The sequence below is a fragment of the Streptomyces sp. NPDC048338 genome (assembly GCF_043201055.1).
In the GTDB taxonomy this organism is placed as follows: domain Bacteria; phylum Actinomycetota; class Actinomycetes; order Streptomycetales; family Streptomycetaceae; genus Streptomyces.
In genome coordinates, this window is the sequence record NZ_JBICYQ010000009.1 from 113,892 (window position 1) to 226,912 (window position 113,021).

The following is a 113,021-nucleotide window of genomic DNA, read 5'->3' on the forward strand; positions in this document are numbered from 1 at the left end:
TCCGCGGAGCCCGGCAGCGACCGCCGGGCACGCCCTCGCGCGCGCCCGGCGACACGACGGCGCACGTCAGGGCGTAAATATCTGCGTTCCCGGTGATCGAGACGTACACTGGTCGGTCCAGTGCAGGCCGGTCCCCCTCCCCGTACCGGGAGGGGGACCGGCCTTCTCGTCCCTCCATGGAGGTGTGCCGGATGACCAGTACGGTCCCCGCGTCCTTGTTCCGTACCAACGAGAGCTCCGCCCTGCAGGCGGTCTTCCTCGACATGGACGGCACCCTCGTCGACACCGAGGGCTTCTGGTGGGACGCGGAGGTCGAGGTCTTCCAGGACCTCGGGCACCGGCTGGACGAGTCCTGGCGCGACATCGTCGTCGGCGGCCCCATGACCCGCAGTGCGGGCTACCTCATCGACGCCACCGGCGCCGACATCACGTTGGCCGAGCTGACGGTCCTGCTCAACGACAAGTTCGAGCAGCGCATCGACCGTGGCGTGCCGCTCATGCCGGGTGCCGAGCGGCTGCTGGCCGAACTGGCGCTGCACAACATCCCGACGGCCCTGGTCTCCGCCTCGCACCGGCGGATCATCGACCGGATCCTCGCCTCGCTGGGGCGGGACCGCTTCACCCTCACCGTGGCCGGTGACGAGGTGATCCGCACCAAGCCGCACCCGGAGCCCTATCTGACGGCCGCCAGCGGCGTGGGCGCCGAGCCCGGGCTCTGCGCGGTCATCGAGGACACGGCGACGGGCGTGGCGTCCGCCGAGGCGGCCGGCTGCCGGGTGGTCGCGGTGCCCTCGGTGGCGCCCATCCCGGCGTCGGAGGGCCGGGTCGTCGTCCGCTCCCTGGAAGAGGTCGACGTACCGTTTCTCCGCACCTTGATCAGTGGGGTCTGATCATTTGAGCTTTCCCTGAGCTTCAATTCTCCGCAGACGCGGAAGGGAACGCTCAGCACTTGATCGTGCATTTTCCGTGACCGCGCCGCGAGGGCCCACGGGAGACCGCGCGGAATTCCCCGGCCGCCCGCCGAAAGGGCACCGGCGTGACCTTGGTCACGCAGCGTGCGGACCGGCGGGTGGCCTTCGTGCGTCCGGTGTCCGGTTCAACCCGGTTCGACCCCTCCCATGTGTCCTGATTCATCAAGTGATGCACGAAACATGCCTCCGCATGACTATCGGGCTTCTCGCATTCATGATCACTATGCGATTACCCGGTGAGGTGATCGGAGGCCGGTAATACCGGCGTCGCCCACTAATCTTTCGCGAGTACTTCGCCGCATATCCGCGTGCACCCGGCGCATACCCCAGTCGCCGCGAACACAGGACCGATCGCACACCATCCCGGCCCGATCGCCCGCCCTGACCGGGCGGCAGTGGCGGAGTGTTCGTACCCCCGCTGAAACAGTGCCGGATGAGGAGACTGTCCAGGATGAACCGCAAGACCTTGGTGCTGCCGGCCGTGGCCGGCCTGCTCGCCCCGCTGCTCGTCGCCTGCGGCGGCTCGGACGAGAGCAGAGCCATCGTCGTCGGCACCACGGACCAGTTCCTCGCCACCAGCGAGGCCCCGGCGCCCCTCGACCCCGCCTTCGCGTACGACACCGGCGCCTGGAACATCCTGCGCCAGACCGTGCAGACGCTGATGCACGCGCCCCGCGGCGGCGGCGAGCCCGTGCCCGAGGCCGCCGAGAGCTGCGCGTTCAGCGACAAGGCCAGCGAGAGCTACCGCTGCAAGCTGCGGGAGGGCCTCACCTTCTCCGACGGCTCGCCCGTCACCGCCGAGGACGTCAAGTTCTCCGTCGAGCGCGTGCTGAACATCAAGTCCGACAACGGCACCGCGGCGCTCCTCGCGAACATCGACGCCATCGAGACCAAGGGCGACCGCGAGATCGTCTTCCACCTCAAGACGCCCGACGCGACCTTCCCGTACAAGCTGTCCACCCCGGTCGCCGGCATCCTGAGCAAGGACAAGTACAGCGCCAAGGAGCTCCGCGAGGGCTTCGAGGTCGACGGCTCCGGCCCGTACACGATGAAGGTCGAGCGCGACGGCGACCGCATCGCCAAGGCCGTCTTCACCAAGAACCCCAACTACAAGGGCGACATCACCCTGCGCAACGACAAGGTCGAACTGCGCTCCTTCGCCGACGCGGACACCATGGGCAAGGCCCTCGAGGACCGCCAGATCGACATCATGACCCGCTCGATGTCGCTCGACCAGATCAAGAAGTTCACGGAGACCCCGCAGGCGGGCATCGAGCTCACCGAGGTCCCCGGCCTGGAGATCCGCTACCTCGCCTTCAACACCGAGGCCCCCGCCGTCAAGGACAAGGCCGTCCGGCAGGCCATGGCCTCCGTGGTCGACCGCGGCGCGCTCGTCAGCTCGGTCTACGGCGAGACCGCCCAGCCGCTCTACTCGCTGATCCCCTCCAGCATCACCGGGCACTCCACCGACTTCTTCGACATCTACGGAGAGCCCAGCGCCACCAAGGCCCGCGGCATCCTGCGCGACGCCGGCGTCAAGACCCCGGTGAAGCTCACGCTCCACTACACCACCGACCACTACGGCTCCGGCACGAAGAAGGAGTTCGAGACGCTGCAGCGGCAGCTGAACTCCACGGGACTCTTCCAGGCCACCGTCGAGGGCACCGAGTGGGCCAAGTTCCGCCCGGCGCAGAAGCGCGGCGACTACGAGGTCTACGGCCTCGGCTGGTTCCCCGACTTCCCGGACCCGGACAACTACGTCGCACCGTTCCTCGACGCGGACAACTTCCTCAACACGCCCTACGTGAACAAGGCCGTCCGCGAGCAGCTCATCCCGCAGTCGCGCCGCTCGGCCGACCGCACCGCAGTCAGCCCGGTCTTCGGAGAGATCCAGGAGACCGTGGCCAAGGACGTGCCGCTGCTGCCGCTCTGGCAGGGCAAGCAGTACGTCGCCGCCCGCGACGACGTGACCGGCGTCGAATGGGCTCTGAACACGTCCTCGGACCTGCTCCTGTGGGAGTTCGGCCGGGGCAGCGCCTGACCGCTCCACCAGCTCGGTGACACCGGCCGCGCACGGGGCGCGGCCGGCCTGGCAAGAGATCAAGAGGCAAGTTCTGTGAAGCACAACAAGTGGCTGACGGCCCCGCTCGCCGCGGGTCTGTCCGCCGCCCTGCTCAGCGGCTGCGGCGCGGAGCAGGGCGGGGGTTCCGCCGGCTCGGGGGGCAACATCCGGGTCGGGATGTCGGACGAGGTCCTGGCGACCGATCCCGCCGCCGGTTACGACCCCGGCTCCTGGCTGCTGTTCAACAACGTCTTCCAGTCCCTGCTGAGCTTCCCCAAGGGCACCTCCACGCCCGAGCCGGAGGCCGCCGAGAAGTGCGGCTTCGAGTCGGGCAGCAAGGTCTACCGCTGCACCCTGCGCGAGGGCCTCACGTTCTCCAACGGCAACGCCCTGACCGCCGAGGACGTCAAGTTCTCCTTCGAGCGCGCGCTCGAGATCAACGACCCGTCCGGCCCGGGCCCGCTGCTGTCCTCGATCGACACCATCGAGACCCCGGACGACCGGACCGTCGTGTTCCGGCTCAAGGTCCCGGACGCCACCTTCCCGAGCAAGATCGCCTCGGGCGCCGGCTCGATCGTCGACCACCGCGAGTACGCCGCCGACGCGCTGCGCACCGACGGCAAGGCGGTCGGCTCCGGTCCGTACAAGCTGGAGTCCATCAGCGACACCGAGGCCGTCTTCTCCGTCAACTCCTCCTACCGGGGCAGCGCCCAGCCGAAGAACGGCGGCGTCACCCTCAAGCTGTACGACGGAGACCGCGAGGCCCTCTCGAAGGCCGTCGCCGACCAGGACATCGACGTCGCCTACCGTGGCCTCGCCGCCGACGACATCGCCGCCCTGGAGAACTCCGAGACGACCGACGACCGGGGCATCGAGGTCGTCCAGGGCACGAGCGCCGAGGTCCAGCACCTGGTGTTCAACGTCAAGGACCCGGTCGTCGGCAAGCTCGGCGTCCGCCGGGCGATCGCCCACCTCGTGGACCGCGAGGCCCTCGTCCAGGACATCCTCAAGTCCACGGCCACCCCGCTGTACTCGATCGTCCCGGCCGGTGTCGCCGGACACAACACCGCCTTCTACGACACCTACGGCAGCCCCGACGCGGCCAAGGCCAAGAAGGCGCTCCGCAAGGCCGGCATCACCGACAAGGTGAAGCTCACGCTCTGGTCCACGCCCAGCCGCTACGGTCCCTCCACCGACCAGCAGCTCAAGGCGATAGCCGAGCAGCTCAACGCCAGCGGCCTGTTCGACGCCGACGTCCAGTCCGTCGCCTTCGAGCAGTACGAGAAGGACATCGCGGCCGGCAAGTACGGCGTCTACGTCAAGGGCTGGGTGCCCGACTACCCCGACGCCGACAACTTCACGGCCCCGTTCTTCGGCGAGGGCAACGTCCTCGGCAACAACTACGAGAACGACACGATCACCGGCACCCTCCTCCCGAGGACCTCGGCCGCCGCCGACCGCGGCGCCACCGACGCGGACTACGGGAAGCTCCAGGACCTGGTCGCCGACGAGCTGCCGATCCTCCCGCTGTGGCAGGGCAAGCAGTACGCGGTCGCCCGCGACAACGTCACGGGCCTGGAGTGGACCCTGGACGCCTCCACGGTCTTCCGCTTCTGGGAGCTCAAGAAGAACTGACCCGCCGGACGCCGCCCCTCCCGGGCGGCACGAAGGCGACACGACGAGGGGCCCGGAGCGCGACCAGCGCTCCGGGCCCCTCCCGTCCGTCCCCGGAGCGCTACTGCGCGCCCGGCCGCACCAGTCCGCTCTCGTAGGCGTACACCGCCGCCTGCACCCGGTCGCGCAGCCCCAGCTTCGTCAGCACGTGCCCCACGTGCGTCTTCACCGTCGTCTCGCTGACGAAGAGGTCCGCCGCGATCTCCGCGTTCGACAGGCCGCGCGCCACCAGCTTCAGCACCTCGACCTCACGCTCGGTCAGCGTGTTCAGCGTGTCCGGCATCTGCTCCTCGCCCGACGGCAGGTGCGCCGAGTACTTGTCGAGCAGCCGCCGCGTGATCGACGGGGCCAGCATCGCCTCGCCGGCCGCGACCACCCGGATCGCCTGCACCAGCTCGTTGGCCGGCGCGTCCTTCAGCAGGAAGCCGCTCGCCCCCGCGCGCAGCGCCTCCACCACGTACTCGTCCAGATCGAAGGTGGTCAGCACCAGCACCTTCGCCGGACCGTCCCGGCCGGGACCGGTGATCTGGCGCGTGGCCTCGACCCCGTCCATCCGCGGCATCCGGATGTCCATCAGCACCACGTCGGGCTGCAGCGCCCGCACCTGCTCCAGGGCCTGGAGGCCGTCCCCGGCCTCGCCGACGACCGCGAGGTCCTGCTCCGCCTCCAGAATCATCCGGAAACCGGTGCGCAGCAGCGGCTGGTCGTCGACCAGCAGGACGCGGATAGCCACGGGAACTCCTCTACGGGGCGGGCGGGACCGGCCCCATTCTGCCCTGACCCGATTCGCCCGACTCCGGCGGGCGCGCGGAAACGATCTCCAGCGGGTACACCGGGGGCGTACCGCCGAACTCCGGGCACACCTCCTGGTGGTCGCACCAGCCGCACAGCTTCGTCGGACGGGGCCGCCACTCGCCCGTCTCGGTCGCCAGCCGGATCGCCTCCCACAGCGCCAGCAGCTTGCGCTCCACGCGGAGCAGGTCCGCCTCCACCGGGTCGTAGGTCAGCACGTCCCCGCTGCCCAGGTAGACCAGCTGGAGCCGCCGGGGCACCACCCGCTTCAGACGCCAGATCACCAGCGCGTAGAACTTCATCTGGAACAGCGCGCCCTCGCTGTACTCAGGCCGCGGCGCCTTGCCCGTCTTGTAGTCGACGATCCGCACCTCGCCCGTCGGCGCCACGTCGATCCGGTCGATCACGCCCCGCAGCCGCAGGCCCGAGTCCAGCTCCGTCTCGACGAACAGCTCCCGCTCCGCCGGCTCCAGCCGCGTCGGGTCCTCCAGCGTGAACCACCGCTCGACCAGCCGCTCCGCCTCGCCCAGCCACTGCGCCAGCCGCTCGCCCTCCGCGTCCTCGGCGAACAGCCCGGCCAGCTCCGGCTTCGACTCGAGCAGCCGGTCCCACTGCCCCGGGATCAGCGACTTCGCGCGCGGAGCCGTCCGCTCCACCGCCGGGGCGTCGAAGAGCCGCTCCAGGACCGCGTGCACCAGCGTGCCCCGGGTCGCGGCCTCGCTCGGCTTCTCCGGCAGCCTGTCGATCACCCGGAACCGGTACAGCAGGGGACACTGCATGAAGTCGCTCGCCCGCGAGGGCGACAGCGACACGGGGGCGCGGGGCCCCGCCGGCGGCTGCTCGCTCGTACTCATGACCAAGACCCTACGACCCGCCACCGACAGCGAGCGGAATACCATCGACGGCAGACCCCCTCACACTGCATGATCGAAACGTGACGCAGTGCCGCGACGAAGCGGATCACGCAGCTCGGCCACGAAAGGATCCCGTGAACCAGGACGACGAGCGCGGCGAGGACCACCGGCCGCGATCCGGCGCATCGGAACCCGGGCCCGCGACGCCGCAGCCGACCGGAGGCCCCGCCGGCGACGGCGGTGGAGGCAAACCGCGACGGTCCGAGGATCCCGGCGGCGGCATCCTCATGGGCCGCCCCTTCGGCGTGCCCGTCTACGTGGCGCCCAGCTGGTTCCTCGTCGCCGCCCTCATCACCTGGGTCTTCGGCGACCAGATCCAGCGCGTGCTGCCCGACCTCGGCGCGGCCCGCTACCTCGTCTCGCTCTTCTTCGCCGTCGCCTTCTACGCCTCCGTACTGGTCCACGAACTGGCCCACACGATCGCCGCCCTCCGCTTCAAGCTCCCGGTGCGCCGCATCCAGCTCCAGTTCTTCGGCGGCGTCTCCGAGATCGAGAAGGAGACCGAGACCCCGGGCCGCGAGTTCGTCCTCGCCTTCGTCGGCCCGCTCCTCTCCCTCGTCCTCGCCGGCCTCTTCTACCTCACCCTGTACGCCGTCGAGCCCGGCACCGTCCCCGGTGTCCTGCTCGGCGGGCTGATGATCTCCAACCTGATCGTCGCGGTCTTCAACCTGCTGCCCGGGCTCCCGCTCGACGGCGGCCGGATGCTGCGCGCCGTCGTCTGGAAGATCACCGGCAAGCCCATGAGCGGCACCGTCGCCGCCGCGTGGGTCGGCCGCGCGCTGGCCGTCGCCGTCCTCATCGGCCTGCCGCTGCTCACCCGCACCGGCCTCCTCGGCAACGAGACCGACGACATCAGCGGCATGGACACCGTCACCGACGCCCTGCTCGCCGCGATCCTCGCCGCCATCATCTGGACCGGCGCCGGCAACAGCCTGCGCATGGCCCGGCTGCGCGAACACCTCCCGGACCTGCGCGCCCGCAGCCTCACCCGGCGCGCCATCCCGGTCGAACCCGCCACCCCGCTCTCCGAGGCGCTGCGCCGCGCCAACGAGGCCGGAGCCCGCGCCCTCGTCGTCGTCGACGGCCAGGGCGCCCCCACCGGCCTGGTCCGCGAGACCGCCATCGCCGGTGTCCCGCAGCACCGCCGCCCCTGGGTCGCCGTCAGCGGCCTCTCCCAGGACCTCACCGACGGCATGCGGGTCCCGGCCGAACTCACGGGCCAGCCGCTCCTCGACCACCTGCGGGCCAGCCCCGCCTCCGAGTACCTCGTCGTCGAGGACAGCGGCGAGATCTACGGCGTCCTGTCCGCGGCCGACGTGGAACGCGCCTTCGTCCGGGCCATGGCAAGACCCTCCTCGTAACCCCGGTACTCTGGTCACATGTCCGAACCGACCGGTGCCGCCCGCCGTCGCGGGCCCTTCAAGGTCGGGGACCAGGTCCAGCTCACCGACCCCAAGGGACGCCACTACACGTTCACGCTCGAGGCCGGAAAGAACTTCCACACCCACAAGGGTTCTTTCCCCCACGACGAGCTGATCGGTGCTCCCGAGGGCAGTGTTGTCCGTACCACGGGAAACGTCGCCTACCTTGCGCTGCGCCCCCTGCTCCCCGACTACGTCCTGTCCATGCCCCGCGGCGCCGCCGTGGTCTACCCCAAGGACGCGGGGCAGATCCTGGCCTTCGCCGACATCTTCCCCGGCGCACGCGTCGTGGAGGCCGGGGTCGGCTCGGGCTCGCTCAGCAGCTTCCTGCTCCGCGCCATCGGCGACAGCGGCATGCTGCACTCGTACGAGCGCCGTGAGGACTTCGCCGAGATCGCCAAGGGCAACGTCGAGCGCTACTTCGGCGGCCCGCACCCGGCCTGGCAGCTGACCGTCGGCGACCTCCAGGACAACCTGTCCGACACGGACGTCGACCGCGTCATCCTGGACATGCTCGCTCCCTGGGAGTGCCTGGAGGCCGTCTCCAAGGCGCTCGTCCCCGGCGGCATCCTCTGCTGCTACGTGGCGACCACCACCCAGCTCGCGCGCACCGTGGAGTCCATCCGCGAGTTCGGCTGCTACGCCGAGCCGCAGCCGTGGGAGTCCATGATCCGCAACTGGCACGTCGAGGGCCTGGCCGTCCGTCCGGACCACCGGATGATCGGCCACACCGGCTTCCTCGTCACCGCCCGCCGTCTCGCCGACGGCGTCGAGCCTCCGATGCGCCGCCGCCGGCCCGCCAAGGGCGCCTACGGCGAGGACTACGAAGGCCCCAACAAGGGCTGACGTCCCCCGGTCCTGACGTCCCGACAACCACAGCGCGCCGCCGTCGAGTTCCCGCCCCGCCGCGGGGAACTCGGCGGCGGCACCTTCACGTTCGGGCACGTTCGCGTGTGCTTCCGGCATTTCCCCGCCCGGCCCGCCGGGATCCCCGTACCCCGGCTGTTCCGCCCGCCTGTGACGTGTGGCACGATGCCCGGAACTCCTTCCGCACCACCCTCACAGGAGACGTCTCGCGTGCAGCCCTCCGCCGTCCCGGACCTCGCGCACACCCACGCCCGGCCGGTGCACTGGCTGGCCACCGCGACCGCGATGGCCGCCGTCGTCGCCGCGGCCGGCCTGCTGCAGCCCGGTGCGGCCACCGCCACCACCGAGGCCGGACCGAAGACCGCCCCCGCCGCCGCTCCCGCGGCCGCGCCCGCCCCGGACGCGGCCGGCGCCGACTACCCGTTGCAGTGCGGGGGAGGGCCGAGCAGGGTCGTGCGGCAGGCGCAGGGGGATCTCGACGGGGACGGCAACCCCGAGACCGTCGCAGTCGTGCACTGCGAAGCCGGATCCGGCACCCCGCCCAGCGGGATGTACGTCCTCACCCGGGGGGAGAAGGGCGCCGCGCGCGTGGTCGCCACCCTCGTGGAGCCGACGCAGCAGAAGAGCGTCGCGGACCTGGCCGTGCGCGACGGGGCGGTCACCGCCACCCTGCTCGGCTACTCGTCCCCGGACGTGCCCAGCTGCTGCCCCGACGAGCAGGAGAAGGTCAAGTGGCGCTGGCGGAGCGGCGCGTTCGTCCGCGGCGGCCAGGACGACGCCCGCGCCCTCTGAAGGATTCCACCGTCTCCACGGATCCCGCCGAGAGCACGGCCGTCGGCGACGGAGCGTGAGCGTCACGCCCCGGAATCGTCACTCCGCGTCAGGACCGTAGACCTCGACCCGGTCCGCGACCCGGCGTACGTGGATGCAGTCGCCGGGGCACTCCTTCGCGGAGTCCACCACGTCCTGGAGCAGCGGCAGCGGCACCGGCGTGGTGGCGCCCGCGTCCTGCAGCAGCTCGTCGTCGGCGCTCTTCACGTACGCCAGACCGTCGATGTCGAGCTCGAAGACCTCGGGCGCGTACTGCACGCAGATCCCGTCCCCGGTGCAGAGGTCCTGGTCGATCCAGACCTCCAGCGCCTCGCCGGCGCCCGTCGTCGGGGCCTCGTGCTGCACGGTCATGATTCCTGCCGTTTCTGCGTCTGGTTCGTAAGTCCGGTCAAGCCTGACGGGTGTTGACCACTGACGACGATACAACCGCCGGCTTTCCGATGTTGATGGGTGGGTATTCACCTGGCGTGAGGGGAAGCGCAAGGGTGAAGATCGGACACACCCCGACAGTCTTTGTGATCTAGGGGTTTCAATCACCACCCACGCAGGTAGGGTCAGGAAGCGTCCAGCTCCCCTTGGAGGAGGTGAGGACCGTGGCAGCCCACGACGACGACATCAACCGCGGCATCCGGCCGGGGCGGGGGTCTGAAGACCCCGCCGGCCAGGTTGCCTATCTCGAGCAGGAAATCGCCGTCCTGCGCCGCAAGCTCGCCGACTCTCCGCGCCATACGAGGATTCTCGAAGAGCGGATCGTCGAGCTGCAGACAAACCTGGCCGGCGTGTCCGCGCAGAACGAGCGGCTCGCCAATACCCTCCGTGAGGCCCGCGACCAGATCGTGGCCCTCAAGGAGGAGGTCGACCGGCTCGCACAGCCGCCGGCCGGCTTCGGTGTCTTCCTGCAGACCAACGAGGACGGCACCTGCGACATCTTCACCGGGGGCCGCAAGCTCCGGGTGAATGTCAGCCCCAGCGTCGAGCTCGACGAGCTCCGGCGCGGCCAGGAGGTCATGCTCAACGAAGCGCTCAACGTGGTCGAGGCCATGGCGTTCGAGCGGGCCGGGGACATCGTCACCCTCAAGGAGGTCCTTGAGGACGGCGAGCGTGCCCTGGTGGTCGGGCACACCGACGAGGAGCGGGTGGTGAGGCTCGCTGAGACGCTGCTGGACACCACCATCCGACCCGGCGACGCCCTGCTGCTCGAACCCAGGTCCGGCTACGTCTACGAAGTGATCCCCAAGAGCGAGGTCGAAGAGCTCGTCCTCGAAGAGGTCCCGGACGTCGACTACGACAAGATCGGCGGTCTGGGCGGCCAGATCGAGATGATCCGCGACGCGGTCGAGCTCCCGTACCTCCACCCGGATCTCTTCAAGGAGCACGAACTGCGTCCGCCGAAGGGCATCCTGCTCTACGGACCGCCCGGATGCGGCAAGACGCTCATCGCCAAGGCGGTGGCCAACTCCCTTGCCAAGAAGGTCGCCGAGGTGACCGGTCAGCCCGCCGGGAAGTCGTACTTCCTGAACATCAAGGGCCCCGAGCTCCTCAACAAGTACGTCGGCGAGACCGAGCGGCACATCCGCCTCGTCTTCCAGCGTGCCCGGGAGAAGGCGAGCGAGGGTACCCCCGTCATCGTCTTCTTCGACGAGATGGAATCCCTCTTCCGCACCCGCGGATCCGGTGTCAGCTCGGACGTCGAGAACACCATCGTCCCGCAGCTGCTCGCCGAGATCGACGGCGTGGAGGGGCTGGAGAACGTCATCGTCATCGGCGCCTCCAACCGCGAGGACATGATCGACCCCGCGATCCTGCGGCCCGGCCGGCTCGACGTCAAGATCAAGATCGAGCGCCCGGACGCGGAGGCCGCGAAGGACATCTTCGCGAAGTACCTCACTCCGACCCTGCCCCTGCACTCGGACGACCTGTCCGAGCACCAGGGCTCGAAGGAGGCCGCCGCGCACGGAATGATCCAGTCCGTCGTGGAGCAGATGTACGCGGAATCCGAGGAGAACCGCTTCCTGGAGGTCACGTACGCCAACGGCGACAAGGAAGTCCTGTATTTCAAGGACTTCAACTCCGGAGCGATGATCCAGAACATCGTCGACCGGGCGAAGAAGATGGCCATCAAGGCTTTCCTCGACCACGACCAGAAGGGCATCCGCGTCTCCCATCTCCTCCAGGCATGCGTGGACGAGTTCAAGGAGAACGAGGACCTGCCCAACACCACCAACCCCGACGACTGGGCCCGGATCTCCGGAAAGAAGGGCGAGCGGATCGTCTTCATCCGCACCCTCGTCACCGGAAAGCAGGGCGCGGACACGGGACGCTCCATCGACACGGTGGCGAACACCGGTCAGTACCTGTAGATCGCACACCGGCTGCGGATGTCCGGACCACGGGCATCCGCAGCCGGCCGCTTTTCCCCCGCAGCAAAGACGTAATCGATCTCCCCACCGGCGCGGAGTCGCTCTAGGCTCTTCGGTACCGCCGAGGCGCGCAGTGCGGGGACGGGCACCGCACACGCATCGGCAGAGAGCGGTACTTGAGCGCCGCACCCGAAGGGGAGCGCCGCCGGGCAAGGAGGGCCGCATGACCGTACGGCGAGTAATGGGCATCGAGACGGAGTACGGGATCTCCGTCCCGGGGCACCCGAACGCCAATGCCATGCTCACCTCGTCCCAGATCGTCAACGCCTACGCGGCGGCGATGCACCGGGCGCGCCGCGCCCGCTGGGACTTCGAGGAGGAGAATCCGCTGCGGGACGCCCGCGGCTTCGACCTCGCCCGCGAGGCCGCCGACTCCAGCCAGCTCACCGACGAGGACATCGGCCTGGCCAACGTGATCCTCACCAACGGTGCCCGCCTCTACGTCGACCACGCCCACCCCGAGTACAGCGCCCCCGAGGTCACCAACCCCCGCGACGCCGTGCTCTGGGACAAGGCCGGCGAGCGGATCATGGCCGAGGCCGCCGAGCGCGCCGCCCAGCTGCCCGGTGCCCAGCCGATCCACCTCTACAAGAACAACACCGACAACAAGGGCGCCTCCTACGGCACGCACGAGAACTACCTGATGAAGCGGGAGACCCCCTTCTCGGACATCGTGCGCCACCTGACCCCGTTCTTCGTCTCCCGGCAGGTCGTCACCGGCGCCGGCCGGGTCGGCATCGGCCAGGACGGCCGCGACCACGGGTTCCAGATCAGCCAGCGCGCCGACTACTTCGAGGTCGAGGTGGGCCTGGAGACCACGCTGAAGCGGCCGATCATCAACACCCGGGACGAGCCGCACGCCGACGCCGAGAAGTACCGCCGGCTCCACGTGATCATCGGTGACGCCAACCTCTCCGAGATCTCGACCTACCTCAAGCTCGGCACCACCGCCCTGGTCCTGTCGATGATCGAGGACTCCTTCGTCAACGTGGACCTGGCCGTGGACCAGCCGGTGCGCACCCTGCACCAGGTGTCCCACGACCCGAGCCTCCAGCACCTGGTCACGCTCCGCAGCGGCCGGACACTCACCGCCGTGCAGCTCCAGATGGAGTACTTCGAGCTGGCCAGGAAGTACGTGGACGAGCGCTACGGCGTCGACGCGGACGAGCAGACCAAGGACGTCCTGAGCCGCTGGGAGGACACGCTCAACCGGCTCGAGAACGATCCGATGAGCCTGGCGGGCGAGCTGGACTGGATCGCCAAGCGCGAGCTGATGGAGGGCTACCGGCGCCGGGACGGCCTGGACTGGGACGCGGCCCGGCTGCACCTGGTGGACCTCCAGTACGCCGACGTGCGCCCCGAGAAGGGCCTGTACAACCGCCTGGTGGCCCGTGGGCGCATCAAGCGGCTCCTGGACGAGACCGAGGTCGTACGGGCCGAGACGAAGCCTCCGGAGGACACCAGGGCCTATTTCCGGGGCCGCTGCCTGGAGCAGTACGCGGACGACGTCGCCGCGGCCTCCTGGGACTCGGTCATCTTCGACCTGCCCGGGCGGGACTCGCTCCAGCGGGTGCCGACCCTGGAGCCCCTGCGGGGCACCAGGAACCACGTCAAGGAACTGCTGGACCGGTGCCGGACGGCCGAGGAACTGGTCCGCGTCCTGTCGGGCGCCTGACGCCTGAAATACCCGGGCATTGGGAATCATGGGACTAGTGCCCGGGCGTTGTACCGATTTGCGGGGCCGATGTCAGACCTGGCTTGTAGGGTCTGATCTTGAGAGACCCAACCGAGCGGGCCGATTCGAGCGGGGTGAGGGATATGGCGACCAAGGACACCGGCGGCGGACAGCAGAAGGCGACGCGTTCCACGGAAGAGGTCGAGGAGACGACCGCGGAGGCGAGCTCCGACCTTCAGGAACGCCAGGAGAAGCTGAGCGACGACGTCGACTCCGTCCTGGACGAGATCGACGACGTCCTGGAGGAGAACGCCGAGGACTTCGTGCGATCGTTCGTGCAGAAGGGTGGCCAGTAGCCGCCGCTGCCTTCGCTTCGAAGGCCGGAGGCGGGATGCGCGCCCCGAGGCAGGACTGAGGAGCGGCGCGCGCGGTGGGTCGTGACCCGGCCGCGCGCGTCCCTCCCCGTCACGGCGCCGGCAGGCGCCGGGCGCACTCGCGCCATGCTCCGCCGCGCGTCCGCAGCACCCGCCCGGCCGTCGCCGGGCGGACCCGAGAGGCATCCACGACGATCCGCCGTACTGCCTGCGCAGTCCATGTGGATCACCGCCACGAGACGGGTAGGGTCCGTGGCATACCGTGCAGCAACTGCAATACGGGCACCGGCTCGTTGGGAGAGGATCCCGACACGACGCGTCGGGCCGACTCATACCTGGAGGGACACGCGTGGAAGCCAACACTCGTAGCACCGGGCGTCTACCAGCTGCCTTCCTGACGCCGGGGTCGTCCTCGTTCCTGGACTTCCTCTCCGACCACTCGCCGGAGATGCTTCCCGGCAACCGGAAGCTTCCCGAGGGGATCGTCGAGGCGCCGCACGGCACCACGATCGTGGCCGTGACGTTCCCCGGCGGAGTCGTCCTCGCCGGTGACCGCCGGGCGACCATGGGCAACATGATCGCCCAGCGCGACATCGAGAAGGTCTTCCCGGCCGACGAGTACTCGGCCGTGGGCATCGCCGGCACCGCCGGCCTCGCCGTGGAGATGGTGAAGCTGTTCCAGCTGGAGCTGGAGCACTTCGAGAAGGTGGAGGGGGCGACCCTCTCCCTGGAGGGCAAGGCGAACCGGCTCTCCACCATGATCCGCGGCAACCTCGGCATGGCCATGCAGGGCCTCGCGGTGGTCCCGCTCTTCGCCGGCTGGGACGAGGGCAAGGAGAAGGGCCGGATCTTCTCCTACGACGTGACCGGTGGCCGCTCCGAGGAGCACGGCTTCGCCGCCACGGGCTCCGGTTCGATCTTCGCCCGCGGCTCGATGAAGAAGCTGTTCCGCCCCGACCTGACGGAGGAGCAGGCCACCACGCTGGTCGTGCAGGCGCTGTACGACGCGGCCGACGACGACTCGGCGACCGGTGGACCGGACCTCTACCGGCATATCTACCCGATCGTCACCGTCATCACCGACGAGGGCTTCCGCAGGCTCACCGAGGCGGAGTCCTCGGCGCTCGCCCGCTCGGTCACCGATCGGCGACTGGAGCAGCCCGACGGCCCGCGCGCCGCCCTGCTCTGACCCACCGTCGCCCTCTCCCGGACCGCGTCCGGGGCATCCCCAGCGCCCAGAAGAAAGGGACGGACCACCGGTGTCGACTCCGTTCTACGTCTCACCCCAGCAGGCCATGGCCGACCGGGCCGAGTACGCCCGCAAGGGCATCGCCCGGGGCCGCAGTCTCGTCGTCCTCCAGTACACCGACGGCATCGTCTTCGTGGGCGAGAACCCGTCCCGTGCACTGCACAAGTTCAGTGAGATCTACGACCGGATCGGCTTCGCCGCGGCCGGCAAGTACAACGAGTACGAGAACCTCCGCATCGGCGGCGTCCGCTACGCCGACCTGCGGGGCTACACCTACGACCGCGACGACGTGACCGCGCGCGGCCTGGCCAACGTCTACGCCCAGACGCTCGGCACGATCTTCTCCAGCGCCGGCGAGAAGCCCTACGAGGTGGAGCTGGTCGTCGCCGAGGTGGGCGCCGAGCCCGAGGGCGACCAGATCTACCGGCTGCCGCACGACGGGTCGATCGTGGACGAGCACGGCTCGGTCGCGGTCGGCGGCAACGCCGAGCAGATCGGCAGCTTCCTGGACCAGCGGCACCGCGACGGGATGTCCCTGGCGGAGGCGCTGAAGCTCGCCGTCCAGGCGCTCTCGCGCGACACCAACGGCAGCGAGCGGGAGATCCCCGCCGAGCGCCTGGAGGTGGCCGTGCTGGACCGCACGCGTCCGCAGCAGCGCAAGTTCAAGAGGATCATCGGCCGCCAGCTGGTGCGTCTGCTGGAGGCGGACAACGCGGCGATCGCGAAGACGGACGACCCGTCGGACGAGATTCCGGACGAGTCGGCGGAGTAGGTCCTCCGCAGGCGCTCCCGTCGGCCCCGGCCCGCCCCGCGGACCGGGGCCGACGCGTACCCGGACTCCGGTGGGGCGCCGCGGCGCGAGCCCTGACGTCAGACCGCGGGCGGCGGGCCCGAGGAGCCGCGGGGCTTCAGTGTGACGGGCAGATCGCCGGCCTGCGGCGTCTCGCCCGCCAGGACGGCGAGGAGCGCCGCCATGCCCCGCTCCCCGATGGTCTCGGCGGGCAGCCGGATCGTGGTGAGCTCGGGCTCCAGCGCCGTCGCGAGCGCCAGGTCGTCGAAGCCGGTGACCGAGACGTCCTCGGGCACGCGCAGCCCCAGCCGCCGGACCGCCTTGCAGGCGCCGGCCGCCAGGATGTCGTCGTCGCAGATCAGTGCCGTCGGCCGGGGGCCCGGGCCAGTGAGGGCCCGCTCGGCGGCGGCCCGGGCGCCGTCGACGTCCAGCGGGGCGCGGACGGTGCGTACGGACACGTCCCGCAGCGCCTCCGTCAGGGCCGCCGCCCGCACGTCGAAGGTCCAGGACGGCACGGCGGAGGCGAGGTGGACGAAGCTGCGGTGGCCGAGGCCCAGCAGATGCCCGGTGACCTGCCGCATGCCGTCGGCGACGTCGAGGTTCACGTGCGCCGCCGCCGCGGTGTCGGCGGGGTCGCTGTCCAGCATCACCAGCGGCAGGTCCGTCCCCCGGAACGCCTCCAGGGCGTCGGAGGCCATGGACGAGGCGATGACGCCGTCGAGCGCGGCGCGGGCCGAGGCGAAGGGGTCCCGGGCGGGTCCGACGCCGTCGGGGGAGGGGTAGAGCACCACGCCGAAGCCGTGGCGGGCGGCGACCGTGGCGGCGCCGGTGTAGACGCGGGCGAAGAACTCGTTGGTCAGCGCCGGGACCACGAGGAGGGCGGTCCTGGTCCGGCCGAGGCGCAGGTTGCGCGCCGCGAGGTTCGGCCGGTACCCGAGCCCTCGCGCGGCCTCCCGTACCGACTCCGCCGTCCGCTCCGAGACCCGGCCGCGCCATTTGTCGCCCAGCACCAGCGAGACGGTGGCCTGGGAGACCCCAGCGGCCCTGGCGACGTCACGACTGGTCGGCCGCGGTCCGCCGAGCGGTTCCGGGGTCTGCACACATGCCTCCGCGATCTACGGTCCCTGCCTGCTGCCGACCCGTGGGCTGGACCCACGGGATGCCGCCATGGTACGTATGACGCAAGACGTTATACGTAAAACCTCGGGGGTGGGCGCCGGGGGAGAGGAGACGGACATGGCCACCGAGGCCAAGGCGACGGGCGGCTATCGCGACATCCTCGGGGCGCCGCACGCCCTGCGGCTGCTCACCGGGACCCTCGTGGGCCGGCTCCCCAACGGGACCGGCCCCATCGCGATCGTCCTCTTCACCCGCGCCGAGGGCGGCAGCTACAGCCTCGCCGGCGGCCTCACCGCCGCCTACGGCATCGCCACCGCCGTCGGACAGCCCCTCCTGGGCCGGGCCGTCGACCTCAAGGGGCAGCCCCGCGTCCAGCTCCCGGCCGCCCTCGTCTCCGCCCTCGGCATGATCGTCCTGGCCCTGGCCGGCATCGGCCACCTCCCTCTCGCCTACGCGGCCGTGGTCGTCGCCGGACTCCTCACCCCGCCCCTCGAAGGCGGCCTGCGCGCCCTGTGGCCGAGCGTGCTGGGGCGCGAGGACCGGGTCCACCGCGCCTACGCCCTGGACGCCGTCGCCCAGGAGGTCATGTTCACGGTCGGTCCGCTGCTGCTGACCCTCCTCGTCGCCCTCTGGTCACCCGCCGCCGCCCTCGTCGTCATCAACGTCCTCGGCGTCATCGGCGCGCTCTCCGTCGTCGTCTCCGAGCCCTCCCGCGCCTGGCGCTCCGAACCCCGCGAGGCCCACTGGCTCGGCGCCCTGCGCTCGCCCGGACTGCTCGCCCTGCTCGGCTCGTTCTTCTTCGTCGGCCTCGCCCTCGGCTCCATCACCGTCGCCGGCCTCGCGTACGCCGACGACCAGGGCAACGAGGCGGCCTACGGCTGGCTGATGGCCGCGCTCGGCCTCGGCGCCCTCATCGGCGGCGTCGCCTACGGCGCCCGCCACTGGTCCGGCGCCCCCGAGCGGCGGCTGCGCGTCATCGTCGGCCTGCTGGCCCTGTGCTACCTGCCCCTGATGCTCACGCCCGGGGTCGTCCCGATGACCGCGCTCGCCGCGCTCGCCGGCGTCTTCCTCGCCCCCGCCCTCGCGTGCGGCTTCATCGTCGTCGACCGGCACGCGCCGACCGGCACGGTCACCGAGGCCTTCTCCTGGCTCGTCACCACCTTCGGGGTCGGGGCCGCCCTCGGCTCGGCCGTCGCCGGACCCGTCGTCGAACTCTCCGGAACCACCGCGGGCTTCGGTGTCGCGGGCGCCGGAGGTTTCGCGGCGCTCCTGGTCCTCCTGGCCACCGGCCGCGTGCTCGGGACGCCCGGCCGCAGGACACGACACGCCGTGGCCGCCGGCGGCGGGAACCCCGGACACGCCGAAAAGAACACGCACTCATCGGAAAATGATCGAAACGGGGCCGTCGAACCCGGTTTCAGCACAGGGCATCAGGCGTAATGTTCAGTCATGGACCGCCGCATTTTCGGGCTGGAGAACGAGTACGGCGTCACGTGCACGTTCAGGGGACAGCGCCGACTGTCTCCTGACGAAGTGGCGCGCTACCTCTTCCGCCGTGTCGTGTCATGGGGCCGCAGCAGCAATGTCTTCCTGCGGAACGGCGCCCGCCTGTACCTCGACGTGGGTTCGCATCCGGAATACGCAACACCGGAATGCGACAACGTGACCGAACTGGTCACCCACGACAAGGCCGGCGAGCGCATTCTCGAAGGTCTGCTCGTCGACGCCGAACGCCGCCTGCACGAGGAGGGAATCGCCGGCGACGTCTATCTCTTCAAGAACAACACCGATTCGGCGGGAAACTCCTACGGCTGCCACGAGAACTATCTCGTCGCCCGCCACGGAGAGTTCTCCCGGCTCGCGGACATCCTCATTCCCTTCCTCGTCACCCGGCAGCTCATCTGCGGTGCCGGCAAGGTCCTCCAGACCCCACGCGGCGCCGTCTACTGCGTCTCCCAGCGGGCGGAGCACATCTGGGAGGGCGTCAGCTCCGCGACGACCCGCTCCCGGCCCATCATCAACACCCGTGACGAGCCGCACGCGGACGCGGAGCGGTACCGCCGTCTCCACGTCATCGTCGGCGACTCGAACATGTCCGAGACGACCATGCTGCTCAAGGTCGGCGCCACCGACCTGGTGCTGCGCATGATCGAGGCGGGCACCGTGATGCGCGACCTGACGCTGGAGAACCCCATCCGGGCCATCCGCGAGGTCAGTCACGACATCACCGGCCAGCGCAAGGTCCGTCTCGCCAGCGGGCGCGAGGCCTCCGCCCTGGAGGTCCAGCGCGAGTACTACGAGAAGGCCGCCGACTTCGTCGACCGCCGCGGCATCCGCACCGGCACGGTCGCCCAGGTGCTGGAGCTGTGGGGCCGCACGCTCGACGCCATCGAGGCCGAGGACCTCGACCGCATCGGCACCGAGATCGACTGGGTCATGAAGTACAAGCTCATCGAGCGGTACCGGGCGAAGAACAACATGACCATGTCGCACCCGCGGGTCGCGCAGATAGACCTCGCCTACCACGACATCCACCGCCGCCGAGGGCTCTACTACCTCCTGGAGAGGAAGGGGCAGGCGGCCCGGATCTGCAACGACATGAAGATCTTCGAGGGCAAGTCCGTGCCCCCGCAGACCACCAGGGCGCGACTGCGCGGCGACTTCATCCGCCGCGCGCAGGAGCAGCGACGGGACTTCACCGTCGACTGGGTCCACCTCAAGCTCAACGACCAGGCCCAGCGCACCGTGTTGTGCAAGGACCCCTTCCGGTCGGTGGACGACCGGGTGGAGAAGCTGATCGCCGGAATGTAGATCCGGCCTCACGGCACGTCAGGCCCCGCACGTCCCACGTGCGGGGCCTGACTGCGTCGTCGGATGCGGTGCATCGCACGGCGGAGGGTCGTCCTCATACTGGGCGTATTCGGGCGATCCGACCATGCGGCGAGGTGCCGTAGCCGGCGTCGTGCACCCGCCGCGGATCACGGGACAGCCCTTAGAGTGTCGAGCAACTACTGTGCCGTCTGAGATCTGAGGAACACGTGCGCCGACTTGCCGGCCTACTGGTCGTCCCGCTGCTGCTGCTCTCGACAGCGGCCTGCGGCAGCGACGACAAGGGCTCCGATTCCGCCTCGATGAAGAACGGGCTGCCCGCCATCACCGCGGGCGAGAAGTTCGGAGAGAAGCCCACCCTCGCCAAGGGAGAGGGGGATCCGCCCAAGGAGCTCAAGGTCAATGTGATCAGCAAGGGCGACGGCGCGGTCACGAAGAAGGGCGACGCGATCCAGGTGAACTACCTGGGTCAGGCGTGGGACTCCACCACCCCCTTCGACAACAGCTTCGACCGCGGCCAGCCGTTCGACCTGACGCTGGGCGCCGGTCAGGTCATCAAGGGCTGGGACCAGGGCCTGGAAGGCCAGACCGTCGGAAGCCGGGTCGAGCTGGGCATCCCGCCGGACCTCGGCTACGGCGCGCAGGGTCAGGGCGACATCAAGCCCAACGCCACCCTCGTCTTCGTCGTGGACATCCTGAAGGCGACCACGATCCCCAAGTCCGCCACGGGCACCGCGGTCGCCCAGGACGACAAGGACCTGCCGAAGGTCGGTACCAACACCGACGGCAAGGCGCCCTCGCTGACCGTCCCCAAGGTCGACCCGCCGACCAAGCTCGTCTCGAACTACGTCCTGGAGTCCAAGGGCGAGGTCGTCAAGAACACCGACACGGTCGTCGTGAACTACGTCGCGGCGCTGTGGAAGGACGGCAAGGTCTTCGACTCCACCTACGCGCGGGGCAAGACCGAGAACTTCCCGCTCGCCCAGCTGACCCTGAAGGGTCTCAAGGACGGCATCACCGGCAAGAAGGTGGGCAGCCGCATCCTGATCGTCGCCCCGCCGTCCGAGGCGTTCGGGAACGAGGAGAAGCAGGGAATCCCGAAGAACTCCACGCTGGTGTTCGCCGTGGACATCCTGGCGAAGGTGTAAGACTGTCCCGACGCAGTACATCGGTATGAGGAGCAGTGCAGTGAGCATCGAGAAGCCCGAGGTCGACTTCCCGGGCGGCGAGCCGCCGAAGGACCTGGAGATCAAGGACATCTGGGAGGGCGACGGTCCGGAGGCCAAGGCCGGCGCCACCGTCTCCGTCCACTACGTGGGCGTCTCCTTCTCCACCGGCGAGGAGTTCGACTCCTCCTGGAACCGCGGCACTCCGCTGCAGTTCCAGCTCGGTGTGGGCCAGGTCATCCAGGGCTGGGACAAGGGCGTGCAGGGCATGAAGGTCGGCGGCCGCCGCCAGCTGATCATCCCCGCGCACCTCGCGTACGGAGACCGCGGCGCCGGCGGCAAGATCGCCCCGGGCGAGACGCTGATCTTCGTCTGCGACCTGGTCGCCGTCTGATCGGTCGCATCCGACCGTAAACGGTCATGACGAGGGCCCATGCCGTCCGGCATGGGCCCTCGGCTTTTGCCCGGACACCCCGGGGCGGTACGGTCGGACGTCCGAGAAGTCAATCCGGCAGAAGAGGTGCAGGGCGTCGATGGCGATTGCCAAGGCCGAGCGGCTGATGAATCTGGCGCTCTGTCTGCTCGGGACCCGGCGGCCGCTCTCCAAGCGGGAGCTCCGCGGCTCCATCGAGGCGTACATGGAAGCGAGCACCGACGACTCGTTCAACCGGATGTTCGAGCGCGACAAGGACGATCTGCGCGAGCTCGGCCTGGTCATCGCGACGGTCGAGAACCTGGAGGGCGAGACCGGCTACCTCGCCCGGCGCGACTCCAACCGCCTTCCGCCCATCACGCTGGACGCCGAGGAGGCCGCCGCGCTCGGCCTGGCCGCGAAGGTCTGGCAGCAGGCCCGTCTCGCCGGGGCCGCCAGCGGCGCCCTGCAGAAGCTCCGCGCCGCCGGGATGCCCGAGGCCGAGGACTCGTACGAGGCGCAGCACAGTGCGCTGGAGCCGCGCATCCCCGTGCACGAGGCCGCGTTCGAGCCCCTGATGCTGGCCTGCCGCGACCGTCGCCCCGTCGTCTTCGACTACCGCAAGGCCACCGCCGCCCGCCCCGAGACCCGCCAGGTGGAGCCCTGGACGCTCGAGTGCGTGCGCGGCCACTGGTACCTCGCCGGCTGGGACCGCGACCGCGGCGCCGAGCGCGTCTTCCGTCTCTCCCGCATCACCGGCAAGGTCCGCTCCCGGGCCGGCGCCTTCACCGCGCCCGTGCCCGACGTCGTCACCGTCCGGGAGACCGTCGAGCGCTGGTCCGGCGAGATCGCCACCCGCTCGGCCCGGATCCGGCTGCGCGCGGGCTGCGGCTACCCGCTGCGGTCCCGCGCCCGCTCGGTGAGCGAGGGTGCGGACGGCTGGGACGAGCTGGAGATCCCGTACGGACACGGCCTGGACGCCTGGCTCGTCGAGTTCGGTCCGGACGTCGTCGTACTGGAGCCCGCCGACCTGCGGGCCGACGTGATGGACCGGCTGCGCGCCGTGGCCAAGGGCTGAGGGGACGAACGGCATGGCAGCGAACGCGATCGATCAGACGAGGCGGATGCTCTCCCTCGTCACCTACCTCCGCGAGCGGCCCGGCGCCCACGTCGCCGACGTCGCGCGCGCCTTCGGCATCACCGAGGACGAGCTGATCTCCGACCTCGACGTGCTGCCGATGTGCGGCACCAGCTTCCGCGGTGGCGACCTCCTCGACATCGACACCGACGGCGACCGCATCTGGTGGCACAACCCCGACGACGTCGCCGAGCCGCTGCGGCTGGCCGCCGACGAGGCGACCGCGCTGCTGGTCGCCGCCCGGGCCGTCGCCACCCTGCCCGGACTGCGCGAGAGCGACCGGGAGGCGCTGCTGCGCGCGACCGCCAAGCTGGAGACGGCGGCCGGTGAGACCGCCGGCGCCAGCGCCCGGCTCTCGGTCACCTTCGAGTCCGAGGGCGGCGTCTTCGCCGAGGTCGACCGGGCGATCTCGGAGCGACGCCGGCTGTGGGTGCGGTACTACTCGCCCGCCCGCGACGAACTGACCGAGCGTGAGGTCGACCCGATCCGCCTCTTCGCCGTCGGCCACACCTACATGGAGGCGTGGTGCCGGCTCTCCGAGGCGCGCCGCACCTTCCGTCTCGACCGCGTCGCCGAGATCCGGATCCTGGACGAGCAGTCCGCACCGCCGGAGATCGAGCTGCGCGACCTGTCCGAAGGGCTCGTCCAGCCCTCGGCCGAGGATCCCGAGGTCGTCGTGGAGGTCGGGCCCGGCGGTCGCTGGGTCGCCGAGTACTACCCGCACGACCGGGCCGAGGAGCTGGCCGACGGCGGACTGCGCATCACCCTGCGCACGCCCGCCCCGGCCTCGCTGCGCAGGCTCGCGCTGCGGCTCGGCAGCGACGGGCGGATCGTGGCCCCGCAGGAACTCGCCGACAGCGCCCGGCAGGCCGCCGCGGACGCCCTCGCCGCCTACGGGGACGGCGGCTGACGGACCCCCGCCCGCGGGCGGGGAAAGGGGAAGGTGACATTCCCCGTGCGGTGGGCGCTGTTGTCTGTGGAACCGATCGGATCGCGCGAGCGCGCGTGTGCGGGGGAGTCGAAAGGGATGAGGGAATTGTCCGTGATGCACGGAATGACGGCATCGATCGCGCCGGTGTTCTTCAAGGCCGCCTGCCCCGACTGCCGCTCCCGCTTCGAACTCGCCGCGAGCGCCCTGCGCCTCGCCATCGGAGCGAGCCGCCGCACCACGTTCTACTCCTTCACCTGCCCCGAGTGCGGCAGCGCCGTCCGCAAGCCCGCGGGGGAGCGGATCGTCGAACTCCTCACCGGCGGCGGCGTCCGCACCCTGCGCCTGCACCCCACCGTCTGACACGTCGCGGTCCGCGCAGCGTCTAGGCTCGGCACATGTTCTGGCCCATGCTCGCCATCGCTCTCGGATTCCTCGGCATCGCCGTCCTCGGCGTCCTCGGCATCAAGGTCTTCGTCGAGGCCCAGCGGCTCGGCCGCCAGGTCGCGGACACCACGGCCCGCATCAGCCGGGCCGCCGAAGACCTCGAAAGGGCGGCCGGAGACCTGGCGCGCACCGGCGAGTCCCTGCGCTGAAACCGTGCCTCACCCTGCGACGTGGGGCCCCGGCGGGGCCCGCCCGGTCCGCAATCGTGAGTATGCACGGGCATTGCCCTGCGTTTACTCCTGCGGGTTACGATCGCAGACAGCGCGGTGGCCGGACGCATGTCCGACCCGCCGGGCAACGCACTCCATGTCGCCTCGGTGAAGAAGGTAAACAGCTATGGGTAGGCTCGGCCCCACCGAGATCATTCTGATCCTCGTCGTCATCATCCTGCTGTTCGGCGCCAAGAAGCTCCCGGACATGGCCCGTTCCCTCGGCAAGTCGGCCCGCATCCTCAAGAGCGAGGCCAAGGCGATGAAGTCGGACGACCAGCAGACCGCCCCCGCCGACCCGCCGCACCCCGGCGCCGCGGACCAGGCCGCCCCGCGCACCATCCAGGCATCGCCCGGGGACGTGACCAGCGCGCGGCCCGTGACCGAGCCCTCGGACACCACCAAGCGCTGACCCGGTCCGCCGCAGTCCGCCGCACCGAGCGGCGGCCTGCCGCACGAGATGAGGACGTGGGTTGCTCAAGTCTGCCCGCAAGCAGGTGAAGGATCCCGAGGGCCGCATGCCCCTCGTGGAACACCTGCGTGAGCTCCGTAACCGCATGGCGAAGGGCCTCCTGGCCATCGCCGCGGTCACCGTCGTGGCCCTCGTGTACAGCGAGGACCTGATGCAGTTCCTGACGAAGTCGGTGCCCAAGTGCGCCCCCGGCGTGACCAGCGACGGCGGCAACTGCGCGATCGTCTCCTTCAACACGCTGATCGCCCCGTTCAGCACGACGATCCAGGTCAGCCTCGTGACCGGCCTCGTCGTCGCGAGCCCGATCTGGCTCTACCAGCTGTGGGCCTTCATCGCCCCGGGCCTGCACAAGAACGAGAAGAAGTACACGTACGCCTTCGTCGGCGCCGCGGTGCCGCTGTTCACCGCCGGCGCGTACCTCGCGTACCTCATTCTTCCCATCAGCGTGAAGGTGCTCATCAGCCTCACGCCCGGTGGCTCGGCGAACATCCTGTCCCTCGGTGACGTCCTCGACTTCACCCTGCGCATGGTGCTCGTCTTCGGCCTCGCCTTCGAGCTCCCCCTGGTCCTGGTGATGCTCAACCTGACCGGCATCCTGACCGGCCGCCGGATGGCCGGCTGGTGGCGCGGCGTGATCATGGGCGTCTTCGTCTTCGGCGCCGTGATCACCCCCACCACGGACCCCGTCGGCATGCTGGCCCTGGCCGGCCCCATCACCGTGCTGTACTTCGCCGCCGTCGGCTTCTCGCTGCTGAACGACCGGCGCCGCGCCCGTCGCGACCGGGACGCCGAGCTCGACGACGACGAGGCGTCGGTCCTGGACCACACCCCCGAGGCCGTCGGAGCCGTCGAACCCGTCAGCGCCGTCCGGGCCCTGCCCGAGCAGGCCACCGGCGATGGCGACGGAGCCCGCGCACATCGTCAGGGCGGTTACGACGACATCACCTGATCTTGTAGGGTCCCCCCGCAGACTCAGCCCCGGGGGGACCCATGACCAGCGAGATCACCCTGTTCGTCAATCCCACCGCGGGACGCGGCCGGGGCGCGCACGCCGCGCTGCCGGCCGCTCGTGCGTTCCGGGAGGCCGGCTTCTCCGTCCGCACCGTCCAGGGATCCGACGCCCCCGACGCCCTGCGGCGCGCCCGTGAGGCCGTGGCCCGGGGGACCGGCGCCCTCGTCGCCGTCGGCGGCGACGGCATGGTCTCCCTCGCCCTCCAGGCGGTGGCCGGCACGTCCACCCCCCTCGGTGTCGTCGCCGTCGGTACCGGGAACGACTTCGCCCGCGCCGTCGGCCTCCCCCTGCGCGAACCCGGGGCCGCGGCCCGGCTCACCGCCGGACTGCTCGCGGCCGGCGGCCGGCGCATCGACCTCGGCAGGGTCGGTGACCGCTGGTTCGGGACCGTCCTCGCGTCCGGGTTCGACTCCCGCGTCAACGACCGCGGCAACCGCATGCGGCTGCCCGCCGGCCGGTTCAAGTACGACCTCGCCATGATCGCCGAGCTCGCCGCCTTCAAGCCCGTCCCCTACCGGCTCACCCTCGACGACGGCAGCGAGCGGCTGATCGACGCCACCCTCGTCGCCGTGGGCAACGGCACCTCCTACGGCGGGGGCATGCGTATCTGCGCCGACGCCCGCATGGACGACGGCCTCCTCGACGTGACCGTCGTCGGCGACTGCTCCCGCACCACCCTGCTCAAGGTCTTCCCGCGGGTCTACCGGGGCACGCACCTCGACCACCCGGTGGTCTCCGTCCACCGGGCGCGCGCCGTCACCCTGGACGCGCCCGGCGTCACCGGCTACGCCGACGGCGAGCCGCTCGGCCCGCTGCCGCTCACGGCGCACTGCGTGCCCGGCGCGCTCCGGATCCTGGCGCCCGAGCCCGGACCCGAGCCCGGACGCGAGCCCGGACCGCGCTCGTAGCCGTCGCCGCCGACCGTGCCCCGGGCCGTGCCGGGCTGTCCCGCGGCCGGTTCGCGCCGTCCGGCGGTTCTCCCACGGCGGTCATTTAAAGATCGCGTCACTGTCCGAGTCGGCGGGTAGGCTCGACAGCAAGATGACAGAGGACCTCACACCAGCCGAAGCGTACGCAGCCGCCCGGGCACGCAACGCCGAGCAGGCCACGGCGCTGGCCCCCTTCCGCGAGATGTACGAGTTCGGTCTGGACCCGTTCCAGATCGAGGCCTGCCAGGCCCTCGAAGCGGGCAAGGGCGTGCTCGTGGCCGCCCCCACCGGCTCGGGCAAGACCATCGTCGGCGAGTTCGCCGTCCACCTCGCCCTGCGCCAAGGGCGCAAGTGCTTCTACACGACGCCGATCAAGGCGCTGTCGAACCAGAAGTACGCCGACCTCGTGAAGCGGTACGGAGCCGACAAGGTCGGCCTCCTGACCGGCGACAACAGCGTCAACTCCGAGGCGCCCGTCGTCGTCATGACGACCGAGGTCCTGCGCAACATGCTGTACGCGGGCTCGCAGACCCTCAGCGGTCTCGGGTACGTCGTCATGGACGAGGTGCACTACCTCTCGGACCGCTTCCGCGGCGCCGTCTGGGAGGAAGTGATCATCCACCTCCCGGAGTCCGTGACGCTCGTGTCACTCTCCGCCACCGTGTCCAACGCCGAGGAGTTCGGCGACTGGCTCGACACCGTGCGCGGCGACACCGAGGTCATCGTCTCCGAGAGCCGCCCCGTGCCGCTCTGGCAGCACGTCCTCGCCGGGCGCCGGATGTACGACCTCTTCGAGGAGGAGAGCGACCACGGCGGCCGCGCCGCCTCCCGCCGCGAGGTCAACCCCGACCTGATGCGCCTCGCCCGCACCGAGAACACCCGCACGTACAACCCGCGCGAGCGCCGCCGCGGCAAGATGGTCCGCGAGGCCGACCGCGAGCGCGAGCGGCGCCAGCGCTCCCGCATCTGGACGCCGGGCCGGCCCGAGGTCATCGAACGGCTCGACGCCGAGGGCCTCCTGCCCGCCATCACCTTCATCTTCAGCCGGGCCGGCTGCGAGGCCGCCGTCCAGCAGTGCCTGTACGCCGGGCTGCGCCTCAACAACGACGAGGCGCGCCTGCGGGTCCGCGAGATCGTCGAGGCGCGCACCGCCTCGATCCCCGACGAGGACCTGCACGTCCTCGGCTACTACGAGTGGCTCGAAGCGCTGGAGCGCGGCATCGCGGCCCACCACGCCGGCATGCTCCCGACCTTCAAGGAGGTCGTCGAGGAGCTCTTCGTCCGCGGCCTCGTCAAGGCCGTCTTCGCGACCGAGACGCTGGCCCTGGGCATCAACATGCCCGCCCGGTCCGTGGTCCTGGAGAAGCTCGTCAAGTGGAACGGCGAGCAGCACGCCGACATCACCCCCGGCGAGTACACACAGCTCACCGGCCGCGCAGGCCGACGCGGCATCGACGTCGAGGGGCACGCGGTCGTGCTGTGGCAGCGCGGGCTCGACCCAGGCCACCTCGCCGGGCTCGCCGGCACCCGGACCTACCCGCTGCGCTCCAGCTTCAAGCCGTCGTACAACATGGCCGTCAACCTCGTCGACCAGTTCGGCCGGCACCGCTCCCGCGAACTGCTCGAGACGTCCTTCGCGCAGTTCCAGGCGGACCGGTCCGTCGTGGGCATCTCCCGCCAGGTCCAGCGGAACGAGGAGGGCCTCGACGGCTACCGCGAGGGCATGACCTGCCACCTCGGCGACTTCGAGGAGTACGCGCAGCTGCGCCGCGACCTCAAGGACCGCGAGACCGAGCTGGCCAAGCAGGGCGCCGCCCAGCGCCGTGCCCAGGCCGCGGCCTCGCTGGAGCGGCTCAAGCCCGGTGACGTCATCCACGTCCCCACCGGCAAGTTCGCCGGCCTCGCCCTCGTCCTCGACCCGGGCATCCCCGCCGGCCGCACCAACGGCCACCGGGGCTTCGAGCAGCACGACGGGCCGCGCCCGCTCGTGCTCACCGCGGAACGGCAGGTCAAGCGCCTCGCCTCGATCGACTTCCCGGTCCCCGTCGAAGCCCTGGAACGGATGAGGATCCCCAAGTCCTTCAACCCGCGCTCCCCGCAGTCCCGGCGCGACCTCGCGTCCGCCCTGCGTACGAAGGGGGGGCACATCAACCCCGAGCGGCACCGCAGGGACCGCTCGGCCGCCGCGGACGACCGCGAGATCGCGCGGCTGCGCACGGAACTGCGCGCCCACCCCTGCCACGGCTGCGACGAGCGCGAGGACCACGCCCGCTGGGCCGAGCGCTACCACCGGCTGCAGCGGGACACCCGGCAGCTGGAGCGGCGCATCGAGGGCCGTACCAACACCATCGCCCGTACCTTCGACCGCATCGTCGCGCTCCTCACCGAACTCGACTATCTGCGGGCGGACTCCGTCACCGAGAACGGCAAGAGGCTCGCCCGGCTCTACGGCGAACTCGACCTGCTGGCCAGCGAATGCCTGCGCGACGGCGTCTGGGAGGGCCTCACGCCGCCCGAACTGGCCGCCTGCGTGTCGGCGCTGGTCTTCGAGGCGCGGCAGGCCGACGACGCCGTGGCGCCGAAGCTGCCGACCGGCAACGCGAAGGCCGCGCTCGGCGAGATGGTGCGGATCTGGGGCCGGCTCGACGCCCTGGAGGAGGAGTTCAAGATCAACCAGGCGGAGGGGGTCGGCCAGCGCGAGCCCGACCTGGGCTTCGCCTGGGCCGCCTACCAGTGGGCCTCGGACAAGAGCCTCGACGAGGTGCTGCGCGAGGCCGAGATGCCGGCCGGCGACTTCGTCCGCTGGTGCAAGCAGGTCATCGACGTCCTCGGTCAGATCGCCGCTGCCGCGCCCAAGGAGAACAGCACGGTCGCGAAGAACGCCCGCAAGGCCGTCGACTCGCTGCTCAGGGGGGTCGTCGCCTACAGCTCGGTGGGCTGACGGCCGGACGCCGACTGTCGGCGCACCGAAGTCGCCCGAAGGGTCCGTGGCCGTCGCCACGGGCCCTTCGGGTTTCCCTGGGCTCTTCGGGTTCCTGAGTCCTTCGGGTTTCCCTGGGCCCTTCGGGTTCCTGAGCCCTGAGGATTCTCCGGCGCCGCGGGCCCGACGGGGTCTTCCGTCGCCGAGTCCGGCGTGCTCGCCTCCCCCGGCCATGGCGCCCCCGTTCGGGGCGGTGTCCGCGGCCGGGCGCCCACTCCCCTTCGGTGGGGGCGCGTTGTCCACAGCCCGTTGTCCACAGGGGTGGCGGAGTGGCACACCCTTCCGATTCCATGGAGTCGTCCACGGTTCAACACCGTTGAGAGGGAGAGAACTTGACCACGCAAGCCGGTCCGCGGGCCGCCGCCGAGGCGGCCGACGGACAGAAGATCGTGCCGGGGCCCCGGGGAGTGCCCCTGCTCGGGAACATGCCGGAGTTCGGCAAGGACCCGCTCGCCTTCTTCGAGCGGCTGCGTGAGCGTGGCGACTTCGTCAGCTGGCAGTTCGGACCGAGTCCCGCCCTCTTCATCGCCCATCCCGACACCATCGGCGAACTTCTCACCGAGATCGAGCGGACCTTCGACCAGCCCGACCTCGGCATCGCCTTCCGCACCCTCCTGGGCAACGGCGTGGTCGTCGCCAAGGGCGCCGACTGGCGCCGCAAGCGCTCGCTCGTCCAGCCGTCCGTCCGCCCCAAGCAGGTCCGTTCCTACGCCGCCACCATGGCCGAGTGCGCGGTCGCCCTCGCCGACCGCTGGAGGGACGGACAGCGCGTCGACGTCAAGAAGGAGATGGCGGCGCTCACCCAGCTCATCGCCGTCCGCACCATCTTCGGCGTCGACACGGCGGCCGACGCCGAGGTCATCGGACGGGCCATGGACGTCGCCCAGAAGGAGATCGGTGCCGAGTTCAGCGGCATCGGGGCCATCCTGCCCGACTGGGTGCCCACGCCAGGCCGCGCCCGCATCAAGAAGGCCGCCGCCGTCATCGACGCCGAGGTCGGACGGGTCGTCGCGCGTCACCGCGACGGCGACACCGAGCGGCCCGACCTGCTCAGCCGCCTGCTCGCGGCGCAGGACGAGACCGGTGCCCACCTCTCCGACGAGGAGATCCGCGACGAGACCGTCACCCTCTACATCGGCGGACACGAGACCACCAGCTCGACCCTCGTGTGGGCCTGGCACCTGCTCTCGCAGAACCCGAGGGTGCGGGCCGCACTCGCCGAGGAGCTGGACCGCGTGCTCGGCGACCGCGAGCCCGGTTTCGAGGACTACGCACAACTGGCGTACACCCAGGCGGTGGTGAAGGAGACCCTCCGGCTCTACCCGACCATCTGGCTCCTGACAGGCATCGCCAAGGAGGGTGCGGTCCTCGGCGGCCGGCCCGTTCCGCCCGGCACGCGGGTCTGGAGCAGCCAGTGGGCGACCCACCGGGACGCGCGCTGGTTCGGCGATCCCGAGGAGTTCCGCCCGGAGCGCTGGGGCACCGCGGTGCCCGGCACCTCGGGGGAGGGCGGCGCGGCCGACGGGGAGAGCGCCGAGGGCAAGGGCGCCGAGGAGATACCCGAGTACGCCTGGTTCCCGTTCGGCGGCGGCCCGCGGGTCTGCCTCGGAACGCGGTTCGCCATGGTCGAGGCCGTGTTGGTGCTCGCGGTCCTCGCCCGCCGCTTCCACCTCGACCTCGACCCCGGCGAGATACGCCCGGTGCCCAGCCTCACGCTCCAGCCGGACCGCGACGTCCTCGCCACCGTCCGGGCGAGGCCCGGCCGGCCGATGGGGGAGGACGCGGATCCGGGCGCGGACGGGTCCGGCCAGGCGGCGACGGCAGGGGCTGCCGGGGCGGCCGGCGAGACTCTGGCGGCTGGCGGGAGTGCGACGGTCGGTGGGACCGTGAAGGCGGGCGAGACCGGATCGGTCGGTGGGACCGCGAAGTCGGGCGAGACCGCGGCGGCCGGTGAGACCACGGCCGGTGAGGTTCCGGGCGCTGGAGGGGCGTCGGCGGCCGGCTAGATCCGGGGTTCCAGTCCTCGGGGGGTGTGGGGCGCCGGTGTTCCGGGTCGGCCGGGTCCGGGGGCCTCCGTCCTCGTGGGGGCACGTGGGCCGGTGGATGCCGTGCGGCCGGGGGCTGCCTGCGGCCTCCGGTGACCTGCGGAACCTCGGTCCCGGCTCCTCCGCCCGGGAGGCTCTTCGGCCCAGGCGGCTGCTCGGCTCAGGCGATCAGGGCGGTGGCCAGCGTCCGCAGGTCGTCGGAGCGGAGGGTGCGGGGGCCGTGGCCCGGGAGCGGGACGTGGAGGGGGTCGGTCCACCGGGCGGGGATCGCGCCGGCTCCGTGGACGGCGCCCGCGAGGAGGCCGGTGACCGCGGCCACCGTGTCCGTGTCACCGCCCAGATCGATGGCGACGGCCAGGGCCTCCTCGAACGACGCGGTGGTACGCAGCGCCCAGACCGCCGAGCCGAGGCAGGGCCACACCGCGCCGTTGAACTCGGTGGCGTCGTCCGGGTGCCAGCCGCCGCCCCCGCACATCTCGCCCCTGCCGTCGGGGAAGCGTTCCCGGAAGACGCCGAGCAGCCCGAACTCGAAGGGCGCGCCCAGCGCGTCTCCCACGGCGGAGCCGAGCACCGCCCCGACGGCACGGTCGATCGTTCGCATCAGGCCAGCGTAGACGGCCCGGCGACGAGGCTCCCGCTCTGCCCGGGACGAGGTGCCACGGGCTTCCGGAGCGCGCGCAGGACCAGGAAGACGAGCAGCCCGAAGGGGGAGAGGAGGATCGTGAACACCAGCAACGGCCCCATCACGAAAGGGGAGATGCCCCGCCTGCGGCCTTCGAGGTACATCCACTGACCGAGCAGCAGGTCCCAGGCGAGGATCTGTGCCCAGACCGCCCCCGCTCCGCCCGCGAGCGCCACGAGGTCCCGGAAGGTGTCGATGTCCGGGCTGCTCACCGCCGCCCACAGCTCGGGAAAGACCGGGATCGCCATCACCAGATAGACCGTCAGCACCGGCAGCACGGTGAGCGGCGAGGCCGCGAGCCGTTCCGTGCCCCGCCAGCCGGGCGCCAGGATCATCAGCAGCCAGAAGGGAGCGACCAGGTAGAAGGAGAACTCGAAGAGAAAGCCGGTCATGCCGCGAACTCCTTACGGGAGGTTCCGGAGTCGCCGGTCGTTCCGGCGCCGGGTCCGACGTGTGACGGGGTGCGCAGGGCGGCCCAGGTGGTCGCGGCGGTCAGCGCGACGATCGCGCCGGCGGCGGCCAGGGTCGTGCCGTCGGGATGGACCAGGGGCTGGCCGCGCAGTGCCTGCCAGGTCAGGAGTCCGAAGGTCGCCGTGTACGCCCCGGAGACGACGAGAGTCAGCCTCAGCCGGACCCGGCCGTCGCGCAGCCGGGCGAACCGCGGGGCGAGCGTGACCAGGGCGAGCAGCACGAGCGGGATCACCTGCAGGGCGTGCATGCCGAAGAAGTGGGCGATCCGCAGGTCGCCGCCGGTCGTGGACCAGCCCGTCACCGCCATCGAGGGGCCCCCGTCCGGCACACCGACACTGTGGGCCCCGGTGATCGCCGCGTCGTCGCCCGCGGCGAGCTGCTCCCGGGTGGGCACGACCATCACGAAGCCCACGGCCGCGCCGGCGAGCGCGATCAGGGAGCCGAGGCGTACCGCCCAGGTGGTCGCGCGGTCCAGGATGCGGGCGCGTAACAGCAGGACCGCGATGACGAGTGCGGCGAGCCAGAGGACCACGACGGTGGCGCCCATGACCTGGAACAACGCCGCGTCGAGCGGGGTCTGGTTGTTGAAGTGGCTCTGCCGCCCCCGCACGACCTGGACCGTGATGATCACCATCTCGACGGCACTGGCCGCGGTGAGCACGGTGCCCGCCCACCAGCCGATCCGGCGGCCGCGCGGCAGCAGGCTGAGCATCCACGCGAGCGTCATCGCATAGGCGACGAAGGAGACGGAGAACTTGAACGGCTTGGACCAGATCGGCACGCCGACGAGCATGCGGTCGTCGACGATCAGGCCGCCGACGCTGACGACGGCGAGCAGGGCCATGGAGCCGGAGAACCACACCAGCGGCCGATGGAGCTCGCGGATACGCGGCATCGATGAGGACATGTGCAAACCCCCGTGACTATAGATAGTGGCACTCACCGCTATCTGATAGCTCCACTATCTATGATGGGGGTGCCGGCCGGCAAGGCCGGAGCAAGACCAGGAAGGTGAACGGACAGTGCGCGTCGGAGAGTTGAGTCGCAGGGCCGGAGTGTCGGTGCCGACGATCAAGTACTACGTACGGGAAGGACTGCTGCCGGCCGGGCAGTTGACGAGCCCGAACCAGGCCTCGTACGACGAGGCGCACGTGAGGCGCCTCCGCCTGATCCGGGCGCTCATGGACGTGGGCGGGCTGTCGGTGGCGGGCGTCCGTGAGGTGATCGAGGCGATCGAGGACACCGAGCGGCCGGTGCACCAGGTGCTGGGCGCGGCGGCCGATCGCGTGGTGCCGAGCCACGACGAGGAGCCGGTGGCGGGAGTCGCCGCCGCGCGAACGGCCGTGGCCGAGCTGATCGAACGGCGCGGCTGGCGGTCCCACCCGGAGAGCCCGGCGGCCGAGTCGCTGGCGGTGGCCCTGGCGACCATGGAGGACGTGGGGCACGGGGCGTTCGCGGAGGTGCTCGACGCGTACGCGGACGCCGCGGAGCAGGTCGCCCGGGCGGATCTGGACTACGTGGCCCGCAACATGGCGCGGGAGGAGCTCGTGGAGAGAGTCGTGGTGGGGACGGTGCTGGGCGACGCGCTGTTCGCGTCGCTGCGCAGGCTCGCACACGTCGACGCCTCGGACCGGGTCTTCGGCACGGACGTCTGACGGTCGCCGAGGGATTCGCGCCTCCGGCGGGCGGGGGCCGTGCGGTGCGCCGGGGCCGGCCACCGCCCGCCGCACGGCCGGGCATCGGACGGGGAGCCGTCACCCGGTTTCGGGCCCGGATGGCCGCCGGCCGCGCCGGGCCCCGGCGCGGGTGGCCGAGGGCGCGCCGGGGGAGGTGTCGCCGATGCGGGCGCACCGGACCCGCCGCACGGCCCCACGCCCGCCCCGGCGTGCGGCGGGTCCGCTCAGGACTCCTGTTCGCGCTCCACCTGGTCGTTCCACTCGCGCTTGATCGCGCGCCAGGCCTCGTCGGTCTTGCCCGCGCGCCAGTAACCCGAGATGGACAGCCGGTCCCTCGCCACCTCGCGCTCCAGGCGCAGATGCTTGCGGAGGTCCTTCACGAAGCCCGCCTCGCCGTGCACGAAGGCATGGACCTCACCCGACGGGAACTCCAGGCTTCGGACCGCTTCCAGCAGGGCCTCGCCGGCGGGGCGCGCCCCCCGGTGGAGCCAGGTCACCTCGACCCCCGCCACCGTCGCGAACTTCTGCTCCTCGCCGGCGTCGGCGATCTCCACGAACGCGTGGACCACGGACCCCTCGGGCAGGCGCTCCAGCGCGACCGCGATGGCCGGCAGGGCGCTCTCGTCGCCGACGAGCAGGTGCCAGTCCGCGGCCGGGTCCGGCGCGTAGCCGCCGCCCGGGCCGAGGAAGCGCATGACGTCGCCGGCCCGCGCCCCCGCCGCCCACGGCCCCGCCAGGCCCTCGTCGCCGTGGACCACGAAGTCGACGGTCAGCTCGCGTTGGACCGGGTCCCAGTCGCGCACCGTGTAGGTCCGCGTCGTCGGCCACTGCTCGCGCGGGAACTCCTCGCGGATCCGCTCCATCGAGAACGGCTCCGGGTAGCTCACCCCTTCCGGCGCGAAGAGCAGCTTCACGTAGTGGTCCGTGTGCTCGCCCACGGTGAAGGCGTCGAGCCCGTCCCCGCCCAGCACCACACGCACCATGTGCGGGGTGATCCGCTCCGTGCGCACCACCCGCGCCTCGTGGGCCTTCGGTGCCTTGCGCGCCGGCTGCTCTGCCACGACGGTCTCCCCTGACTTCGAGAACTTAGGTTTACCTAAGCTAGCACCTCAGTGGGTGAGGACGGTCAGGAGCCGCCCCACCGCACCGCCCAGACCCCAGCGCGCCACCAGCTCCTGCAGCGCCGCCGGGTCCCGTGGAGCGCCCGGCAGCGCCGGGTCGAATGCGGGCAGCGGGACGTCGCCGGCGACCCGGACGACCTTCGGTGCCACGTCGAGATACGCGGCGGCCTCCACGATGCCCCGCCGCTTGGCCGGGGTCAGCCGGGACGTGCGGTCCCCGGCCGCCGCGCGGACACCCGCCAGGTCGCCGTACTCCGTGATCAGCTGCGCGGCGGTCTTCTCGCCGATCCCCTTGACCCCGGGCAGCCCGTCGCTGGCGTCGCCGCGCAGGGCCGCGAAGTCGGCGTACTGGTCGGCCCGCACCCCGTACTTCGTCCGGATCAGCTCGTCGTCGACGAGATCGCAGTCGCCCACGCCCTTGCGCGGGTAGAGCACGCGCACCCCGCGCGCGTCGTCCACCAGCTGGAAGAGGTCGCGGTCCCCGGTGACGATGTCCACCGGGCCGGCCGCCCGCCCGGCCAGCGTCCCGATCACGTCGTCCGCCTCGTACGGGGCGACCCCCACCCGGGCGATGCCGAACGCGTCCAGGACGTCCTCGATGATCGGCACCTGCGGGGCCAGCGTGTCGGGGACCTCCTCCTCGTCCGGCCCGACCTCCGTCTCCTCGGCCACCCGGTGGGCCTTGTACGAGGGGATCAGGTCCACCCGCCACTGCGGGCGCCAGTCGGCGTCCATACAGGCCACCAGATCGTCCGGCCCGTGGTCCTGGACGAGCCGGGTGATGAAGTCCAGCAGCCCCCGCACGGCGTTCACCGGGGTGCCGTCCGGGGCCCGTACCGAATCCGGCACGCCGAAGTACGCGCGGAAGTAGAGGGAAGCGGTGTCGAGGAGCATCAGGCGTCGGGTCACACCCCGATCATGCCGCACCCCGCGGACACCGGGTCCGAACGACGGTTCCGCACTCCCGGCGTGACCCCCGTCACCTTTGCGTTTGCCCTCCCGGGGCCAGGGCAGGCGCGAGCCCGGAGCGGACCCCGGTACGCGATTCGACGAACGGATCGCCGTGCGCGGGGAGACGCGGGCCGAATCCGCCCCGCTCCACGGCCCGGCTGCGGGGGTGGCGGGCCGTTTCTCGTTCCAACGCGTGAGGTGTATGTGTCCAGGCTCCAGGCCGACCACCTGTTCAAGGTGTTCGGCAGACGACCCGACGACGCCGTCCGGAAGCTCGCCGACGGCGCCGACCGAGACGAGCTGCGTGCCGAGGGCACGACCGCCGCGGTGATCGACGCGTCGTTCGTCGTCGACCCCGGCCAGATCTTCGTCGTGATGGGTCTGTCCGGATCCGGCAAGTCCACCCTCCTGCGCATGCTCAACGGCCTCCTCGAGCCCACCGCGGGCCGCGTGCTGTTCGACGGCCGGGACCTCACCGCGCTGAGCCCCCGCGACCTGCGCACCGTGCGGTCCACGAAGATCAGCATGGTCTTCCAGCACTTCGCGCTCTTCCCGCACCGCAGCGTCCTGGAGAACGCCGCCTACGGCCTGGAGGTCCAGGGGGTCCCGCGCGCCGAGCGCGAGGCCCGCGCCGCCGAGGCCCTGGAGCTGTGCGGTCTGGCCGGCTGGGAGAAGTCCTGGCCCGACGAGCTGTCCGGCGGCATGCAGCAGCGCGTGGGCCTGGCCCGCGCGCTCGCCACCGACGCCGACCTGCTCCTCATGGACGAGTCCTTCAGCGCGCTCGACCCGCTGATCCGCCGCGACATGCAGGACCAGCTCCTGGAGCTGCAGAAGCGGCTGAAGAAGACCATCGTCTTCATCACCCACGACCTCAACGAGGCCATGCGGCTCGGCGACCGGATCGCGGTCATGCGCGACGGCCGGATCGTCCAGCTCGGCAGCGCCGAGGACATCCTCGTCCGCCCCGCCGACGACTACGTCGCCTCCTTCATCCAGGACGTCGACCGCACCCGCGTGCTCACGGCCTCCGCCGTCATGACGGACGCCGACCACCCCGGCGACGCGGACGCCTGTGGCTGCGAGACCGTCGGCCCCGACACCCTCGTCGCCGACCTCTGCGCCGTCAGCGCCCGGGTCCCGCACCCGGTGGCCGTGAAGGACGCCGACGGCACACTCCTCGGCGTCGTTCCGCAGTCCCGGCTGATCGGCGTCATCGGCGACGAGCAGCGGCCCCCCGCCGCCTGCGACGCCCCCGGCACGGAGAAGGAGGCGGCCCATGCCTAGGATCCCCCTCGGCCAGTGGGTCGACGGCGCCGTCGACTGGCTCCAGGCCCAGCTCTCCTGGCTCTTCGACGCCGTGACCACCGTCGTCACCGGCCTCTACGACGGCATCGACGCGGTCCTCTCCGCGCCCGAGCCGCTCCTCTTCGCCGGCATCCTCGCCGTCGTCGCCTGGTGGCTGCGCGGCCTCACGGCGGGCGCGCTCGCCTTCGTCGGCTTCGCGCTGGTCGACTCGATCGAGCTGTGGGACGACGCCATGTCGACCCTCTCGCTCGTCCTGGTCGCGACCCTGGTCACGCTGGTGATCGCGGTCCCGCTCGGCATCTGGGCGGCCCGCTCCAAGACGGTCAGCGCCGTGCTGCGCCCCGTGCTGGACTTCATGCAGACCATGCCGGCGATGGTCTACCTCATCCCCGGCATCATCTTCTTCGGCGTCGGCGTGGTGCCCGGCATCATCGCCACCATCGTCTTCTCCCTGCCCCCGGGCGTGCGCATGACCGAGCTCGGCATCCGCCAGGTCGACGGCGAACTCGTCGAGGCGGCCGAGGCGTTCGGCACCACCCCCCGGGCCACGCTGCTGCGCGTCCAGCTGCCGCTCGCCGTGCCGACGATCATGGCCGGCATCAACCAGGTCATCATGCTGGGCCTGTCCATGGTCGTCATCGCCGGCATGGTCGGCGGCGGCGGGCTCGGCGGCGCGGTCTACCGCGCCATCGGCAACGTCGACATCGGCCTCGGCTTCGAGGCGGGCATCTCGATCGTCATCCTCGCCATGTACCTGGACCGGATCACCGGCGCCCTGGGCCGTCAGGTCTCGCCGCTCGGCCGCCGGGCGCTCGCCAAGGCGCGCGCCGCGGTCGCCGCCCGGGCCGGCGCGAAGATCTGGAGCCACCGTCCGCAGCCGGTCACCGCGCTGGTCGGCGTGGTCGTCCTGGCGCTCGTCGCGGGCGGCATGGGCTTCCTCGGTGCCGGCAAGCAGTCGGGTCCCACCGCCGACGGCGGCAAGAACGTCGGCCAGGGCAAGAAGGTCAGCCTCGGCTACATCCCCTGGGACGAGGGCATCGCCTCCACCTTCCTGTGGAAGGAGCTCCTGGAGCGGCGCGGCTTCGAGGTCGAGACCCAGCAGCTGGAGGCCGGAGCCCTCTACACCGGTCTCGCCGGCGGCCAGATCGACTTCCAGACCGACTCCTGGCTCCCGGTCACCCACGCGCAGTACTGGGAGAAGTACCGCAACAAGCTCGAGGACCTCGGCTCCTGGTACGGGCCGACCTCGCTCGAACTGTCCGTGCCCTCCTACATGAAGGGTGTCGACTCGCTCGACGACCTGAAGGGCAAGGCCGGACAGTTCAAGGGCCGCATCGTCGGCATCGAGCCCAGCGCCGGCATGATGGGCATCCTCAAGGACAAGGTCCTGAACGACTACGGCCTCAAGGGCGAGTACAAGGTCGTCGACGGCTCCACGCCGGGCATGCTGGCCGAGTTGAAGCGCGCGTACGACAAGAAGGAACCGGTCGTCGTCACGCTGTGGTCGCCGCACTGGGCGTACTCCGCCTACGACCTGAAGAAGCTGAAGGACCCGAAGGGCAGTTGGGGCAAGGGCGACGGCGTCCACACCCTGGCCCGCAAGGGCTTCGCCGCCGACAACCCCGAGGTCGGCGCCTGGCTCAAGGACTTCAGGATGACCGAGAAGCAGCTCACCGACCTGGAGGCCGCCATCCAGCAGGGCGGCAAGGGCAAGGAGCAGGAGGCCGTCCGCGGCTGGCTCGCGAAGAACCCCGGCCTGGCGGAGAAGCTCACGCCTCAGTGACGGGGCGCGGACGGAGAGTTGCCGGCTCCGGTCCGCCTCCGATCCGACTCCGCACCGAGAAGGGGCGGTCGCCGAATGTGTTCGGCGACCGCCCCTTTTCGCCACGACGCGAAACCCTGCCCCAAAGCTGCGTAAGGTTCAGGTAACCGATCAGTACGCCCGACGCACGCGACACGGGGAGGAGCGGTCATGGACGACAAGGAATCACTCCGCGTGGGCGCGGCCGTCAAGAGGCGCCGCAGAGCCCTCCACCTCACCCTGGCCGTCGTCGCCTCGCGCAGCGGCCTGTCCGTGCCCTTCCTCAGCCAGGTCGAGAACGAGCGGGCCCGTCCCAGCATGCGGTCGCTCCAGCTCGTCGCGGAGGCGCTGGAGACGACGGCCGCCGAACTGCTCGCGTCCGCCGAGTCCGCCCGCACCGTCGACGTCGTACGCGCCGAGGAGGTCCTGGACGACGCGCTGGAGGACGAGCCCGGGATCCGGCCCGCCGGCGTACGCCCCCTGGTGCGCGGCCGGCACCAGCTGCACGCCCGGGAGTTCACGGGCGAGCGGGACGCCGGCCGTGAATTCGTGCACCGCAACGACGAGTTGCTGTACGTCGCCGACGGCTCGGCCGAGGTCGAGGCCGAGGGGCGCGCCTACCGGCTCGAACGCGGCGACACGCTGTTCCTCTCCGGCGGCGTACGCCACCGGTGGCGCGCCACCGAGCCGGGCACCCGCCTCCTGGTCGTCGCGGTCGCCGAGCACATCGTGGCCGGCGACGCATGAGGGTCGTCTCGCTCGTCCCGTCGCTGACCGAGGCCGTCGCCGTCACCGCCCCCGGCCTGCTGGTGGGGGTCACCGACTGGTGCACCCACCCGGCCGGCCTCGACGCCGCCCGGATCGGGGGCACCAAGAACCCGGACGTCGCCGCGATCACGGCCCTGCGACCCGACCTGGTGATCGCCAACGAGGAGGAGAACCGCGCCCCCGACCTGGCCGCCCTGCGCGCGGCCGGTGTCGACGTCCTGGTGACCGAGGTGCGCACGCTGGACCAGGCGTTCCGCGAGCTGGACCGGGTCCTGCGGGCGTGCGGCGTGCCGTCGAGGCCCGACTGGCTCGACCGTGCCGAGGAAGCCTGGGCCGCCGTGGAACCGGCCGGCCGGCCGGTGACCGCGATCGTGCCGATCTGGCGGCGCCCCTGGATGGTGCTCGGCCGCGACACCTTCGCCGGCGACCTGCTCGCCCGGCTCGGCGTCCGCCACCTGTACGCGGACCACGCCGAGCGCTACCCCCGCGTCTCCCTCGACGAACTCGTCTCCCTCGGCGCCGATCTCGTCGTCCTGCCCGACGAGCCCTACCGCTTCACGGCCGACGACGGTCCCGAGGCGTTCCCCGGGACCGCCGCCGCGCTCGTGGACGGGCGTCTGCTCACCTGGTACGGGCCGTCGCTGGCCGAGGCTCCGGACGAGCTGCGGCGGGCGCTGCGAGCAGCGCGCCGCTGACCAGCCCGCGCACCGTGTGACGGGCGGCCACCAGCCAGGCCGCGACCAGGAACGCGTACAGCCCGACCGCGAGCCACCGCAGCCCCGCCAGCCCGGTGTGCCCGGCCAGGCTCTCGGCGCCGGTCACGCAGGTGCCGACCGGGAAGGTGAAGGCCCACCAGGTCATCGCGAAGCCCATGCCCTGGCGCCGCGCCCGCACCACCATCGCGCCGGCGAGCGCGAGCCACAGCAGTGCGAAACCCGTCACCGGCACGCCGTACAGGACGGCGAAGGCCGCGAAGCCGTGGGCGTACGGCTCGGGCAGGACGCCGGGGGCCGCGTCGGCGAACTTGTTCGCGGCGGTGGTCGACTGGCCCAGCGGGCCGAGGACCAGGAACAGCGTGGGAGTGAGAGCCAGGGGCAGCGGTCCGCCCGTGACGAGCCGGCCGAAGACCAGCGGAAGCATGACGAGGGTGGCGAGCAGGCTCAGGCCGAACATGGCGTAGCAGGCGATCAGCAGCGACTGCTGGGCCTGCCCGGCGGGCAGGTGCGGCAGCAGCAGCGGTCCGAGTGCCGCCGAGACCATGGGCGCCACCACCGGCAGGAGCCAGACCGGGGCCGCGCTCTCGATCCGGTGGTGCACGACCATGAGGTACGGGATCGCCACGGCGGCCGCCAGGCCGATCGCCGTACCCGCCGTGAACAGGACGGCGTCGATCGCCACGGCGGCGGGCAGCCCGATCCAGTCCCGTCCGACCAGCAGCGTGCCGCCGCCGACCGCGAGCAGAGCCATCGACAGGCAGCCGTAGAACGGCGCGACGGCCGGGTCCAGCAGGTGCGCGCGGGCCTGGTCGCGGTGGTGGGCCCAGTGCAGGGCGCGGGCGGTCAGCAGGGCCAGGAGCATCGCCAGGGAGAGCGCCCAGACGGCCGTGCAGGCGGTCCGCAGACCGGGGACGTCCACCGGGAGCGCGGCTCCCGCGGTGGCGACGATGGCGGTGCCCATCACCGGGGCGTACCACTGGGGTCCGAGGTGTCGGACCGAGGCCGACCGCGCGCCGGGGGTGGTGGCACGGGGTACCGGGCGGGATGCTGCGAGGGTTGCCATGCCCCCACCGTCGTCCGGATTCCGGTGACCCACCAGGGATCTTGTGGCTATGACGTCATAAGCTGGCTTTATGAGCAGTGAGCCGTCCTCCGTGTCCGCAGCACCCCTCTCCCACCGGGTCCCGGACCTCGGCGCGCTCGAACTGCTGCTGGCCGTCGCCCGGCACGGGAGTCTGGGCCGCGCCGCCCGCGAGGTGGGGATCACGCAGCCCGCCGCGAGCAGCCGGATCCGGTCCATGGAGCGGCAGCTCGGCGTGGCGCTGGTGGACCGCTCGCCGCGCGGTTCACGGCTGACCGACGCCGGGGCCCTGGTGACCGACTGGGCCCGCAGGATCGTGGAGGCGGCCGAGGCCTTCGACGCGGGGGCGCAGGCCCTGCGGGGCCGGCGGGACTCGCGGCTGAGGGTGGCCGCGTCCATGACGATCGCCGAGTACCTGCTGCCCGGCTGGCTCATCGCGCTGCGCGGCCAGCGGCCCGACACGGCCGTGTCCCTGCTCGCGGGGAACTCGGCGGCGGTCGCCGCGCGGCTGCTCGGCGACGAGGCGGACCTGGGATTCGTGGAGGGTCTCGCGATCCCCGAGGGACTGGACGGCGCGGTCGTCGCCCGCGACCGGCTCGCCGTGGTCACCGCGCCGTCGCACCCGTGGGCCCGGCGCCGCGCGCCGCTGGACCCCGGCGAGCTGGCGGCCACACCGCTGATCCTGCGGGAACGCGGCTCGGGCACCCGCCAGGTCCTCGACGCCGCGCTCGCCGCCCACGGCGGTCTGGCCCAGCCGCTGCTCGAACTGGCCTCCACCACGGCCGTGAAGGCGGCGGCGGTCAGCGCCGCGGGCCCCGCCGTCCTGAGCGAGCTGGCCGTCGCGGAGGAACTGGCCTCCCGTCGCCTGGTCGAGGTGCCGGTCGCGGGAGTGGAACTGCGGCGCGACCTGCGGGCGGTCTGGCCCGCCGGGCACCGCCCCACCGGTCCGGCCCGCGAGCTGCTCTCCCTGACCCGCGGCTGAGCCGGCACACGTTCGCGCCGGGCCCGCGGCTGAGCCGGCACACGTTCGCGCCGGGCCCGCGGCGCCCTGCCACGGCCCGGCCCCGGAGCGGGACCTCAGCGGCGGGCGGCGCCGGCCGCGCGCACCAGTCCCTCCATCACCCGCAGGTCCTCGCCCATCTCCGGGTGCCACTGGACGCCCAGCGCCCAGGCCGGCCCGGCCAGGTCCTGTCCGGGCTGACCCAGTTCCACCGCCTCCACCGTGCCGTCCTCGGCGTACGCCGACGCGACCAGACCGCGGCCCAGCCGGTCGACCGCCTGGTGGTGGTAGGTCGGCACCTCGGCGAGCTCCGGCGTCAGGGAGGCGTAGAGCGTGCCCGGGACCGGCTTCACCGCGTGGCGGCCGATCACACCGACGGCCTCCACATGGCCGTCGAGGTGCTGGATCAGGGTCCCGCCGAGGGCCACGTTCAGCAGCTGCATGCCGCGGCAGATGCCGAGCAGAGGGGTTCCCGAGGCCAGCGCCGCCTCGATCAGTGCCAGCTCCCACGCGTCCCGGGCCCGGGCTGGCGGGCCGGTACGGGGGTCGGGCGCGGCCCCGTACCGTACCGGCTCGACGTCCGCGCCTCCCGCGACCACCAGGCCGTCCAGCCTGGCCACCACCTCCGCCGCCGTGGCCGGGTCGCCCGGCGGGAGCATCGCCGCGAGGCCGCCGCTCGCCTGGACGAGCCGCGGGTACGGGGCCGGCAGCAGCGCGGCGGCCATGTCCCACACCCCCCAGCGGGCCCGGTCGAGGTAGGTCGTCACGCCGATGAGCGGCTTGGTCACGGGAGTTCCTCCAGGGGAGAGAGCGTCGGGGGTCGGAGCGGGCGCGTCAGTCGCGTTCGAGTTCGGCCTCGGCCGCCGCCAGCGCGGCGAACTCCTCCTCCGGCGCCTTGGCCACCAGATGATGTCGACTGTAGAACGCGAAGTACGCGAGGGCGATCACGTAGACCCCGAGTGCGATGAACGCCGCGTCCTTGTCGACCAGGAAGGTCGCCACCAGCGCCGCCAGCGCGAGCACGAAGGCGACGGACGAGGTCACGACACCGCCGGGCGTCCGGTACGGCCGGGGCAGCTCCGGCTCCCGCCGGCGCAGCACGATGTGGGAGAGCGCCATCAGCGCGTACGAGATGGTGGCGCCGAACACGGCGATGTTCAGCATCCGCGCGCCGTCGCCGGTGCCGGCGGCGAGGGCGAAGCCGATGGCGCCGGGGATGAGCAGTCCCAGGTAGGGGGACTTGCGCCGGCTCGTCAGCGAGAGGAAGCGGGGGAGGTAGCCGGCCCGGGACAGGGCGAAGAGCTGCCGGGACCCGGCGTAGATCAGGGAGAAGAAGGAGGCCACCAGGCCGGCGAGCCCGGCGTAGTTCACGAACCGGCTGAGCGCGGTCGGCTCCCCGTCGCCCTGCAGGGCCACCACCAGCGGGTTGCCGGCCTCCTGGATCGCCGCGGCGCCGCGCGCCCCGGTCGCGGCGAAGAAGGTCACCACGGCCAGCAGCGCCAGGACGCCCATCGAGAGGGCCAGTGCCCTCGGCATCGAGCGGACCGGGTCCTTGGCCTCCTCCGCGGCGAGCGGCACGCCTTCGACGCCGAGGAAAAACCACATGCCGAAGGGGAACGCCGCCCAGATGCCGAGCAGCCCGAACGGCAGCCAGGAGTTGGCGCCGAACGCCTCGCCGTCGACCGGGATGTCGTTCAGCCCGTCGACGTGGAAGTCGGTGAGGGCGCCGAGCGCGAAGATCACGAGCGCCGCGACGGCGATCGCGGTGACGACCAGGCTGAAGCGCAGCGCCTCGCCGACACCCCACAGGTGGATGCCGATGAAGACCACGAAGCACGCCAGGTAGACCGGCCAGCCCGACTCCAGCCCGAACAGCCCGAGCGACTCGACGTAGTCGCCGATGAAGATGGAGATCGCGGCGGGAGCCAGGATGTACTCGATCAGGATCGCGGTGCCGGTGAGGAAGCCGCCCCAGGTGCCGAGCGCCCGGCGGGCGAAGCCGTAGCCTCCGCCCGCGGTGGGCAGGATGGCGGAGAGCTCGGCCAGCGCGAAGACGAGGCACGCGTACATCGCGCCCATCAGCACGGTGGCGACGGCCAGGCCGCCGAAGCCGGCCTTGGACAGGCCGATGTTCCAGCCGGAGAAGTCGCCGGAGACGACGTACGCGACGCCGAGCCCGGTGAGCAGCAGCCAGCCGGCGCTGCCGCGCCGCAGGGCCCGGCGCTCCAGATAGTCGTCCTGCGGTGGTGCGGTGCTTCCCGTGCTGTTCCCGGTCGTGTCTTCGAGCGTCATGGCAGCGTCAGCTCCCGCGTCGGGCCCAATGGATTGGTCCCATACCTTTGCGCCGGGTCGGCTGGAACGCAACCCCCTTGCGTTACTTTCGGGTTACGCGGACGCGGAGGCGGGGGAGAGCCCCGGCGCGCGGTCGTGTCCGCGCGTCCCGGCCCCGGACCGGCCGCGCCGGGACGCGCCGCGGGGCCGGTCAGGTCAGGAAGCCGCGCAGCAGTGCCGCCGTGCCACCGCAGTGCTCCCGCATCACCTCGCGCGCCGCGTCCGCGTCGCCGTCGAGCACGGCCTCCACCAGGGCGGTGTGCTGGTGCTGCGAGTGCTCCAGGTTGCGTACGAGCAGCGGGATGCAGTCCAGCAGGTCGTTCACCGTCGCCCGGACCGCCGCGTACTGCGCGGTCAGCGTCGGGGAGCCCGACAGCTCGGCGAGCGTGAGGTGCAGCAGCGTGTCCTGGCGCCGGTAGTCGGTCAGCGGGGCGTCGTGCGTCGCCGCGAGAGCCGTGCGCAGCCGGGTCACCCCCTCGTCGGTCAGCCCGTGCGCCGCGCACAGGCCGGCCGCTCCCACCTCCAGCACCTCGCGGAAGCGCAGCGCGTCCTCCATGTCGACGGAGGCGATCCGGCGGCGCAGCTCGGCCTCGTCGGCGGTCTGCGGGCGGTGCAGCACGAACGTTCCGCCGTAGCGGCCCCGCCGGCTCTCCACGAGCCCCTGCTCCTGGAGCACCTTCAGGACCTCGCGCAGGGTCACCCGGCTGATCCCCATCCGCTCGGCGAGCTCCCGCTCCGCGGGCAGCCGCTCCCCGCCCGGCACGAGACCGAGCCGCACCACCTGGAGGATCTGCTCCAGGGCCTCCTCGAAACCGTTGCCCGCCCGCACCGGCCTCAGCACCGGCGTCAGGCGGTCCGGCGGGTTCGGCAGGTCCGCCCAGGCATCCGTCTCGCCACCGATCTTCGCCACGTTGCGGTTTCCCCTTCCCAAGCAATGGTCTTCGGCAATACCTTATGGCTCCCGGCTGACCGAAGGAGGAGTAATCCCGTGGCAGACCGCAAAGCCCCGCTCTCCGTCGAGGAGCTACGCACCCTCGTCGCGAGCGGTGAGATCGACACCGTCGTCCTGGCCTTCCCCGACATGCAGGGCCGGCTCCAGGGCAAGCGGTTCGCCGCCCCGTTCTTCCTGGACGACGTCCTCGGCCACGGCACCGAGGGATGCAACTACCTCCTGGCCGTCGACGCCGAGATGAACACGGTCGACGGCTATGAGATGTCGTCCTGGGACCGCGGCTACGGCGACTTCGCCATGCACCCCGACCTCTCCACCCTGCGCCGCGTCCCCTGGAACGAGGGTACGGCGATGCTCATGGCCGACCTCGCCTGGAACGACGGATCGCCCGTCGTCGCCGCGCCCCGCCAGATCCTGCGCCGCCAGCTGGAACGGCTCGCCGAACAGGGCTACACCGCCCACGTCGGCACGGAGCTGGAGTTCATCGTCTTCAAGGACACCTACGAGCAGGCCTGGGACGCGAACTACCGGAACCTGACCCCCGTCAACCAGTACAACATCGACTACTCCGTCCTCGGCACCGGCCGCGTGGAACCGCTGCTGCGCCGCATCCGCAACGAGATGGCCGGCGCCGGGCTCACCGTGGAGTCGGCCAAGGGCGAGTGCAACCCCGGCCAGCACGAGATCGCGTTCAAGTACGACGAGGCCCTCGTCACCTGCGACCAGCACGCCGTCTACAAGACCGGGGCCAAGGAGATCGCCGCCCAGGAGGGCGTCTCGCTCACCTTCATGGCGAAGTACAACGAGCGCGAGGGTAACTCCTGCCACATCCACCTCTCCCTCCAGTCCGTCGACGAGCCCGGCCGCAACGTGATGGCCGGAGCCGGACCGGGCGGGATGTCGGAGGTCATGCGGCACTTCCTCGCCGGCCAGCTCGCCGCCCTGCGCGACTTCTCCCTTCTCTACGCCCCCCACATCAACTCGTACAAGCGTTTCCAGCCCGGTTCCTTCGCCCCCACCGCCGTCGCGTGGGGCGTCGACAACCGCACCTGTTCCCTGCGCGTCGTCGGCCACGGCCGCTCGATGCGCTTCGAGAACCGCCTGCCCGGCGGAGACGTCAACCCGCACCTCGCCGTCGCCGGCCTCGTCGCCGCCGGCCTGTACGGCATCGAGCAGCGCCTCGAACTTCCCCCGGCCTGCGACGGCAACGCCTACACGGCCGAGTACGCCCATGTCCCCACCACCCTGCGCGAGGCCGCCGAGCTCTGGGAGACCAGCCCGATCGCCAAGGCCGCCTTCGGCGACGAGGTCGTCGCCCACTACCGCAACATGGCCCGCGTCGAAGTCGAGGCCTACGACGCCGCGGTGACCGACTGGGAGCTGCGCCGCTCCTTCGAACGCATGTGAGGAAAGAGTTGCTCCAGGTACTCAATCCGGCGACCGAAGAGGTCGTCGCGACCGTCCCCGCCGCCACCCCCGCCGACGTCGACGCCGCCGTCGCCCGGGCCACCACCGCCCAGCGCGGCTGGGCCGCCGCCGCACCCGCCGACCGGGCCCGCCTCCTGCGCCGCTTCGCCGCGGTCGTCGACGACCACGTCGAGGAGCTGGCCAGGCTGGAGGTCCGCGAGGCCGGCCACACGATCGGCAACGCCCGCTGGGAGGCCGGCAACGTCCGCGACCTGCTCGACTTCGCCGCCGGGGGAGTGGAACGGCTCAGCGGCCGGCAGATCCCGGTGGCCGGCGGCCTCGACATCACGATCCTCGAACCCCTGGGCGTCGTCGGGGTCATCGCACCCTGGAACTTCCCGATGCCGATCGCCGCCTGGGCCCTCGCCCCGGCGCTCGCGGCGGGCAACGCCGTGATCCTCAAGCCGGCGGAGACCACCCCGCTCACCGCCCTGCGCCTGGCCGAACTCGCCCGGGACGCCGGACTGCCGGACGGACTGCTCCAGGTCCTGCCCGGCGAGGGGGCCGTCACCGGCAACGCGCTCGTCGAGCACCCGGGCATCGCCAAGATCGTCTTCACCGGCTCGACCCGGGTGGGGAAGAGCATCATGGCGAAGTGCGCCGACCAGGTGAAGCGCCTGACCCTCGAACTCGGCGGCAAGAGCCCCAACCTCGTCTTCGCCGACGCCGACATCGAGGCGGCGGCGGCCGCCGCCCCGATGTCCTTCCTCGACAACAGCGGCCAGGACTGCTGCGCCCGCACCCGCATCCTCGTCCAGCGGTCCGTGTACGACCGCTTCCTGGAGCTGCTCACCCCGGCGGTCGAGGAGATCGTCGTCGGCGACCCGTCCGACGAGCGCACCCAGATGGGCCCCCTCATCTCCCGTGCGCAGCTGGAACGCGTCCGGGCCTACGTCCCCGAGTCGCTCCCCGGCATCCGCGGCAAGGCGCCCGAGGGCCCCGGCTTCTGGTTCCCGCCGACCGTCCTCACCGAGGTCGCCGAGGACGCGCCGTGCGCCGTCGAGGAGGTGTTCGGCCCCGTCGCGGTCGTCCTGCCCTTCGACGACGAGGCCGACGCGGTCCGGCTCGCCAACGCCACCGAGTACGGGCTGTCCGGCTCGATCTGGACCCGTGACGTCGGACGCGCCGTCCGGGTCTCCCGCGCCGTCCGCGCCGGCAACCTCTCCGTCAACTCGCACTCCAGCGTCCGCTACTGGACCCCGTTCGGCGGCTACAAGCAGTCCGGCCTCGGCCGGGAGCTCGGTCCCGACGCCCTGACCGCCTTCACCGAGACCAAGAACGTCTTCATCAGCACGGAAAGCACGGAGGCCTGAATCACATGACCGACTCGATCGTCTGCCGCCGCCTCGTCGGCCGGACCGCCGTCATCACCGGGGCCGGCAGCGGCATCGGCCTCGCCACCGCCCGCCGTCTGGCCTCCGAAGGCGCCCACGTCGTCTGCGGCGACATCGACGAGACCGCCGGCAAGGCCGCGGCCGAGGAGGTCGGCGGCACGTTCGTCAAGGTCGACGTCACCGACCCCGAGCAGGTCGAGGCGCTGTTCAAGACCGCCTTCGACACCTACGGCTCCGTCGACATCGCCTTCAACAACGCCGGCATCTCGCCGCCCGACGACGACTCCATCCTCACCACCGGACTGGAGGCGTGGAAGCGCGTCCAGGACGTCAACCTCACCTCGGTCTACCTGTGCTGCAAGGCCGCGCTCCCCTACATGCGGCGGCAGGGCCGCGGGTCGATCATCAACACCGCGTCCTTCGTCGCCGTCATGGGCGCGGCCACCAGCCAGATCTCGTACACCGCGTCCAAGGGCGGCGTGCTCGCCATGTCCCGCGAGCTGGGCGTCCAGTTCGCCCGCGAGGGCATCCGGGTCAACGCGCTGTGCCCGGGGCCGGTCAACACCCCCCTCCTGCAGGAGCTGTTCGCCAAGGACCCGGAGCGGGCCGCCCGTCGCCTGGTCCACATCCCCGTCGGCCGGTTCGCCGAGGCGGAGGAGATCGCCGCCGCCGTGGCCTTCCTGGCCAGCGACGACTCCTCGTTCGTCAACGCCACCGACTTCCTCGTCGACGGCGGAATCTCGGGCGCCTACGTGACTCCCCTGTAGGAACCCGCCCCCGCCCCCACACACGTCGGGTCCCCGTTCGCGCGGGGTCCCGGCCCCCCACCCGACAGCCGGGCGTCGTGAGGCGCCCGGCTGTCGTGCGCAGGAAGGCCCCGCGCAGAAGGGCCGCGCAGCGAAGTCGTCCGCAGAGAGTCGTCCGCAGAACAGGAGCCTGCTCGTGAACCATCCGATCCGCCGGCCGGCCGTGCTCGCCGCCGTGACCGCCGTCGTCGCCGGCCTGCTCACCGCCCTGCCGGCCCAGGCGAAGCCCGCCGCGTGCCCCACGCTGCGGACCTCCGAGGGCTGGTACGGCGACAACCGCGCCCGGCTCCAGCGGCTGATCGACACCCACTGCGCCGCCGGGGCCCGCACGGCACGGACCAGGCCCGTCGCCGTCTTCGACTGGGACAACACGGTCGTCAAGAACGACGTCGGCGACGCGACCATGTACTGGCTGCTCCGCAACAGCCGCATCCGCCCGCCCGAGAACGGGGACTGGGCCGCCACCAGCCGCCACCTCACCCCGCGGGCGGCCACCGCCCTCACCGACGCCTGCCCCGCCCCCGCCCGCCCGGCACGCACCCTGCCCACCGGCACCGACACCCGCTGCGCCGACGAGATCCTCTCCGTGTACGCGGACGGTGCCACCACCTCGGGCGACCCGGCGTTCGCCGGCTTCGACCACCGCCGGACGGAACCCCAGTACGCCTGGCTCGCCCAGCTGCTGCGCGGCTGGACCCGTGACCAGGTCGCCTCCTTCGCCCGTGCCGCCCGGGCCGAGAACCTGGCCGCTCCCGTCGGCGCCACCCGGCAGGTCGGCACCCGCACGGTCACCGGCTGGGTCCGCTACTACGACCAGCAGCGCGACCTGGTCCGCACCCTGCGCGCGGCCGGCTTCGACGTCTGGATCGCCTCCGCCTCGCCCGAACCGGTCGTCGAGGTCTGGGCCGAGGGCGTCGGCATCGCGCCGTCGCGCACCCTCGGCATCCGCAACACCACCGAACGCGGCAGGCTCACCGCGCACCTGGCCGGCTGCGGCGGCGTACGGGACGGCGAGGACACCATGATCACGTACATCGACGGCAAACGCTGCTGGATCAACCAGGAGGTCTTCGGCGTCCGCGGACCGGCAGCCGAGCGGATCGGGCCGGCCGCACGGCGCCAGGTGTTCGCGGCCGGCGACTCCGACACCGACGTCTCCTTCCTGCGCGACGCGACCGGCCTGCGGCTCGTCCTCAACCGGAACAAGAACGAACTGATGTGCCGCGCCTACGACGACGCCGACGGCCGCTGGATCGTGAACCCGATGTTCATCGAGCCCAAGAAGCGGAAGACCGCCCCCTATCCGTGCGCCACCACCGGCTACACCGGCGGCGACGGCACGGCGCAACCGGTCCGGCGGTCCGACGGCAGCGTCGTCCCTGACCAGACGGACTCCGTGTACGGCTCATGAACCCGACGGCGTGGCTTCGACAGGACGCCCCTAGGGTGACGGGATGAGCATGACGACTCCTCCCCCCACGCCCGGCGGCGTGGGGGGACCACCAGGCTGGTATCCGGATCCGGCGATGCCCACCGTCGAACGCTGGTGGGACGGCACGGCCTGGACCGCGCACACCCGTTTCCCGCAGGTGACGACCGCGATGCCGGTGGCCGGCCCCGCGCCGTCCGCCCGTCGTGGCCGGGCCGTCGCCCTCGGGGCGGCGGCGCTGGTGCTGGCCGCGGCGGTCGTCGCCACCGTCGTCGTCCTCGGCGGCGACGAGGACACCCCCGTGACGTCCGGCCCGCCTGCGGCGAGCACGAGCGGTTCCCCGGCGCCGGCCACGAGCGGCACCCCGTCCGCCACCGCGACCGCCGAGGACGCCACCCGCGTCACCGACCAGCTCAACGGCATCACGCTGCCGATCGTCCGGGGCTGGGAGAAGCCGGAGTACCGGGGCGGCGACGTCCCGACCGTCACCACGGTCGGCGACCACCCCTGCCCCGGCGCGCCCGACCGGGACTGCCGGCACGGCACGGTGAGCTCCCGTACGGCCACGGGCACCGCCGCCGGCACGCCCGAGGCGATCGCCCGCGAGGACATCCCGCTCGCCACCGTCGCCGCCTTCGACGAGGACGTCCTCGGCAACGACCTCTACGGCGGCATCCGCTCCCACAAGGAGATCGCGGCCCGGTCCGTCGCCGTCGCCGGGCGCACCGGCTTCCTGGTGCGCTGGCAGGTCACCACCGGCAAGGGCCCCGGCGGTTACGTCCAGTCGCTGGTCTTCCCCTCCCCGACGGGCAGCGAGGCGCCGGTCGTCGTGCGCTTCGCGTTCGACGCGGGCCCGGACGGCCCGCCGCTCGCCGAGATGGACGAGATCGCGAAGAACATCCTCCCCATCGGCAGCACCACCGGCGGCGGCGTGGGCACGTCGATGAGCCCCCGCTCCTGACCGGGTCGCCCGGACCCCGGCCGGGGTCCGGGCCCGGGCGTCAGAGGAAGGTGCGGCCCTCGCCCCGGTAGGTCGGCACGGTCGCGGTGATCCGGTCGCCCTCCACCAGGTGCAGGCTGTCGAAGCGCTCGCACAGCTCCCCGGCCTTCGCGTGCCGGAACCACACCTTGTCGCCGATCAGCAGGTCGTCGGCGGGGGAGCCGAGCAGCGGCGTCTGCACCTCGCCCGGCCCCTCCTGCGGGTCGTAGCGCAGACCCTCCGGCAGGTACGGCACGGGCAGCCGGTCCGGGCCCGCGGCCCCGGACGCGGGGTAGCCGCCGCCGAGCACGGTGACCACGCCGACCCCGGGGCGGCGCACCACCGGCTGCGCGAACAGGGCGGCCGGGCGTCCCGTGAAGGACGTGTAGTTGTCGAAGAGCCGCGGCACGTACAGACCCGAACCGGCGGCGATCTCCGTCACCGCGTCCTCGGCCGCCGTGTGCTGCACGCTGCCCGTTCCGCCGCCGTTGACGAACTCCAGATCCGGCGCCACCGCCCGCACGGCGCGGACGACGGCTGCCCGCCGCGCGGCGAGCTCCTTGCGGGCGGCGGCCTGCATCAGCCGGATCGCGCGGGAGCGCAGCGGCCGCCCGGCGACGGCGTCCCCAACCCCGGCGACATGCCCCTCGTACGCCATGAGGCCGACCAGCCGGAAGCCGGGGCGGCGCGCCACCGAGCGGGCCAGCTCGGCCAGCTGGGCGGGCTCGCGGAGCGGGGAACGGAGCGCCCCGACGCGTACCCGGCCGCCGAGCATCCGGAGCGAGGTGTCCAGCTCCAGGCAGACCCGGATCTCCTCGGTGCCGCCCGCGCGGGCCTGGTCGACGAGGTCGAGCTGCGCCGGGTCGTCGATCATCACCGTCACGGCGGCGGCGAGCTTGGGGTCGCCCGCCAGGGCGCCGAACGCGGCACGGTCGGCGGACGGGTAGGCGAGGAGCACGTCCTCGAAGCCGGCCCTGGCCAGCCACAGCGACTCGTCGAGCGTGAAGGACATGATCCCCGCGAAGCCCTCCCGCGCGAGGACCCGCTCCAGGAGCGCCCGGCACCGCACGGACTTGCTCGCGACCCTGATCGGCTTGCCTCCCGCCCGGCGGACGAGGTCGTCGGCGTTGGCGTCGAACGCCTCCAGGTCGACGATCGCCACGGGCGCGTCGAGGTGGGCGGTGGCCCGGTCGTACCGGGCCCGGTCGGCGGCGCGGGGAGTCATGGCCCGAGCTTGCCAGACCGGTTTACGGAGAGGTAGCCCCTGGGTTCCCGTGCAGCGGGGAACAGCCCGTAGAGTGACGGGCATTGCCGGCACGACCAGGGGGACGGGGATGACGACCGACTCGCACCACCCCGCGTCCCGCATCACCGACGCACTGCTCCCCCCGTCCACCCCGCCGCAGCCCCCGGCACCTCCCGCCCAGGGCACGCGCCCCGCGGCGAGCCCCGCGCCGGCCGCACCCGGGCCGCGCGCCGACGGTGCCCGGCCGACGGCGTCCGCCGTCACTCCGCGCGCCGACGCCCCGGAGCGGACGGCCGCCCTGCCGCGCCCGGCCTCGGCGCCGCTCCCGCCCGAGGTCGCGCCGCCCCGCCCCGCCGTTCCCCTGCCCGCGCCCGCCGCGCCCGTGGCACTCCCGCCCGCGCCCGCCGCCCCGCCGGCGGTACGCCCGGCCGGTGCCGCGGCCACCGCCTCCGCGCCGAGCACCGGAACGCCCACCCGCCCCGCACGGCAGCCGGGCACGCCCGCCCCCGGAGCCGGCGCCCCGGCGCAGCCGTCCCGGCCCGTCGGCACCCCGCGCTCCGCCGGCCCCGCGCCCGCCACCGGCACGCCCGGCACCCGCCCGCCGCACCCGGCCGAGCCGCCCGCCGTCGAGACGACCACCCGGCTGCGCCCCGTCCGCGACACCGACCCCGCCCCCTCGCCCGCGCGGGCGGACCGGTCCGCGCAGGCCGCCCCCGCGTCCGACGCGCGGCAGGCGGCGTACCCGCGGCCCGCTTCCACCATCCCGTTCGACCGGCACCCCGAGCAGTCCTACGGGACCTACGGCGCCTACCGCCCGTACACCGCGCCGCCCGAGACGCCCGGCGAGACCACCACGCGCCTCCGGCCCATACGCGAGCGGCACACGAAGCGGATCGTCGCGGCCGGCGTGTGTCTCGTGCTCGGGTTCGGGCTGATCGGCGGGGCGATCGCCGGCACCGTCCTCGCCGCCACGGACGCGGGCCGCCCCGAAGAGCCCACGGGTTTCGAGGAGGCCAGGACCCTGTGGCACAGCGTCCCCGTCGACACCCTCTTCCCCCGCACACTCGCGGGCCCGGGAGCGGGTCCCGGCACCGCCGCCCGCGCCTGGACACGGGTCGTCGTCGCCCCGGACGCCCCCTGCTCGACCACCACGCTGCCCCGGAGCGTCCTCACCTCCCTGCGCCCCGTCGGCTGCGACCGCGTCCTGCGCGCCACGTACACCGACGCCACCTCCTCCAGCGTCATCACCGTCGGCCTGGTCTTCACCCAGGCCGATCCCGCGGCCATGCGCGCCCTCGGCACCGGGATCGGTGCCGACCTCCCTCCCGCGCTCGCCGGCCCGGGCACCGTCGCCGCCCGCTTCGGTGACGGACAGCGCGCCAGCTGGTGGACGCGTGCCCTGCCCGACCTGCCCGTCGTCGTCTACTCCGTCTCCGGATTCGCCGACGGCCGCCGCGTCGACACCCCCCAGCCCGCCGACCAGGCCATGGCCGCCGGACAGACGACCGCGCCCGCCGAGGCCGGTCTCGGCCACGAGGCCAAGGGCGTCGCCGACCGCGTCGAACGCGGACTGCGCAAGGCGGCCACCGCCGCCGCGAAGGAGAACGACCGGTGACCCGCCGCCGCACCCGCGCCCTCTCCGCGGCGCTCCTCGCGAGCGCCTTCGCGGTCCTCCCGGCGATCACCACCCCCGCGTACGCCGACACCATCCGCGCGCGCCAATGGGGCCTGGAGGCCCTGCACACCACCGAGGCATGGCGCACCACGCAGGGCGAGCGGGTCACCGTCGCCGTCCTCGACACCGGGGTCGACTCCGAACACCCCGACCTCGAGGGTTCCGTCCTGCCCGGCAACGACCTCATCGGCTTCGGCGCCGCCCGAGGCGACCGCGCCTGGGCCCGGCACGGCACCGCCATGGCCGGCATCATCGCCGGTCACGGCCACGGGCCGGGCCGCGAGGACGGTGTCCTCGGCGTCGCGCCGCAGGTGAAGATCCTTCCCGTCCGCGTCATCCTCGAAGGCACCGACAAGTCCCGGGACAAGGCCCGCAAGTCCCGCGGAACGGCCCTCGCCGAGGGCATCCGCTGGGCGGTCGATCACGGCGCCGACGTCATCAACCTGTCCCTCGGCGACGACTCCAAGTCCGCCCACCCCGACTCCGGGGAGGACGCCGCCGTCCAGTACGCCCTCGCCAAGGGCGTCTCCGTCGTGGCCTCGGCCGGCAACGGCGGCGAGAAGGGCGACCACGTCTCGTACCCCGCCGCCTACCCGGGCGTCATCGCCGTCACCGCCGTCGACCGCTTCGGCACCCACGCCTCCTTCTCCACCAGCCGCTGGTACGCCACGGTCAGCGCCCCCGGCGTCGACATCGTCATCGCCGACCCCGACCGCCGCTACTACGAGGGCTGGGGCACCAGCGCCGCCGCCGCGTTCGTCTCCGGCGCCGTCGCGCTCGTCCGCTCCGCCCACCCCGACCTGACGCCCGCCCAGGTCAAGCAGCTGCTCGTCGACACCGCCCGCAACAGCCCCAAGGGCGGCCGCAGCGACGCCAAGGGGTACGGCACCGTGGACCCGGCCGCCGCGATCGAGGCCGGAGACCGGCTCAAGGGGGCCGACCCCAAGGCCGCCTCGGCCGGGTACAGCGGGCAGTACTTCGGGCCCGGACCGCTGCCCGACGCCGACGAGGACCGGCCGATCGGGTTCCTCGCCCCGGCGGCCGGCGGCCTCGGCGCGCTGCTGCTCGCCGCCGCGGTCGTCCTGTGGCGCGGACGGTTCAGCGCCCCGCGCCCGCCCCAGCCGTTCCGCTGACCGCCCCGTCCCCGCCCGTTCCGTCGTCCGCGTCGGTGCCGCCGCCGGCGCCCGCCGCGTCCGTCGCGGCCAGGGCCGAGACCGCCGCCCGTGCCGCCCGCTCCACCAGCGCGATCCCGGACTCCCGGGTCGGGTGACCGTCGGAGAGCACCGCGACCAGCCGGACGCGCCCGCCCGCCGTGATCCGCCCGATGCTGTTGACGTCCCACAGGCCGGTGGCGTCCCGCGGCAGCCATCCGTTCTTCAGCGCCGTGTCCCGCGGCCCGTCGGCCGCCGCGGAGACACCCCAGTCCTGGCCCGCCACCACCCGCTCCATCAGCCCGGCCACGTACGCGCGGGAGTCCGCCGTCAGCGGCGAGTCCGTGCCGAAGACCGCCGCCAGCAGGGCCAGCCGGTCCCGTGCCGTCGTCTGGGTCAGGCCCCACGCCCGCGCGCCCGTCGTCCGCGTGAGCCCGAGGCGGGCGTTGGCCGCGTCGAGGCCCCCGGCACCGCCGATCGTCCGCCACAGCGTGGTCGCGGAGTCGTTGTCGCTGTGCTCGATCATGGCGGCGGCGCAACCGAGTTCCGCCGGTGCCGGCCGACGGGCCTCGTCCTGCGCGCGCAGCAGCAGCGCGGCCAGGATGTCGACCTTGACGACGCTGGCGGTGTCGTAGGTCCGCCCCTCGCCGCCGTACGAGGCCGTCCGTCCGCTCGCCTGGTCGAGCACGGCGACCGAGAGCGAGGCGTCGCTCCCGGCGACGACCGGAGCCACGGCCCCGGCGAGCACGGCGTCGAGATCCATCCATACGGTCACTGCTGACGTCTCCCCCGGAAGCGCGGCCGCGACGGGGCGGCGGCCTCGGACGGCCCCGCACCCCGTCCGGGAACGGCGCCGGCCCACCGGGCGCGCCGGCGGGCACGACCATTCTGCTGCGGCGCCCGCCGCGTGTCCGCCTGGCACCGGCCACCCGCCGGGAAAGGCCCCACCGCGGGCCGGTTAGGCTCGTCGCGTGGCGCTCAAGAACATTCCGGACCCCGGTTTCTCCGACGACGACGGCACCGCCGACCCCCGGCTCGCCGCGGCGCTCGCCGCGTGGGCGGAGGACCGGGCCGCCCACGGCCCCGTCCTGGAGGCACTCGGCACCGCCCGTCTGCTCGTCCCGGTCGTCGCCGTCCTCGGCGAGGTCGAGGTCGACCCCGTGACGGGACTGCGCAGCGAGAAGACCAGTGACATGGCCGTGCCGACGCTCACCGCGGGCGACCGGCGCGCGCTGCCCGCGTTCACCTCGATCGCCTCGCTCGCCCTGTGGGACCCGGCCGCACGCCCGGTCGCCGTCCCGCTGCACCAGGCCCTGCAGGCCCTCGCGCACGAGAAGGCGGACACCCTGGTCCTCGACCTGGCCGGACCCGTGCCGTACCAGGTGACGGGACCGGCGCTGCTGGCCCTCGCGGAAGGCCGCGCCAGCGCGGACCCGCTGGACGACCCCGCCGTCCGCGAAGCGGTCCGCGCCGCCGTCGCGGCCGAGCCCGCCGTCCTGCGGGCCCACCTGGGCCCGGGCGCCGCCGACGGCACCCTCGCCCTCGTGCTGGCCGGGGACGCCGCGCCCGCCGAGGCCGCCCAGCGGGTGGCCCGCGCGCTCGCCGCCGACGAGACACTGAGGGCCCGCCTGGTGCGCGGTCTCGACCTGGCACTGCTGCCGGCCTCGGCCACGCCTCCGGGCGAGCCCTTCTACGTCAAGGAGTAGCCGGGGCGGCCGGGCGCACCTCGCGGGGTGCACCCGGCCGGCCGGCTCCGGTCGTCAGCCGTAGACCGGTCCGGTGTACTTCTCGCCCGGACCCTGGCCCGGCTCGTCGGGGATGATCGAGGCCTCGCGGAAGGCCAGCTGCAGGGACTTCAGACCGTCCCGGAGCGGCGCCGCGTGGAAGGAGCTGATCTCCGTCGCGCCGGCGTCCAGCAGACCGGCGAGGGCGTGCACCAGCTTGCGGGCCTCGTCGAGGTCCTTGTGGGCCTCGCCGTCCTCGGTCAGTCCGAGCTTCACGGCCGCGGCGCTCATCAGGTTGACCGCGACGGTCACGATGACCTCGACCGCGGGAACCTCCGCGATGTCACGGGTCATGTCGTCGAAGTCAGGGGAGTCGGTGTGGGGCGTTTCGCTCATGCCCACACGATAAGCCGGGGCGGTCCCCGTCCGTCGCGTGGTCCTCGGTTAGCAAACCGTCCCGAGCGATGCTAACCTTGTGTAACGACCGGCCGGACACCTATGTGCCCGGCCCACAAGTGGAGGCTCCGATCTCCCACCTGGCCGCTCTCACGGGCGGCGGGTCACCGGTCAGGCGGCGCCCATCGTTCCGTACGGACGATGGAAGCCGCCCGATGTGCGCCCCGCGGTTGACCGCGGCGGTGCTCCGGTATTTCCGTGGAGCCCCGCCTGTGTCCCGTCCGGGGCATTTTTCATGTACCGGCGCGGTTGGTCACCTGAAACAGACGTTACGCGTCCGTCCGCCAGGCGGTCGCGTGGTGCTACCGAGGAGGATCCATCAGCGCCGAGCCCCGCATCAACGACCGGATTCGCGTTCCCGAGGTGCGACTTGTCGGTCCCAGCGGCGAGCAGGTCGGGATTGTTCCGCTTGCCAAGGCCCTGGAGCTCGCACAGGAGTACGACCTCGACCTGGTCGAGGTCGCGGCGAACGCCCGTCCGCCCGTGTGCAAGCTCATGGACTACGGGAAGTTCAAGTACGAGTCGGCCATGAAGGCCCGTGAGGCGCGCAAGAACCAGGCGCACACGGTCATCAAGGAGATGAAGCTCCGGCCGAAGATCGACCCGCACGACTACGACACCAAGAAGGGTCACGTCGTCCGGTTCCTCAAGCAGGGCGACAAGGTCAAGATCACGATCATGTTCCGTGGTCGTGAGCAGTCCCGCCCCGAGCTTGGTTTCCGGCTGCTTCAGCGGCTGGCTTCGGACGTCGAGGAGCTTGGCTTCATCGAGTCCAACCCGAAGCAGGACGGCCGAAACATGATCATGGTTCTCGGCCCGCACAAGAAGAAGACCGAGGCCATGGCCGAGGCGCGTGAGGCCCAGGCCGCACGCAAGGCGGAGCGTCAGGGCGTTGCCTCCGACGACACCGCCGAGACCGTCGAGGCCCCGGCCGCCGAGGCTCCGGCCGACGCACCGGTCGAGAACCCCGAGGCGTGACCCGAGGGGCTGCCCCCCAGGCAGCCCCGGGCCTCGCCCGGAACCACCAAACGAAGAACTGACGCTCCCGGTTGTCCGGTGCCCGCACCGGGGGAGTGCCACTGACGAGGAGACTACGGCGCTATGCCGAAGAACAAGACGCACTCCGGTGCCAAGAAGCGCTTCAAGATCACCGGCTCCGGCAAGGTGCTGCGCGAGCGCGCCGGCAAGCGCCACCTGCTCGAGCACAAGTCGTCCAAGCTGACGCGTCGCCTCACCGGCAACGCCGAGATGGCCCCGGGCGACGCGGCCAAGATCAAGAAGATGCTGGGCATCTGACTGATCTCCGGTTCTCGGTGACCGAGAACCACCGGCCCAGTCCGGGCCCCCATCATTTCCGGGTCGTGTGAGTCCAACCGCGGCCCCGCTACAAGGAGTTAACAAGTGGCACGCGTCAAGCGGGCAGTCAACGCCCACAAGAAGCGCCGGGCGATCCTCGAGGCGGCCTCCGGCTACCGCGGTCAGCGTTCGCGCCTGTACCGCAAGGCCAAGGAGCAGGTCACCCACTCCCTGGTCTACAACTACAACGACCGCAAGAAGCGCAAGGGCGACTTCCGTCAGCTGTGGATCCAGCGCATCAACGCCGCTGCCCGCCAGAACGGCATGACGTACAACCGCCTCATCCAGGGTCTGAAGGCCGCCAACATCGAGGTGGACCGCAAGATCCTCGCGGAGCTGGCCGTCAACGACGCCAACGCGTTCGCCGCGCTGGTCGAGGTCGCGCAGAAGGCTCTGCCGGCCGACGTCAACGCCCCGAAGGCCGCTGCCTGATCTTCCAGGCCGCAGATCTTCTGCACCGGACCCGCAGGCCTTCGGGCCTGCGGGTCCGGTCGCGTTCGGAGCACGTCACCGCGTGACGGCCTGACCGGGCGCAGGCATCGGACCGGCGCCCGGCCCCCGTGCCTCCCGGGGACGGCAGCCGGCCCCGGGCCGTACGGCGCCCGGGTACGACAGCCGTCCGAGCCGTACGACGGACGTCTCCCGGCGCCGCGGCGAGGCGGACATGGTCCGCCCGCCCGTCCGGCCCCCGCCGTGGCACGGGACCCGGTGGGCGGCCCTCCGGCGTGCCCCAGGAGTGCGCCGTGCGGACGGCGCCCCGCGCGCCCCGGCGCTCCGGCCGACCGCTCCCCCGACCTCCCGCCCCTCACCCGCCCCGGACCCCGAAAGAAGCCGCCGACCCCATGGGTACCCCCGAGCTGATCTCCCCGCGTTCGCCGCGCGTCGTCGCCGCCCGCCGGCTCGCCAAGCGCAACTTCCGGGGCAAGGACCGCCTCTTCATCGCCGAGGGCCCGCAGGCCGTCCGCGAGGCCGTCGCGCACCGCGGCGGCGACGGCGCACCGACGCTCGTCGAGCTCTTCACCACGGTCGAGGCCGCCGAGCGCTACGACGGGATCATCGCGGCCGCGCTGGCGGCCGGAGCCCGCGTCCACCACGCCTCCGACGCCGTGCTCGCCGAGGTCTCCCAGACCGTGACCCCGCAGGGTCTCGTCGGAGTCTGCCGCTTCCTGGACTCGCCCTTCGAGGAGATCCTCGCCGCCCGGCCCAAGCTCGTGGCCGTCCTCGCCCACGTCCGCGACCCCGGCAACGCCGGCACCGTGCTGCGCTGCGCCGACGCCGCCGGCGCCGACGCGGTCGTCCTCACCGACGCCTCCGTCGACCTGTACAACCCCAAGTCCGTCCGTGCCTCGGTCGGTTCGCTCTTCCACCTCCCGGTCGCCGTCGGCATCCCGGTCGAGCAGGCCGTCGCCGGGCTCAAGGGCGCGGGCGTCCGGATCCTCGCCGCCGACGGGGCGGGCCAGGACGACCTCGACGACGAACTGGACGCCGGCACCATGGGCGGCCCCACCGCCTGGGTCTTCGGCAACGAGGCCTGGGGCCTGCCGGAGGAGACCCGCGCGCTGGCGGACGCCGTGGTGCGCGTGCCGATCCACGGCAAGGCCGAGAGCCTCAACCTCGCGACGGCCGCCGCGGTGTGCCTGTACGCCTCCGCGCGTGCCCAACGCACCCGAACCACCGCCTGAGGGGGTCCATTCGGACACCTCCACCTAGTAGGGTGACGGGCTCGGGGGCCCACTGCGCTACACGAAGGGGTGGGGGAACGGGGATGACGGTCGGCACGGACAGTCCCGCACAAGCACACGGCGCCCCGCCGCGTGCCCAGGGAGACCCGGAGCACCCGGAGGCATCGGATCCGGACGGGACCGGGATCCCCGGCCCGGCGCCCGGCGGAGGCGTGCACGGCCTCCCCGGCATCGACCCCGACGACCTGCCCGACGGTCTCGTCGTCGCCGACGAGACCGGCCGGATCGTCTGCTTCAACGCCGCCGCCGGCCGCATCGCCTCGGTGTCCCGCAGTCAGGCCCTCGGCCTCCCGCTGGAGCAGGCCCTGCCCCTGGAGGACCTGAAGGGCCGGCGCTGGTGGCCCCTCACCGACCCGTACGGCGGGCTGGCCACCCGCAGCGGCCAGCCCGAGCGCAACCTCCTCCTGCCCGGGGGCCGTGAGGTCCTCGTCTCCGCCCGCTACGTCCGCGAGCACCCCACGGGACCGGTCCGCCGTGTCGTGGTGAGCCTGCGCGGCACCGAGGCCCGCCGACGCACCGAGCGCAGCCACGCCGAGCTCATCGCCACCGTGGCCCACGAACTGCGCTCCCCGCTGACCTCGGTCAAGGGCTTCACGGCGACCCTCCTCGCCAAATGGGAACGCTTCACCGACGACCAGAAGCGGCTGATGCTGGAGACCGTCGACGCCGACGCCGGCCGCATCACCCGGCTCATCGCCGAGCTGCTCGACATCTCCCGGATCGACTCCGGGCGGCTGGAGGTGCGCCGGCAGCCCGTGGACGTCGCCGCGGCCGTCGGCCGCCACATCCAGGCCCACACGACGGGCGGCCAGTCCCCGGACCGGTTCTTCGTGCGCGTGATGCCCGGGCTGCCCGATCTGTGGGCCGATCCGGACAAGGTCGACCAGGTGCTCGGCAACCTGCTGGAAAATGCGGTGCGGCACGGCGAGGGAACCGTCACCATCGAGGTGGCACCCGCCCTGCTGCAGGACGACGAGAAAGGTACGGCAGTCACCGTGAGCGACGAAGGCCCCGGCATCCCCGAGGAGTCGATGGGCCGTGTCTTCACCCGCTTCTGGCGGGGGAGCAAGCGCGGTGGCACCGGCCTGGGCCTCTACATCGTCAAGGGCATCGTCGAGGCCCACGGCGGAACGATCACCGTCGGACGCGGCCCCCGGGGCGGCGCCGAGTTCCGATTTATCCTGCCCGTCGGCACCCCGGCCCATCTCGCCTGACGAGATCACGAGCCGTCCGGGCAGCCCACGGGCTCATTCGCGTCCTCGCACCCCGTTAGACTCGACCTTTGGCACGTTTGCGCCCTTGTCGTCGAGCGGGGCCGCGCCCAGCCAGCCAAACGGAAGCACGGGAAGAGATGTCCGCACCCAATAAGTCGTACGACCCCGTCGAGGTCGAGGCCTTGAAACCGGAAGAGATCGAGCGCATGCGGGACGAGGCGCTCGCCGCCTTCGCCGCCGCGGGTGACCTCGACGCGCTCGCGCACGCCAAGGTCGCGCACACCGGTGGCACCTCGCCGCTCGCGCTCGCGAACCGGGAGATCGGCGCGCTGCCGCCGCAGGCCAAGGCCGCCGCCGGCAAGCTCGTGGGCCAGGCCCGCGGCGCCGTCTCCAAGGCCCTGGCCGGCCGCCAGGCCGAGCTGGAGGCCGAGCGCGACGCCCGCGTCCTCGTCGAGGAGGCGGTGGACGTCACCCTTCCGTACGACCGCGTCCCGGCCGGCGCCCGCCACCCGCTGACCACGCTCATGGAGCGGGTCGCCGATGTCTTCGTCTCCATGGGGTACGAGGTCGCCGAGGGCCCCGAGGTCGAGGCGGAGTGGTTCAACTTCGACGCCCTGAACTTCGTCCCGGACCACCCGGCCCGGCAGATGCAGGACACCTTCTTCGTCGAGGGCACCGGCGCCGACGGCAAGGCCACCACCGGCGACGAGTCCGGTGTCGTGCTGCGCACCCACACCTCCCCGGTGCAGGCCCGCACGCTCATCGACCGGGAGCCCCCGGTCTACGTCGTCTGCCCCGGCCGCGTCTACCGCACCGACGAGCTCGACGCCACGCACACCCCGGTCTTCCACCAGATCGAGCTGCTCGCCGTCGACGAGGGCCTCACCATGGCCGACCTCAAGGGCACCCTGGACCACATGGTCCAGGCGCTCTTCGGGCCGGACATGAAGACCCGGCTCCGGCCGAACTTCTTCCCCTTCACCGAGCCGTCCGCCGAGATGGACATGCTCTGCTACGTCTGCCGCGGCGAGTCCGTCGGCAACCCGGACCGCCCCTGCCGCACCTGCGGCAGCGAGGGCTGGATCGAGCTGGGCGGCTGCGGCATGGTCAACCCGAAGGTGCTCGTCGCCTGCGGTGTCGACCCGGAGAAGTACAGCGGTTTCGCCTTCGGGTTCGGAATCGAGCGGATGCTGATGTTCCGCCACAACGTCGATGACATGCGAGACATGGTCGAGGGTGACATCCGGTTCACCCGGCCGTTCGGGATGGAGATCTGATGCGGGTCCCGCTTTCTTGGCTGCGGGAGTACGTCGACCTGCCGGCGACGGAGACCGGACGCGACGTCCAGGCCAAGCTCATTTCGGCAGGCCTCGAGGTCGAGAGCGTCGAGCAGCTCGGCGCCGGCCTGACCGGTCCGCTCGTCGTCGGCCAGGTCCGCACCATCGAGGAGCTGACGGAGTTCAAGAAGCCCATCCGCTTCTGCACCGTCGACGTCGGCCAGGCCAACGGCACCGGTGAGCCGCAGGAGATCATCTGCGGCGCCCGGAACTTCGCCGAGGGCGACAAGGTCGTCGTGGCGCTGCCCGGCGCCGTGCTCCCCGGTGACTTCCGGATCGCCGAGCGCAAGACGTACGGCCGGGTCTCCCGGGGCATGATCTGCTCCGGCGACGAGCTCGGCATGGGTGACGACGGCACGCACGGCATCATCGTGCTGCCGCGCGAGCTCGAGGTCGGCATCGACGCCACCAAGCTCCTGGAGCTGTACGACGAGGTCCTCGACATCGCCGTCACGCCCGACCGCGGCTACTGCCTCTCGATGCGCGGCGTCGCCCGCGAGGCCGCCATCGCCTACGGCCTGCCGCTGCGCGACCCGGCGCTGCTCGACGTGCCGGCGCCGAACTCGTACGGCTACCCGGTCCAGATCGTCGACCCGATCGGCTGCGACCGCTTCACCGCGCGCACCGTCGTCGGCCTGGAGCCGGAGGCCCGCACCCCGATCTGGATGGCGCGGCGCCTGCAGAAGGCGGGCATGCGCCCGATCTCGCTGGCCGTCGACATCACCAACTACGTGATGCTGGAGCTCGGCCAGCCGCTGCACGCCTACGACCGCACCCGGCTCGACGGCCCCATCGGGGTCCGGCGCGCCGCGCACGGCGAGAAGATCACCACGCTGGACGGCGCCCAGCGCGTCCTGGACGGCGCGGACCTGGTCATCGTCGACAACCGCGGGCCGATCGGCATCGCCGGTGTCATGGGCGGCGCCAACACGGAGATCGCCGACCACGGCGAGGAGGCCGGCGCGACCACCGAGGTCGTCATCGAGGCCGCGCACTTCGACGCGATCTCCATCGCCCGCACCGCCCGCCGGCACAGGCTGGGCTCCGAGGCGTCCAAGCGCTTCGAGCGCGGGGTCGACCCGCAGGCCGCGGCGGCCGCCGCGCAGCGCACCGTCGACCTGCTCGTGCTGCTCGCGGGCGGCACGGCCGAGGCCGGGGTCACCGAGATCGTCGCCCCGTCCGCGCCGCGCACGATCACGATCCCGGCGGACCACCCGGACCGCGTCGCGGGCGTCGACTACGGTCGCGAGACCGTCGTACGCCGCCTGCAGGAGGTGGGCTGCGACGTCTACGGCCAGGACGAGCTGGTCGTCACGGTCCCGTCGTGGCGCCCCGACCTCAACGAGCCCAACGACCTCGCCGAGGAGGTCATCCGGCTCGAGGGGTACGAGAACCTGCCCTCGACCCTGCCGAAGCCCCCGGCCGGCCGCGGTCTGACCGAGCGCCAGCGCACCCACCGCCGCGTGGGCCGCGCCCTGGCCGGCGCCGGCTACGTGGAGGCGCTGAACTACCCGTTCATCGGCGAGCAGGTCTTCGACCAGCTCGGCCTGGACGCGGAGGACGCCTGCCGCCGCGTGGTCAAGCTCGTCAACCCGCTCTCCGACGAGGAGCCCGCGCTCCGTACGACGCTGCTCCCGGGCCTCCTCGGGGCGCTGCGCCGCAACGACGGCCGCGGCTCGCACGACCTGGCGCTCTTCGAGACCGGTCTGGTCTTCCGGGCCACCGGGAACGCAGGCATCACGGTACGCCTGCCCGTCGACCGCCGGCCCACCGACGCGGAGATCGCGGAGGTCAATGCCGCGCTGCCCGCGCAGCCCCGGTACGCCGCCGTCGTCCTCGCCGGTGCGCGCGAGCAGGCCGGCTGGTGGGGCAAGGGTCGCCCGACCGACTGGGCGGACGCGGTCGAGGCCGCCCGCACGGTGGCCCGCGAGGCCGGTACGGAGCTGATCATCCGTCAGGACCAGTACGGTCCCTGGCACCCGGGCCGCTGCGCCGGTCTCTTCGTGACCGTCGACGGCCAGGAGCAGGTGGCCGGCTACGCGGGCGAGCTGCACCCGCGCGTGGTGAAGGCGCTCGGCCTGCCGGCCCGCACCTGCGCGATGGAGCTGAACCTGGACCTGGTCGAGGCGGCGAGCGAGGGACCGCTGAAGGCACCCCGGATCTCCTCCTTCCCGGTCGCCACCCAGGACGTCGCCCTGGTCGTCGACGCGACGGTCCCGGCCGACACGGTCGAGGCCGCGCTGCGCGACGGTGCCGGTGAACTGCTGGAGTCCGTCCGGCTGTTCGACGTCTACACCGGTGGGCAGGTCGACGAGGGCAAGAAGTCCCTCGCCTACGCCCTGAAGTTCCGGGCCGCGGACCGCACGCTCACGGTCGACGAGGCCACCGCCGCGCGTGACGCGGCCGTGTCCCTCGCCACCGAGCGCACCGGCGCCACGCTGCGCGGCGCCTGACCGCGTCCGCTCACGGCACCCGCAGGGGGCCGGTCACCGGGTTCGCGCCCGTGACCGGCCCCCTGCGGCATGTCGGCGTCGATGGGCGCGGGAACTTCCCGCCGGACGCGGGCACGCCACCCGGGCCGGACGCGGTGGGTGATCTAACGTGGGGGAGCGCCGGTGCGGCGTCCCGGTCCGCCGGCGAAGGCAGGGCACCGTGCCGTGCCCGTCGGATCGGTCGGCCCGCGCTGTCCGAGGCAGCGGACGGGCGGGCCCGGCCGACGGCGCACGGTCTCCCTGCCGAGCCGTGCTCCCGGGCGCCGCGAGCACGCTGACCGCCGGCCGGGTGGTGACCGACGCGCCGGGCGAGGCGGTCGACGAGTGCGAAGCCCCGTGGCGTCGCGGCGACGAGTCCGGATGCGCCCGCAGGTCCACCTCCCGACCGCGACAACCGATCGGGAGTACGGCATGGGTCTCATTCACATCGAGCTGTTCACCACCCTCGACCTCGTCGGGCAGGCGCCCGGCGGCCCCGACGAGGACCCGGAGGGGTTCCCGTTCGGCGGCTGGCAGGCGCCTCTGCTGGACGAGGTCGCCGGGGCGCAGGTCGGAGCCGCGTACGAGGGCACGGACGCCCTCCTGCTCGGCCGGCGGACGTACGACATCTTCGCCGCCTACTGGCCGCACCAGGAGGGCGGCGAGGACGACGAGATCGCCACGCTCTTCAACAGCGTCCCGAAGTACGTGGCCTCGCGCGGCAGGCCGGACCTCTCGTGGGCCGGATCGACCCAGCTCGGTCCGGATCTGGCCGCCGCGGTGCGCGAGATCCGTGACCGGCACGAGCACGTGAAGGTCGTCGGGAGCCTGAACCTGGTGCAGACCCTCCTGCGCGAGAAGCTCTTCGACCGTCTCGACCTCTGGGTGCACCCGATCGTGCTCGGCGTCGGCAAGAAGGTGTTCGACGGGGGCGAGGTGCCCACGAACATCACGCTCCTCGAACCGCCGGTGGCCAGCCCCCGGGGCACCGTCTACCTGCGCTACGGGCTCGCCGACGGCACGCCCGGGACGGGGGACATGAGCGCCCCCGACCGCGGTGTCGGACGAGGCGCCTGAGGACGTCGGCCCAGGCGGGTCTGCGGCGCTCACCCGTGCGACCGTCGGTCTGCCGTTCGGGTGGCGAGACGGTGGCGCGGGGCGGCGCGCCGAGGGCGCTCACTCCTTCGGGTGAGATCGCCGAGGGGTGTTCCGCCACGCCCGGGGCGCTCGGCACAATCAACGCGGCCACAGGGGCGGCCTTGTGTGCCGCAGGGCCTTCGGGCGCTGCAGGGCCTCAGGAAGGGCCGTGCATGATCCGTTCACGATCGTCGCTCTCCCCGGGTTCACGGCTGCGCCGGCTGGGCCCGCTCGGCCTCCCCGCCCTCTGGGGAGCGGTCGCCGTCACCTGGAGACTCGCCTGTCCGGCGGCCCAGCAACCGGGGGTCGCCCTGCGCGTCGCGACCGGCGTCGTGTTCCTCGGCGTCGGCACCGGCCTGGTCCTCGGGATCCGGCACGGCCTCTCCCGCGAGCTGCGACGGATGCGCGTCATTGCCCATGCCACCCAGCAGGCGCTGCTGCGCCCGCCGCCGCCCCGGATCGACGGTCTGACCGTCGCGGCGGGCCAGCTCTCGGCCTCCCGGGGCGCGGTCGTCGGTGGCGACCTCTACGAGGCGGTGGCCACTCCCTACGGCGTGCGGGTGATCATCGGTGACGTCCGCGGCCACGGACTCGCCGCCCTCGGCGCGGTCGTCGCCGTGCTGGGCAGCTTCCGCGAGGCCGCCCACGACGAGCCCGAACTCGGCGGCGTACTGCGCCGTCTCGACCGTGCCCTCGGGCGCCGTCTTCGCGAGGCGACCGTCGACGAGTGCTCCGGCCGCGCCGCGGAGCACCCGGCGGCGGAGGAGTTCGTCACCGTCCTGCTCCTGGAGATCCGCCCGGACGACGAGGTCCTCGCGCTCAACTGCGGCCACCCGGGCCCGTACCGGATCGGACGCCGGGTCGAGGCGGTCTCCACCGGCGATCCGCTTCCGCCGCTGGGCACGTTCCCGCTGCCCGCCGACCTCTCCCCGTACCCGTGCGTCCGGCTGTCGCCGGGCGACCTGCTCGTCCTGCACACCGACGGCGCTCAGGACGCCCGGGACGGCGCCGGCCGGTTCTTCGACCTCGAAGCGGTCCTGGCCGAGGCGGGCCGCGACCCGTCCCCGCCGCCCGCCGCGGTGGTCCGCCGCGTGCACGGCGCGCTGCTGCGTCACACCAAGGGCCGTCCGGCGGACGACGTGGCCCTGCTGGTCCTCCGCAACGACCGGCCGCGGGTGCCGGCGCAGCCCGCCGAACCCGGGCTGCGCCGTACCCGGCCTGCACCCTCTCCTCACCTGTGAGCGACGGGTTTCCTGAGGCCGGCGTCGCCCGCCCTGCCACGGAGTGTCGGGCAGATCGGCAGGGCGGACGACGCGGAGCGGGCCGCCGCACTGTAAGGGGGGGAGCCGGCGGCCCCTCGCCTTGCGGCGAGAGAGCTCAGTCAACCGGTGGCCGCAACAGGGCGACAGAGTGCACGGAGGGGAAGAACGGGTACTTCGTTCACACCCCGTGCGAAACCGGCCTCTACTACGCTGTGCGCACCGATCCTCGGAGGGGCCATGCAGCCCAACACCCTGCTCGACGCCCTGCTCGGCGAAGCGGGCGTCTCCCACGCCGGCCTCGCCGCCCATGTGAACCAGGCGGGCCGTTCCCGCGGACTCGCCCTGCGCTACGAACACACCGCCGTGGCGCGCTGGTTGAAGGGGCAGCGGCCGCGCGGCCAGGTCCCGGACCTGATCTGCGAGGTGCTGGCCGGACGACTGCACCGGGTGGTCACCCTCGACGACATCGGCCTGGGCGTGCCCGGCGAACCCGGGGGGTCGCAGACCTCCTCGCTGTCCGGCTTCGTCGAGCGGGCCGCCGCGCTGTGGCGCTCCGACGAACAGCAGCGTCCGCACGTACTCGGCGCGCAGGCCGTCACCGGCACCCCCGCGGTCATGCCGGTGTGGGAGTGGGAGAACCCGCCGGAGGACGCCGACGTCTCCCGTGACGGGGTCACCCGGGTCTCGATGGCGGACATCACCATGCTGCGCGCGGCCCGCGCGCACTACGAGCAGATGTACCGCAAGGCCGGCGGCATCGCGACGCGCAGCCGGATCGTCGGCTTCCTCAACGCGGAGACCGCGCCGCTGCTCCGCGGCGCCTACAGCGACCGCCTGGGCCGGCAGCTCCACCGGGCCACCGGCGGCCTGGTGGCGGTGGCCGGGATCTGCGCCTACGACTCGGACGCGCTGGGGCTCGCGCAGCGCTACTTCCACCAGGCGCTGCGGCTGGCCAAGGCGAGCGGGGACCGCGGGCTCGGCGCCTACGTGGTCGCGCTGCTCGTCAACCAGTCGTTGTTCATGGGGGAGTACCGGCAGGCCGTGGCCTTCGCCGAATCGGCCCTGCGCTCGGCGGGTTCGGAGATCACCCCGGCCCTGGCCGCCGACCTCTCCGCGATGCAGGCGAAGGCGTACGCCCATCTCGGCGACGGCACGGCGGCGTTGTCGTGCATCCGGCGCGCGGAGTCGGAGGCGGTGCGGATCAGCCCGGTCCACGAGCCGGCCGAGACCGGCTACGTCCAGCCCGGGCTGGTCAACGTGCAGGTCGCCGAGGCGCTGCTCAGCCTGGGCGACGTCCCTGCCGCGCGGGAGCACGCGCTCGCGGCCGTGGGGACACCCGCCCATGACCGGGGGAGGGTGCACCGGCTGGCGATGCTGTGCCAGATCGAACTGCGGCAGGGGGACGCCGACGAGGCGGCGCGGACCGCGGTGGAGATGACCGAACAGGCGCGGGGGATGGAGTCGAGGCGGCTGCGTGACCGGCTGCGCCTGGTGCGGGAACACCTCCTGGCGACCGACTGCGCGGACGCCCGGGAGGCGGCGGAACTCATCGGCGGAGCCCTGCGCGTTCCCCTGTGAGCCCGTGACTGCTGCGATATTGCCACCGACCAATCGGAAGGTGGCAGAAACGTGCAGTGGACGAAACTTAGCGAACAGTCTGTGTATGAGAACCGCTGGTTCCGGGTGAACCTCGCGGACGTCGAACTCCCGGACGGCCGCCACCTGGACCACTATCTGATCCGGCTGCGCCCGGTGGCCGTGGCGACCGTCGTCAACGAGGCCAACGAGGTGCTGATGCTCTGGCGCCACCGCTTCATCACCGACAGCTGGGGCTGGGAGCTGGCCGCCGGTGTCGTCGAGGACGGCGAGTCCGTCGAGGCCGCCGCCGCCCGCGAGATGGAGGAGGAGACGGGCTGGCGCCCCGGCCCGCTGCGCCATCTCCTCACCGTGGAGCCGTCCAACGGCCTCACGGACGCGCGGCACCATCTCTACTGGGCGGAGGAGGCGACGTACATCGGGCCGCCGCAGGACGACTTCGAGTCCTCACGCCGTGAGTGGATACCGCTCAAGCTGGTCCCCGACATGGTCTCCCGCGGGGAGATCCCGGCCGCCAACATGGCCGCGGGGCTGCTGATGCTGCACCACCTGCGCCTGGGCTGAGCCGCCCGGACGTCCGGGCGGCTCAGCCGTCCGAGCACCGGGTGGACGAAACGGGGGGCCGCCGGATCACCGGCCGGACGGCCCGTACCTGTGCGGGTGAACGGGCCGTCCGGAGGGTGCGACGGTGAGGCAGGAAGGCGCGGCGGCTCCGGAGCGGTCCCACCGGCACGGCGGGAAGCGGAACCGGCGGACCGGCGCCGGGACTCAGGCGTACGGGTAGAAGCCCGAGCCCGTCTTGCGGCCGAGACGACCCGCGTCCACCATGCGCTGGAGCAGCGGGGGAGCGGCGTACAGCGGCTCCTTGAACTCGCTGTACATCGAGTCGGCGATCGAGGCGATGGTGTCGAGGCCGATCAGGTCCGAGAGCTTCAGCGGGCCCATCGGGTGGGCGCAGCCGAACTCCATGCCGTTGTCGATGTCCTCGCGGCTCGCGATGCCCGACTCGAACATCCGGATCGCGGAGAGCAGGTACGGCACCAGCAGGGCGTTGACCACGAAGCCGGACCGGTCCTGCGCGCGGATCGCGTGCTTGCCCAGCACCTTCTCCGCGAACATCTGCGCCCGGCTGATCGTGCCCTCGGAGGTGGTGAGGGCCGGGATCAGCTCGACGAGCTTCTGCACCGGGGCCGGGTTGAAGAAGTGGATGCCGATGACCTGGTCGGGACGCGAGGTCGCCACGGCCAGCTTCACCAGGGGGATGGAGGAGGTGTTCGAGGCCAGGATGGCGTCGGGACGCGTCATCACCTGGTCGAGCACCTGGAAGATCTCGGTCTTGACCTGCTCGTTCTCCACGACGGCCTCGATGACGAGGTCGCGGTCGGCGAACTCGCCCAGGTCGGTGGTGAAGCTGAGCCGCGCCAGCGTCGCGTCCCGCTCCTCCTCGCTGATCTTGCCGCGTTCGGCGGCCTTCGTCAGCGAGTTGTGGAGCCGCGTGCGACCGATCTCCAGCGCCTCGCCGGTGGTCTCGGCGACCTTCACCTCGAGACCGCTGCGGGCACACACCTCCGCGATGCCCGCACCCATCTGGCCGCAGCCGACCACTCCGATGCGCTCAATGTCGGCCATGGAGTCCGTCACCTCGTGCCTTTCGCTCTTCTCTGGCGGCGGGCCCCGTGTGATTCCGGTGCGTCCGCCTCGACCCCACGACGTTACTCCGCATCTACCGATGATCGATCGCCCCGGGGTGGGCATGCTGTCCGGGTAGCTGTGACGTATCCGACACATGAGGGGTGACAAAGTGCGGCCTATCGGCAGAAGAGGGTTCGTGGCGGGCACCACGGGAGCGGCGCTCGCGGCCGCCGGACTGACCGGCTCCGCCCCGGCGGCCGCGGCCTCCGCGGCGGGCCGCGGGCTCCGGCGCAGGGAGTTCCGCGGCATGTGGCTGGCGACCGTCGCCAACCGCGACTGGCCCTCGCGCGCCGGGCTCACGGCCGAGGAGCAGCGGGCCGAACTCCTCGCCCACCTGGACACGGCCGTCGCACGCCGGCTCAACGCCGTCGTCCTCCAGGTCCGGCCGACCGCCGACGCCCTGTGGCCGTCGCCGTACGAGCCGTGGGCGCAGTGCCTCACCGGGGTGCAGGGCCGCGACCCGGGGTGGGATCCGCTGGGCACGGCGGTCGCGGAGGCCCACGACCGGGGTCTGGAGCTGCACGCCTGGTTCAACCCGTACCGCGTGGCGCATCACACGGACCCCACCCGCCTGGTGGCCGGTCATCCGGCCCGGCTGCACCCCGAGTGGGTCCTGCCGTACGGCGGGAAGCTCTACTACAACCCCGGTCTGCCCGAGGTGCGGCGCTTCGTCCAGGACGCGATGCTGGACGCCGTCCGCCGGTACGACGTCGACGCCGTCCACTGGGACGACTACTTCTACCCCTACCCGGTCGCCGGCCAGGTCTTCGACGACGACGCCGCCTACGCCGAGTACGGCGCGGACTTCCCCGACAAGGCCGCCTGGCGTCGGAACAACACCGATCTGCTGGTCTCCGAGACCGCCGCCCGGATCAAGGGGATCGGCCGGCACGTGGACTTCGGGGTGAGCCCCTTCGGGGTCTGGCGCAACGCCGCGACCGACCCCGAGGGCTCGGACACCAGCGCGGGCGTGCAGACCTACGACGACCTGCACGCCGACACCAGGAAGTGGGTCAGGGAGGGCTGGATCGACTACATCGCGCCCCAGCTGTACTGGAACATCGGCTTCGCCGCCGCCGACTACGCCAAGCTGCTGTCCTGGTGGGACGAGGTCGTACGGGACACCGGCGTCGGCCTCTACGTCGGCGAGGCGCTCTACAAGTGCGGTGACCCCGCGCAGCCCGCGGCCTGGCAGGACCCCGCGGAGCTGTCCCGCCACCTCACCCTGGCCGCTCGCCACCCCGGTGTGCGCGGACACTGCTTCTTCTCGGCGAAGGAGGTCGGCACCGACCGGAACGGCGCGATGGCGGCCGTGGTGGCCGACCACTACCCGACGAGGGTCCGCCCGCCGCGGTGATGCCGTCGTCCCCGGGCCAGGGGCGGCCCCGCACGGTCAGGCCCGGCGCCGTCGTCCGGCGCCGGGCGCTGTCCGGGCTGCTCTCACGCCTTCTCGTGGTGGCGTACGACGGTGTCGGGGCCCGGAGCCATCAGGGCCTCGTGGCCGTCGTCGTCGAATCGCACGCGGTACGGGGGAGTGCCGTTCTCGCCCAGTACTTCCATGACCTCGGCCGTACGGTCGTGCTGTCCGACGGTCCGGCCGTGCACCAGCAACGTGTCGCCCTTGCTCGCTTGCATCGGGGTTGCCTCCTCGCGGCCGGGCTTGTCGTACTTCGCAGTCTACGTCCGGGAGGGTGACCTGCGTCACTTCGGGGCGGGCCGTCAGCTCCGTGCCCGCTGGGTGACGGCGATGCAGAGGAGGACGGCGCAGGCGGCGACCGGAGCGGCGGGCGAGAGGTGCTCGCCCAGCAGCGACACCGACCACACCAGCGTCAGCAGCGGCTGCGCGAGCTGGAGCTGGCTGGCCTTGGGGATGCCGATCGCCGCCATGCCGCGGTACCAGACGTACAGGCCGAAGAACGTCGAGCCGGCGGCCACCCAGACCAGCCCGATCACGCCGTGGGCGGTGAGGCGCACCGGCTCCACGGCGAGCGCCACGGCCGAGCCCGCCACCATGACGGGCAGGCAGAGGACCAGTGCCCAGCCGATGACCTGCCAGCCGGGCATGAGCCGGGCGAGCCGCCCGCCCTCGGTGTAGCCGGCGGCGCAGACGACGAGCGCGCCGAAGAGGTACACGTCGCCGGCCGACAGGGATCCGCCGCTCTCCGCCAGGGTGAAGCCGATGACCACCCCCGCGCCGGCGAGCGCCGCGCACCAGAACGTGCGGGACGGCCGGCGGCCGGTGCGGAGGGCGGCGAAGGTCGCCGTGGTGAGCGGCAGCAGGCCGACGACCACCGCGGCGTGCGAGGTCGTGGAGGTCTGCAGGGCGAGGCTGGTGAGCAGCGGGAAGCCGACCACGACACCGCCGGCGACGACGGCGAGACCCGCCCAGTGACGCCGCTCGGGCAGCGGGACCCGCAGGGCGAGCAGGAACGCGCCCGCGATCAGCGCCGCGAGGGTGGAGCGCAGCGCGACCAGCGACCACGGGCCGAAGCTCTCCAGGCCCCAGACGGTGGAGGGGAAGGTGAGCGAGAAGGCGACCACGCCGAGACCGGCGAGAACGGTGCCGCCGGCCTGCGGGGAGCTGCCGACCGCTATCGTGCTGGGGCGAGTAGCGCTATCCTGTGCTGTCATGCACGAGCGTAGCAGTGTGGCTGAACTGGCAAAATCCCTGAAGGCGGAGCTCGACCGCTACTCACCAGGTGGGAAGCTGCCATCGAGTCGCGCTCTCGTCGAGCGCTATCGGGTCTCCCCGGTCACCGTCACCCGGGCCCTCGCGCGGCTCGCCGCGGAAGGGCTGGTCGTGACCCGGCCGGGAGCCGGTGCCTTCCGGGCCGAGCCGCGGACCGGCACACCGGCCGTCGGGGACACCTCCTGGCAGGAGGTCGCGCTCAGCGCCGACAGCGCCACCGAACTCGTCCCCCGGGCCGTCGACGCCTCCGGAGTGCTGGTCACCCTCTCCGCCCCGCCGCCGGGCATGATCGAGTTCAACGGCGGATACCTGCACCCCTCGCTCCAGCCCGAACGCGCCCTGTCCGCCGCACTGGCCCGCGCCGGCCGCCGGCCGGGCGCCTGGGGCCGGCCGCCCACGGACGGACTGCCCGAACTCCGCGAGTGGTTCGCCCGGGAGATCGGCGGCTCCGTCACGGCCGCCGACATCCTGATCACCGCGGGCGGCCAGTCCGCGATCACGACCGCGCTGCGCGCCCTCGCCGCGCCCGGCACCGCCGTCCTCGTCGAATCGCCCACCTATCCCGGCATGCTGGCGGTCGCCAGGGCGTCCGGCCTGCGCCCGGTGCCCGTCCCCACGGACGCCGACGGGGTCCGGCCGGACCTCCTGGAGGCCGCCTTCCGCGCGACCGGCGCCCGGGTCCTGGTCTGTCAGCCGCTGTTCCAGAACCCGACCGGGGCCGTGCTCGCCCCCGAGCGGCGCCGGGCGGTCGTCGCGATCGCCCGGGCCGCCGGCGCCTTCGTCGTCGAGGACGACTTCGCCCGCCGCCTGGTGCACGAGGACGCCGCCCCCCTGCCCCCGCCGCTGGCCGCCGACGACCCCGACGGGGTCGTCGTCCACGTCTGCTCCCTCACCAAGCCGACCTCCGCGAGCATGCGGGTCGGGGCCCTCGCCGCCCGCGGACCGGTCCTGGAACGTCTGCGCGCCATCCAGGTCGTCGACAGCTTCTTCGTGCCGCGGCCCTTCCAGGAGGCCGCCCTGGAACTGGTCGGCTCGCCCGCCTGGGGCCGCCATCTGCGCGCCGTGTCCCAGGAGCTGAAGAGCCGCCGGGACGTCCTGGCCGGCGCGCTCGCCCTGCACCTGCCCGAGCTGACGCTGTCGCACATCCCCTCCGGCGGCTACCACCTCTGGCTCCGGCTGCCCGACACCGTCCCCGAGTCCGCCCTCCACGCGACCGCCCTGCGCACGGGCGTCGCCCTCGCTCCCGGCCGCCCCTACTTCTGCGCCGAACCCCCCGCCGGCCACATCCGGCTGAGCTTCGCCGGTGTGGCGGGCCCGACGGAGATCGCCGAAGGCGTCCGCCGCCTGCGGGCCGCGGTGGACGAACTCGTGCCGTGAGCGGGGCGTAGGGCGGGGGCCGGGGCGTGACGGCGGGGGCCGGCGGCCGACGGGCGAGGCCGGCGCCGTGCGGCAGGGCGGCGAAGGGCCGGGCGCCGGCCCCGCCCCGTGTGCCCCCGGCGGTCAAATCCACCTGACAAGCGTGGCGACCCCTGGAAGCCTTCGCCCCATGAGCAACCCGACCACCAGCCCCGCCCTCACGCACGGCGCCCACGAGTTCTCCACCGACCCCGAGCGGCTCGACCGCGCCCGCGTCCACCACTGGCTCTCCACCGACGCCTACTGGGCCCTCGGACGGTCCCGCGACACCCAGGACCGGGCGATCGACGGATCCCTGAACTTCGGCGCCTACCACCGTGAGACGGGCGAGATGACCGCCTACGCGCGCATCGTCACCGACCGTGCCACCTTCGCCTGGCTCTGCGACGTCTACGTCGACCGGACCGCACGGGGCACCGGGCTCGGAACGGCCCTGGTGACGGCCGTACGCGACCACCTGGAGCCGTACGGCCTGCGCCGCGTCATGCTGGCCACCGCGGACGCCCACGGGGTCTACGAGAAGGTCGGGTTCCGGCCACTGCAGAACCCGGACAAGTGGATGGCTCTCGGGCTGAACTGACCCTCCCGTCCCCGGCCCCTTCCCGGCCGCGCGCACCGCCGCGCATATGCCCTCTTGACCTGCCACGCTTTCGGCCTCACGATCGCGCCCATGGGTCTTCGGGTCACGCTCGTCGCGGCGGCGCGCAGCTCCTCCCTGCTGGCCGAACGCTTCGACGACGACCGGCCGCTCGACGAGGCCGGCTGGTACGAGGTGCAGGTCGCCGCACACACACTGGTGCCACTCGGCTCGGCCGAGCTGCGCTACTGCTCCCCGACGCCCCGAAGCCGGGCCACGGGCACGGCCCTGGGGTACGCCCCGCTCGCCCAGCCCGCCCTGCGCGACTGCGACATGGGCCGGTGGCGGGGGCTCACCCTCGCCGAGGTCGCCGCCCAGGAACCCGCGGCCGTCGACGCCTGGCTCTCCGACCCGCGGACCGCGCCGCACGGCGGCGAGACCCTGCTCGCCTTCATCACGCGGATAGGGGGCTGGCTCGACACCCGGCCCGCGGAGGACGGCGCGATCGTGGCCGTCGCCGAACCCGCCGTCGTCCGGGCGGCCCTCGTGTACGCCCTGAAGGCGCCCCCGCCACGTACTGGAACGTCGACGTGCGTCCGCTGTCGACCGTCACCCTCACCGGCCGCCCCGGCCTGTGGCACCTCCAGCTCGCCGCGACGGCCGGCTGACCCGGGCGAGCGTGCACCGGCCTGCCGGCCGGAGGCCCGACGCCCTCGCCGGGTCCCGTCCGTACGGCGCGGCGCGGCCCCGCTCCTCGCCGGGTTCCTTCCGTACGGCGCGGCCCCGCTCCCCGCCGCGGCCGTCGGGCGGACCGGTCCGACCGGCTAGCCTGAGAGCACGATGAACCGTCTGACCACGTCATGGGGCGAGTTCCCCCTCACCCGCTTCCCCGCGGACCCGCGCGACCCCCTGCGCGCCTGGGACGCCTCCGACGAGTACCTGCTGGCGCACCTGGCGGAGACCGGCACGGACCTGTCCGGCACCGTCGCCGTCGTCGGCGACCGCTGGGGCGCCCTCGCCACCGCGCTCGCCGCCCGGCACCCCGCCGCGCTCGTCCAGATCTCCGACTCCTACCTCGGCCGGCGGGCGACGGCCGAGAACCTGGAGCGGGCCGGAGCCGGGCCCGACGCGGTCCGGCTGCTGACCACGCAGGACCCGCCGCCCGAGCGGATCGACGTGCTGCTCGTCCGCGTCCCCAAGAGCCTGGCGCTCCTGGAGGACCAGCTGCACCGCCTGGCGCCCGCCCTGCACGAGGGCACCGTCGTCGTCGGAACCGGCATGGTCAAGGACATCCACACCTCCACCCTCCGGCTCTTCGAGCGGATCCTCGGCCCCACCCGCACCTCGCTCGCGGTGAAGAAGGCGCGGCTGATCCACTGCACCCCGGACCCGTCGCTCGACCGGGGCACGAACCCGTGGCCGCACCGCTACGCGCTGCCCGCCGACGCCGGGACCGTGGCGGGCCGGACGATCGGCAACCACGCCGGGGTGTTCTGCGCCGACCGCCTCGACATCGGCACCCGCTTCTTCCTCCGCCACCTGCCGCAGGGGATCGGCAGCGCCCGGGTCGTCGACCTCGGCTGCGGAAACGGCGTCGTCGGCCTGGCCGTCGCGCTCGCCGAACCCGAGGCCGACCTGGTCTTCACCGACGAGTCGTACCAGGCCGTCGCCTCGGCCGAGGCGAACTTCCGTGCCCACGCCGAGCCGGGCCGCACGGCCGCGTTCACGGTCGGCGACGGCACGGCGGACCTGCCGGCCGGGTCGGTGGACCTCGTCCTCAACAACCCGCCGTTCCACAGCCACCAGGCCACCACCGACCGCACCGCCCGCCGGATGTTCACGGACGCCCGCCGCGTGCTCCGGCCGGGCGGCGAACTGTGGGTGGTGGGCAACCGCCACCTCGGCTACCACGTCACCCTGCGCCGCATCTTCGGCCGCTGCGACCTCGTCGCGAGCGACCCGAAGTTCGTGGTCCTGCGGGCGGTCAAGAGCGCCTGACGGAGGGTGCGGCCGGGTCGCCGGCCGCACCCTCCGGGGCTCAGCGGGCGGTGTCCAGGGGTGCCAGCGGACGCCACCGCACCGGCACGTCGCGCATGACCAGCACCGAGTCCAGTGCCGCGCTCCCCGGCGGGAAGCGGTCCGGATCGTCGAAGAACGAGGAGGAGGCCGAGGCCACCCGCCCGGCCTCGACGCGCCAGGCGTCCGTCTGCAACTGCATCCCGTCCAGGTGCGGGCCGTCGCTGGTGGCGGAGTAGCCCTTGCTGCCGCCCCGGAAGAACGCCGAGGCCTCGTCGAGATCCGCGAAGAGCCCGCTGCCGTCGAGGGTGCCGGTGATCTCGGCGGTCACGTCCACCCGGGTCGAGCCGTCCCGGGTCGCGAAGGCCACCCGTACGGTGTCGGCGGTCTCCGCCACCTGGAAGTCCGCGTGCCCGTGCTCGCCGGGGAACACCCGGCCCCCCGCCCAGCGGTTGACGCGGGACGCGGTGTCGCGCCGCGGGATGTACACGCCGGTCTCCACCCCGTCCGGGCCGTCCCACTCGACGGCGAAGCGGTGGGCCGCGTTCTCGCTGCGCAGACCGGTGACCGCCGGGGCCCAGACGGGCCGGACCGAGCCGAGCCGGAGCAGGCAGATCCCGGCGACGGCGCTGCCGCGGACCAGTTGCGGGCGAAGGCCGGCCGGCAGGTGGGTGGCGGCGACCTCGGGGTCGACGCGGTAGTTGACGAGGAGCCGCCGCTCGATGACGCTCGCCAGCCGGGGCGGAGTCCTCACGCGCCCGCCTCCTTGTCGCGCCACCTGGTGCGGCGCATCACGATCTGCTCCGGGCAGACGCTGCTCAGGAAGCGCCCCACGGAGGTCGCGAGCCGGTCCTCGGCGAGGGAGTAGAGGATGCGGTTGCCGTCACGTCGCTCGGTCACCAGCCCCGCCCCCTTGAGCACGCCGAGGTGCCGGGAGACGGAGGGCGCACTGATGGAGAACCGGCCGGCGATCTGGCCGGCCGCGAGTTCGCCGTCCCTGAGGTCCTCGAGGATCTGCCGGCGGGTGGCGTCGGCGAGGGCGCGGAAGACGCCGGCCTCGATGTCGTCCTGTGTGGGGTGTTCGGTCACGGGCCCATATTTAGCACATGAGCTAAACAGCTAAGTACGCAGGCCGGGGCGGGTGGTCCGGCCGACGGCGCTGCCCGGGACGGCGGGCCGCAGGCCGGGGCGGGGTCGTCACGAACCGGGTAACTCCCGGACGACCGCTCGCTCGCGCGCCGGATCCCCGGCTCCGGCCACGCCGCCCGGACCGGTCCGCGCGGCCCCGGACCGGCCCCCTCCCGCACCGGCCGCGGCATCCGCCCGGGGCCCGGTTGTGCCACCGCCCCGCACCCGGAGCCGGCCGTGGCGGACGAGCCGGGCCGCCTCCGCCGCCGTAAGGCCGGTGATCCGCGCGGTCTCGTCGAGCGGCAGGCCGAAGAGTTCGTGGAGCACGAAGGCGAGCCGTTCGTCCGGCGTCAGCGACTCCAGGACGACGAACAGCGCGAGCGTCACCGAGTCCGCTACGCCGTCCGGCGGCGCCTGCCCGCCCGCCCCGCCGGAGGCCGGACCCGGCCGGACCGCCTCCTCTCCGTACCCGTCGCCCGGGGATTCCCGCCCGTCCTCCCGCGGCCCTCCGCCCGCCGTCCGGGCCCGCAGCCGCGCGAGGCACACCCGGCCCACGGCCATCGTCAGCCAGCCGGCCACGTCCCCGACGCCCACCCCGGCACGGGCCTCGGCCAGGGCGTCCTCCGCCTCCCGGCGCGATCCGAGCATCCGCCGGGCGACAGCCCGCAGCCGCGCCTCATGGGCCCCGAACTGGCGGTCGAGGAACTCGTCGTTCCGCACGGGCCATCCCTCCTCGTCGTCCTCACCGGCTCGTCACCGGGATGACGTGTGCCGGGGCGGGGGTGTGACGAGGGGCCCGGCCCGCCCGCGGGCGGGTGGCGTAGGCCGGACCGGGACGCGGATCCTCAGCCGTGATGGGCGCCGGTGACGACGTCCCGGGCCACCTGCCGCCGCACGCCCGCGAGTTCGCCGTCGATCGCCGTCGCCGTCGCCGCGTTCACGGTGACGCGCGCCGGGAACGCCTCGCCCGCGGCCAGGAGCCGACGCCGCAGATGCGTCGGCGGGTGGGTCGAGTCCACCCGGTGCCCGCGCAGTTCGCCGACCCGGCGCAGCCGCTCGTACTCCCGCGCCGGCACGTTCTCGACCCATTCCGCGAGCCGCTCGACCGGGGCTCGCGCCGTCACCCCGCCGCCCCGGCCCGGGTCGGGCACAGGCAGAACGGATGCCCCGCCGGGTCGAGGAGGACGCGCCACCGGTCCCCGCCCGGCTGGACCTCCGGCTTCGTGGCGCCCTCCGCCAGGAGCAGGGACTCGGCCTCGTCGAGGTCGGGCACGTCGAAGTCGAGGTGGATCTGCTGCGAGGATCCGGGGTCGGGCCAGCGCGGGGCCCGGTGGTCGTCGACCCGCTGGAAGCCGAGGACGAGGCCGTTCTCGAAGACGAGGGCGGCGAAGTCGCCGTCGGACCGCGGGTGGGGCGCGAGCCCGGTGGCCCGCCGGTAGAAGGCGGCGAGTGCCTCGGGGTCGGGGCAGTCCAGGGTGATCGCCGTCATCGTCATGCGCGGGGTCATGGCCGCTCCTTGACCGTCGTCGTGCCGTGGGGTCGTCCTGATCCGGGCGACACTACGGACCCGGTTCCGCGCCCCGCGACCGGCTTTTCCGGCAGGAGCCGCGGGCGGACCGCCCGTCCTCGGGCCGAACCGGATCCGGAGCCCGGGCCGAGCGCGGACGGGGCCGGACGGGCCGACCGGGGCGCCCCGTCACCGCGCATGATCAGCCGCCGTGGAACACCTTTGCATAAAAGTGCGGTCGTGCGTATAGTCATGCCATCCATGAGGAGGGTTTCGATGACGGTACGAGCAGCAGTGGCAGGCGCGAGCGGGTACGCGGGCGGAGAGCTCCTGCGTCTTCTCCTCGCCCACCCCGACGTGGAGATCGGCACCCTGACCGGCCACTCCAACGCCGGTCAGCGGCTCGGCGGCCTCCAGCCGCACCTCCTTCCGCTCGCCGACCGCGTCCTCGCCCCGACCGACGCCGAGTCGCTCGCCGGGCACGACGTCGTGTTCCTCGCGCTCCCGCACGGCCAGTCCGCCGCCATCGCCGAGCAGCTCGGGCCCGACACGCTGGTCATCGACATGGGCGCCGACTTCCGGCTCGCGGACGCCGCCGACTGGGAGGCCTTCTACGGTTCCCCGCACGCCGGGACCTGGCCCTACGGCCTGCCGGAGCTGCCGGGTGCCCGCGCCGCGCTGGCGGGGTCCAAGCGGGTCGCGGTGCCCGGCTGCTACCCCACCGCCGTCTCGCTCGCCCTCTTCCCCGCGTACGCGGACGGCCTCGCCGAGCCCGAAGCCGTCGTCGTCGCCGCCACCGGCACCTCCGGCGCCGGCAAGGCACTCAAGCCGCACCTGCTCGGCAGCGAGGTGATGGGCTCCATGTCCCCGTACGGCGTGGGCGGCGGCCACCGGCACACCCCCGAGATGATCCAGAACCTGAGCGGCCCGGCCGGCGAGCGGGTGAGCGTGTCGTTCACGCCGACCCTCGCGCCGATGTCCCGCGGCATCCTCGCGACCTGCTCCGCCAAGGCGAAGCCGGGCGTGACGGCCGAGACCGTGCGGACCGCGTACGAGAAGGCCTTCGCCGACGAGCCGTTCGTCCACCTGCTGCCCGAGGGGCAGTGGCCGGCGACCGCGTCCGTCCAGGGTTCCAACGCCGTTCAGATCCAGGTCGCGTACGACGAGGCCGCCGGGCGGATCATCGCCATCAGCGCCATCGACAACCTCACCAAGGGCACCGCCGGCGGCGCGGTGCAGAGCATGAACATCGCCCTCGGGCTGCCCGAGGACACCGGACTTTCCACGATTGGAGTCGCTCCATGAGCGTCACCGCAGCGAAGGGATTCACGGCGGCGGGCATCGCCGCCGGGATCAAGGAGAACGGCAACCCGGACCTGGCCCTCGTGGTCAACACCGGGCCCCGCCGCGCCGCCGCGGGCGTCTTCACCTCCAACCGCGTCAAGGCCGCTCCCGTCCTCTGGTCCCAGCAGGTGCTCTCCACCGGCGAGTTGACCGCTGTCGTCCTCAACTCCGGTGGGGCCAACGCCTGTACCGGACCGCAGGGGTTCCAGGACACCCACGCCACCGCCGAGAAGGTCGCCGAGGTCCTCAGCGAGGCCGGCCCGGCCGTCGGTGCCGGCGAGGTCGCCGTCGCCTCCACCGGCCTGATCGGCCTCCTGCTCCCGATGGACAAGGTCCTCTCCGGGGTGGAGAAGGCCGCCGAGCAGCTCTCCGAGCACGGCGGCGAGAAGGCCGCCATCGCCATCAAGACCACCGACACCGTCCACAAGACCGCGGTCGTGACCCGGTCCGGCTGGACGGTCGGCGGCATGGCCAAGGGCGCGGGCATGCTCGCCCCCGGCCTCGCCACCATGCTGGTCGTCCTCACCACCGACGCCGACGTCGCCGCCGGGGACCTGGACGCCGCCCTGCGCGGCGCCACCCGGCTCACCTTCGACCGGGTCGACTCCGACGGCTGCATGTCCACCAACGACACCGTCCTTCTGCTGGCCTCCGGCGCCTCCGGCGTGACCCCCGAGGCCGCGGAGTTCACCGAGGCCGTACGGGCCGTCTGCGACGACCTCGCCCGCCAGCTCATCGGCGACGCCGAGGGCGCCAGCAAGGACATCCGGATCGAGGTGGTCAACGCCGCCACCGAGGACGACGCCGTGGAGGTCGGCCGCTCCATCGCGCGCAACAACCTCCTCAAGTGCGCCATCCACGGCGAGGACCCCAACTGGGGCCGGGTGCTGTCCGCCATCGGCACCACGCAGGCGGCCTTCGACCCCGACCTGCTCAACGTCGCCATCAACGGCGTCTGGGTCTGCAAGAACGGATCCGTCGGCGAGGACCGCGACCTGGTCGACATGCGCTACCGGGAGGTCACCATCACGGCCGACCTCGCCGCGGGCTCGGAGTCGGCCGTCATCTGGGCCAACGACCTGACCGCCGACTACGTCCACGAGAACAGCGCGTACTCGTCATGACGAGCACCACGCGGAAGCACACCGCGCTCCCCAAGGCCCAGACCCTCATCGAGGCGCTACCCTGGCTGACCCGTCATCACGGGAAGACCGTCGTCATCAAGTTCGGCGGCAACGCCATGATCGACGACGACCTCAAGGCCGCCTTCGCCCAGGACGTCGTCTTCCTGCGCCACGCCGGCCTCAAGCCGGTCGTCGTGCACGGCGGCGGTCCCCAGATCAGCGCCGCGCTCGACCGGGCGGGCCTGGTCAGCGAGTTCAAGGCCGGCCTGCGGGTCACCACGCCCGAGGCGATGGACGTCGTACGGATGGTCCTCGCGGGGCAGGTCCAGCGTGAGCTCGTCGGGCTGCTCAACCAGCACGGCCCGTTCGCCGTCGGCATGACCGGCGAGGACGCGCACACCATCACCGCCACCAAGCACCAGCCGGTCATCGAGGGCGCGCAGGTCGACATCGGCCGCGTCGGCGAGATCACCGCCCTCGACACCGGCGCCATCGAGGCGCTGCTGCAGGACGGCCGGATCCCGGTCGTTTCCTCCATCGCCCGCTCCCAGGACGACGGACATGTCTACAACGTCAATGCTGATACGGCGGCTGCGGCTCTCGCTGCGGCGCTGGGCGCCGAGACCCTGATGGTCCTGACCGACGTCGAGGGCCTCTACGAGGACTGGCCGAACAGCGACGAGGTCATCAGCCGGCTCACCGCGAGCCAGCTGGAGAAGCTGCTGCCCGACCTCTCCAGCGGCATGGTGCCCAAGATGGAGGGCTGTCTGCACGCCGTGCGCAACGGGGTCACCACGGCCCGCGTGATCGACGGCCGGGTCCAGCACTCGATCCTGCTGGAGATCTTCACCGACGAGGGCATCGGCACCATGGTCGTGGCCGACGGACAGGGGGAATCGTGAGCGGCAACAACACGGAACTGACCCAGCGGTGGCAGGGCTCGCTGATGGACAACTACGGCACGCCGAAGCTGTCGCTGGTGCGCGGCGCCGGAGTCCGGGTCTGGGACGCCGACGGCAGGGAGTACCTCGACTTCGTCGGCGGCATCGCCGTCAACGCCCTCGGCCACGCCCACCCGGCGATCGTCGAGGCCGTGTCCCGGCAGATCGCCACCCTCGGCCACGTCTCCAACCTGTTCGTCGCCGAGCCGCCCGTCGCACTCGCCGAGCGGCTGCTCCAGCTGTTCGGCCGCCCCGGTCGGGTCTTCTTCTGCAACTCGGGCGCCGAGGCCAACGAGGGCGCCTTCAAGATCGGCCGGCTGACCGGCCGGACCCACATGGTCGCCACCCAGGGCGGCTTCCACGGCCGGACCATGGGCGCGCTGGCGCTCACCGGCCAGCCGGGCAAGCAGACGCCGTTCCTGCCGCTTCCGGGCGACGTCACCCATGTGCCGTACGGCGACGTGGACGCGCTGCGCGCGGCGGTCACCGAGGAGACGGCGTTCGTCGTCATCGAGCCGATCCAGGGCGAGAACGGCGTGGTCGTCCCGCCCGTCGGCTATCTCCAGGCGGCCCGCGAGATCACCCGCGCCATCGGTACGCTGCTGGTCCTCGACGAGGTCCAGACCGGCGTCGGCCGGACCGGCCACTGGTTCGAGCACCAGGGGCACGACGGTGTGGAGCCCGACGTCGTGACGCTGGCCAAGGGTCTGGGCGGCGGGCTGCCGCTCGGCGCCACCGTGGCCTTCGGCGAGGCGGCCGACCTGCTGCGGCCCGGCCACCACGGCACGACCTTCGGCGGGAACCCGGTCGCCTGCGCCGCCGGTCTGGCCGTCCTGGACACGCTGGCCGCCGAGGGAGCGCTCGACCAGGTCAAGCGGCTCGGCGAGCGGTTGCGCGACGGAATCGAGGGTCTGAAGCACCCGTTGGTCTCCCACGTCCGTGGTGCGGGGCTCCTGCTGGGTATCGTGCTCACCGAGCCCGTCGCCGCGCAGGTGCAGCAGGCGGCTCAGGACGCCGGTCTCCTGGTGAACGCGCCCGCTCCCGATGTCGTACGGCTCATGCCGGCACTGATCATCACCGACGCGGAGGTGGACGCCTTCCTGGAGGCGCTCCCGGCCGTCCTCGACGGAGCGGTGCACGGGCAAGGACGAACCGGAGAATGAGACGACGATGACCGACGCGCAGCAGACCGGGAACTGGGGGTCCCCCCAGGCGGAGTCCGGGGCCGGGCCGTCCGTTCCGCAGACCCGCACCGCACGCCACCGCAGGATCGTCGACATCCTCAACCGGCAGCCGGTGCGCTCGCAGAGCCAGCTGGCGAAGCTCCTCGCGGACGACGGGCTGAGCGTCACCCAGGCGACGCTCTCCCGCGACCTCGACGAGCTCGGCGCGGTGAAGATCCGCAACACGGGCGGCGAGCTGATCTACGCGGTGCCCAGCGAGGGCGGGTTCCGCACCCCGCAGGCGCCGCTCGGCGAGTCCGCCAAGGAGGAGCGCATGCGGCGCCTCTCCGGCGAGCTGCTGATCTCCGCCGAGGCGTCCGCCAACCTGGTGGTGCTGCGGACGCCGCCGGGCGCGGCGCAGTTCCTCGCGTCCGCCATCGACCAGGCCGAGCTGCACGCGATCCTCGGCACCATCGCGGGCGACGACACGCTGCTGCTGATCTCCCGTGATCCGGCGGGCGGCCAGGCGCTCGCCGACCACCTGCTGCGGCTGGCGCAGAACGACCGGTAACGGGGGCCCGCGAGCCTCCGCGACGCGCGTCCGGGCCCGACGGCGGTCAGTACCGACCGATCGCCGTCGGACCTCCGCCGCCGGGCTCGCGGGTTCCCGCCCGGACTATTGACCCGGCCGGGGGAGCGGCGGCAGCGGGAGCGGCAGTCCGGGCAGGCCGTCGATGCTCGTCGAGATGTGCTCCTTCTTGGCGAAGTACGCGCTGAGGGAGGCGTCGTCCTCCCGTGCGAAGCGCCTGCCGTGCAGGTCGCGGTCCTCGTCGTAGGTCATGAACGGCACCCCGTACCCGCAGGAGTCCCGGATGAGCTCGGCCGTGACGAGGATGATCGCCCGCAGCCCGTGGAGCGTCGGGTCGATGGCGGGGAAGTGCGCCATGAGGTCCTCCCAGCGCGGGTCGTCCCGGAAGACGGGTTCGCCGCGGCCGTGGATCCGCACGATGTTCGGCGGTCCCTGGAAGGCGCACCACATGAGGGTGATGCGCCCGTTCTCCCGCAGGTGGGCGACCGTCTCGGCGGTGCTCCCCGCGAAGTCCAGGTAGGCGACGGTCCGTTCGTCGACGACGGCGAAGGAGCCGGTCAGGCCCTTGGGGGAGAGGTTGACGGTTCCGTCGCCGTCCAGCGGCGCGGTGGCGCTGAAGAAGACCGGCTGGGCCTCGATGAAGTCGCGGAGCCGTCCGTCGATGCGGTCATATGTTTTTCCCATGCGGGCCATTCTCGCGCCGTGCGCGGCGCCCGGCCCCGGCCGCCCCGACAGGCGGCCCCGGTCGGGGAGTTCAGGCGAGCCAGGCGCGCCAGACCTGCCGGAGGCGCGCCCGGCGCCCCGCCGGAGGCTGCCCCGGAAGCGCGGCCGCCGGGTCCGGCACCGGATCGGCGTCCTCGACGAGCCGCACGGCCGTCTCCGCGTGGACGGCCCCGCCGTGCGCGGCGAGCAGCCGCAGGGCGCGAGCCCGCACGTGCGGTGGCCGCTCCGGCCCGGTGAGCCGGGCGAGTTCGGCCGGCGGCAGCAGGGCGGCCACCGGCTCCAGCGTGCGTGCGGCCTCCCGCACGACGCCCGGCGCGGGGTCGGCCAGCAGCGGCAGCAGCCGTTCGCGGTCCCGCCCCGACACCTCGAAGGAACGCAGCCCCGCGACCGCCGACGCCCGTACCGCCGGGTCGGCGTGCGCCGTCAGCTCCCACAGCACCGGCATGTCCGTGCCGCGTTCCCCGCACTCGGCGAGTCCCAGTGGCGCCCGGCCCGTTGTCCGCGCCGGGTCCGCGCACCGGGCGCGGTACAGCGGCAGGGGATCCGTGCCGCCCTGCCGCAGCGTCCAGCGCGCGCAGGCCCGCACCATCGCCGACCGGTCGTACAGGAAGGGCTCCGCCTCGGGGGTGCGGCCCGCCCGGCGCAGCGCGGTGACGCCGGCCGCGCGGGTCCGCCCGGTCCGGCCCGCCAGGAGCCGGCCGAGGACCTCCTCCTCCGTCTCCGCCGTCATCGCCGCGATCGCGGCGTCGGAGGCCACGCCCTGGACCACCACGTCGTTGTCGGCAGAGGCGATCCGGGCCAGCCGGCCCGCGTCGAGGTGCCCGCGTGCGACGGCGACGCGCAGGGCAAGCCGCCGGGTGGCCCGGTCCCGGTTCAGCAGCAGCGAGGCGAGCGTCGCCTCGGGGCAGCCGCCCAGCAGTTCCTCCAGGAGCGCGCCGGCCGCGCCCCCGCGCCGGCGCCCGGCGACCCGAAGGATCACCGGGACCGTGACGGCGAGCGTGCGGGGCGCCGCGTCGGGCAGGGCGGTCCGCAGGACGCCCAGGGCCCGCTCGCGGACGGGAGGTGCCCAGTCGGTGGAACGGATCGCGACCAGCGGGAGCACGCCGGGGCGGGAGCCGGCGTGGCCGAGCGCGGCCTCCCGGATCCTGCCGTCGGGATCGCACAGGGCGAGGGCGAGTTCCGCCTCGCCGGGGCGGGATCCGAGGCGGGGCCCGCCGGACCCGGGGCGGGTCCACCACGGCGGGGGGAGGCCGGGGCGCCCGCGGGTGAGCCGGTCGTGCGGCGCGAGGACGCCCCGCGCGGACGCCTCGCGGACGGTCTCGTCGAGCTCCGTCCACGCGCGCGGGTCCGCGACGTCCAGGACGCGCGCCGGTCGCCGCCCGCGGGCGAGGCCCCGCGCCGCCTCGTATCTCTCGTTCTCGTCGCCGTGCATCCCCGGAGCGTAGGCGGCGGCCCGCCCGCCCCGCCCCTGGATTTCGCCCCGCCCGGGGCCGCCACCCCCACCTTTGACAAAACATACGGAGGACTGCATAGTTATACCCATCAGTGATTGCAAGGTAAGGAGAAACCCGTGACCGAGCGCGTCGTACTCGCCTACTCGGGCGGCCTGGACACCTCCGTCGCCATCGGCTGGATCGCCGAGGAGACGGGTGCCGAGGTCATCGCCGTCGCCGTGGACGTCGGCCAGGGCGGCGAGGACCTGGACGTCATCCGCAAGCGCGCGCTCGCCTGTGGTGCGGTCGAGGCCGAGGTCGCGGATGCCAAGGACGAGTTCGCCGAGGAGTACTGCCTCCCCGCGATCAAGGCCAACGCCCTTTACATGGACCGCTACCCGCTGGTCTCGGCCCTCTCCCGGCCGACCATCGTCAAGCACCTCGTCGCCGCCGCGAAGAAGCACGGCGCCGGCATCGTCGCCCACGGCTGCACCGGCAAGGGCAACGACCAGGTGCGCTTCGAGGCCGGCATCCAGGCCCTCGGCCCGGACCTGAAGTGCATCGCCCCGGTCCGTGACTACGCCATGACCCGGGACAAGGCCATCGCCTTCGCCGAGAAGGCGAACCTGCCGATCGCGACCACCAAGAAGTCCCCGTACTCCATCGACCAGAACGTCTTCGGTCGCGCCGTCGAGACGGGCTTCCTGGAGGACATCTGGAACGCGCCGATCGAGGACATCTACGAGTACACCGAGAACCCGGCCACCCCGCGCGAGGCGGACGAGGTAGTCATCTCCTTCAAGGAGGGCGTCCCGGTCGCCATCGACGGCAGGCCCGTCTCCGTCCTCCAGGCGATCCAGCAGCTCAACGAGCGCGCCGGCGCCCAGGGCGTCGGCCGGATCGACATGGTCGAGGACCGGCTGGTCGGCATCAAGTCCCGTGAGGTCTACGAGGCCCCCGGTGCGATCGCCCTGATCACCGCCCACCAGGAGCTCGAGAACGTCACCGTCGAGCGCGAGCTGGCCCGCTACAAGCGGCAGGTCGAGCAGCGCTGGGGCGAGATGGTCTACGACGGCCTGTGGTTCTCCCCGCTCAAGCGCGCCCTGGACGGCTTCATCAACGAGGCCAACCAGCACGTCACCGGCGACATCCGGATGACCCTGCACGCCGGCCGCGCCGTCGTCACCGGCCGCCGGTCGGAGGAGTCGCTGTACGACTTCAACCTCGCGACCTACGACTCGGGCGACACGTTCGACCAGTCCAAGGCCCAGGGCTTCATCGACATCTTCGCGCTCTCCGCGAAGATCGCCGCGAAGCGTGACCTCGCCTAGTCACGACTCGTTCCACAGCCGCCTCCCTGTTGTCCGCGGCAGGGAGGCGGCGCCATATCTCCACCCTTGTCTTGAGGAGCAGTAGCTGTGAGCAGCAACAACGGTGACGTCCGGCTCTGGGGCGGCCGGTTCGCCGACGGCCCCGCCGAGGCCCTCGCGAAGCTGTCCGCGTCGGTCCACTTCGACTGGCGGCTGGCGCCGTACGACATCGCCGGCTCCCGCGCCCACGCGCGCGTGCTCCACAAGGCCGGGCTGCTCACCGAGGACGAGCTGACCCGCATGCTCGCCGGTCTCGACCGGCTGGAGGCGGACGTCGCGGACGGCTCGTTCGTCGGCACGATCGCCGACGAGGACGTCCACACCGCGCTGGAGCGCGGCCTGCTGGAGCGTCTCGGCGCCGAGCTCGGCGGCAAGCTGCGCGCCGGCCGGTCCCGCAACGACCAGGTCGCCACCCTCTTCCGGATGTACCTGCGCGACCACGCGCGGATCATCGGCGGCCTGATCGCCGACCTCCAGGACGCGCTCGTCGGCCTGGCCGAGGCCCACCCGGACGTCGCCATGCCGGGCCGGACCCACCTGCAGCACGCCCAGCCGGTGCTCTTCGCCCACCACGTGCTCGCGCACGTCCAGTCCCTCTCCCGGGACGCCGAGCGGCTGCGCCAGTGGGACACCCGCACGGCGGTCTCGCCGTACGGTTCCGGCGCGCTGGCAGGCTCCTCCCTCGGTCTCGATCCGGAGGCGGTCGCCAAGGACCTCGGCTTCGAGCGCGGCTCCGTCGGCAACTCCATCGACGGCACGGCCTCGCGCGACTTCGTCGCCGAGTTCGCCTTCGTCACGGCGATGATCGGCGTGAACCTCTCCCGCATCGCGGAGGAGGTCATCATCTGGAACACGAAGGAGTTCTCCTTCGTGACCCTGCACGACGCCTTCTCCACCGGCTCGTCGATCATGCCGCAGAAGAAGAACCCGGACATCGCCGAGCTGGCCCGGGGCAAGTCCGGCCGGCTGATCGGCAACCTCTCCGGCCTGATGGCCACGCTCAAGGCCCTGCCGCTCGCCTACAACCGTGATCTCCAGGAGGACAAGGAGCCGGTCTTCGACTCCTGCGACCAGCTGGAGGTCCTGCTGCCCGCCTTCACCGGCATGATGGCGACGCTCACGGTCAACCGGGAGCGCATGGAGGAACTGGCGCCGGCCGGCTTCTCGCTCGCCACCGACATCGCCGAGTGGCTGGTCAAGCAGGGCGTGCCGTTCCGGGTCGCGCACGAGGTCGCCGGCGAGTGCGTGAAGGCGGCCGAGGCCGACGGCGTCGAACTGGACGGCCTGACGGACGAGCAGTTCGCCAAGATCTCCGAGCACCTCACCCCGGAGGTCCGCACCGTCCTCGACGTGCCGGGCGCGCTGGCCTCCCGCGACGGCCGGGGCGGCACGGCTCCGTCGGCGGTCGCCGCGCAGCTGGTGGAGGTCAAGGCCGACCTGGTGATCCAGCACGCCTGGGCCACCGCCAAGAAGTAGCCGCACCGCAGCACGTCACAGCGCCGCCGCCCAGTCCGCGAGCGCGTCGAAGTCCGGCCGGAGGAGTCCGAGCCGGGGGTCGACGTGCAGCAGCAGGGCGGCGGCGAGGTGGTTCTGCCCCACGTACTCGTGGTCGTACGGCGTGATGTCGTCGTCCACCCAGGCGAACGGCCGCCCCCGGGCGTACTCCAGGATGTACTGCGTCTTCCAGAAGGTCCCGCGAGGGGCCTTTCCGTGCATCTGCGGCCAGTCGATGAACGGCAGCTCGGGCAGTCCGAGGTGCGGCCCGATGAACGCGTTCGCCTCGCCCTTCCAGGTCGTCGCCCAGACCAGCTCGTACGCCCCGGCCAGCGCGAGCAGCTCGCCCCCGTGCGACGGATCGAGCCACACCCGCAGCGGCTTGGTCTCGCACCAGCCGTCCGGGCGCATGCGGTGCGTCGTGTACCCCTCCGGGCGGCGTTCGCGCTGCGCCGCATAGGGATTCAGCGGCCCGTCCACGTCGATCAGCAGCAGGGGCTTCGTCATGTGCACAGCATTCCTCTCAGCCTCCGGATGAGGCATCGATTTATTGAATGAGACATCCATGTCTCATTCGGTGTATGGTCGTCTCATGTCAGTGGACCGCACCCAGATGCTCCGCGCCGCCGCCGCGCTGCTCGCCCGGAAATCGACCGCCACCATGGACGAGGTCGCCCGGGCCGCCGGCATCGGCCGCGCCACCCTGCACCGGCACTTCGCCGGGCGGGACGCGCTGGTCAGGGCGCTGGAGGAGCTGGGCATCGAGGAGTTCGAGGCCGCGCTCGACGCGGCGGACCTCGACGAGGGGCCCGCCGACGAGGCGGTACGGCGACTCGTCGCCCGGGCCGAGCCCTGCGCGCAGTTGCTGGCCTTCCTCGTCACGGAGAACCAGCTCTTCGAGGGCGACCAGGTCAACGAGGGATGGGCCAGGCTCGACGCCCGGGTCAGCGCGCTCTTCCGGCGCGGCCAGGAGGAGGGCACCTTCCGGATCGACCTGACGCCCGCCTGGCTCACCGAGGCCCTCTACGGCCTCATCGGCACCTGCGCCTGGTCCGTGATGGACGGACGGGTCGCCGCCAAGGACTTCCAATACATGATCACCGAGCTGCTGCTCGGTGGCGCACGAAAGAGCGTGGAGAGATGAGCAGGACCCAGCTGACGAGCCCGACGACGGGGACGGAGGTGAAGAGCCCCGGCCGCTGGCTCGCGCTCTCGGTCCTCGTCCTGGCCGTCCTGCTGGTCGCGGTGGACGCCACCGTACTCGGTCTGGCGACCCCCGCGCTCAGCGAGGACCTGAAGCCGTCCGGCACCCAGCTGCTCTGGATCGGCGACATCTACTCCTTCGTCATCGCCGGTCTGCTGGTCTCCATGGGCTCGCTCGGCGACCGCATCGGCCGCAAGAAGCTGCTGCTGACCGGCGCGACCGCCTTCGGCGCCGTCTCCGTCCTCAACGCCTACGCCACCAGTCCCGAGATGATGATCGTGGCCCGGGCACTGCTCGGCGTCGCCGGCGCGACCCTGATGCCGTCGACCCTGGCCCTGATCCGCAACATCTTCCACGACCCCAAGGAGCGCAGCCTCGCCATCGGCATCTGGGGTGCCACGGCCTCGGCCGGCGCGGCCATCGGCCCCGTCGTCGGCGGCGCCCTGCTCCAGCACTTCTACTGGGGCTCGGTCTTCCTCATCAACCTGCCGGTCATGGCGGTCCTGGTGCTCGTCGGCATCAAGCTGCTGCCCGAGTCCAGGAACCCGGTCGCCGGCCCCTGGGACCTGATCAGCGTCGGCCTCTCCCTGGTCGGTGTCATCGGTGTCGTGTACGCGATCAAGGAGGTCGCCTCGCACGGCATGACCTGGGAGGTCGCGGCCGCCGCCGTCATCGGCGCCGCCTGCCTCCACGCCTTCGTCCGGCGGCAGTACGCGCTCGCCTCGCCGCTGCTCGACATGCGGCTCTTCAAGCACCGGGGTTTCTCCGGCGCGGTCCTGGCCGACCTGCTGACCGTCTTCGGACTGTCCGGACTGGTCTTCTTCCTCTCCCAGTTCCTCCAGCTCGTCCAGGGGCGTGAGCCGCTGGAGGCCGGCCTGGCCGAACTGCCCGCCGCGATCGGCGCGGTGGTGACCGGTCTGATCGCGGGCCGGTACGCCCGGCGCTACTCGGTCCGCACCGTCGTGGCCGGCGGTCTCGGTGCCATCGGTCTGGCCCTCGCGGTCATCACCCTGGTCCATAGGGAGACCGGGTATCCGCTGCTCGGCGCGGCCCTGCTGGTCGTCGGTCTCGGCGCGGGCTTCTCCTTCACCGTCACCGCCGACGTGATCCTCTCCAGCGTGCCCAAGGAGCAGGCCGGTTCGGCCTCCGCGGTCTCCGAGACCGCGTACGAACTGGGCGCGGCCCTCGGCATCGCGCTCCTCGGCTCCATCGTGACCGGCGTCTACCAGGGCTTCACCGCCCCGGCGGGCATTCCCGCGGACACCGCGGCGGCGGCCCACGAGTCGCTCGGCGGCGCCGTCGAGGCCTCCGCCGGCCTCGCCCCGGACACGGCTGCCGCACTGGTCTCCGCGGCACAGGAGTCCTTCGTCGACGGTCTGCGCATCGCGTCCGGCGTCGGCGCCGCGGTCCTGCTGGCGACCGCGGTCGCGGCCTGGTTCCTGCTCAAGGGCCAGAAGCTGGAAGAGGGCCTCGAACACTGACGGGCCCTGACGCCCCGGGGGCGGGGGGGCCCCGGGGGGGGGCCCCCCCCCCGCCCCCCGCGGCCCCCCCGGGGGCGCCCCCCCCCGCGGGGGGGGGGGGGGCGCCCGCCCCCGCCGCCCGCCCCCCCGCCCCCCCCCCCCCCCGGCCCCCCCCCCCCGGGGGGGGGGGGGCCCCCGGGGGGGGCCCCCCCCCCCGGGGTCCGTCCTGGCCGGCGGTCAGGCCGCCTTCGCCTTCGTGGCGTACATGTCCACGTACTCCTGGCCGGACAGCCGCATGACCTCGGCCATCACCGAGTCCGTCACGGCCCGCAGTACGTAGCGGTCCCGGTCCATGCCGTCGTAGCGGGAGAACTCCATCGGCTCACCGAACCGGACGGTCACCCGGCCCGGCCGCGGCAGCCCCGCGCCACCGGGCTGGATCTTGTCCGTGCCGATCATCGCGAACGGCACGACCGGCGCGCCGGTCATCAGTGTCAGACGCGCGATGCCGGTGCGGCCCCGGTACAGCCGGCCGTCGGGGGAGCGGGTGCCCTCCGGGTAGATGGAGAAGATCTTGCCCTCCTCCAGCACCCGGCGACCCGTCATCAGCGCCGCGACGCCGCCCCGGCCGCCGTCGCGGTCCACCGGGATCATGCCGACGCTGGTGAAGAACCAGGCCATCAGCCGGCCCTTGAAGCCCTTGCCCGTCACGTACTCGTCCTTGCCGATGAAGAAGACCGGGCGGTCCGTGCAGATCGGCATGATCATCGAGTCGATGAAGGTGAGGTGGTTGCCCGCCAGGATGACCGGACCCGTTCCCGGGATGTTCTCGACGCCCTCCACGCGTGGGCGGAACATCAGGCGCAGAATCGGTCCGAGCACAGCCTTGATGAGCGCGAGACGGGACAACGGTTCCTCCGGTGTCGAGGCGGTCGAAGCCTGAGCGGGGCCGAGCGGGCGGGGTGACGGTGCAGGTGAGGACGATACTCGCGGGTCACCGTCGTGCGCACATCGGGTTCACCGAGTGGATACGCAGTGTTGACGTGAGTTTTCGCCATGTTCGACCAGCGTCTGCCGCAGGTAAGGGGTGACTGCCTACGGTCGGAGCACCCGTCGGCAGGTGCGGGACATCACATCGGAGGAGCTTTCATGACACAGGGTGCGCGCCGGACTCCGGCCCGGCGGACGGTTCTCGGAGCGGCCGGCGCGGCCGTGCTCGGCGCCTCGACGGCGCTGCCCGCGGCCCCGGCACAGGCCGCCGGGTCCGCCGACGGGGCTCCGTCCGGCAAGGGCCGCGGGTTCCGCTCCCTCCCCGTCCCGACCGTCATCGCCCACCGCGGCGCCAGCGGCTACCGCCCCGAACACACCCTCGGCTCCTACCAGCTCGCCCTCGACCTCGGCGCCGACGTGATCGAACAGGATCTGGTGCCCACCAGGGACGGCCATCTGGTCTGCCGTCACGAGAACGACATCACCGGCACGACCGACGTCGCCGACCACCCCGAGTTCGCCTCCCGCAGGACCACCAAGTCGGTGGACGGGGTGTCCCTCACCGGCTGGTTCACCGAGGACTTCACCCTCGCCGAGCTCAGGACCCTGCGCGCGAAGGAGCGGATCCCCGGCACCCGCCAGGAGAACACCCTCTACGACGGCCGCTGGCGGATCCCGAGCTTCGAGGAGGTCCTGGAATGGGCGGACCGGGAGGGCCGCCGCCGCGGCCGCGAGGTCTGGCTGCACGTCGAGACCAAGCACCCCACGTACTTCCGCGCGCTCGGACTGGGCCTGGAGGAGCGGCTGGCGAAACTGCTGCGCCGCCACGGACGCCACCGCGCCGACTCCCCGGTCTTCCTCCAGTCCTTCGAGCCCACCAGCATCGAGCGCCTGGCCGGGCTGGTGCACTCGCCGCGCGTGGTCCTGCTGTCGGGAGCGACCACCCGCCCCTGGGACTTCGTCCAGGCCGGCGACCCGCGCACGGTCGCCGACCTGATCACCCCGGAGGGCCTGCGGGGCCTCTCCTCCTACGCACAGGGCATCGGCCCCACCCTGGACCTGGTCATCCCCCGGGACGCGTCGGGCCGGCTCGGCACCCCCACCACGCTGGTGCGCGACGCCCACGCGGCGGGGCTGATCCTCCACCCGTACACCCACCGCAACGAGAACAGCTTCCTGCCCGCCGACTTCCGTCGCGGCACCGACCCGACGGCGTACGGAGACGCCTTCGGCGCGCTGCGGACCTATCTGGCGACGGGCATCGACGGGATCTTCGCCGACAACCCGGACACCGCCCTGCTCGCGGCGGCCGACTTCCGGGCACGGTGACCCCTGCCGTCCCCGCCGGGGCCGTCCGCTCCGGGCAGGTCCGCCTCCAGGGCCTCCTCCGAGGACGGGCCGGCGGGGACGGCGCCCCCGCGGGCGGGTCACGGCCCGGCGGGGACGGACACCCGACCGGGTGGTTCGGGCGCCGGCGCGCAACCGTCCGGGGCCACCGCCCGTCGTGCCCGTCATGACCCACCCCGAACCCCACCTCCTGCGCACCCTCGCCCCGCTGCTCGCCGCGGAGTCCCGCGCCGAGGCCCCGGCCGCCGGGGTCGACGCGGGAGACCTCGAACAGGCCGTCTGGCTCAGGCTCCTGGAACGACTCCGGGCCGACGACGCTCCCAGCCGCCCCGCGGACTGGCTGCGGCGGGCCGTGCGCGCCGAGGCCCGCCGGGCCAGGCGGGCGGCACTGCGCGAACTCCCCTACCGCGAGGAGGAGGGGGCGGCCGAGCCCGACGCGTCGCCCGAGAGCTCCGCGCTGGTCTCCGAACGCCGCCGCGTCGTGCGTGCCGCCGTCCGCCGCACTCCGGGCCGCTGCCCCCGCCTGCTGGCCGCGATGCTCGACCCCGCCGACCCCACCTACCGGGAAATCGCAGGGGAGTTGGGTATCTCACAGGGCAGTCTGGGGCCGATGCGTTCCCGTTGCCTGGGATGCCTGCGCAGAATGCTCGCGGCAGAGGTTCCCGCTCCCCACCCGCGGGGAAGGGTGCGGTAGACCGATCGGCGGACAGGTGAGCGGGAGGCATGCGCACATGGGCATGAGCGTGACCATCTCAGCGGCGGACGCACAGGACGCGGAGCACATACTCAAGCTGCAGTACCTCTGTTACCAGAGCGAAGCCGAGCTCTACGGGGACTACTCGATCGAGCCCCTCACCCAGTCCCTGGACTCGCTCAAGGCCGAGATCGCCGAAGGCCACGCGCTCGTGGCCCGCCTCGGGGACGAGGTGGTGGCCTCCGTGCGCGGGCGGGTCGACGAGGCCGGCACGGTACGGATCGCGAAGCTGATCGTCCATCCCCGGATGCGGCGCCACGGCCTCGGCGGACGCCTGCTCGACGCCATCGAGGGGCACTTCGCCCACGACCCGGCCCCGACCGCCAAGCGCTTCCGCCTCTTCACCGGTCACCGCAGCGACGGCAACCTCCGGCTCTACCGCAGCCGGGGCTACGAGCAGGTGTCCACGAAGGAGGTCGGCCCGCGGCTCACGCTCGTGACCCTGGAGAAGGCCGCCTGATCCCTCCGCCGGAAACGGAGCGACCCGCGCCGTGAGGGGCGCGGGTCGGTACTCGGGGTCGTACCCCCGGTCAGGCGGTCTCGCGCGAGCGGCGCAGCCACCAGATCCCGGTCACCGGCAGCAGCACCGGGATGAAGAGGTAGCCGTACCCGTAGTCGGACCAGACGGTGGCGTCCGGGAACGCCGACGGATCGGCCAGCGTCCAGGTGCCCACGGTCAGCACGCCCACCAGTTCGGCGGCGCAGCACAGCAGCGCCGCCCTGCGGGCGGTCTCGCCGCCCCGTACCAGCGTGTAGGTGATGAAGGCGTAGACGACGGCCGCCACCGCCGACAGGCCGTACGCCAGCGGGGCCCGGTCGAACTCGGTCGCGATCTGGTAGATCGAGCGCGAGACCGCGCCGACCGACATCACGCCGTAGAGCCAGACCAGCAGCATCCCGGGGCCCTGCACCAGCCGCGTGCCGGGCGCGCGGCCGGTGCTCTCGTCCGTCGCGGTCATCTCAGCCCACCGTCCAGATGTCGTGGAGACGCACTTCGAGCACGGCCAGCACGACGGCGCCGGCCGCGACGGTCGCCGAGCCCCACCGGCTCCGCTCCGCCAGCGACATGAAGCCGGCCGCGGGCACCGCGCACAGGGCGCCCAGCAGGTACGCGATGAAGATCGTCGTGCCCTCCTCGGCCGTCCCGCCGCGTGTCAGCTGCACGATGCCGATGACCAGCTGGACCAGGGCGAGCACGGTCACCACGGCCATGCCGATGAAGTGCCAGTCCTTGGTCGGCTGGTCCCGGGTGAAGGCGAAGCCGCACCAGGCGGCGAGCGCGAGCGCGGCCACCGAGACCGCGACCGTCAGGGCGTCAAGCATGCGCCCGAGGGTATTACGGGCCGATAGGCCCGGTGCGCGCGCCCCCACCGACCCGGAGCCGGTCCGGAGCGGGCCCGTCCACCGCACCCGCGGGCCGCGCGCCCGGGCTCGGGGGACAGCGGGGCACGTACGCCGGCACTCGCCGCCTCCGGCCGCGGAAGTCCGTGAAGCCCCCGCCGACCGCCCGGCCGTGGCCTTGACCACAGACCCACGCCCACGGCCGGGCGTCCCGCCCCGTGCGACCGCGCGCCCCGCGGCCGCGTCGGCGCAGGCCACACACGGGGGAGCGGGGGAGACGGCGGACGGGTGCCGGCGCCCGGCTGTCCGCATACTGTCTCAGCCATGTCCGCTATTCGGACACCCCCGTTCCGCCCTGTCAGGTGCGTGCTTTACTTGCAGCCATGACCACGACGAGCAGCCGCACCCTTGCGACCGAGGCGATCACGACGCCCGGTGCTCGTTGTATGTGTCGAATGTGCGCCTTCTGAGGGCCCCCGCCCGAGTCTCGCGCCCCGAAGCGAGACCCTGACGGCCGCGCCGATCCGCACCCGCCCGGTGTCGGACCGTGCCTGCCCCGCGCACGCGCTGCTCACGGTCACCCACCGAGCCGGCCGATCTGCGCCTGACTGTCCGAATGACGATGCCCCGTGCCCGGCGGACCCCGCGCCGCGCACTCGACAGTGACGGAAACCCCTGTGATCACCACTTCGGGCCTGACCAAGGTCTACGAGTCGCGAGGCCGCCAGGTCACCGCTCTGGACGGCGTCGACCTCCACGTCCGTGAGGGCGAGGTGTTCGGCGTGATCGGCCAGAGCGGCGCCGGCAAGTCCTCGCTCATCCGCTGCGTCAACCTCCTGGAGCGCCCCACCTCCGGCACCGTGACGGTCGACGGCGTCGACCTCACCGCGCTGGCCGCCCGCGGCCGCCGCGCCGGCAAGGACCTGCGCCGGGCGCGCAGCAGCATCGGCATGGTCTTCCAGCACTTCAACCTGCTGTCCTCGCGCACCGTGAAGGACAACATCGAGCTGCCGCTGGAGATCCTCGGCGTCCCCGGCGCCGAGCGCGGCCGCCGCGCACTGGAACTGCTCGACCTCGTCGGCCTCGCCGACAAGGCCAAGGCGTACCCCGGCCAGCTCTCCGGAGGCCAGAAGCAGCGCGTCGGCATCGCCCGCGCCCTGGCCGGCGAGCCCAAGGTGCTGCTCTCCGACGAGGCCACCAGCGCGCTCGACCCGGAGACCACCCGCTCCATCCTCCAGCTGCTGCGCGACCTCAACCGCCAGCTCGGCCTGACCGTCCTCCTCATCACGCACGAGATGGACGTCGTCAAGTCGATCTGCGACTCGGCCGCGCTCATGCAGAAGGGCCGGATCGTCGAGTCCGGCACCGTCAGCGAACTGCTCGCCACCCCCGGCTCCCAGCTGGCGGCCGAGCTGTTCCCGGTCAGCGGCGCCGCCACCGGCCCCGACCGCACGGTCATCGACGTCACCTTCCACGGCGAGGCCGCCACCCAGCCCGTGATCTCCCAGCTGTCCCGGACCTACAACATCGACATCTCGATCCTCGGGGCGGCGATGGACACGGTCGGCGGCCGGCAGATCGGCCGGATGCGGATCGAGCTCCCCGGACGGTACGAGGAGAACGTCGTCCCCGTCGGCTTCCTGCGCGAGCAGGGCCTCCAGGTCGACGTCGTCGACGAGGACGTCGTGTCCGCGCCCTCCGTCCTCCCCGCCCAGACCCTCGTCAAGGAAGGTGCCAAGTGACCTGGTCCGAGATGCAGCCCCTGCTGGAGCAGGGCACCGTCGACACCCTCTACATGGTCCTGTGGGCCACGGCGGTCACCGTCGCCGGCGGCCTGCCGCTCGGCATCCTCCTCGTCCTCACGGACAAGGGCGGCCTGCTGCAGAACACCGTGGTCAACAAGGTCGTCGGCGTGATCGTGAACATAGGCCGCTCGCTGCCGTTCATCATCCTGCTGATCGCCCTGATCCCCTTCACCACGTTCGTGGTCGGCACCTTCATCGGCCCCACCGCCATGATCGTCCCGCTCGCCATCGGCGCCATCCCCTTCTTCGCGCGCCTGGTCGAGACGTCCGTCCGCGAGGTCGACCACGGGCTGGTCGAGGCCGTCCAGTCCATGGGCGGCTCCGTGCCCACGATCATCCGCAAGGTGCTGCTGCCGCAGGCGCTGCCCTCGCTGGTCTCCGGCGTCACCACCACCGTGATCGTCCTCGTCGGCTACTCCGCGATGGCCGGCGCGGTCGGCGGCGAAGGGCTCGGATCCAAGGCCATCACCTACGGATACCAGCGCTTCGACACCCAGTTCATGCTGGTCACCGTCGTCGTCCTGATCGCGATCGTCACCGTCGTCCAGCTCATCGGCGACCTGGCCGTCCGGCTCCTCGCCCGCCGCGGACGCACCGCGTAACCCCACCGACTTCGTCATTCGAAGAACAGCAGCCCGGACTTGTTGTCCAGGCGTCCACCGCACCACCGGAAAGAGGCACTCTTCGTGCGCAAGAACATCAAGCTCACCGCCGGTTTCGCCGCCACCGCCGCCGTCGCCCTGGGTCTCACCGCCTGCGGCACCTCGTCCGACCCGTCCTCCTCCAAGGACGCGGCCGGCTCCGGCGACGCCTCGAAGCCGCTCGTCGTCGCCGCGTCCCCGACGCCCCACGCCGACATCCTCAACTTCGTCAAGGACAAGCTGGCCGCGAAGGAGGGCCTGAAGCTGGAGGTGAAGGAGTTCACGGACTACGTCCTGCCGAACACCGCCACCGAGTCCGGCCAGGTCGACGCCAACTTCTTCCAGCACAAGCCCTACCTCGACGACTTCAACGCGAAGAACAAGACCCACATCGTCCCGGTGGTCAACGTCCACCTGGAGCCGCTCGGCCTGTACTCCAAGAAGGTCAAGGACCTCAAGGACATCAAGGCCGGCCAGACGATCGCCGTCCCGAACGACACCACCAACGGCGGCCGCGCGCTCAAGCTGCTCGCCGACAACGGGCTCATCACCCTGAAGGACGGCGTCGGTTCGAACGGCAAGCTGTCCGACATCACGGACAAGAAGGGCCTGGAGTTCAAGGAGCTGGAGGCCGCCACCGTGCCCCGCGCCCTGAACGACGTGGACGCCGCGGTCGTCAACGGCAACTACGCCATCGAGGCCAAGCTCAACCCGGCCACCGACTCCCTGGTCCTGGAGAAGGCGGAGGGCAACCCCTACGCCAACTTCCTCGCCGTCAAGGAGGGCAGCGAGAAGGACGCCCGCGTGCAGAAGCTCGCCAAGCTCCTCAACTCGCCCGAGGTGAAGAAGTACATCGAGGACACCTACAAGAACGGTGCGGTCATCCCGGCCTTCGGCGCCGTCGCCAAGTAAGGCCCGCAGTAGAGTTCTTGTGACGAAGGCCCCCGCATCCCGTCCGGTGCGCGGGGCCTTCGTCGCCCCCGTCGCGCGGTGGCCCCGGCCATGCGTGACGGTGATGCATGCTGCATGCTGTGCGTTCACGGTCGATTCGGACGGTCCACGGCATGGAGCTGAGCATGACTACCACCTTTCCGGACATCTCCATCAACACGGATCGGTTGGTGCTGCGCCCGTACGAAGAGGCCGACATCCCCGCCTTCGTGGAGATGATGAACGACGAACTCGTCACCGCCTGGACCTCGGTGACACACCCTTACACCCGCTCGCACGCCGAGGACTGGGTGCGCAGGATCGCTCCTGCGGAACGGGTCGAGGGCCGCGGCATCGTGCTGGCCGTCACCGAGTTCCTCACCCAACGCCTCGTGGGCACCATCCGGTTGCGCGGCACGCACTGGCGCACGCTCGCCACCGAGGTGTCCTACGTGACCGCACCGTGGGCCCGCGGCGAGGGCTACGCCACCGAATCCGTGCTCGCCGTCGCCCAATGGCTCTTCCGCGACCGGAAGTTCGAGCGCATGGAGCTGCGCACCCCCGCCGACAACACCGCGGCCCAGCAGGTGGCGCAGAAGATCGGCTGCATCAGCGAAGGCGTCCTGCGCAACGCGTGGATAGCGCGTACCCAGACCGAGTCCGGGGAATGGACCGACATGCGGACCGACCTCATCGTCTGGAGCCTGCTCCCCGAGGACCTCGAAGGGGTGGCCGACCAGATGGCCGAGGCCGGATACTCCTCCTACACCGACTGGAGCTGACCCCCGGCACGGGCCTCTCCGGGCCGCCGCGCCGACGGATCCCGACGCACCCGCGAGCCCGCGACGGAGCATCCCCCGCCGGCCCCGCGAGCGACCCTCCCAGGTACGCTCGGCACGCCCCCGACCTGCAACGACATACCTCAGGAGACACGCGACGATGGCCGATCGGGTCACGGTGATCGGCTGGGACGGTTCGCCCCTCACCGCGGCGGCCCGGTCCGCGCTCTCCGCCGCCACGCTGGTGGCCGGAGCGGGTCACCACCTCACCCTGCCCGAGGTGCCGCCCGGCGCGGAGCGCATCCGCCTCGGCAGCGTCGACCTCGCCGCCCGCCGGATCGCGGGCCACCGCGGCACCGCAGTGGTCCTCGCCGACGGCGACCCCGGCTTCTTCGGCGTCGTCCGCACCCTGCGCGCCCGTGAGCACGGCCTGGAGGTCGAGGTCGTCCCCGCCGTCTCCTCCGTCGCCGCCGCCTTCGCCCGCGCCGGCATGCCCTGGGACGACGCCCGGATCGTCGTCGCCCACCAGCGGGACCTGCGCCGGGCCGTCAACGTCTGCCGCGCCCATCCCAAGGTCGCCGTCCTGACGTCCCCCGGAGCCGGGCCCGCGGAACTCGCCCTCCTCCTCGACGGCGTCCACCGCACCTTCGTCATCTGCGAGGCGCTCGGCACCGACCGCGAACAGGTCACCGTGCTCACCTCCGACAAGGCCGCCGACCACGTCTGGCGCGACCCGAACGTCGTCATCGTCATCGGCGGCACCACGACCGGCGGCCAGGGCGGCGGCTGGCTGATGGGCCACGAGACCCCGGCCGAACGCGGCTGGGCGCTGCCCGTGGAGGAGGACGACCCCGGCCGGGGCGACGGCCCCGCGCTGCGCGCCGCCCAGCTGGCCCGCCTCGGCCCCCGGGTCGGCGACCTGGTCTGGGACATCGGCTGCGGCGGCGGCGCCTTCGCCGTCGACGCCGCCCGCTTCGGCGCCGCCGTCATCGCCGTCGACGCCGACCCGGCCGCCTGCGCACGGACCGAGGCCGCGGCCCAGCGGGCCGGCGTCCGGCTGCAGACCGTGCCCGGTCGCGCCCCGCACGTCCTCGAACGGCTTCCCGAACCCGATGTCGTACGGATCGGCGGCGGCTCGGTCCCCGTCGTCACGGCCTGCACCGCCCGGCGGCCCGAGCGCATCGTCGTCCACGCCTCCACCCGGGACGAGGCCGAGGCGGTGGGCGCGGCACTGGGGGCCGGCGGATACGACGTCGAGTGCGTCCTGCTCCAGACCGTCGGGCTCGATCCCGAGGTCTGGACCGAGCGCGAACGCTCCGTGGTCTTCCTGCTCAGCGGCCGCAGGATCGACCGCGCCCCGTGACCGAACGGCCTCGCAGGGCCAGGTAGGCTGGCCGATTGTTGTACCGCACCGGGACGTTCGGCGTTTTGTTCGTCAATGTCGGGAAGTAGTGACCGCATTCGGTCGCGAATGTGGTGCGGAGCAGCGGGGGGACGCGCGACGTGGCGCAGTCCACAGCGCACCGAGGCGGATCGGCCTGCCACGATGGCGGAAGGCCGCGACAATGCTTGGGGTGCCGGCGCGTCATTCGTGCCGCACGGCGCGCACGCTCGTTCTTGTTGACGGGCGAAGGTCTGAAGGAGCACAACCGATGGGCGAGGGGTACGCATGACGGACACCGGCCAGGTCCCGGGCGAGGGGCTGCCGGAGAACGCAGGCATGGTCGAGCAGCCGGGCATCCCCGCTCCGGGCGCGTACACCTACCTGGACCCCTCCGAGAACGCAGCCGAGGACGACGACCTTCTTCTCATGCCGGGCGCCCAGGGCGCCTGGAGCGAGCACCAGCCGGGTGTCGTGCCCGCACCGCCGGTAGCCGTGCACGCCCCCGTGCAGGGCATGGTGCCCGGACAGGTGCCGCCCATGGTCGACCCGCTCACCGACCCGCTGGCGGGCCCGCTCGCCGACGCGCTGGCCGCCGCCCAGGCTCCTATGGGCCAGGCCACGCAGACGTCCCCGGGGACCCCGCCGCACGGTGTGCCGGCCGGTCACCTCTTGACCCCCGCCCACGGGATCCCGATGGGCGAGCCGGTCCTGTCCACCCCCGCCCACGGCGTTCCGGTGGCCGACGCCGGCCCGTCCACCCCCGCCCACGGCGTCCCCGCGGCGCCGCAGGAGCAGGTCGTCACCGACCACGGATACGAGCCCGGGATCCTGGACACCGGCGCCCACGAGGCCGCCGGCCGCGACTCCGGCTCGGTGGACCTCGGCGGCCTCCGTGTCACGCCGCTCGCCGCGTCCGTGACGCCGCCGCCCGCGCGCCGGCCGCTGCACCTCGGCCCGATCGCTCCGGAGAGCACCGGGGGCGTCGTGCGCTCGCTGGCCGACCGCGGTCCGGCCGCGTCGGTGCCCGCGCCCGTCGCGGCCCCGGTCGCCGTCACCGCGACCGGTCCGGTCCCCACCCGCGTACCGGGTCCGCCGACGACGGGCCCCGAGTACCTCGACGTCCCGCAGGACAGCCAGGAGCAGTCCGCGCCGCAGGGCGCGGTGCCGTGGGACGCGCAGCCCCAGGAACCCGTGGTCCGGCAGCCCGTCGCCGCAGAAACGGTCGGTCAGTTCGTCCAGGTCGAGGGCACCGTCCCGACCGCCCCGCACCTCGCGCCGACCCCGGTGGCCGAGGCCGCCGCGGAGCCGGTCGCGGAGGCCGCCGGGCCCGGGTCCCCGGCCGAGCCGGTCCAGGCCGCCGAGCCGTCCGTGGAGCAGCAGCCCGTCGCCGCCGAGGTGCCCGCCGCGGTGGAGGTGCCCGTCACCGACACCCCGGCGGCCGTTCCCGCCCCGCGCGACGGCGGCCCCACCACCGCCGCTCCGGCGTCCCCGGTCGAGGCCGAGGACGTCGTCGCGGACGCGCCCGCGGCCGACGGCGACGCGCCGGCGGCGGCCGACGTCCGCCCGGAGCCCGAGGCGCCGGCCGAGGACGTCGTCGAGCCGGTCGCCGAGGAGACACCCGTCGCCGAGGACGCCGCGCAGCCCGAGGCTCCCGCCGGGATCCCGGCCCAGCCCGAGGCCCCCGCCGTGATCCCCGAGCCGGCGGCCACGGTCGTCGAGCCCGAGGCTCCCGCGGTGCCGGCCGCCGAGGCGGCGGAGCCGGCGCGGGACGAGGCGGAGGTCCTCGCCGAGGCCGAGCCGGAGCCCGAGCCGGAGCCCGAGGCCGTCGTCGTGACCGCCGAGGCCCCGGCCGCCGAGGCCGAGCAGGCGGCGCCGACCGAGCAGGCGGCGCCGGCCGAGCAGGCCGGGGTTCCCGCGTCCGACGCCGGCGCCGAGGCGACGGAGGCCGAGCCCGTCGGAGCCCCCGCGCCCGGATACGACGACGCCGAGCGCGAGGCCGTGCTCCGCGTGATGCGCGAGCGCCGCGACATCCGCAACGGCTTCCGCTCCGACCCGATCCCGCACGAGGTGCTGCTCCGCGTCCTGGAGGCCGCCCACACGGCCCCCAGCGTCGGCCACTCGCAGCCCTGGGACTTCGTCGTCATCCGCTCCGCGGAGACCCGCCGGAGCATGCACGAACTCGCCCAGCGCCAGCGCGAGGCGTACGCCCAGTCGCTGCCGAAGGCCCGGGCGAAGCAGTTCAAGGAACTGAAGATCGAGGCCATCCTCGACACTCCGGTCAACATCGTCGTGACCGCCGACCCCACCCGGGGCGGCCGGCACACCCTCGGCCGCTACACGCAGCCGCAGATGGCGCCGTACTCCTCGGCCCTGGCCGTCGAGAACCTCTGGCTCGCCGCCCGAGCCGAGGGCCTCGGCGTCGGCTGGGTCAGCTTCTTCGACGAGCGCGAGATGGTGCGTGCCCTCGGCCTGCCCGAGCACCTGGAGGTCGTCGCCTACCTGTGCGTGGGCTACGTCGACGAGTTCCCGGAGGAGCCCGAGCTCATGCAGGCGGGCTGGTCCAAGCGCCGCCCGCTGTCCTGGGTCGTCCACGAGGAGACGTACGGCCGCCGCGCCCTGCCCGGCGAGGAGCCGCACGACCTGCTCCAGGAGACGATCTCCAACATCCGCCCGCTCGACGCCAAGGCGCTCGGCGAGGCGTGGGAGCGGCAGAAGCGCATGACGAAGCCCGCCGGGGCGCTCGGCATGCTGGAGATCATCTCCGCCCAGCTCTCCGGGCTCTCGCGGATGTGCCCGCCTCCGATCCCCGAGCCCGCGGCCGTCGCGATCTTCGCCGGCGACCACGGCGTGCACGCCCAGGGCGTCACCGCCTGGCCCCAGGAGGTGACCGGCCAGATGGTCGCGAACTTCCTCGGCGGCGGAGCGGTCTGCAACGCCTTCGCCAACCAGGTCGGCGCCGAGGTCTGCGTCGTCGACGTCGGTGTCGCCTCCGACCTGCCGTCGACGCCGGGGCTGCTGCCCCGCAAGGTCCGTGCCGGCACCGGCGACTTCACGACCGGCCTCGCGATGACCCGCGAGGAGGTGCTCGCGGCGATCGAGGTGGGCATCGAGACGGCCCGGGACCTGGTGGCGGCCGGCAACAAGGCGCTGCTCACCGGTGAGATGGGCATCGCGAACACCACCGCGTCCGCCGCGCTGATCTCGGTCTACACCGGGGTCGACCCGGTCGAGGTCACCGGTCGCGGCACCGGCATCAACGACGAGATGCACGCGCGGAAGGTGGACGTGGTCCGCCGTGCGCTCGACCTCCACAAGCCGGACCCGGCGGACCCGATCGGCGTCCTGTCGGCGATCGGCGGCCTGGAGCACGCGGCACTGGTCGGCCTGATCCTGGGCGCGGCCTCGCTGCGCACGCCGGTCGTCCTCGACGGCGTCTCGACGGGGGCGGCCGCTCTGGTGGCCCGGGCGATCGCGCCCGAGTCCCTGGCGGCCTGCATCGCGGGCCACCGCAGCGCGGAGCCGGGCCACGTGGCCGCCCTCAACAAGCTGGGCCTGCGCCCGCTGGTCGACCTCGACCTGCGGCTCGGTGAGGGCACGGGCGCGCTGCTGGCCCTGCCCATCGTGCAGAGCGCGGCCCGCGCGATGCACGAGGTGGCGACGTTCGACTCCGCAGGCGTGACGGAGAAGTAGGGACGCCCGCCACGGCCATCGGGTCCGGCTCGCACATGACCCGGACCCGGCACGACCCGGACCCACTCCGCTGGGCCCGGGTCGACTGCTGCCGCGGGGGAGGGGCGGCCCACGGCCGCCCGCCGTGGGTGCGGCGCCCCCGGCCCTCACCGCCCGGGAGTCTCCCGGCCCGCACCTCCCCGCTCCGGCCCACCGCCCCACCGGCCCCGCCGCCGGGAAGGGGACGTGGGTCACAGCCTGCCCACCCCCGGTGACCGATATCGTGGGCACGGGCCCTTCCACCGCCCCCACCAGCCGCTTCACCGCCGCAGCGGCCCCGCACACGCCCCGCCCCTCCGAGGAGCCGCACGCCCATGGCCGAACACGCCGAGCACGTCGAGCACCCCGCCTACCCCGTCGGTCTGCGCCTCTCCGGCCGCCGCGTCGTCGTCTTCGGCGGAGGCCAGGTGGCCCAGCGCCGTCTTCCCACGCTGATCGCCTCGGGCGCCGACATCACCCTGGTCTCCCCGTCCGCCACCCCCTCCGTCGAGGCCATGGCGGAGGCCGGCGAGATCACCTGGGTCAGGCGCCGCTACCAGGACGGCGACATCGCCGACGCCTGGTACGCCCTCGTCGCGACCAGCGACCCGGTCGCCAACGCCGCTGCCTCCGCCGAGGCGGAGCGGACGAAGACGTGGTGCGTGCGCTCCGACGACGCCGAGGCGGCCACCGCGTGGACCCCGGCGACCGGCCGCAGCGAGGGCGTGACCGTCGCCGTGCTCACCGGCCACGACCCCCGCCGTTCCGCCGCCGTGCGCGACGCGATCGTCGAGGGACTGCGGGACGGTTCGATCTCGGCCCCGCAGCACCGCTCCCGCGCGCCCTTCGTCGCACTGGTCGGCGGCGGACCCGGCGACCCGGACCTGATCACCGTCCGCGGGCGCCGGCTGCTCGCCGAGGCGGACGTCGTGATCGCCGACCGGCTCGGCCCGCGTGACCTCCTCAACGAACTCCCCCCGCACGTCGAGGTCATCGACGCGGCGAAGATCCCGTACGGCCGGTTCATGGCCCAGGAGGCCATCAACAACGCGCTCGTCGAGCACGCCAAGGCCGGCAGGTCCGTCGTCCGCCTCAAGGGCGGCGACCCCTTCGTGTTCGGCCGCGGCATGGAGGAGGCGCAGGCGCTGGCCGCCGAGGGCATCGCCTGCACCGTCGTCCCCGGCATCTCCAGCTCCATCTCCGTGCCGGGCGCGGCCGGCATCCCGGTCACCCACCGCGGCGTGGCCCACGAGTTCACCGTGGTCAGCGGCCACGTCGCGCCCGACGACCCGCGCTCGCTGGTCGACTGGGCCGCGATGGCCAAGCTCACCGGCACGCTCGTCGTCCTCATGGGCGTCGACAAGATCGGGAAGATCGCCGAGGCGCTCGTCGCCCACGGCAAGGACCCCGGCACGCCCCTCGCCCTGATCCAGGAGGGCACCACGGCCGCCCAGCGCCGGGTGGACGCCACGCTGGCCACGGTCGCCGAGACGGTCGTGGCGCAGGAGGTCCGGCCGCCCGCCGTGATCGTCATCGGAGACGTGGTCGGCGAGGGCCCCGGCAAGCTCGCCACGGGAGCCTCCGACAGTAACCAGGGGTAACCGAACCCCGCCCCACACATTGGCACCGCACCCCGGACAAGGCAGTATCACCTCGTGGCCGAACTCATCACCATCGACGATCCCGACGACCCGCGCCTGCGCGACTACACGGGCCTGACCGACGTGGAGCTCCGCCGCAGACGCGAGCCCGCCGAGGGGCTGTTCATCGCCGAGGGCGAGAAGGTCATCCGCCGGGCCCGCCAGGCCGGCTACGAGATGCGGTCGATGCTGCTCTCCGCCAAGTGGGTCGACGTCATGCGCGACGTCATCGACGAGGTCCCGGCGCCCGTGTACGCGGTGCAGCCGGACCTCGCCGAGCGCGTCACCGGCTACCACGTGCACCGGGGCGCCCTCGCCTCCATGCAGCGCAAGCCGCTGCCGACGGCCGTGGAACTCCTCGGCACGGCACGCCGGGTCGCCGTCATGGAGTCCGTCAACGACCACACCAACATCGGCGCCATCTTCCGCAGCGCCGCCGCGCTCGGCATGGACGCGGTGCTGCTCTCCCCGGACTGCGCCGACCCGCTGTACCGCCGCTCGGTGAAGGTCTCCATGGGCGCGGTCTTCTCCGTCCCGTACGCCCGCCTGGAGACCTGGCCCCGCGGCCTGGAGGCCGTCCGGGAGGCGGGCTTCAAGCTCCTCGCGCTCACCCCCGACGAGAAGGCGTCCCCGATCGACGTCGCGGCCCCGCACCGGCTGGAGCGGGCGGCGCTGATGCTCGGCGCCGAGGGCGACGGCCTGTCCGCGCAGGCGCTGCGCGCCGCCGACGAATGGGTCCGCATCCCGATGGCCCACGGCGTCGACTCCCTCAACGTCGGCGCGGCGGCGGCCGTCGCCTTCTACGCGGTCGCCTCCGGTCGGCCCCAGGACTGACTCACGGGTGCATGCGCGCCCCCTTGAGGACCTTGTCCACCGCGTTGCGCGGTCCGTACACAGCCGTCCCCACCAGGTCCAGCGCGCCCCTGCCCACGGCCCGGACGGCCGCCCGGTTGTCCCGGTCGTTGCCCGTGCCGAACAGGTCCGCGGTGAACACGGCCACCGGAAGCCCGCGCGACAGCGCGCGGGCGTGCGCGGCGGTGACCACCTCCTTCGTGCCCTCGAACACGAGCACCGGCTGCCGGAACATCGGCAGGTAGGCGGTGCCGTCGGCGTCCTCGTACGGCTCCCCGATCACCTCGGGCGACGCCGTGCCGAGCCCGCTGACCAGGAAGGCGGTCACGTTCAGCCGCTGCCAGGGCTCCAGGTCCTCGCGCAGCAGTACGGCGATCCTGGTCTCGAAGCGCACGGGCGGGCCCCCGCCCGCCGTGCGGTCCGTCGCCGTCGCCGTCGCTTCGTTCTCGTCCGTCGTTCTCATGGTTCGAGACTGCGGGAGCCGCCCCGTCCCCGTCTTGTACGTTCTTTGCATGACGTCCCGTGAGGAGATCTCCGCGTGGCGCCCGTCGGTCCCGGGCGTCACCGAGGTCTTCCACGCCCGTTTCACCGAGCACGCCTACCCGCTGCACGTCCACGACGACTGGACGCTGCTGATCGTCGACGACGGGGCGGTCCGCTACGACCTGGACCGCCACGAGCGCGGAACCCCGGACGGCACCGTCAGCCTCCTCCCGCCGTACGTGCCCCACAACGGCTCACCCGCCACGGCCCACGGCTTCCGCAAGCGGGTGCTGTACCTCGACATGACGCAGCTGGACGAGAGCCTCATCGGGCCGGCGGTCGACAGCCCCGACTTCGTCGACCCCGTCCTGCGCCGACGCGTCGGACAGCTGCACACCGCCCTCGCCCGCCCGGGCGAGGAGCTGGAGGCGGAGAGCCGGCTGGCCCTCATCGGCGGGCGCCTGAGGGCGCACCTGCGTCCCGCACCGGTGCCCGGCTCCCCGCCGGGCACGTCCGTCCGTGCCGGGGGTGTCGCGCACGACCTGCGCGACCTGCTCGACGCGCGCCTGCGCGAGGGGATCACCCTCCAGGAGGCGGCCTCCCTCCTCCACGCCCATCCGGCGCACCTCGTCCGCGCGTTCGGCGCGGCCTTCGGCATCGCGCCGCATCAGTACGTGACGTCCCGCCGGGTGGGCCTCGCCCGCAGGCTGCTGCTCGACGGCCGGACGCCGGGCGACGTGGCGATCGCCGCCGGCTTCTACGACCAGGCGCACCTCACCCGGCACTTCAAGCGCGTCTGGGGCGTCACGCCGGGCCGGTACGCCCGCACCGGGCGCGCGGGCGCCGCCCGGTCGGTGGTGGATCAGCCCTGAAGCGCCTGGGCCGCCGCGATGCCCAGCGCGACGACCAGCGTCACCACGACGAAGACGAAGAGCCGCTGGCGCAGCAGGCGGGGATTGGCCGGCCGGCGCCCGGTCGAGGTGGTCCGTACGCCCGGCCGGGAGGGGGCGGGCCGCCCGTTCGTGCGTGACTGGGCCGGACGTGATCCGCCGCCCGTACGGGGGGCGGACGGCCGGGACGCGGGTCCCTGGCCCTGGGTGCGGCCCTGGGTGGTGCGCTCGGTGTACCGCTCCGTCGGCCGGTTCTCCGCCGCCTGCTCGGTACGCTCCCGCTGCGCCGGCGGCCGCGCGGCCGGCAGCCCCTGCGCCTCGCGCGCGGCGATCTCCTTCAGCCGCATGGACAGCTGCAGGGTGCTGGGCCGCTCCTCCGGGTCCTTCGCCAGACAGGCCCGCACGAGCGGGGCCAGCGCGTCGGGCACACCGTGCAGCTGCGGCTCCTCGTGCACCACCCGGTAGAGCATGACCTCGGAACTGCCGTGCCCGAAGGGAGAGTCCGCCATCGCCGCGTACGCGAGGGTGGCGCCCAGGGAGAACACGTCCGTCGCCGGGGTGACGGCGGCGCCCCGTACCTGCTCGGGCGCGAGGAACCCGGGGGAGCCGACGGCCGTGCCCACGTGCGTGAGGGTGCTGGCACC

Annotated in this window: 104 protein-coding genes and 4 pseudogenes (1 of these 108 only partly in view); 76 read left to right on the forward strand and 32 right to left on the reverse strand. The window is 72.8% G+C overall.

Annotation, left to right across the window (positions count from 1 at the left end; translation table 11 throughout):
- Positions 1-191 precede the first annotated feature (191 nt).
- The 3 genes from ACGFZF_RS21600 to ACGFZF_RS21610 all read left to right on the forward strand — a co-directional run bounded on the left by ACGFZF_RS21600 (position 192) and on the right by ACGFZF_RS21610 (position 4,668).
- Complete coding sequence (locus ACGFZF_RS21600) at positions 192-890, forward strand: HAD family hydrolase (protein ID WP_393556377.1); 699 nt, start codon at positions 192-194, stop codon at positions 888-890.
- A 532-nt stretch (positions 891-1,422) separates the two neighbouring features.
- Positions 1,423-3,012 carry an ABC transporter substrate-binding protein gene (locus ACGFZF_RS21605; protein WP_393556379.1) on the forward strand — a complete coding sequence of 530 codons (1,590 nt, stop codon included), beginning with the start codon at positions 1,423-1,425 and terminating at the stop codon, positions 3,010-3,012.
- Between the two features lie 75 nt (positions 3,013-3,087).
- Positions 3,088-4,668, forward strand: a complete 1,581-nt coding sequence (locus ACGFZF_RS21610) for an ABC transporter substrate-binding protein (RefSeq protein WP_393556381.1) — start codon at positions 3,088-3,090, stop codon at positions 4,666-4,668.
- A gap of 100 nt (positions 4,669-4,768) precedes the next feature.
- On the opposite strand, the gene ACGFZF_RS21615 is transcribed toward ACGFZF_RS21610, so the two are convergent.
- Positions 4,769-5,440: a response regulator gene (locus tag ACGFZF_RS21615; RefSeq protein ID WP_393556383.1), complete on the reverse strand. Its 672-nt coding sequence runs from the start codon at positions 5,438-5,440 to the stop codon at positions 4,769-4,771.
- A gap of 10 nt (positions 5,441-5,450) precedes the next feature.
- Positions 5,451-6,353 carry a RecB family exonuclease gene (locus tag ACGFZF_RS21620; protein ID WP_261992065.1) on the reverse strand — a complete coding sequence of 301 codons (903 nt, stop codon included), beginning with the start codon at positions 6,351-6,353 and terminating at the stop codon, positions 5,451-5,453.
- Between the two features lie 134 nt (positions 6,354-6,487).
- On the opposite strand from ACGFZF_RS21620, the gene ACGFZF_RS21625 reads away from it, so the two are divergent.
- The 3 genes from ACGFZF_RS21625 to ACGFZF_RS21635 all read left to right on the forward strand — a co-directional run bounded on the left by ACGFZF_RS21625 (position 6,488) and on the right by ACGFZF_RS21635 (position 9,493).
- Entirely contained in the window at positions 6,488-7,774 is a 1,287-nt protein-coding gene (locus ACGFZF_RS21625; RefSeq protein WP_356601029.1) for a site-2 protease family protein, read from the forward strand.
- An 18-nt stretch (positions 7,775-7,792) separates the two neighbouring features.
- A complete protein-coding gene (locus ACGFZF_RS21630; protein WP_019884997.1) occupies positions 7,793-8,680 on the forward strand; it encodes a tRNA (adenine-N1)-methyltransferase in 888 nt (295 codons plus the stop codon).
- A gap of 231 nt (positions 8,681-8,911) precedes the next feature.
- Complete coding sequence (locus ACGFZF_RS21635) at positions 8,912-9,493, forward strand: hypothetical protein (protein WP_393556387.1); 582 nt, start codon at positions 8,912-8,914, stop codon at positions 9,491-9,493.
- Positions 9,494-9,571: 78 nt separating this feature from the next.
- Here ACGFZF_RS21635 and ACGFZF_RS21640 read toward each other — a convergent pair whose 3' ends face one another.
- Complete coding sequence (locus ACGFZF_RS21640; protein ID WP_147977223.1) at positions 9,572-9,883, reverse strand: ferredoxin; 312 nt, start codon at positions 9,881-9,883, stop codon at positions 9,572-9,574.
- A gap of 242 nt (positions 9,884-10,125) precedes the next feature.
- On the opposite strand from ACGFZF_RS21640, the gene arc reads away from it, so the two are divergent.
- The 6 genes and pseudogenes from arc (at position 10,126) to prcA (ending at position 16,022) form a co-directional block, all read left to right on the forward strand.
- The gene (arc, locus tag ACGFZF_RS21645) at positions 10,126-11,892 is read left to right on the forward strand and encodes a proteasome ATPase (protein WP_356601026.1); all 1,767 of its coding nucleotides are present in this window, start codon (positions 10,126-10,128) and stop codon (positions 11,890-11,892) included.
- A 223-nt stretch (positions 11,893-12,115) separates the two neighbouring features.
- Entirely contained in the window at positions 12,116-13,627 is a 1,512-nt protein-coding gene (dop, locus tag ACGFZF_RS21650) for a depupylase/deamidase Dop (RefSeq protein ID WP_393556389.1), read from the forward strand.
- A gap of 143 nt (positions 13,628-13,770) precedes the next feature.
- Positions 13,771-13,983 carry a ubiquitin-like protein Pup gene (locus ACGFZF_RS21655; protein ID WP_187282613.1) on the forward strand — a complete coding sequence of 71 codons (213 nt, stop codon included), beginning with the start codon at positions 13,771-13,773 and terminating at the stop codon, positions 13,981-13,983.
- A gap of 224 nt (positions 13,984-14,207) precedes the next feature.
- Positions 14,208-14,399 (forward strand): annotated as a pseudogene (locus ACGFZF_RS21660) (endonuclease domain-containing protein); the annotation flags it as partial.
- Positions 14,351-15,190 carry a proteasome subunit beta gene (gene prcB, locus ACGFZF_RS21665; RefSeq protein ID WP_393556392.1) on the forward strand — a complete coding sequence of 280 codons (840 nt, stop codon included), beginning with the start codon at positions 14,351-14,353 and terminating at the stop codon, positions 15,188-15,190. The pseudogene ACGFZF_RS21660 and the gene prcB, both read left to right, overlap by 49 nt.
- Before the next feature lie 70 nt (positions 15,191-15,260).
- A complete protein-coding gene (gene prcA / locus ACGFZF_RS21670) occupies positions 15,261-16,022 on the forward strand; it encodes a proteasome subunit alpha (protein WP_393556394.1) in 762 nt (253 codons plus the stop codon).
- Positions 16,023-16,120: 98 nt separating this feature from the next.
- Here the strand turns inward: prcA and ACGFZF_RS21675 are convergent, their stop codons facing one another.
- The gene (locus ACGFZF_RS21675) at positions 16,121-17,140 is read right to left on the reverse strand and encodes a LacI family DNA-binding transcriptional regulator (protein WP_393556396.1); all 1,020 of its coding nucleotides are present in this window, start codon (positions 17,138-17,140) and stop codon (positions 16,121-16,123) included.
- Between the two features lie 136 nt (positions 17,141-17,276).
- Here ACGFZF_RS21675 and ACGFZF_RS21680 point away from each other — a divergent pair, with 136 nt between their 5' ends.
- The 13 genes and pseudogenes from ACGFZF_RS21680 to ACGFZF_RS21740 all read left to right on the forward strand — a co-directional run.
- Complete coding sequence (locus tag ACGFZF_RS21680) at positions 17,277-18,599, forward strand: MFS transporter (protein WP_393556398.1); 1,323 nt, start codon at positions 17,277-17,279, stop codon at positions 18,597-18,599.
- A 9-nt stretch (positions 18,600-18,608) separates the two neighbouring features.
- A complete protein-coding gene (gene pafA / locus ACGFZF_RS21685; protein ID WP_147977216.1) occupies positions 18,609-19,970 on the forward strand; it encodes a Pup--protein ligase in 1,362 nt (453 codons plus the stop codon).
- A 227-nt stretch (positions 19,971-20,197) separates the two neighbouring features.
- Positions 20,198-21,136: an FKBP-type peptidyl-prolyl cis-trans isomerase gene (locus ACGFZF_RS21690; RefSeq protein WP_393556400.1), complete on the forward strand. Its 939-nt coding sequence runs from the start codon at positions 20,198-20,200 to the stop codon at positions 21,134-21,136.
- A gap of 40 nt (positions 21,137-21,176) precedes the next feature.
- On the forward strand, positions 21,177-21,548 hold the full coding sequence (locus ACGFZF_RS21695) for an FKBP-type peptidyl-prolyl cis-trans isomerase (RefSeq protein ID WP_147977214.1): 372 nt from the start codon (positions 21,177-21,179) through the stop codon (positions 21,546-21,548).
- A gap of 139 nt (positions 21,549-21,687) precedes the next feature.
- The gene (locus ACGFZF_RS21700; protein WP_356779961.1) at positions 21,688-22,644 is read left to right on the forward strand and encodes a WYL domain-containing protein; all 957 of its coding nucleotides are present in this window, start codon (positions 21,688-21,690) and stop codon (positions 22,642-22,644) included.
- 13 nt (positions 22,645-22,657) lie between these two features.
- Positions 22,658-23,614, forward strand: a complete 957-nt coding sequence (locus tag ACGFZF_RS21705) for a WYL domain-containing protein (RefSeq protein WP_356601018.1) — start codon at positions 22,658-22,660, stop codon at positions 23,612-23,614.
- A 117-nt stretch (positions 23,615-23,731) separates the two neighbouring features.
- Entirely contained in the window at positions 23,732-23,995 is a 264-nt protein-coding gene (locus ACGFZF_RS21710; protein ID WP_356601017.1) for a hypothetical protein, read from the forward strand.
- Positions 23,996-24,030: 35 nt separating this feature from the next.
- Positions 24,031-24,228, forward strand: a complete 198-nt coding sequence (locus tag ACGFZF_RS21715; protein ID WP_393556404.1) for a hypothetical protein — start codon at positions 24,031-24,033, stop codon at positions 24,226-24,228.
- Between the two features lie 187 nt (positions 24,229-24,415).
- The gene (gene tatA / locus ACGFZF_RS21720; RefSeq protein ID WP_393556406.1) at positions 24,416-24,700 is read left to right on the forward strand and encodes a Sec-independent protein translocase subunit TatA; all 285 of its coding nucleotides are present in this window, start codon (positions 24,416-24,418) and stop codon (positions 24,698-24,700) included.
- Positions 24,701-24,806: 106 nt separating this feature from the next.
- Positions 24,807-25,709, forward strand: a complete 903-nt coding sequence (tatC, locus tag ACGFZF_RS21725; protein ID WP_393556759.1) for a twin-arginine translocase subunit TatC — start codon at positions 24,807-24,809, stop codon at positions 25,707-25,709.
- A 41-nt stretch (positions 25,710-25,750) separates the two neighbouring features.
- Positions 25,751-26,680, forward strand: a complete 930-nt coding sequence (locus ACGFZF_RS21730) for a diacylglycerol kinase (RefSeq protein WP_393556408.1) — start codon at positions 25,751-25,753, stop codon at positions 26,678-26,680.
- A gap of 133 nt (positions 26,681-26,813) precedes the next feature.
- Complete coding sequence (locus tag ACGFZF_RS21735) at positions 26,814-29,642, forward strand: DEAD/DEAH box helicase (RefSeq protein WP_393556410.1); 2,829 nt, start codon at positions 26,814-26,816, stop codon at positions 29,640-29,642.
- 371 nt (positions 29,643-30,013) lie between these two features.
- A pseudogene (locus ACGFZF_RS21740) lies at positions 30,014-31,438 on the forward strand (cytochrome P450); the annotation flags it as partial.
- Between the two features lie 448 nt (positions 31,439-31,886).
- Here the strand turns inward: ACGFZF_RS21740 and ACGFZF_RS21745 are convergent.
- The 3 genes and pseudogenes from ACGFZF_RS21745 to ACGFZF_RS21755 form a co-directional block, all read right to left on the reverse strand.
- Positions 31,887-32,186: pseudogene (locus tag ACGFZF_RS21745) on the reverse strand (ADP-ribosylglycohydrolase family protein); the annotation flags it as partial.
- A 140-nt stretch (positions 32,187-32,326) separates the two neighbouring features.
- Positions 32,327-32,800 (reverse strand): ABA4-like family protein, encoded by a 474-nt coding sequence (locus ACGFZF_RS21750; protein ID WP_393556412.1) that lies wholly within the window; start codon positions 32,798-32,800, stop codon positions 32,327-32,329.
- Positions 32,797-33,774 (reverse strand): hypothetical protein, encoded by a 978-nt coding sequence (locus ACGFZF_RS21755; protein ID WP_393556761.1) that lies wholly within the window; start codon positions 33,772-33,774, stop codon positions 32,797-32,799. The genes ACGFZF_RS21750 and ACGFZF_RS21755 overlap by 4 nt, the downstream gene beginning before the upstream one ends.
- Before the next feature lie 127 nt (positions 33,775-33,901).
- Between ACGFZF_RS21755 and ACGFZF_RS21760 the strand changes: the two genes are divergently transcribed.
- Complete coding sequence (locus ACGFZF_RS21760; RefSeq protein WP_393556414.1) at positions 33,902-34,534, forward strand: MerR family transcriptional regulator; 633 nt, start codon at positions 33,902-33,904, stop codon at positions 34,532-34,534.
- A 245-nt stretch (positions 34,535-34,779) separates the two neighbouring features.
- On the opposite strand, the gene ACGFZF_RS21765 is transcribed toward ACGFZF_RS21760, so the two are convergent.
- Positions 34,780-35,616, reverse strand: a complete 837-nt coding sequence (locus ACGFZF_RS21765) for a siderophore-interacting protein (protein WP_393556416.1) — start codon at positions 35,614-35,616, stop codon at positions 34,780-34,782.
- 48 nt (positions 35,617-35,664) lie between these two features.
- Positions 35,665-36,570 carry a 5'-3' exonuclease H3TH domain-containing protein gene (locus tag ACGFZF_RS21770; RefSeq protein WP_393556763.1) on the reverse strand — a complete coding sequence of 302 codons (906 nt, stop codon included), beginning with the start codon at positions 36,568-36,570 and terminating at the stop codon, positions 35,665-35,667.
- A 261-nt stretch (positions 36,571-36,831) separates the two neighbouring features.
- Between ACGFZF_RS21770 and ACGFZF_RS21775 the strand changes: the two genes are divergently transcribed.
- From ACGFZF_RS21775 to ACGFZF_RS21790, 4 genes are all read left to right on the forward strand, one after another.
- On the forward strand, positions 36,832-37,911 hold the full coding sequence (locus tag ACGFZF_RS21775) for a glycine betaine/L-proline ABC transporter ATP-binding protein (protein ID WP_393556418.1): 1,080 nt from the start codon (positions 36,832-36,834) through the stop codon (positions 37,909-37,911).
- Positions 37,904-39,715 carry an ABC transporter permease/substrate binding protein gene (locus tag ACGFZF_RS21780; RefSeq protein ID WP_393556420.1) on the forward strand — a complete coding sequence of 604 codons (1,812 nt, stop codon included), beginning with the start codon at positions 37,904-37,906 and terminating at the stop codon, positions 39,713-39,715. The genes ACGFZF_RS21775 and ACGFZF_RS21780 overlap by 8 nt, the downstream gene beginning before the upstream one ends.
- Positions 39,716-39,904: 189 nt before the next feature.
- Positions 39,905-40,480 (forward strand): helix-turn-helix domain-containing protein, encoded by a 576-nt coding sequence (locus ACGFZF_RS21785; RefSeq protein ID WP_147977202.1) that lies wholly within the window; start codon positions 39,905-39,907, stop codon positions 40,478-40,480.
- Positions 40,477-41,196: a helical backbone metal receptor gene (locus ACGFZF_RS21790; RefSeq protein ID WP_393556423.1), complete on the forward strand. Its 720-nt coding sequence runs from the start codon at positions 40,477-40,479 to the stop codon at positions 41,194-41,196. Before ACGFZF_RS21785 ends, ACGFZF_RS21790 begins: the two co-directional genes overlap by 4 nt.
- Here the strand turns inward: ACGFZF_RS21790 and ACGFZF_RS21795 are convergent.
- Positions 41,123-42,280 carry a TDT family transporter gene (locus ACGFZF_RS21795; protein WP_393556424.1) on the reverse strand — a complete coding sequence of 386 codons (1,158 nt, stop codon included), beginning with the start codon at positions 42,278-42,280 and terminating at the stop codon, positions 41,123-41,125. The two genes, ACGFZF_RS21790 and ACGFZF_RS21795, sit on opposite strands and share 74 nt — an antisense overlap.
- A gap of 70 nt (positions 42,281-42,350) precedes the next feature.
- Here ACGFZF_RS21795 and ACGFZF_RS21800 point away from each other — a divergent pair, with 70 nt between their 5' ends.
- Entirely contained in the window at positions 42,351-43,280 is a 930-nt protein-coding gene (locus tag ACGFZF_RS21800; protein WP_393556426.1) for a LysR substrate-binding domain-containing protein, read from the forward strand.
- Positions 43,281-43,375: 95 nt separating this feature from the next.
- Here the strand turns inward: ACGFZF_RS21800 and ACGFZF_RS21805 are convergent, their stop codons facing one another.
- The 3 genes from ACGFZF_RS21805 to ACGFZF_RS21815 all read right to left on the reverse strand — a co-directional run bounded on the left by ACGFZF_RS21805 (position 43,376) and on the right by ACGFZF_RS21815 (position 46,539).
- A complete protein-coding gene (locus tag ACGFZF_RS21805) occupies positions 43,376-44,086 on the reverse strand; it encodes a gamma-glutamyl-gamma-aminobutyrate hydrolase family protein (protein ID WP_393556428.1) in 711 nt (236 codons plus the stop codon).
- A gap of 46 nt (positions 44,087-44,132) precedes the next feature.
- Positions 44,133-45,590: an ethanolamine permease gene (gene eat / locus ACGFZF_RS21810; RefSeq protein WP_393556429.1), complete on the reverse strand. Its 1,458-nt coding sequence runs from the start codon at positions 45,588-45,590 to the stop codon at positions 44,133-44,135.
- Between the two features lie 190 nt (positions 45,591-45,780).
- Positions 45,781-46,539: a FadR/GntR family transcriptional regulator gene (locus tag ACGFZF_RS21815; protein ID WP_393556431.1), complete on the reverse strand. Its 759-nt coding sequence runs from the start codon at positions 46,537-46,539 to the stop codon at positions 45,781-45,783.
- Positions 46,540-46,617: 78 nt separating this feature from the next.
- Here ACGFZF_RS21815 and ACGFZF_RS21820 point away from each other — a divergent pair, with 78 nt between their 5' ends.
- The 5 genes from ACGFZF_RS21820 (at position 46,618) to ACGFZF_RS21840 (ending at position 52,578) form a co-directional block, all read left to right on the forward strand.
- A complete protein-coding gene (locus ACGFZF_RS21820) occupies positions 46,618-47,988 on the forward strand; it encodes a glutamine synthetase family protein (RefSeq protein ID WP_361313248.1) in 1,371 nt (456 codons plus the stop codon).
- 8 nt (positions 47,989-47,996) lie between these two features.
- Positions 47,997-49,361, forward strand: coding sequence for an aldehyde dehydrogenase family protein (locus ACGFZF_RS21825; RefSeq protein WP_393556434.1), 1,365 nt, complete (start codon positions 47,997-47,999; stop codon positions 49,359-49,361).
- 5 nt (positions 49,362-49,366) lie between these two features.
- Positions 49,367-50,149, forward strand: coding sequence for a 3-oxoacyl-ACP reductase (locus tag ACGFZF_RS21830; protein ID WP_393556436.1), 783 nt, complete (start codon positions 49,367-49,369; stop codon positions 50,147-50,149).
- Between the two features lie 175 nt (positions 50,150-50,324).
- The gene (locus ACGFZF_RS21835) at positions 50,325-51,599 is read left to right on the forward strand and encodes a haloacid dehalogenase-like hydrolase (RefSeq protein ID WP_393556438.1); all 1,275 of its coding nucleotides are present in this window, start codon (positions 50,325-50,327) and stop codon (positions 51,597-51,599) included.
- Between the two features lie 49 nt (positions 51,600-51,648).
- On the forward strand, positions 51,649-52,578 hold the full coding sequence (locus tag ACGFZF_RS21840; RefSeq protein ID WP_393556440.1) for a DUF2510 domain-containing protein: 930 nt from the start codon (positions 51,649-51,651) through the stop codon (positions 52,576-52,578).
- A gap of 40 nt (positions 52,579-52,618) precedes the next feature.
- Here ACGFZF_RS21840 and ACGFZF_RS21845 read toward each other — a convergent pair whose 3' ends face one another.
- Positions 52,619-53,821: an amino acid deaminase/aldolase gene (locus ACGFZF_RS21845; RefSeq protein ID WP_393556442.1), complete on the reverse strand. Its 1,203-nt coding sequence runs from the start codon at positions 53,819-53,821 to the stop codon at positions 52,619-52,621.
- 109 nt (positions 53,822-53,930) lie between these two features.
- On the opposite strand from ACGFZF_RS21845, the gene ACGFZF_RS21850 reads away from it, so the two are divergent.
- Positions 53,931-55,457: a hypothetical protein gene (locus ACGFZF_RS21850; RefSeq protein WP_393556444.1), complete on the forward strand. Its 1,527-nt coding sequence runs from the start codon at positions 53,931-53,933 to the stop codon at positions 55,455-55,457.
- Positions 55,454-56,650 (forward strand): type VII secretion-associated serine protease mycosin, encoded by a 1,197-nt coding sequence (gene mycP, locus ACGFZF_RS21855; RefSeq protein WP_393556446.1) that lies wholly within the window; start codon positions 55,454-55,456, stop codon positions 56,648-56,650. Before ACGFZF_RS21850 ends, mycP begins: the two co-directional genes overlap by 4 nt.
- Here mycP and ACGFZF_RS21860 read toward each other — a convergent pair.
- Positions 56,616-57,443 carry a serine hydrolase gene (locus ACGFZF_RS21860; RefSeq protein WP_393556448.1) on the reverse strand — a complete coding sequence of 276 codons (828 nt, stop codon included), beginning with the start codon at positions 57,441-57,443 and terminating at the stop codon, positions 56,616-56,618. The genes mycP and ACGFZF_RS21860 overlap by 35 nt on opposite strands.
- 196 nt (positions 57,444-57,639) lie before the next feature.
- Here ACGFZF_RS21860 and ACGFZF_RS21865 point away from each other — a divergent pair, with 196 nt between their 5' ends.
- On the forward strand, positions 57,640-58,374 hold the full coding sequence (locus ACGFZF_RS21865; protein WP_384873803.1) for an SseB family protein: 735 nt from the start codon (positions 57,640-57,642) through the stop codon (positions 58,372-58,374).
- A 54-nt stretch (positions 58,375-58,428) separates the two neighbouring features.
- On the opposite strand, the gene ACGFZF_RS21870 is transcribed toward ACGFZF_RS21865, so the two are convergent.
- Entirely contained in the window at positions 58,429-58,788 is a 360-nt protein-coding gene (locus ACGFZF_RS21870) for a DUF1844 domain-containing protein (RefSeq protein ID WP_147977189.1), read from the reverse strand.
- Positions 58,789-59,166: 378 nt separating this feature from the next.
- On the opposite strand from ACGFZF_RS21870, the gene infC reads away from it, so the two are divergent.
- From infC to ACGFZF_RS21925, 11 genes are all read left to right on the forward strand, one after another.
- Positions 59,167-59,826 carry a translation initiation factor IF-3 gene (gene infC / locus ACGFZF_RS21875; protein ID WP_393556765.1) on the forward strand — a complete coding sequence of 220 codons (660 nt, stop codon included), beginning with the start codon at positions 59,167-59,169 and terminating at the stop codon, positions 59,824-59,826.
- A gap of 123 nt (positions 59,827-59,949) precedes the next feature.
- On the forward strand, positions 59,950-60,144 hold the full coding sequence (gene rpmI / locus ACGFZF_RS21880) for a 50S ribosomal protein L35 (RefSeq protein ID WP_019884943.1): 195 nt from the start codon (positions 59,950-59,952) through the stop codon (positions 60,142-60,144).
- A 105-nt stretch (positions 60,145-60,249) separates the two neighbouring features.
- Entirely contained in the window at positions 60,250-60,636 is a 387-nt protein-coding gene (gene rplT / locus ACGFZF_RS21885; protein WP_125652405.1) for a 50S ribosomal protein L20, read from the forward strand.
- A gap of 410 nt (positions 60,637-61,046) precedes the next feature.
- Positions 61,047-61,886 carry a TrmH family RNA methyltransferase gene (locus tag ACGFZF_RS21890; RefSeq protein WP_393556452.1) on the forward strand — a complete coding sequence of 280 codons (840 nt, stop codon included), beginning with the start codon at positions 61,047-61,049 and terminating at the stop codon, positions 61,884-61,886.
- An 83-nt stretch (positions 61,887-61,969) separates the two neighbouring features.
- Positions 61,970-63,160: an ATP-binding protein gene (locus ACGFZF_RS21895; RefSeq protein ID WP_393556454.1), complete on the forward strand. Its 1,191-nt coding sequence runs from the start codon at positions 61,970-61,972 to the stop codon at positions 63,158-63,160.
- A 137-nt stretch (positions 63,161-63,297) separates the two neighbouring features.
- Positions 63,298-64,437: a phenylalanine--tRNA ligase subunit alpha gene (gene pheS, locus ACGFZF_RS21900; RefSeq protein WP_147977185.1), complete on the forward strand. Its 1,140-nt coding sequence runs from the start codon at positions 63,298-63,300 to the stop codon at positions 64,435-64,437.
- Positions 64,437-66,950, forward strand: coding sequence for a phenylalanine--tRNA ligase subunit beta (gene pheT, locus ACGFZF_RS21905; protein ID WP_393556456.1), 2,514 nt, complete (start codon positions 64,437-64,439; stop codon positions 66,948-66,950). The genes pheS and pheT overlap by 1 nt, the downstream gene beginning before the upstream one ends.
- 450 nt (positions 66,951-67,400) lie before the next feature.
- Entirely contained in the window at positions 67,401-68,045 is a 645-nt protein-coding gene (locus ACGFZF_RS21910; protein ID WP_393556458.1) for a dihydrofolate reductase family protein, read from the forward strand.
- 233 nt (positions 68,046-68,278) lie between these two features.
- Entirely contained in the window at positions 68,279-69,346 is a 1,068-nt protein-coding gene (locus ACGFZF_RS21915) for a PP2C family protein-serine/threonine phosphatase (protein ID WP_393556460.1), read from the forward strand.
- Positions 69,347-69,604: 258 nt separating this feature from the next.
- The gene (locus ACGFZF_RS21920) at positions 69,605-70,945 is read left to right on the forward strand and encodes a transcriptional regulator (RefSeq protein WP_393556462.1); all 1,341 of its coding nucleotides are present in this window, start codon (positions 69,605-69,607) and stop codon (positions 70,943-70,945) included.
- Between the two features lie 51 nt (positions 70,946-70,996).
- Positions 70,997-71,527: an NUDIX hydrolase gene (locus tag ACGFZF_RS21925; protein WP_393556464.1), complete on the forward strand. Its 531-nt coding sequence runs from the start codon at positions 70,997-70,999 to the stop codon at positions 71,525-71,527.
- Between the two features lie 204 nt (positions 71,528-71,731).
- On the opposite strand, the gene ACGFZF_RS21930 is transcribed toward ACGFZF_RS21925, so the two are convergent.
- Positions 71,732-72,592, reverse strand: a complete 861-nt coding sequence (locus ACGFZF_RS21930; protein ID WP_393556466.1) for a 3-hydroxybutyryl-CoA dehydrogenase — start codon at positions 72,590-72,592, stop codon at positions 71,732-71,734.
- 157 nt (positions 72,593-72,749) lie between these two features.
- Between ACGFZF_RS21930 and ACGFZF_RS21935 the strand changes: the two genes are divergently transcribed.
- Positions 72,750-74,012 carry a glycoside hydrolase family 10 protein gene (locus tag ACGFZF_RS21935; protein ID WP_393556468.1) on the forward strand — a complete coding sequence of 421 codons (1,263 nt, stop codon included), beginning with the start codon at positions 72,750-72,752 and terminating at the stop codon, positions 74,010-74,012.
- Positions 74,013-74,095: 83 nt separating this feature from the next.
- Here ACGFZF_RS21935 and ACGFZF_RS21940 read toward each other — a convergent pair whose 3' ends face one another.
- Both ACGFZF_RS21940 and ACGFZF_RS21945 read right to left on the reverse strand, forming a co-directional pair.
- Entirely contained in the window at positions 74,096-74,290 is a 195-nt protein-coding gene (locus tag ACGFZF_RS21940; RefSeq protein ID WP_356600981.1) for a DUF1918 domain-containing protein, read from the reverse strand.
- 84 nt (positions 74,291-74,374) lie between these two features.
- The gene (locus ACGFZF_RS21945) at positions 74,375-75,286 is read right to left on the reverse strand and encodes a DMT family transporter (RefSeq protein WP_393556470.1); all 912 of its coding nucleotides are present in this window, start codon (positions 75,284-75,286) and stop codon (positions 74,375-74,377) included.
- Here ACGFZF_RS21945 and ACGFZF_RS21950 point away from each other — a divergent pair.
- The 4 genes and pseudogenes from ACGFZF_RS21950 to ACGFZF_RS21965 all read left to right on the forward strand — a co-directional run bounded on the left by ACGFZF_RS21950 (position 75,285) and on the right by ACGFZF_RS21965 (position 79,335).
- A complete protein-coding gene (locus ACGFZF_RS21950; RefSeq protein ID WP_393556472.1) occupies positions 75,285-76,721 on the forward strand; it encodes a PLP-dependent aminotransferase family protein in 1,437 nt (478 codons plus the stop codon). The two genes, ACGFZF_RS21945 and ACGFZF_RS21950, sit on opposite strands and share 2 nt — an antisense overlap.
- Before the next feature lie 169 nt (positions 76,722-76,890).
- On the forward strand, positions 76,891-77,340 hold the full coding sequence (locus tag ACGFZF_RS21955) for a GNAT family N-acetyltransferase (RefSeq protein ID WP_356600978.1): 450 nt from the start codon (positions 76,891-76,893) through the stop codon (positions 77,338-77,340).
- 90 nt (positions 77,341-77,430) lie between these two features.
- Positions 77,431-78,005, forward strand: a pseudogene (locus ACGFZF_RS21960) (histidine phosphatase family protein).
- 172 nt (positions 78,006-78,177) lie between these two features.
- Positions 78,178-79,335, forward strand: coding sequence for a methyltransferase (locus ACGFZF_RS21965; protein ID WP_393556474.1), 1,158 nt, complete (start codon positions 78,178-78,180; stop codon positions 79,333-79,335).
- 40 nt (positions 79,336-79,375) lie between these two features.
- On the opposite strand, the gene ACGFZF_RS21970 is transcribed toward ACGFZF_RS21965, so the two are convergent.
- From ACGFZF_RS21970 to ACGFZF_RS21990, 5 genes are all read right to left on the reverse strand, one after another.
- Positions 79,376-80,107 (reverse strand): DUF2071 domain-containing protein, encoded by a 732-nt coding sequence (locus tag ACGFZF_RS21970; RefSeq protein ID WP_393556476.1) that lies wholly within the window; start codon positions 80,105-80,107, stop codon positions 79,376-79,378.
- The gene (locus ACGFZF_RS21975; protein WP_356780079.1) at positions 80,104-80,442 is read right to left on the reverse strand and encodes a metalloregulator ArsR/SmtB family transcription factor; all 339 of its coding nucleotides are present in this window, start codon (positions 80,440-80,442) and stop codon (positions 80,104-80,106) included. The genes ACGFZF_RS21970 and ACGFZF_RS21975 overlap by 4 nt, the downstream gene beginning before the upstream one ends.
- A gap of 108 nt (positions 80,443-80,550) precedes the next feature.
- Complete coding sequence (locus tag ACGFZF_RS21980; protein WP_393556479.1) at positions 80,551-81,201, reverse strand: sigma factor-like helix-turn-helix DNA-binding protein; 651 nt, start codon at positions 81,199-81,201, stop codon at positions 80,551-80,553.
- Between the two features lie 125 nt (positions 81,202-81,326).
- Entirely contained in the window at positions 81,327-81,605 is a 279-nt protein-coding gene (locus ACGFZF_RS21985) for a hypothetical protein (protein ID WP_393556481.1), read from the reverse strand.
- Positions 81,602-81,988, reverse strand: a complete 387-nt coding sequence (locus ACGFZF_RS21990) for a VOC family protein (protein WP_393556483.1) — start codon at positions 81,986-81,988, stop codon at positions 81,602-81,604. The genes ACGFZF_RS21985 and ACGFZF_RS21990 overlap by 4 nt, the downstream gene beginning before the upstream one ends.
- 276 nt (positions 81,989-82,264) lie before the next feature.
- Here ACGFZF_RS21990 and argC point away from each other — a divergent pair, with 276 nt between their 5' ends.
- The 5 genes from argC to ACGFZF_RS22015 are packed head-to-tail and all read left to right on the forward strand — an operon-like array spanning position 82,265 to position 87,131.
- Positions 82,265-83,293 carry an N-acetyl-gamma-glutamyl-phosphate reductase gene (gene argC, locus ACGFZF_RS21995; protein WP_393556485.1) on the forward strand — a complete coding sequence of 343 codons (1,029 nt, stop codon included), beginning with the start codon at positions 82,265-82,267 and terminating at the stop codon, positions 83,291-83,293.
- A complete protein-coding gene (gene argJ / locus ACGFZF_RS22000; protein WP_393556487.1) occupies positions 83,290-84,456 on the forward strand; it encodes a bifunctional glutamate N-acetyltransferase/amino-acid acetyltransferase ArgJ in 1,167 nt (388 codons plus the stop codon). The genes argC and argJ overlap by 4 nt, the downstream gene beginning before the upstream one ends.
- On the forward strand, positions 84,453-85,358 hold the full coding sequence (argB, locus tag ACGFZF_RS22005) for an acetylglutamate kinase (protein ID WP_393556489.1): 906 nt from the start codon (positions 84,453-84,455) through the stop codon (positions 85,356-85,358). Before argJ ends, argB begins: the two co-directional genes overlap by 4 nt.
- On the forward strand, positions 85,355-86,560 hold the full coding sequence (locus ACGFZF_RS22010; protein ID WP_393556491.1) for an acetylornithine transaminase: 1,206 nt from the start codon (positions 85,355-85,357) through the stop codon (positions 86,558-86,560). Before argB ends, ACGFZF_RS22010 begins: the two co-directional genes overlap by 4 nt.
- Positions 86,561-86,567: 7 nt before the next feature.
- Entirely contained in the window at positions 86,568-87,131 is a 564-nt protein-coding gene (locus ACGFZF_RS22015) for an arginine repressor (RefSeq protein WP_147977171.1), read from the forward strand.
- Between the two features lie 105 nt (positions 87,132-87,236).
- Here the strand turns inward: ACGFZF_RS22015 and ACGFZF_RS22020 are convergent, their stop codons facing one another.
- Both ACGFZF_RS22020 and ACGFZF_RS22025 read right to left on the reverse strand, forming a co-directional pair.
- Positions 87,237-87,833, reverse strand: coding sequence for a pyridoxamine 5'-phosphate oxidase family protein (locus ACGFZF_RS22020; RefSeq protein WP_393556493.1), 597 nt, complete (start codon positions 87,831-87,833; stop codon positions 87,237-87,239).
- Between the two features lie 70 nt (positions 87,834-87,903).
- On the reverse strand, positions 87,904-89,304 hold the full coding sequence (locus tag ACGFZF_RS22025) for a hypothetical protein (RefSeq protein WP_393556495.1): 1,401 nt from the start codon (positions 89,302-89,304) through the stop codon (positions 87,904-87,906).
- 138 nt (positions 89,305-89,442) lie between these two features.
- Between ACGFZF_RS22025 and ACGFZF_RS22030 the strand changes: the two genes are divergently transcribed.
- Entirely contained in the window at positions 89,443-90,636 is a 1,194-nt protein-coding gene (locus tag ACGFZF_RS22030; RefSeq protein WP_147977168.1) for an argininosuccinate synthase, read from the forward strand.
- Between the two features lie 87 nt (positions 90,637-90,723).
- Positions 90,724-92,151: an argininosuccinate lyase gene (gene argH, locus ACGFZF_RS22035; protein ID WP_393556497.1), complete on the forward strand. Its 1,428-nt coding sequence runs from the start codon at positions 90,724-90,726 to the stop codon at positions 92,149-92,151.
- A 15-nt stretch (positions 92,152-92,166) separates the two neighbouring features.
- On the opposite strand, the gene ACGFZF_RS22040 is transcribed toward argH, so the two are convergent.
- Positions 92,167-92,676, reverse strand: coding sequence for an HAD domain-containing protein (locus ACGFZF_RS22040; protein WP_393556499.1), 510 nt, complete (start codon positions 92,674-92,676; stop codon positions 92,167-92,169).
- Positions 92,677-92,761: 85 nt separating this feature from the next.
- On the opposite strand from ACGFZF_RS22040, the gene ACGFZF_RS22045 reads away from it, so the two are divergent.
- Both ACGFZF_RS22045 and ACGFZF_RS22050 read left to right on the forward strand, forming a co-directional pair.
- Positions 92,762-93,313: a TetR/AcrR family transcriptional regulator gene (locus ACGFZF_RS22045; protein WP_393556501.1), complete on the forward strand. Its 552-nt coding sequence runs from the start codon at positions 92,762-92,764 to the stop codon at positions 93,311-93,313.
- The gene (locus ACGFZF_RS22050) at positions 93,310-94,854 is read left to right on the forward strand and encodes an MFS transporter (RefSeq protein WP_393556503.1); all 1,545 of its coding nucleotides are present in this window, start codon (positions 93,310-93,312) and stop codon (positions 94,852-94,854) included. The genes ACGFZF_RS22045 and ACGFZF_RS22050 overlap by 4 nt, the downstream gene beginning before the upstream one ends.
- 216 nt (positions 94,855-95,070) lie before the next feature.
- On the opposite strand, the gene ACGFZF_RS22055 is transcribed toward ACGFZF_RS22050, so the two are convergent.
- Positions 95,071-95,742, reverse strand: a complete 672-nt coding sequence (locus ACGFZF_RS22055; RefSeq protein ID WP_147977163.1) for a 1-acyl-sn-glycerol-3-phosphate acyltransferase — start codon at positions 95,740-95,742, stop codon at positions 95,071-95,073.
- Between the two features lie 240 nt (positions 95,743-95,982).
- Here ACGFZF_RS22055 and ACGFZF_RS22060 point away from each other — a divergent pair, with 240 nt between their 5' ends.
- The 3 genes from ACGFZF_RS22060 (at position 95,983) to ACGFZF_RS22070 (ending at position 98,384) form a co-directional block, all read left to right on the forward strand.
- Positions 95,983-97,152 (forward strand): glycerophosphodiester phosphodiesterase, encoded by a 1,170-nt coding sequence (locus ACGFZF_RS22060; RefSeq protein WP_393556506.1) that lies wholly within the window; start codon positions 95,983-95,985, stop codon positions 97,150-97,152.
- Positions 97,153-97,336: 184 nt separating this feature from the next.
- Complete coding sequence (locus ACGFZF_RS22065; protein WP_393556508.1) at positions 97,337-97,864, forward strand: sigma-70 family RNA polymerase sigma factor; 528 nt, start codon at positions 97,337-97,339, stop codon at positions 97,862-97,864.
- A 37-nt stretch (positions 97,865-97,901) separates the two neighbouring features.
- Complete coding sequence (locus ACGFZF_RS22070; protein ID WP_393556510.1) at positions 97,902-98,384, forward strand: GNAT family N-acetyltransferase; 483 nt, start codon at positions 97,902-97,904, stop codon at positions 98,382-98,384.
- Between the two features lie 70 nt (positions 98,385-98,454).
- On the opposite strand, the gene ACGFZF_RS22075 is transcribed toward ACGFZF_RS22070, so the two are convergent.
- The gene (locus ACGFZF_RS22075) at positions 98,455-98,883 is read right to left on the reverse strand and encodes a hypothetical protein (protein ID WP_393556512.1); all 429 of its coding nucleotides are present in this window, start codon (positions 98,881-98,883) and stop codon (positions 98,455-98,457) included.
- 1 nt (position 98,884) lies between these two features.
- Positions 98,885-99,247, reverse strand: a complete 363-nt coding sequence (locus ACGFZF_RS22080; RefSeq protein WP_393556514.1) for a hypothetical protein — start codon at positions 99,245-99,247, stop codon at positions 98,885-98,887.
- Between the two features lie 695 nt (positions 99,248-99,942).
- On the opposite strand from ACGFZF_RS22080, the gene ACGFZF_RS22085 reads away from it, so the two are divergent.
- The 8 genes from ACGFZF_RS22085 to ACGFZF_RS22120 all read left to right on the forward strand — a co-directional run bounded on the left by ACGFZF_RS22085 (position 99,943) and on the right by ACGFZF_RS22120 (position 110,986).
- On the forward strand, positions 99,943-101,007 hold the full coding sequence (locus ACGFZF_RS22085; protein ID WP_393556516.1) for a methionine ABC transporter ATP-binding protein: 1,065 nt from the start codon (positions 99,943-99,945) through the stop codon (positions 101,005-101,007).
- The gene (locus ACGFZF_RS22090; protein ID WP_147977157.1) at positions 101,004-101,672 is read left to right on the forward strand and encodes a methionine ABC transporter permease; all 669 of its coding nucleotides are present in this window, start codon (positions 101,004-101,006) and stop codon (positions 101,670-101,672) included. Before ACGFZF_RS22085 ends, ACGFZF_RS22090 begins: the two co-directional genes overlap by 4 nt.
- Before the next feature lie 84 nt (positions 101,673-101,756).
- Complete coding sequence (locus ACGFZF_RS22095; protein WP_393556519.1) at positions 101,757-102,623, forward strand: MetQ/NlpA family ABC transporter substrate-binding protein; 867 nt, start codon at positions 101,757-101,759, stop codon at positions 102,621-102,623.
- A 164-nt stretch (positions 102,624-102,787) separates the two neighbouring features.
- Positions 102,788-103,423: a GNAT family N-acetyltransferase gene (locus ACGFZF_RS22100; protein ID WP_393556521.1), complete on the forward strand. Its 636-nt coding sequence runs from the start codon at positions 102,788-102,790 to the stop codon at positions 103,421-103,423.
- A 157-nt stretch (positions 103,424-103,580) separates the two neighbouring features.
- Positions 103,581-104,783 carry a precorrin-6y C5,15-methyltransferase (decarboxylating) subunit CbiE gene (gene cbiE / locus ACGFZF_RS22105; RefSeq protein WP_393556523.1) on the forward strand — a complete coding sequence of 401 codons (1,203 nt, stop codon included), beginning with the start codon at positions 103,581-103,583 and terminating at the stop codon, positions 104,781-104,783.
- A 306-nt stretch (positions 104,784-105,089) separates the two neighbouring features.
- Positions 105,090-108,494 carry a nicotinate-nucleotide--dimethylbenzimidazole phosphoribosyltransferase gene (gene cobT / locus ACGFZF_RS22110; RefSeq protein WP_393556525.1) on the forward strand — a complete coding sequence of 1,135 codons (3,405 nt, stop codon included), beginning with the start codon at positions 105,090-105,092 and terminating at the stop codon, positions 108,492-108,494.
- Between the two features lie 353 nt (positions 108,495-108,847).
- Positions 108,848-110,113 (forward strand): uroporphyrinogen-III C-methyltransferase, encoded by a 1,266-nt coding sequence (gene cobA, locus ACGFZF_RS22115; protein WP_393556527.1) that lies wholly within the window; start codon positions 108,848-108,850, stop codon positions 110,111-110,113.
- A 54-nt stretch (positions 110,114-110,167) separates the two neighbouring features.
- Positions 110,168-110,986: an RNA methyltransferase gene (locus ACGFZF_RS22120; protein ID WP_147977151.1), complete on the forward strand. Its 819-nt coding sequence runs from the start codon at positions 110,168-110,170 to the stop codon at positions 110,984-110,986.
- 1 nt (position 110,987) lies between these two features.
- On the opposite strand, the gene ACGFZF_RS22125 is transcribed toward ACGFZF_RS22120, so the two are convergent.
- The gene (locus ACGFZF_RS22125) at positions 110,988-111,467 is read right to left on the reverse strand and encodes a DUF2000 family protein (protein WP_393556529.1); all 480 of its coding nucleotides are present in this window, start codon (positions 111,465-111,467) and stop codon (positions 110,988-110,990) included.
- A 49-nt stretch (positions 111,468-111,516) separates the two neighbouring features.
- On the opposite strand from ACGFZF_RS22125, the gene ACGFZF_RS22130 reads away from it, so the two are divergent.
- The gene (locus tag ACGFZF_RS22130; RefSeq protein ID WP_393556531.1) at positions 111,517-112,359 is read left to right on the forward strand and encodes a helix-turn-helix domain-containing protein; all 843 of its coding nucleotides are present in this window, start codon (positions 111,517-111,519) and stop codon (positions 112,357-112,359) included.
- Here ACGFZF_RS22130 and ACGFZF_RS22135 read toward each other — a convergent pair.
- A protein-coding gene (locus ACGFZF_RS22135; RefSeq protein WP_393556533.1) for a serine/threonine-protein kinase crosses the window boundary here: on the reverse strand, positions 112,350-113,021 show its 3' portion. Its footprint extends 489 nt past the window's final position; the window shows 672 of its 1,161 coding nt (coding positions 490-1,161); the start codon falls outside the window, past its right edge; it ends in the stop codon at positions 112,350-112,352. The genes ACGFZF_RS22130 and ACGFZF_RS22135 overlap by 10 nt on opposite strands.

Excerpts from the sequence above, each read along its gene's own strand:
- ACGFZF_RS21780 (WP_393556420.1), top strand. The coding sequence starts at position 37,904 with ATGCCTAGGATCCCCCTCGGCCAGTGGGTCGACGGCGCCGTCGACTGG.
- ACGFZF_RS21705 (WP_356601018.1), top strand. The coding sequence starts at position 22,658 with ATGGCAGCGAACGCGATCGATCAGACGAGGCGGATGCTCTCCCTCGTC.
- ACGFZF_RS21930 (WP_393556466.1), bottom strand. The coding sequence starts at position 72,592 with ATGGCCGACATTGAGCGCATCGGAGTGGTCGGCTGCGGCCAGATGGGT.
- eat (WP_393556429.1), bottom strand. The coding sequence starts at position 45,590 with ATGACGCTCGAAGACACGACCGGGAACAGCACGGGAAGCACCGCACCA.
- ACGFZF_RS21630 (WP_019884997.1), top strand. The coding sequence starts at position 7,793 with ATGTCCGAACCGACCGGTGCCGCCCGCCGTCGCGGGCCCTTCAAGGTC.
- ACGFZF_RS22125 (WP_393556529.1), bottom strand. The coding sequence starts at position 111,467 with ATGAGAACGACGGACGAGAACGAAGCGACGGCGACGGCGACGGACCGC.
- ACGFZF_RS22080 (WP_393556514.1), bottom strand. The coding sequence starts at position 99,247 with ATGCTTGACGCCCTGACGGTCGCGGTCTCGGTGGCCGCGCTCGCGCTC.
- tatC (WP_393556759.1), top strand. The coding sequence starts at position 24,807 with ATGCCCCTCGTGGAACACCTGCGTGAGCTCCGTAACCGCATGGCGAAG.
- ACGFZF_RS21950 (WP_393556472.1), top strand. The coding sequence starts at position 75,285 with ATGCACGAGCGTAGCAGTGTGGCTGAACTGGCAAAATCCCTGAAGGCG.
- argB (WP_393556489.1), top strand. The coding sequence starts at position 84,453 with ATGACGAGCACCACGCGGAAGCACACCGCGCTCCCCAAGGCCCAGACC.
- pheS (WP_147977185.1), top strand. The coding sequence starts at position 63,298 with ATGTCCGCACCCAATAAGTCGTACGACCCCGTCGAGGTCGAGGCCTTG.
- ACGFZF_RS22065 (WP_393556508.1), top strand. The coding sequence starts at position 97,337 with ATGACCCACCCCGAACCCCACCTCCTGCGCACCCTCGCCCCGCTGCTC.
- ACGFZF_RS21965 (WP_393556474.1), top strand. The coding sequence starts at position 78,178 with ATGAACCGTCTGACCACGTCATGGGGCGAGTTCCCCCTCACCCGCTTC.
- ACGFZF_RS21620 (WP_261992065.1), bottom strand. The coding sequence starts at position 6,353 with ATGAGTACGAGCGAGCAGCCGCCGGCGGGGCCCCGCGCCCCCGTGTCG.
- ACGFZF_RS22045 (WP_393556501.1), top strand. The coding sequence starts at position 92,762 with ATGTCAGTGGACCGCACCCAGATGCTCCGCGCCGCCGCCGCGCTGCTC.
- ACGFZF_RS21845 (WP_393556442.1), bottom strand. The coding sequence starts at position 53,821 with ATGACTCCCCGCGCCGCCGACCGGGCCCGGTACGACCGGGCCACCGCC.
- ACGFZF_RS21755 (WP_393556761.1), bottom strand. The coding sequence starts at position 33,774 with ATGCCGCGTATCCGCGAGCTCCATCGGCCGCTGGTGTGGTTCTCCGGC.
- rpmI (WP_019884943.1), top strand. The coding sequence starts at position 59,950 with ATGCCGAAGAACAAGACGCACTCCGGTGCCAAGAAGCGCTTCAAGATC.
- ACGFZF_RS21790 (WP_393556423.1), top strand. The coding sequence starts at position 40,477 with ATGAGGGTCGTCTCGCTCGTCCCGTCGCTGACCGAGGCCGTCGCCGTC.
- ACGFZF_RS21920 (WP_393556462.1), top strand. The coding sequence starts at position 69,605 with ATGCAGCCCAACACCCTGCTCGACGCCCTGCTCGGCGAAGCGGGCGTC.
- ACGFZF_RS21600 (WP_393556377.1), top strand. The coding sequence starts at position 192 with ATGACCAGTACGGTCCCCGCGTCCTTGTTCCGTACCAACGAGAGCTCC.
- ACGFZF_RS22020 (WP_393556493.1), bottom strand. The coding sequence starts at position 87,833 with ATGGGAAAAACATATGACCGCATCGACGGACGGCTCCGCGACTTCATC.
- tatA (WP_393556406.1), top strand. The coding sequence starts at position 24,416 with ATGGGTAGGCTCGGCCCCACCGAGATCATTCTGATCCTCGTCGTCATC.
- ACGFZF_RS21735 (WP_393556410.1), top strand. The coding sequence starts at position 26,814 with ATGACAGAGGACCTCACACCAGCCGAAGCGTACGCAGCCGCCCGGGCA.
- ACGFZF_RS21915 (WP_393556460.1), top strand. The coding sequence starts at position 68,279 with ATGATCCGTTCACGATCGTCGCTCTCCCCGGGTTCACGGCTGCGCCGG.
- ACGFZF_RS21935 (WP_393556468.1), top strand. The coding sequence starts at position 72,750 with ATGAGGGGTGACAAAGTGCGGCCTATCGGCAGAAGAGGGTTCGTGGCG.
- ACGFZF_RS21750 (WP_393556412.1), bottom strand. The coding sequence starts at position 32,800 with ATGACCGGCTTTCTCTTCGAGTTCTCCTTCTACCTGGTCGCTCCCTTC.
- ACGFZF_RS21895 (WP_393556454.1), top strand. The coding sequence starts at position 61,970 with ATGACGGTCGGCACGGACAGTCCCGCACAAGCACACGGCGCCCCGCCG.
- pheT (WP_393556456.1), top strand. The coding sequence starts at position 64,437 with ATGCGGGTCCCGCTTTCTTGGCTGCGGGAGTACGTCGACCTGCCGGCG.
- ACGFZF_RS21840 (WP_393556440.1), top strand. The coding sequence starts at position 51,649 with ATGACGACTCCTCCCCCCACGCCCGGCGGCGTGGGGGGACCACCAGGC.
- ACGFZF_RS22130 (WP_393556531.1), top strand. The coding sequence starts at position 111,517 with ATGACGTCCCGTGAGGAGATCTCCGCGTGGCGCCCGTCGGTCCCGGGC.
- ACGFZF_RS21870 (WP_147977189.1), bottom strand. The coding sequence starts at position 58,788 with ATGAGCGAAACGCCCCACACCGACTCCCCTGACTTCGACGACATGACC.
- ACGFZF_RS22070 (WP_393556510.1), top strand. The coding sequence starts at position 97,902 with ATGGGCATGAGCGTGACCATCTCAGCGGCGGACGCACAGGACGCGGAG.
- ACGFZF_RS21710 (WP_356601017.1), top strand. The coding sequence starts at position 23,732 with ATGAGGGAATTGTCCGTGATGCACGGAATGACGGCATCGATCGCGCCG.
- ACGFZF_RS22060 (WP_393556506.1), top strand. The coding sequence starts at position 95,983 with ATGACACAGGGTGCGCGCCGGACTCCGGCCCGGCGGACGGTTCTCGGA.
- ACGFZF_RS22015 (WP_147977171.1), top strand. The coding sequence starts at position 86,568 with ATGACCGACGCGCAGCAGACCGGGAACTGGGGGTCCCCCCAGGCGGAG.
- ACGFZF_RS21700 (WP_356779961.1), top strand. The coding sequence starts at position 21,688 with ATGGCGATTGCCAAGGCCGAGCGGCTGATGAATCTGGCGCTCTGTCTG.
- ACGFZF_RS22075 (WP_393556512.1), bottom strand. The coding sequence starts at position 98,883 with ATGACCGCGACGGACGAGAGCACCGGCCGCGCGCCCGGCACGCGGCTG.
- cobA (WP_393556527.1), top strand. The coding sequence starts at position 108,848 with ATGGCCGAACACGCCGAGCACGTCGAGCACCCCGCCTACCCCGTCGGT.
- ACGFZF_RS21640 (WP_147977223.1), bottom strand. The coding sequence starts at position 9,883 with ATGACCGTGCAGCACGAGGCCCCGACGACGGGCGCCGGCGAGGCGCTG.
- ACGFZF_RS21940 (WP_356600981.1), bottom strand. The coding sequence starts at position 74,290 with ATGCAAGCGAGCAAGGGCGACACGTTGCTGGTGCACGGCCGGACCGTC.
- ACGFZF_RS21680 (WP_393556398.1), top strand. The coding sequence starts at position 17,277 with ATGGCCACCGAGGCCAAGGCGACGGGCGGCTATCGCGACATCCTCGGG.
- argJ (WP_393556487.1), top strand. The coding sequence starts at position 83,290 with ATGAGCGTCACCGCAGCGAAGGGATTCACGGCGGCGGGCATCGCCGCC.
- ACGFZF_RS21770 (WP_393556763.1), bottom strand. The coding sequence starts at position 36,570 with ATGCTCCTCGACACCGCTTCCCTCTACTTCCGCGCGTACTTCGGCGTG.
- ACGFZF_RS21800 (WP_393556426.1), top strand. The coding sequence starts at position 42,351 with ATGAGCAGTGAGCCGTCCTCCGTGTCCGCAGCACCCCTCTCCCACCGG.
- ACGFZF_RS21795 (WP_393556424.1), bottom strand. The coding sequence starts at position 42,280 with ATGGCAACCCTCGCAGCATCCCGCCCGGTACCCCGTGCCACCACCCCC.
- ACGFZF_RS21910 (WP_393556458.1), top strand. The coding sequence starts at position 67,401 with ATGGGTCTCATTCACATCGAGCTGTTCACCACCCTCGACCTCGTCGGG.
- cbiE (WP_393556523.1), top strand. The coding sequence starts at position 103,581 with ATGGCCGATCGGGTCACGGTGATCGGCTGGGACGGTTCGCCCCTCACC.
- argC (WP_393556485.1), top strand. The coding sequence starts at position 82,265 with ATGACGGTACGAGCAGCAGTGGCAGGCGCGAGCGGGTACGCGGGCGGA.
- ACGFZF_RS21830 (WP_393556436.1), top strand. The coding sequence starts at position 49,367 with ATGACCGACTCGATCGTCTGCCGCCGCCTCGTCGGCCGGACCGCCGTC.
- ACGFZF_RS21605 (WP_393556379.1), top strand. The coding sequence starts at position 1,423 with ATGAACCGCAAGACCTTGGTGCTGCCGGCCGTGGCCGGCCTGCTCGCC.
- ACGFZF_RS21945 (WP_393556470.1), bottom strand. The coding sequence starts at position 75,286 with ATGACAGCACAGGATAGCGCTACTCGCCCCAGCACGATAGCGGTCGGC.
- cobT (WP_393556525.1), top strand. The coding sequence starts at position 105,090 with ATGACGGACACCGGCCAGGTCCCGGGCGAGGGGCTGCCGGAGAACGCA.
- ACGFZF_RS21655 (WP_187282613.1), top strand. The coding sequence starts at position 13,771 with ATGGCGACCAAGGACACCGGCGGCGGACAGCAGAAGGCGACGCGTTCC.
- ACGFZF_RS21850 (WP_393556444.1), top strand. The coding sequence starts at position 53,931 with ATGACGACCGACTCGCACCACCCCGCGTCCCGCATCACCGACGCACTG.
- ACGFZF_RS22025 (WP_393556495.1), bottom strand. The coding sequence starts at position 89,304 with ATGCACGGCGACGAGAACGAGAGATACGAGGCGGCGCGGGGCCTCGCC.
- dop (WP_393556389.1), top strand. The coding sequence starts at position 12,116 with ATGACCGTACGGCGAGTAATGGGCATCGAGACGGAGTACGGGATCTCC.
- ACGFZF_RS21990 (WP_393556483.1), bottom strand. The coding sequence starts at position 81,988 with ATGACCCCGCGCATGACGATGACGGCGATCACCCTGGACTGCCCCGAC.
- ACGFZF_RS22040 (WP_393556499.1), bottom strand. The coding sequence starts at position 92,676 with ATGACGAAGCCCCTGCTGCTGATCGACGTGGACGGGCCGCTGAATCCC.
- ACGFZF_RS21785 (WP_147977202.1), top strand. The coding sequence starts at position 39,905 with ATGGACGACAAGGAATCACTCCGCGTGGGCGCGGCCGTCAAGAGGCGC.
- ACGFZF_RS21955 (WP_356600978.1), top strand. The coding sequence starts at position 76,891 with ATGAGCAACCCGACCACCAGCCCCGCCCTCACGCACGGCGCCCACGAG.
- ACGFZF_RS22050 (WP_393556503.1), top strand. The coding sequence starts at position 93,310 with ATGAGCAGGACCCAGCTGACGAGCCCGACGACGGGGACGGAGGTGAAG.
- ACGFZF_RS21730 (WP_393556408.1), top strand. The coding sequence starts at position 25,751 with ATGACCAGCGAGATCACCCTGTTCGTCAATCCCACCGCGGGACGCGGC.
- ACGFZF_RS22100 (WP_393556521.1), top strand. The coding sequence starts at position 102,788 with ATGACTACCACCTTTCCGGACATCTCCATCAACACGGATCGGTTGGTG.
- pafA (WP_147977216.1), top strand. The coding sequence starts at position 18,609 with ATGGACCGCCGCATTTTCGGGCTGGAGAACGAGTACGGCGTCACGTGC.
- ACGFZF_RS21890 (WP_393556452.1), top strand. The coding sequence starts at position 61,047 with ATGGGTACCCCCGAGCTGATCTCCCCGCGTTCGCCGCGCGTCGTCGCC.
- ACGFZF_RS21715 (WP_393556404.1), top strand. The coding sequence starts at position 24,031 with ATGTTCTGGCCCATGCTCGCCATCGCTCTCGGATTCCTCGGCATCGCC.